Annotated in this window: 123 protein-coding genes and 1 tRNA gene (2 of these 124 cut by a window edge); 62 read left to right on the top strand and 62 right to left on the bottom strand. The window is 40.7% G+C overall.

The window, feature by feature from the left end; genetic code table 11:
- Positions 1-393, bottom strand: partial view of a hypothetical protein gene (locus tag SYN7509_RS0200875; RefSeq protein WP_009633709.1) — the 5' portion only. It extends 45 nt beyond the left edge of the window; 393 of the gene's 438 nt are visible here — the first part of the coding sequence; it begins with the start codon at positions 391-393; the stop codon falls past the left edge of the window.
- Between the two features lie 280 nt (positions 394-673).
- On the opposite strand from SYN7509_RS0200875, the gene SYN7509_RS0200880 reads away from it, so the two are divergent.
- From SYN7509_RS0200880 to SYN7509_RS0200890, 3 genes are all read left to right on the top strand, one after another.
- Positions 674-937: a hypothetical protein gene (locus SYN7509_RS0200880; protein ID WP_009633710.1), complete on the top strand. Its 264-nt coding sequence runs from the start codon at positions 674-676 to the stop codon at positions 935-937.
- Positions 938-1,411: 474 nt separating this feature from the next.
- Entirely contained in the window at positions 1,412-2,365 is a 954-nt protein-coding gene (locus tag SYN7509_RS0200885; protein ID WP_009633711.1) for a UDP-glucuronic acid decarboxylase family protein, read from the top strand.
- 112 nt (positions 2,366-2,477) lie between these two features.
- Complete coding sequence (locus SYN7509_RS0200890) at positions 2,478-3,872, top strand: UDP-glucose dehydrogenase family protein (RefSeq protein ID WP_009633712.1); 1,395 nt, start codon at positions 2,478-2,480, stop codon at positions 3,870-3,872.
- A gap of 64 nt (positions 3,873-3,936) precedes the next feature.
- Here the strand turns inward: SYN7509_RS0200890 and SYN7509_RS0200895 are convergent, their stop codons facing one another.
- Positions 3,937-4,731 carry an LmeA family phospholipid-binding protein gene (locus SYN7509_RS0200895; RefSeq protein ID WP_009633713.1) on the bottom strand — a complete coding sequence of 265 codons (795 nt, stop codon included), beginning with the start codon at positions 4,729-4,731 and terminating at the stop codon, positions 3,937-3,939.
- A gap of 308 nt (positions 4,732-5,039) precedes the next feature.
- Between SYN7509_RS0200895 and SYN7509_RS0200900 the strand changes: the two genes are divergently transcribed.
- Together SYN7509_RS0200900 and SYN7509_RS0200905 are read left to right on the top strand one after the other, a co-directional pair.
- Positions 5,040-6,071: an ABC transporter substrate-binding protein gene (locus SYN7509_RS0200900; protein WP_009633714.1), complete on the top strand. Its 1,032-nt coding sequence runs from the start codon at positions 5,040-5,042 to the stop codon at positions 6,069-6,071.
- Between the two features lie 247 nt (positions 6,072-6,318).
- Positions 6,319-6,957, top strand: coding sequence for a Uma2 family endonuclease (locus SYN7509_RS0200905; protein WP_009633715.1), 639 nt, complete (start codon positions 6,319-6,321; stop codon positions 6,955-6,957).
- A 17-nt stretch (positions 6,958-6,974) separates the two neighbouring features.
- On the opposite strand, the gene SYN7509_RS0200910 is transcribed toward SYN7509_RS0200905, so the two are convergent.
- Positions 6,975-7,583, bottom strand: a complete 609-nt coding sequence (locus SYN7509_RS0200910; RefSeq protein WP_009633716.1) for a cysteine hydrolase family protein — start codon at positions 7,581-7,583, stop codon at positions 6,975-6,977.
- Positions 7,584-7,597: 14 nt separating this feature from the next.
- Positions 7,598-8,434 carry an ABC transporter permease gene (locus SYN7509_RS0200915; protein ID WP_009633717.1) on the bottom strand — a complete coding sequence of 279 codons (837 nt, stop codon included), beginning with the start codon at positions 8,432-8,434 and terminating at the stop codon, positions 7,598-7,600.
- Positions 8,435-8,791: 357 nt separating this feature from the next.
- Between SYN7509_RS0200915 and SYN7509_RS0200920 the strand changes: the two genes are divergently transcribed.
- A complete protein-coding gene (locus SYN7509_RS0200920; protein ID WP_369792296.1) occupies positions 8,792-9,484 on the top strand; it encodes an ABC transporter ATP-binding protein in 693 nt (230 codons plus the stop codon).
- On the opposite strand, the gene SYN7509_RS0200925 is transcribed toward SYN7509_RS0200920, so the two are convergent.
- Complete coding sequence (locus tag SYN7509_RS0200925) at positions 9,459-10,247, bottom strand: MBL fold metallo-hydrolase (protein ID WP_009633719.1); 789 nt, start codon at positions 10,245-10,247, stop codon at positions 9,459-9,461. The genes SYN7509_RS0200920 and SYN7509_RS0200925 overlap by 26 nt on opposite strands.
- 46 nt (positions 10,248-10,293) lie before the next feature.
- Between SYN7509_RS0200925 and SYN7509_RS0200930 the strand changes: the two genes are divergently transcribed.
- Both SYN7509_RS0200930 and SYN7509_RS0200935 read left to right on the top strand, forming a co-directional pair.
- On the top strand, positions 10,294-10,545 hold the full coding sequence (locus SYN7509_RS0200930; protein WP_009633720.1) for a DUF433 domain-containing protein: 252 nt from the start codon (positions 10,294-10,296) through the stop codon (positions 10,543-10,545).
- Complete coding sequence (locus SYN7509_RS0200935; protein WP_009633721.1) at positions 10,526-10,921, top strand: DUF5615 family PIN-like protein; 396 nt, start codon at positions 10,526-10,528, stop codon at positions 10,919-10,921. Before SYN7509_RS0200930 ends, SYN7509_RS0200935 begins: the two co-directional genes overlap by 20 nt.
- 16 nt (positions 10,922-10,937) lie before the next feature.
- On the opposite strand, the gene SYN7509_RS24815 is transcribed toward SYN7509_RS0200935, so the two are convergent.
- Genes SYN7509_RS24815 through SYN7509_RS0200950 form a run of 3 tightly spaced genes read right to left on the bottom strand, consistent with a single transcriptional unit; the run spans position 10,938 to position 13,526 of the window.
- Positions 10,938-11,819 (bottom strand): DMT family transporter, encoded by an 882-nt coding sequence (locus SYN7509_RS24815; RefSeq protein WP_009633722.1) that lies wholly within the window; start codon positions 11,817-11,819, stop codon positions 10,938-10,940.
- 2 nt (positions 11,820-11,821) lie between these two features.
- Positions 11,822-12,835: a fatty acid desaturase family protein gene (locus tag SYN7509_RS0200945; protein WP_009633723.1), complete on the bottom strand. Its 1,014-nt coding sequence runs from the start codon at positions 12,833-12,835 to the stop codon at positions 11,822-11,824.
- A 4-nt stretch (positions 12,836-12,839) separates the two neighbouring features.
- Entirely contained in the window at positions 12,840-13,526 is a 687-nt protein-coding gene (locus SYN7509_RS0200950) for an ABC transporter substrate-binding protein (protein ID WP_009633724.1), read from the bottom strand.
- Between the two features lie 69 nt (positions 13,527-13,595).
- Between SYN7509_RS0200950 and SYN7509_RS0200955 the strand changes: the two genes are divergently transcribed.
- The 5 genes from SYN7509_RS0200955 to SYN7509_RS0200975 all read left to right on the top strand — a co-directional run bounded on the left by SYN7509_RS0200955 (position 13,596) and on the right by SYN7509_RS0200975 (position 17,590).
- A complete protein-coding gene (locus SYN7509_RS0200955; RefSeq protein WP_028954023.1) occupies positions 13,596-13,784 on the top strand; it encodes a hypothetical protein in 189 nt (62 codons plus the stop codon).
- A 400-nt stretch (positions 13,785-14,184) separates the two neighbouring features.
- Positions 14,185-14,934: an N-acetylmuramoyl-L-alanine amidase gene (locus SYN7509_RS0200960; protein WP_009633725.1), complete on the top strand. Its 750-nt coding sequence runs from the start codon at positions 14,185-14,187 to the stop codon at positions 14,932-14,934.
- Between the two features lie 46 nt (positions 14,935-14,980).
- Positions 14,981-15,832, top strand: a complete 852-nt coding sequence (locus SYN7509_RS0200965; RefSeq protein WP_009633726.1) for a hypothetical protein — start codon at positions 14,981-14,983, stop codon at positions 15,830-15,832.
- 50 nt (positions 15,833-15,882) lie between these two features.
- On the top strand, positions 15,883-16,188 hold the full coding sequence (locus tag SYN7509_RS24820) for a polysaccharide deacetylase family protein (protein ID WP_009633727.1): 306 nt from the start codon (positions 15,883-15,885) through the stop codon (positions 16,186-16,188).
- A gap of 115 nt (positions 16,189-16,303) precedes the next feature.
- Positions 16,304-17,590 carry a Glu/Leu/Phe/Val family dehydrogenase gene (locus SYN7509_RS0200975; RefSeq protein ID WP_009633728.1) on the top strand — a complete coding sequence of 429 codons (1,287 nt, stop codon included), beginning with the start codon at positions 16,304-16,306 and terminating at the stop codon, positions 17,588-17,590.
- Between the two features lie 11 nt (positions 17,591-17,601).
- Here the strand turns inward: SYN7509_RS0200975 and SYN7509_RS0200980 are convergent, their stop codons facing one another.
- Positions 17,602-18,438 carry an alpha/beta fold hydrolase gene (locus SYN7509_RS0200980; protein ID WP_009633730.1) on the bottom strand — a complete coding sequence of 279 codons (837 nt, stop codon included), beginning with the start codon at positions 18,436-18,438 and terminating at the stop codon, positions 17,602-17,604.
- Positions 18,439-18,526: 88 nt separating this feature from the next.
- Complete coding sequence (locus tag SYN7509_RS0200985) at positions 18,527-19,279, bottom strand: lysophospholipid acyltransferase family protein (RefSeq protein WP_009633731.1); 753 nt, start codon at positions 19,277-19,279, stop codon at positions 18,527-18,529.
- A gap of 306 nt (positions 19,280-19,585) precedes the next feature.
- Here SYN7509_RS0200985 and metG point away from each other — a divergent pair, with 306 nt between their 5' ends.
- The 5 genes from metG (at position 19,586) to SYN7509_RS24825 (ending at position 23,784) form a co-directional block, all read left to right on the top strand.
- On the top strand, positions 19,586-21,178 hold the full coding sequence (gene metG, locus SYN7509_RS0200990) for a methionine--tRNA ligase (RefSeq protein ID WP_009633732.1): 1,593 nt from the start codon (positions 19,586-19,588) through the stop codon (positions 21,176-21,178).
- 138 nt (positions 21,179-21,316) lie between these two features.
- Complete coding sequence (locus SYN7509_RS0200995; protein WP_009633733.1) at positions 21,317-21,955, top strand: LabA-like NYN domain-containing protein; 639 nt, start codon at positions 21,317-21,319, stop codon at positions 21,953-21,955.
- A gap of 18 nt (positions 21,956-21,973) precedes the next feature.
- Positions 21,974-23,119: an LPS export ABC transporter periplasmic protein LptC gene (lptC, locus tag SYN7509_RS0201000; RefSeq protein ID WP_051482539.1), complete on the top strand. Its 1,146-nt coding sequence runs from the start codon at positions 21,974-21,976 to the stop codon at positions 23,117-23,119.
- A 115-nt stretch (positions 23,120-23,234) separates the two neighbouring features.
- Positions 23,235-23,540: a BrnT family toxin gene (locus SYN7509_RS0201005; protein ID WP_009633735.1), complete on the top strand. Its 306-nt coding sequence runs from the start codon at positions 23,235-23,237 to the stop codon at positions 23,538-23,540.
- Complete coding sequence (locus tag SYN7509_RS24825; RefSeq protein WP_009633736.1) at positions 23,527-23,784, top strand: hypothetical protein; 258 nt, start codon at positions 23,527-23,529, stop codon at positions 23,782-23,784. Before SYN7509_RS0201005 ends, SYN7509_RS24825 begins: the two co-directional genes overlap by 14 nt.
- 26 nt (positions 23,785-23,810) lie before the next feature.
- Here SYN7509_RS24825 and SYN7509_RS0201015 read toward each other — a convergent pair whose 3' ends face one another.
- Positions 23,811-25,118 (bottom strand): D-alanyl-D-alanine carboxypeptidase, encoded by a 1,308-nt coding sequence (locus SYN7509_RS0201015; RefSeq protein ID WP_009633737.1) that lies wholly within the window; start codon positions 25,116-25,118, stop codon positions 23,811-23,813.
- 170 nt (positions 25,119-25,288) lie between these two features.
- On the opposite strand from SYN7509_RS0201015, the gene plsX reads away from it, so the two are divergent.
- The 4 genes from plsX to SYN7509_RS0201035 all read left to right on the top strand — a co-directional run bounded on the left by plsX (position 25,289) and on the right by SYN7509_RS0201035 (position 28,963).
- A complete protein-coding gene (gene plsX, locus SYN7509_RS0201020; protein WP_009633738.1) occupies positions 25,289-26,338 on the top strand; it encodes a phosphate acyltransferase PlsX in 1,050 nt (349 codons plus the stop codon).
- Between the two features lie 50 nt (positions 26,339-26,388).
- Positions 26,389-27,387 (top strand): beta-ketoacyl-ACP synthase III, encoded by a 999-nt coding sequence (locus SYN7509_RS0201025; RefSeq protein WP_369792297.1) that lies wholly within the window; start codon positions 26,389-26,391, stop codon positions 27,385-27,387.
- A 34-nt stretch (positions 27,388-27,421) separates the two neighbouring features.
- On the top strand, positions 27,422-28,312 hold the full coding sequence (gene fabD, locus SYN7509_RS0201030) for an ACP S-malonyltransferase (RefSeq protein WP_009633740.1): 891 nt from the start codon (positions 27,422-27,424) through the stop codon (positions 28,310-28,312).
- Between the two features lie 72 nt (positions 28,313-28,384).
- Positions 28,385-28,963 (top strand): lysophospholipid acyltransferase family protein, encoded by a 579-nt coding sequence (locus SYN7509_RS0201035; protein ID WP_009633741.1) that lies wholly within the window; start codon positions 28,385-28,387, stop codon positions 28,961-28,963.
- A 140-nt stretch (positions 28,964-29,103) separates the two neighbouring features.
- Here SYN7509_RS0201035 and SYN7509_RS0201040 read toward each other — a convergent pair whose 3' ends face one another.
- Positions 29,104-29,622: a hypothetical protein gene (locus SYN7509_RS0201040; RefSeq protein ID WP_009633742.1), complete on the bottom strand. Its 519-nt coding sequence runs from the start codon at positions 29,620-29,622 to the stop codon at positions 29,104-29,106.
- Between the two features lie 20 nt (positions 29,623-29,642).
- Between SYN7509_RS0201040 and SYN7509_RS30030 the strand changes: the two genes are divergently transcribed.
- The 3 genes from SYN7509_RS30030 to SYN7509_RS0201055 all read left to right on the top strand — a co-directional run bounded on the left by SYN7509_RS30030 (position 29,643) and on the right by SYN7509_RS0201055 (position 31,505).
- Positions 29,643-29,783, top strand: a complete 141-nt coding sequence (locus SYN7509_RS30030) for a hypothetical protein (RefSeq protein ID WP_158506130.1) — start codon at positions 29,643-29,645, stop codon at positions 29,781-29,783.
- A 349-nt stretch (positions 29,784-30,132) separates the two neighbouring features.
- A complete protein-coding gene (locus SYN7509_RS0201050) occupies positions 30,133-31,170 on the top strand; it encodes an AI-2E family transporter (protein WP_009633743.1) in 1,038 nt (345 codons plus the stop codon).
- 47 nt (positions 31,171-31,217) lie between these two features.
- Positions 31,218-31,505: a DUF2288 domain-containing protein gene (locus SYN7509_RS0201055; protein WP_009633744.1), complete on the top strand. Its 288-nt coding sequence runs from the start codon at positions 31,218-31,220 to the stop codon at positions 31,503-31,505.
- Positions 31,506-31,508: 3 nt separating this feature from the next.
- On the opposite strand, the gene SYN7509_RS0201060 is transcribed toward SYN7509_RS0201055, so the two are convergent.
- The 3 genes from SYN7509_RS0201060 to SYN7509_RS0201070 all read right to left on the bottom strand — a co-directional run bounded on the left by SYN7509_RS0201060 (position 31,509) and on the right by SYN7509_RS0201070 (position 33,492).
- Complete coding sequence (locus SYN7509_RS0201060; protein WP_038021104.1) at positions 31,509-32,006, bottom strand: YdcF family protein; 498 nt, start codon at positions 32,004-32,006, stop codon at positions 31,509-31,511.
- A gap of 270 nt (positions 32,007-32,276) precedes the next feature.
- Positions 32,277-32,350 (bottom strand) — tRNA-Arg (locus tag SYN7509_RS0201065).
- A 50-nt stretch (positions 32,351-32,400) separates the two neighbouring features.
- The gene (locus tag SYN7509_RS0201070; RefSeq protein WP_009633747.1) at positions 32,401-33,492 is read right to left on the bottom strand and encodes a tocopherol cyclase family protein; all 1,092 of its coding nucleotides are present in this window, start codon (positions 33,490-33,492) and stop codon (positions 32,401-32,403) included.
- A gap of 92 nt (positions 33,493-33,584) precedes the next feature.
- Here SYN7509_RS0201070 and SYN7509_RS0201075 point away from each other — a divergent pair, with 92 nt between their 5' ends.
- Complete coding sequence (locus SYN7509_RS0201075) at positions 33,585-34,526, top strand: WD40 repeat domain-containing protein (protein WP_009633748.1); 942 nt, start codon at positions 33,585-33,587, stop codon at positions 34,524-34,526.
- 87 nt (positions 34,527-34,613) lie between these two features.
- Here SYN7509_RS0201075 and SYN7509_RS0201080 read toward each other — a convergent pair whose 3' ends face one another.
- Positions 34,614-34,874: a tocopherol cyclase family protein gene (locus SYN7509_RS0201080; RefSeq protein ID WP_009633749.1), complete on the bottom strand. Its 261-nt coding sequence runs from the start codon at positions 34,872-34,874 to the stop codon at positions 34,614-34,616.
- Positions 34,875-35,169: 295 nt separating this feature from the next.
- On the opposite strand from SYN7509_RS0201080, the gene SYN7509_RS24830 reads away from it, so the two are divergent.
- Both SYN7509_RS24830 and SYN7509_RS0201090 read left to right on the top strand, forming a co-directional pair.
- On the top strand, positions 35,170-35,685 hold the full coding sequence (locus SYN7509_RS24830) for an AbrB/MazE/SpoVT family DNA-binding domain-containing protein (protein WP_009633750.1): 516 nt from the start codon (positions 35,170-35,172) through the stop codon (positions 35,683-35,685).
- Entirely contained in the window at positions 35,675-36,121 is a 447-nt protein-coding gene (locus SYN7509_RS0201090) for a type II toxin-antitoxin system YhaV family toxin (protein ID WP_227501457.1), read from the top strand. The genes SYN7509_RS24830 and SYN7509_RS0201090 overlap by 11 nt, the downstream gene beginning before the upstream one ends.
- Positions 36,122-36,134: 13 nt before the next feature.
- Here the strand turns inward: SYN7509_RS0201090 and SYN7509_RS0201095 are convergent, their stop codons facing one another.
- Together SYN7509_RS0201095 and SYN7509_RS0201100 are read right to left on the bottom strand one after the other, a co-directional pair.
- Entirely contained in the window at positions 36,135-36,455 is a 321-nt protein-coding gene (locus SYN7509_RS0201095; protein ID WP_009633752.1) for a hypothetical protein, read from the bottom strand.
- 24 nt (positions 36,456-36,479) lie between these two features.
- Positions 36,480-36,734 (bottom strand): hypothetical protein, encoded by a 255-nt coding sequence (locus tag SYN7509_RS0201100; protein WP_009633753.1) that lies wholly within the window; start codon positions 36,732-36,734, stop codon positions 36,480-36,482.
- Between the two features lie 151 nt (positions 36,735-36,885).
- Here SYN7509_RS0201100 and SYN7509_RS0201105 point away from each other — a divergent pair, with 151 nt between their 5' ends.
- Positions 36,886-37,371: a cupin domain-containing protein gene (locus tag SYN7509_RS0201105; protein ID WP_227501458.1), complete on the top strand. Its 486-nt coding sequence runs from the start codon at positions 36,886-36,888 to the stop codon at positions 37,369-37,371.
- A gap of 23 nt (positions 37,372-37,394) precedes the next feature.
- Positions 37,395-37,877, top strand: a complete 483-nt coding sequence (locus SYN7509_RS0201110) for a YcxB family protein (RefSeq protein ID WP_009633755.1) — start codon at positions 37,395-37,397, stop codon at positions 37,875-37,877.
- A 91-nt stretch (positions 37,878-37,968) separates the two neighbouring features.
- Here the strand turns inward: SYN7509_RS0201110 and SYN7509_RS0201115 are convergent, their stop codons facing one another.
- Positions 37,969-38,274, bottom strand: coding sequence for a WGxxGxxG family protein (locus SYN7509_RS0201115; protein WP_009633756.1), 306 nt, complete (start codon positions 38,272-38,274; stop codon positions 37,969-37,971).
- Between the two features lie 344 nt (positions 38,275-38,618).
- Entirely contained in the window at positions 38,619-43,313 is a 4,695-nt protein-coding gene (gene gltB / locus SYN7509_RS0201120; RefSeq protein WP_009633757.1) for a glutamate synthase large subunit, read from the bottom strand.
- Positions 43,314-43,509: 196 nt separating this feature from the next.
- Between gltB and SYN7509_RS0201125 the strand changes: the two genes are divergently transcribed.
- The 10 genes from SYN7509_RS0201125 (at position 43,510) to SYN7509_RS0201170 (ending at position 52,484) form a co-directional block, all read left to right on the top strand.
- Positions 43,510-43,701: a hypothetical protein gene (locus SYN7509_RS0201125; protein ID WP_028954029.1), complete on the top strand. Its 192-nt coding sequence runs from the start codon at positions 43,510-43,512 to the stop codon at positions 43,699-43,701.
- A gap of 96 nt (positions 43,702-43,797) precedes the next feature.
- Positions 43,798-45,609 (top strand): phosphodiester glycosidase family protein, encoded by a 1,812-nt coding sequence (locus tag SYN7509_RS0201130; RefSeq protein WP_009633758.1) that lies wholly within the window; start codon positions 43,798-43,800, stop codon positions 45,607-45,609.
- A 172-nt stretch (positions 45,610-45,781) separates the two neighbouring features.
- A complete protein-coding gene (locus SYN7509_RS0201135; RefSeq protein WP_009633759.1) occupies positions 45,782-46,201 on the top strand; it encodes a cupin domain-containing protein in 420 nt (139 codons plus the stop codon).
- A gap of 105 nt (positions 46,202-46,306) precedes the next feature.
- Positions 46,307-46,633 carry a HesB/IscA family protein gene (locus SYN7509_RS0201140; RefSeq protein WP_028954030.1) on the top strand — a complete coding sequence of 109 codons (327 nt, stop codon included), beginning with the start codon at positions 46,307-46,309 and terminating at the stop codon, positions 46,631-46,633.
- A 100-nt stretch (positions 46,634-46,733) separates the two neighbouring features.
- Entirely contained in the window at positions 46,734-47,117 is a 384-nt protein-coding gene (rpsL, locus tag SYN7509_RS0201145) for a 30S ribosomal protein S12 (protein ID WP_009633761.1), read from the top strand.
- Positions 47,118-47,365: 248 nt separating this feature from the next.
- The gene (gene rpsG, locus SYN7509_RS0201150) at positions 47,366-47,836 is read left to right on the top strand and encodes a 30S ribosomal protein S7 (protein ID WP_009633762.1); all 471 of its coding nucleotides are present in this window, start codon (positions 47,366-47,368) and stop codon (positions 47,834-47,836) included.
- An 83-nt stretch (positions 47,837-47,919) separates the two neighbouring features.
- The gene (fusA, locus tag SYN7509_RS0201155) at positions 47,920-49,995 is read left to right on the top strand and encodes an elongation factor G (protein WP_009633763.1); all 2,076 of its coding nucleotides are present in this window, start codon (positions 47,920-47,922) and stop codon (positions 49,993-49,995) included.
- Between the two features lie 101 nt (positions 49,996-50,096).
- The gene (tuf, locus tag SYN7509_RS0201160; protein ID WP_009633764.1) at positions 50,097-51,326 is read left to right on the top strand and encodes an elongation factor Tu; all 1,230 of its coding nucleotides are present in this window, start codon (positions 50,097-50,099) and stop codon (positions 51,324-51,326) included.
- A gap of 95 nt (positions 51,327-51,421) precedes the next feature.
- Positions 51,422-51,739, top strand: a complete 318-nt coding sequence (gene rpsJ, locus SYN7509_RS0201165) for a 30S ribosomal protein S10 (RefSeq protein WP_009633765.1) — start codon at positions 51,422-51,424, stop codon at positions 51,737-51,739.
- A gap of 103 nt (positions 51,740-51,842) precedes the next feature.
- Positions 51,843-52,484, top strand: a complete 642-nt coding sequence (locus SYN7509_RS0201170; RefSeq protein WP_009633766.1) for an LON peptidase substrate-binding domain-containing protein — start codon at positions 51,843-51,845, stop codon at positions 52,482-52,484.
- A 72-nt stretch (positions 52,485-52,556) separates the two neighbouring features.
- On the opposite strand, the gene pheA is transcribed toward SYN7509_RS0201170, so the two are convergent.
- The 6 genes from pheA to SYN7509_RS0201200 are packed head-to-tail and all read right to left on the bottom strand — an operon-like array spanning position 52,557 to position 56,012.
- The gene (pheA, locus tag SYN7509_RS0201175) at positions 52,557-53,399 is read right to left on the bottom strand and encodes a prephenate dehydratase (protein WP_009633767.1); all 843 of its coding nucleotides are present in this window, start codon (positions 53,397-53,399) and stop codon (positions 52,557-52,559) included.
- A 25-nt stretch (positions 53,400-53,424) separates the two neighbouring features.
- Positions 53,425-54,045, bottom strand: a complete 621-nt coding sequence (locus SYN7509_RS0201180; RefSeq protein ID WP_009633768.1) for a hypothetical protein — start codon at positions 54,043-54,045, stop codon at positions 53,425-53,427.
- A gap of 2 nt (positions 54,046-54,047) precedes the next feature.
- Positions 54,048-55,268: a glycoside hydrolase family 10-like protein gene (locus SYN7509_RS0201185; RefSeq protein WP_071994136.1), complete on the bottom strand. Its 1,221-nt coding sequence runs from the start codon at positions 55,266-55,268 to the stop codon at positions 54,048-54,050.
- A 28-nt stretch (positions 55,269-55,296) separates the two neighbouring features.
- Positions 55,297-55,506 (bottom strand): hypothetical protein, encoded by a 210-nt coding sequence (locus SYN7509_RS0201190; protein WP_009633770.1) that lies wholly within the window; start codon positions 55,504-55,506, stop codon positions 55,297-55,299.
- Complete coding sequence (locus SYN7509_RS0201195; RefSeq protein WP_009633771.1) at positions 55,496-55,786, bottom strand: hypothetical protein; 291 nt, start codon at positions 55,784-55,786, stop codon at positions 55,496-55,498. Before SYN7509_RS0201195 ends, SYN7509_RS0201190 begins: the two co-directional genes overlap by 11 nt.
- Positions 55,779-56,012: a helix-turn-helix domain-containing protein gene (locus SYN7509_RS0201200; RefSeq protein WP_009633772.1), complete on the bottom strand. Its 234-nt coding sequence runs from the start codon at positions 56,010-56,012 to the stop codon at positions 55,779-55,781. Before SYN7509_RS0201200 ends, SYN7509_RS0201195 begins: the two co-directional genes overlap by 8 nt.
- 215 nt (positions 56,013-56,227) lie before the next feature.
- Between SYN7509_RS0201200 and SYN7509_RS24835 the strand changes: the two genes are divergently transcribed.
- Positions 56,228-56,806 carry a DUF1997 domain-containing protein gene (locus tag SYN7509_RS24835; RefSeq protein WP_009633773.1) on the top strand — a complete coding sequence of 193 codons (579 nt, stop codon included), beginning with the start codon at positions 56,228-56,230 and terminating at the stop codon, positions 56,804-56,806.
- On the opposite strand, the gene SYN7509_RS0201210 is transcribed toward SYN7509_RS24835, so the two are convergent.
- The 4 genes from SYN7509_RS0201210 to SYN7509_RS0201225 all read right to left on the bottom strand — a co-directional run bounded on the left by SYN7509_RS0201210 (position 56,764) and on the right by SYN7509_RS0201225 (position 63,096).
- Positions 56,764-57,417: a ribonuclease HII gene (locus tag SYN7509_RS0201210; protein ID WP_009633774.1), complete on the bottom strand. Its 654-nt coding sequence runs from the start codon at positions 57,415-57,417 to the stop codon at positions 56,764-56,766. The two genes, SYN7509_RS24835 and SYN7509_RS0201210, sit on opposite strands and share 43 nt — an antisense overlap.
- A 54-nt stretch (positions 57,418-57,471) precedes the next feature.
- Entirely contained in the window at positions 57,472-59,595 is a 2,124-nt protein-coding gene (locus SYN7509_RS0201215) for a ribonuclease E (RefSeq protein WP_009633775.1), read from the bottom strand.
- Positions 59,596-60,109: 514 nt separating this feature from the next.
- A complete protein-coding gene (locus tag SYN7509_RS0201220) occupies positions 60,110-62,716 on the bottom strand; it encodes a TIGR03960 family B12-binding radical SAM protein (protein ID WP_009633776.1) in 2,607 nt (868 codons plus the stop codon).
- A gap of 44 nt (positions 62,717-62,760) precedes the next feature.
- Positions 62,761-63,096, bottom strand: coding sequence for an STAS domain-containing protein (locus SYN7509_RS0201225; RefSeq protein ID WP_009633777.1), 336 nt, complete (start codon positions 63,094-63,096; stop codon positions 62,761-62,763).
- 911 nt (positions 63,097-64,007) lie between these two features.
- Between SYN7509_RS0201225 and SYN7509_RS0201230 the strand changes: the two genes are divergently transcribed.
- Positions 64,008-65,180: a pyridoxal phosphate-dependent aminotransferase gene (locus SYN7509_RS0201230; RefSeq protein ID WP_009633778.1), complete on the top strand. Its 1,173-nt coding sequence runs from the start codon at positions 64,008-64,010 to the stop codon at positions 65,178-65,180.
- A gap of 88 nt (positions 65,181-65,268) precedes the next feature.
- Here SYN7509_RS0201230 and SYN7509_RS0201235 read toward each other — a convergent pair whose 3' ends face one another.
- Complete coding sequence (locus tag SYN7509_RS0201235; protein ID WP_009633779.1) at positions 65,269-65,640, bottom strand: hypothetical protein; 372 nt, start codon at positions 65,638-65,640, stop codon at positions 65,269-65,271.
- Positions 65,641-65,819: 179 nt separating this feature from the next.
- Here SYN7509_RS0201235 and clpS point away from each other — a divergent pair, with 179 nt between their 5' ends.
- Both clpS and SYN7509_RS0201245 read left to right on the top strand, forming a co-directional pair.
- Complete coding sequence (gene clpS / locus SYN7509_RS0201240; protein ID WP_009633780.1) at positions 65,820-66,101, top strand: ATP-dependent Clp protease adapter ClpS; 282 nt, start codon at positions 65,820-65,822, stop codon at positions 66,099-66,101.
- Between the two features lie 3 nt (positions 66,102-66,104).
- Positions 66,105-66,908, top strand: coding sequence for a CPBP family intramembrane glutamic endopeptidase (locus SYN7509_RS0201245; protein ID WP_009633781.1), 804 nt, complete (start codon positions 66,105-66,107; stop codon positions 66,906-66,908).
- Between the two features lie 33 nt (positions 66,909-66,941).
- Here SYN7509_RS0201245 and SYN7509_RS0201250 read toward each other — a convergent pair whose 3' ends face one another.
- The 5 genes from SYN7509_RS0201250 to SYN7509_RS0201280 all read right to left on the bottom strand — a co-directional run bounded on the left by SYN7509_RS0201250 (position 66,942) and on the right by SYN7509_RS0201280 (position 71,553).
- Positions 66,942-67,379 (bottom strand): type II toxin-antitoxin system YhaV family toxin, encoded by a 438-nt coding sequence (locus SYN7509_RS0201250; protein WP_009633782.1) that lies wholly within the window; start codon positions 67,377-67,379, stop codon positions 66,942-66,944.
- Positions 67,369-67,704, bottom strand: coding sequence for a type II toxin-antitoxin system Phd/YefM family antitoxin (locus SYN7509_RS28090; RefSeq protein WP_009633783.1), 336 nt, complete (start codon positions 67,702-67,704; stop codon positions 67,369-67,371). The genes SYN7509_RS0201250 and SYN7509_RS28090 overlap by 11 nt, the downstream gene beginning before the upstream one ends.
- A gap of 265 nt (positions 67,705-67,969) precedes the next feature.
- Positions 67,970-68,596: a pentapeptide repeat-containing protein gene (locus SYN7509_RS0201270; RefSeq protein ID WP_009633784.1), complete on the bottom strand. Its 627-nt coding sequence runs from the start codon at positions 68,594-68,596 to the stop codon at positions 67,970-67,972.
- Positions 68,586-69,941 (bottom strand): DICT sensory domain-containing protein, encoded by a 1,356-nt coding sequence (locus tag SYN7509_RS0201275; RefSeq protein WP_009633785.1) that lies wholly within the window; start codon positions 69,939-69,941, stop codon positions 68,586-68,588. Before SYN7509_RS0201275 ends, SYN7509_RS0201270 begins: the two co-directional genes overlap by 11 nt.
- 43 nt (positions 69,942-69,984) lie before the next feature.
- Entirely contained in the window at positions 69,985-71,553 is a 1,569-nt protein-coding gene (locus SYN7509_RS0201280) for a photosystem II high light acclimation radical SAM protein (RefSeq protein WP_009633786.1), read from the bottom strand.
- A 479-nt stretch (positions 71,554-72,032) separates the two neighbouring features.
- Here SYN7509_RS0201280 and SYN7509_RS24845 point away from each other — a divergent pair, with 479 nt between their 5' ends.
- Entirely contained in the window at positions 72,033-72,371 is a 339-nt protein-coding gene (locus SYN7509_RS24845) for a DUF1830 domain-containing protein (protein WP_009633787.1), read from the top strand.
- 174 nt (positions 72,372-72,545) lie between these two features.
- Entirely contained in the window at positions 72,546-72,980 is a 435-nt protein-coding gene (locus SYN7509_RS0201290) for a DUF4079 domain-containing protein (RefSeq protein WP_071994137.1), read from the top strand.
- Between the two features lie 13 nt (positions 72,981-72,993).
- On the opposite strand, the gene SYN7509_RS0201295 is transcribed toward SYN7509_RS0201290, so the two are convergent.
- Positions 72,994-73,569 carry a Uma2 family endonuclease gene (locus tag SYN7509_RS0201295; protein ID WP_009633789.1) on the bottom strand — a complete coding sequence of 192 codons (576 nt, stop codon included), beginning with the start codon at positions 73,567-73,569 and terminating at the stop codon, positions 72,994-72,996.
- 170 nt (positions 73,570-73,739) lie between these two features.
- Between SYN7509_RS0201295 and SYN7509_RS0201305 the strand changes: the two genes are divergently transcribed.
- The 3 genes from SYN7509_RS0201305 (at position 73,740) to SYN7509_RS24850 (ending at position 76,133) form a co-directional block, all read left to right on the top strand.
- Positions 73,740-75,077: an AAA family ATPase gene (locus SYN7509_RS0201305; protein WP_009633790.1), complete on the top strand. Its 1,338-nt coding sequence runs from the start codon at positions 73,740-73,742 to the stop codon at positions 75,075-75,077.
- Positions 75,074-75,793 (top strand): Rho termination factor N-terminal domain-containing protein, encoded by a 720-nt coding sequence (locus SYN7509_RS0201310; RefSeq protein WP_009633791.1) that lies wholly within the window; start codon positions 75,074-75,076, stop codon positions 75,791-75,793. Before SYN7509_RS0201305 ends, SYN7509_RS0201310 begins: the two co-directional genes overlap by 4 nt.
- A gap of 79 nt (positions 75,794-75,872) precedes the next feature.
- On the top strand, positions 75,873-76,133 hold the full coding sequence (locus tag SYN7509_RS24850; protein WP_227501459.1) for a hypothetical protein: 261 nt from the start codon (positions 75,873-75,875) through the stop codon (positions 76,131-76,133).
- 56 nt (positions 76,134-76,189) lie between these two features.
- Here the strand turns inward: SYN7509_RS24850 and SYN7509_RS0201320 are convergent, their stop codons facing one another.
- Positions 76,190-77,629, bottom strand: a complete 1,440-nt coding sequence (locus SYN7509_RS0201320) for a class I SAM-dependent methyltransferase (RefSeq protein ID WP_009633792.1) — start codon at positions 77,627-77,629, stop codon at positions 76,190-76,192.
- Positions 77,626-78,288: a type II restriction-modification system restriction endonuclease gene (locus tag SYN7509_RS0201325; protein WP_009633793.1), complete on the bottom strand. Its 663-nt coding sequence runs from the start codon at positions 78,286-78,288 to the stop codon at positions 77,626-77,628. Before SYN7509_RS0201325 ends, SYN7509_RS0201320 begins: the two co-directional genes overlap by 4 nt.
- A 162-nt stretch (positions 78,289-78,450) precedes the next feature.
- On the opposite strand from SYN7509_RS0201325, the gene SYN7509_RS0201330 reads away from it, so the two are divergent.
- The 4 genes from SYN7509_RS0201330 to SYN7509_RS0201345 all read left to right on the top strand — a co-directional run bounded on the left by SYN7509_RS0201330 (position 78,451) and on the right by SYN7509_RS0201345 (position 81,031).
- Complete coding sequence (locus SYN7509_RS0201330; protein ID WP_009633794.1) at positions 78,451-79,014, top strand: Uma2 family endonuclease; 564 nt, start codon at positions 78,451-78,453, stop codon at positions 79,012-79,014.
- Between the two features lie 174 nt (positions 79,015-79,188).
- Positions 79,189-79,686, top strand: coding sequence for a hypothetical protein (locus SYN7509_RS0201335; protein ID WP_009633795.1), 498 nt, complete (start codon positions 79,189-79,191; stop codon positions 79,684-79,686).
- A gap of 31 nt (positions 79,687-79,717) precedes the next feature.
- Positions 79,718-80,263: a hypothetical protein gene (locus SYN7509_RS0201340; protein ID WP_009633796.1), complete on the top strand. Its 546-nt coding sequence runs from the start codon at positions 79,718-79,720 to the stop codon at positions 80,261-80,263.
- Between the two features lie 18 nt (positions 80,264-80,281).
- Positions 80,282-81,031 (top strand): ABC transporter ATP-binding protein, encoded by a 750-nt coding sequence (locus tag SYN7509_RS0201345; protein WP_009633797.1) that lies wholly within the window; start codon positions 80,282-80,284, stop codon positions 81,029-81,031.
- Here the strand turns inward: SYN7509_RS0201345 and SYN7509_RS0201350 are convergent.
- Entirely contained in the window at positions 81,028-81,246 is a 219-nt protein-coding gene (locus SYN7509_RS0201350) for a hypothetical protein (protein ID WP_009633798.1), read from the bottom strand. The genes SYN7509_RS0201345 and SYN7509_RS0201350 overlap by 4 nt on opposite strands.
- Before the next feature lie 71 nt (positions 81,247-81,317).
- Here SYN7509_RS0201350 and SYN7509_RS0201355 point away from each other — a divergent pair, with 71 nt between their 5' ends.
- The gene (locus tag SYN7509_RS0201355; protein ID WP_009633799.1) at positions 81,318-82,667 is read left to right on the top strand and encodes a deoxyguanosinetriphosphate triphosphohydrolase; all 1,350 of its coding nucleotides are present in this window, start codon (positions 81,318-81,320) and stop codon (positions 82,665-82,667) included.
- Positions 82,668-82,682: 15 nt separating this feature from the next.
- Here the strand turns inward: SYN7509_RS0201355 and SYN7509_RS0201360 are convergent, their stop codons facing one another.
- The 3 genes from SYN7509_RS0201360 to SYN7509_RS0201370 all read right to left on the bottom strand — a co-directional run bounded on the left by SYN7509_RS0201360 (position 82,683) and on the right by SYN7509_RS0201370 (position 85,694).
- Positions 82,683-83,573 (bottom strand): tetratricopeptide repeat protein, encoded by an 891-nt coding sequence (locus tag SYN7509_RS0201360; RefSeq protein WP_009633800.1) that lies wholly within the window; start codon positions 83,571-83,573, stop codon positions 82,683-82,685.
- A gap of 368 nt (positions 83,574-83,941) precedes the next feature.
- Positions 83,942-84,322 carry a hypothetical protein gene (locus SYN7509_RS30570; RefSeq protein WP_009633801.1) on the bottom strand — a complete coding sequence of 127 codons (381 nt, stop codon included), beginning with the start codon at positions 84,320-84,322 and terminating at the stop codon, positions 83,942-83,944.
- A gap of 82 nt (positions 84,323-84,404) precedes the next feature.
- On the bottom strand, positions 84,405-85,694 hold the full coding sequence (locus SYN7509_RS0201370; RefSeq protein WP_009633802.1) for a hypothetical protein: 1,290 nt from the start codon (positions 85,692-85,694) through the stop codon (positions 84,405-84,407).
- 135 nt (positions 85,695-85,829) lie between these two features.
- Here SYN7509_RS0201370 and SYN7509_RS0201375 point away from each other — a divergent pair, with 135 nt between their 5' ends.
- Positions 85,830-86,579, top strand: a complete 750-nt coding sequence (locus SYN7509_RS0201375) for a hypothetical protein (RefSeq protein ID WP_009633803.1) — start codon at positions 85,830-85,832, stop codon at positions 86,577-86,579.
- A gap of 333 nt (positions 86,580-86,912) precedes the next feature.
- Entirely contained in the window at positions 86,913-87,479 is a 567-nt protein-coding gene (locus SYN7509_RS0201385; protein WP_009633804.1) for a Uma2 family endonuclease, read from the top strand.
- Here SYN7509_RS0201385 and SYN7509_RS0201390 read toward each other — a convergent pair.
- Positions 87,476-87,682, bottom strand: coding sequence for a hypothetical protein (locus tag SYN7509_RS0201390; RefSeq protein WP_009633805.1), 207 nt, complete (start codon positions 87,680-87,682; stop codon positions 87,476-87,478). The genes SYN7509_RS0201385 and SYN7509_RS0201390 overlap by 4 nt on opposite strands.
- Positions 87,683-87,729: 47 nt before the next feature.
- On the bottom strand, positions 87,730-88,911 hold the full coding sequence (gene dxr, locus SYN7509_RS0201395) for a 1-deoxy-D-xylulose-5-phosphate reductoisomerase (protein WP_009633806.1): 1,182 nt from the start codon (positions 88,909-88,911) through the stop codon (positions 87,730-87,732).
- Between the two features lie 299 nt (positions 88,912-89,210).
- On the opposite strand from dxr, the gene SYN7509_RS0201400 reads away from it, so the two are divergent.
- Complete coding sequence (locus tag SYN7509_RS0201400; protein ID WP_009633807.1) at positions 89,211-89,444, top strand: Nif11-like leader peptide family natural product precursor; 234 nt, start codon at positions 89,211-89,213, stop codon at positions 89,442-89,444.
- A gap of 155 nt (positions 89,445-89,599) precedes the next feature.
- Here the strand turns inward: SYN7509_RS0201400 and secA are convergent, their stop codons facing one another.
- From secA to surE, 6 genes are all read right to left on the bottom strand, one after another.
- On the bottom strand, positions 89,600-92,401 hold the full coding sequence (gene secA / locus SYN7509_RS0201410) for a preprotein translocase subunit SecA (RefSeq protein ID WP_009633808.1): 2,802 nt from the start codon (positions 92,399-92,401) through the stop codon (positions 89,600-89,602).
- Positions 92,402-92,551: 150 nt separating this feature from the next.
- Complete coding sequence (locus SYN7509_RS0201415; protein WP_028954035.1) at positions 92,552-93,091, bottom strand: cytochrome c; 540 nt, start codon at positions 93,089-93,091, stop codon at positions 92,552-92,554.
- A gap of 174 nt (positions 93,092-93,265) precedes the next feature.
- Positions 93,266-93,904 (bottom strand): MerR family transcriptional regulator, encoded by a 639-nt coding sequence (locus SYN7509_RS30410; RefSeq protein WP_009633810.1) that lies wholly within the window; start codon positions 93,902-93,904, stop codon positions 93,266-93,268.
- A gap of 75 nt (positions 93,905-93,979) precedes the next feature.
- Positions 93,980-94,888 (bottom strand): AAA family ATPase, encoded by a 909-nt coding sequence (locus SYN7509_RS0201425; RefSeq protein ID WP_009633811.1) that lies wholly within the window; start codon positions 94,886-94,888, stop codon positions 93,980-93,982.
- Positions 94,885-95,808 (bottom strand): bifunctional riboflavin kinase/FAD synthetase, encoded by a 924-nt coding sequence (locus SYN7509_RS0201430; protein WP_009633812.1) that lies wholly within the window; start codon positions 95,806-95,808, stop codon positions 94,885-94,887. The genes SYN7509_RS0201425 and SYN7509_RS0201430 overlap by 4 nt, the downstream gene beginning before the upstream one ends.
- A 38-nt stretch (positions 95,809-95,846) precedes the next feature.
- The gene (surE, locus tag SYN7509_RS0201435; protein WP_009633813.1) at positions 95,847-96,647 is read right to left on the bottom strand and encodes a 5'/3'-nucleotidase SurE; all 801 of its coding nucleotides are present in this window, start codon (positions 96,645-96,647) and stop codon (positions 95,847-95,849) included.
- Positions 96,648-96,669: 22 nt separating this feature from the next.
- On the opposite strand from surE, the gene pheS reads away from it, so the two are divergent.
- Entirely contained in the window at positions 96,670-97,659 is a 990-nt protein-coding gene (gene pheS / locus SYN7509_RS0201440; RefSeq protein ID WP_009633814.1) for a phenylalanine--tRNA ligase subunit alpha, read from the top strand.
- Between the two features lie 44 nt (positions 97,660-97,703).
- On the opposite strand, the gene SYN7509_RS0201445 is transcribed toward pheS, so the two are convergent.
- Complete coding sequence (locus tag SYN7509_RS0201445) at positions 97,704-98,267, bottom strand: RecQ family zinc-binding domain-containing protein (RefSeq protein WP_009633815.1); 564 nt, start codon at positions 98,265-98,267, stop codon at positions 97,704-97,706.
- Positions 98,268-98,494: 227 nt separating this feature from the next.
- Here SYN7509_RS0201445 and SYN7509_RS0201450 point away from each other — a divergent pair, with 227 nt between their 5' ends.
- Positions 98,495-98,929, top strand: a complete 435-nt coding sequence (locus tag SYN7509_RS0201450; protein WP_009633816.1) for a hypothetical protein — start codon at positions 98,495-98,497, stop codon at positions 98,927-98,929.
- Between the two features lie 27 nt (positions 98,930-98,956).
- Here SYN7509_RS0201450 and SYN7509_RS0201455 read toward each other — a convergent pair whose 3' ends face one another.
- The 6 genes from SYN7509_RS0201455 to SYN7509_RS24860 all read right to left on the bottom strand — a co-directional run bounded on the left by SYN7509_RS0201455 (position 98,957) and on the right by SYN7509_RS24860 (position 105,380).
- Positions 98,957-99,838, bottom strand: a complete 882-nt coding sequence (locus SYN7509_RS0201455) for a DUF6731 family protein (RefSeq protein WP_009633817.1) — start codon at positions 99,836-99,838, stop codon at positions 98,957-98,959.
- A gap of 165 nt (positions 99,839-100,003) precedes the next feature.
- Positions 100,004-100,750 (bottom strand): MarR family transcriptional regulator, encoded by a 747-nt coding sequence (locus tag SYN7509_RS0201460; RefSeq protein ID WP_148297903.1) that lies wholly within the window; start codon positions 100,748-100,750, stop codon positions 100,004-100,006.
- Positions 100,751-101,127: 377 nt separating this feature from the next.
- Entirely contained in the window at positions 101,128-101,634 is a 507-nt protein-coding gene (locus SYN7509_RS0201465) for a DUF6262 family protein (RefSeq protein WP_009633819.1), read from the bottom strand.
- Positions 101,627-103,213: a site-specific integrase gene (locus SYN7509_RS0201470; RefSeq protein ID WP_051482540.1), complete on the bottom strand. Its 1,587-nt coding sequence runs from the start codon at positions 103,211-103,213 to the stop codon at positions 101,627-101,629. Before SYN7509_RS0201470 ends, SYN7509_RS0201465 begins: the two co-directional genes overlap by 8 nt.
- Positions 103,194-104,294: a tyrosine-type recombinase/integrase gene (locus tag SYN7509_RS0201475; RefSeq protein ID WP_009633821.1), complete on the bottom strand. Its 1,101-nt coding sequence runs from the start codon at positions 104,292-104,294 to the stop codon at positions 103,194-103,196. The genes SYN7509_RS0201470 and SYN7509_RS0201475 overlap by 20 nt, the downstream gene beginning before the upstream one ends.
- A gap of 132 nt (positions 104,295-104,426) precedes the next feature.
- Positions 104,427-105,380 carry a RecQ family ATP-dependent DNA helicase gene (locus SYN7509_RS24860; RefSeq protein ID WP_009633823.1) on the bottom strand — a complete coding sequence of 318 codons (954 nt, stop codon included), beginning with the start codon at positions 105,378-105,380 and terminating at the stop codon, positions 104,427-104,429.
- A gap of 78 nt (positions 105,381-105,458) precedes the next feature.
- Here SYN7509_RS24860 and SYN7509_RS0201485 point away from each other — a divergent pair, with 78 nt between their 5' ends.
- Positions 105,459-105,908, top strand: coding sequence for a GNAT family N-acetyltransferase (locus SYN7509_RS0201485; protein WP_009633824.1), 450 nt, complete (start codon positions 105,459-105,461; stop codon positions 105,906-105,908).
- 58 nt (positions 105,909-105,966) lie between these two features.
- Positions 105,967-106,569 carry a Uma2 family endonuclease gene (locus SYN7509_RS0201490; protein ID WP_009633825.1) on the top strand — a complete coding sequence of 201 codons (603 nt, stop codon included), beginning with the start codon at positions 105,967-105,969 and terminating at the stop codon, positions 106,567-106,569.
- Here SYN7509_RS0201490 and SYN7509_RS0201495 read toward each other — a convergent pair whose 3' ends face one another.
- The 4 genes from SYN7509_RS0201495 to SYN7509_RS0201510 form a co-directional block, all read right to left on the bottom strand.
- Complete coding sequence (locus SYN7509_RS0201495) at positions 106,570-107,370, bottom strand: class I SAM-dependent methyltransferase (protein WP_009633826.1); 801 nt, start codon at positions 107,368-107,370, stop codon at positions 106,570-106,572. It abuts the gene before it with no gap.
- Positions 107,371-107,518: 148 nt separating this feature from the next.
- Entirely contained in the window at positions 107,519-109,120 is a 1,602-nt protein-coding gene (locus SYN7509_RS0201500; RefSeq protein ID WP_009633827.1) for a 2-isopropylmalate synthase, read from the bottom strand.
- 38 nt (positions 109,121-109,158) lie between these two features.
- The gene (locus SYN7509_RS0201505; protein ID WP_009633828.1) at positions 109,159-109,680 is read right to left on the bottom strand and encodes a LabA-like NYN domain-containing protein; all 522 of its coding nucleotides are present in this window, start codon (positions 109,678-109,680) and stop codon (positions 109,159-109,161) included.
- A 350-nt stretch (positions 109,681-110,030) separates the two neighbouring features.
- Positions 110,031-110,855 (bottom strand): sulfurtransferase, encoded by an 825-nt coding sequence (locus SYN7509_RS0201510; RefSeq protein ID WP_009633829.1) that lies wholly within the window; start codon positions 110,853-110,855, stop codon positions 110,031-110,033.
- 9 nt (positions 110,856-110,864) lie between these two features.
- Between SYN7509_RS0201510 and SYN7509_RS0201515 the strand changes: the two genes are divergently transcribed.
- Positions 110,865-111,492: the 5' portion of a tRNA (5-methylaminomethyl-2-thiouridine)(34)-methyltransferase MnmD gene (locus tag SYN7509_RS0201515; RefSeq protein ID WP_009633831.1), read on the top strand. The gene runs 245 nt beyond the window's last position; 628 of the gene's 873 nt are visible here — the first part of the coding sequence; it begins with the start codon at positions 110,865-110,867; its stop codon lies off the right edge, out of view.

Here is a 111,492-nt window from a genome sequence, read left to right on the forward strand (position 1 = left end):
AGCACTAGCGCCATCGTGAGAACATACAAGAGTAAGGGTGTAGGGGGCATTGAAATTAGTAAACCAAACACCGCTAATTGTAGCTACGTTAGCAGCACTGGGACCCCCGCCAACGACGGTTGAGTGCTGTTCAAGAAAATTACCGTTTGCTCGAAGACCGCACCGGACAAATTCGCCGGCTGCAAAATTTGTTGTAGTTACTGAGTAATTAATTACCCGAGGACCCGCAGGAACGATAACTGCATGTATTACGCGTGGCACACCGTTGCCAACGGGCAAGTTAAGGGGTACTGTAGTTCTCCTGAAGATTGCCGGGATTGCTTGTGCTGGTGTTGTGACGATCGCAGATCCGACAATAGCTAACAACGAACTATACAATATAAATCGCTTCATAATTATGTATTCTCCTGTGATCTCGCTGAAAATATCGAGGGTTATTTGGACAAGGAAATAATCTTGGCAGATGTGCGGGAAAAGCTTAGGGTAAGCGAGGCTTTTACCATCTGTTTGATTTAGTCCTTGCCAATACAATAAATCAGATACTTGGTTTTAGATGTGCTAAAAAGTGCTAAAAATATTACACATCTTCAAATAAAATTTGTTTACAACTTCAGTAAATGAATCGTCAAGCGCTGAAGTAGTCTAAGTAAACTCAAACAATGGTTTAAAGTTAATGACTATTGAAGAAACACTGGTAGTTTTATATACACACCTTAAGCAAAAGCGTTTAAGTGACCTTCAAGAGCTTGTGTTTTATTCTGCTTGGCAAGGACAAACCTACGAAGAAATTGCTTCAAATACTGGTTATGACGCTGACTACATTAGGCATATTGGCTCTTATGTATGGCAGTTATTGTCAGAGGCATTCCAGGAGAGGGTTACAAAAAAGAACTTCCGGTCTGTGCTGAGACAGCCAAGAAGTAGGGAAAACAAGTAAATAGAGAAATCCAACAGTCTTCGCAACACTACACTCCCGACAGTCCATTCCAGACGCGCCTGAGCGGCTTGATTGCGTTACAGCGATTACAGGTTCTATTGTCATGCTTGGAAAATCCCAACCTGTAACCAATGCCGTTGTTTCAGTGTCAAGTCAGTTTGGTAAACCTATTATCTAAAACTTTCTTTACCACAAATTTAAAAAAAATCCGTGCATTTATTCAAAATGTCTGGTAATTTGCTAGTTAACTTAGACAAAGTTTAATTAAGCAGGAATTTATTATTACTTAATTAATAATGAACAATCTTGTTGTTAACTTTGCTAAAAACGATTGTACCTATGTTAGACAAGAGTTGCGCTATAGCCATGACAACGCAATAGTTTAAACAACCAAAGTGCGAAATATTCCCACATCATCGTGTTGGAATAGGCGATCGCGTCAATCCCATCAACAGCAAATTGAAAGAGCGAACTATGAGAATTTTGGTTACGGGCGGTGCAGGATTTATTGGTTCCCATCTGATCGATCGATTAATGAACCAGGGACACGAAGTTTTATGTTTAGATAACTTCTACACTGGTCACAAGCGTAATATTGTCCAGTGGCTAGACCATCCTTACTTTGAACTAATCCGTCATGATATTACTGAACCCATCCGTTTAGAAGCAGACCAAATTTATCATCTAGCCTGTCCAGCTTCACCAGTCCACTACCAATTCAACCCTGTCAAGACAGTAAAAACAAACGTCGTGGGAACTTTGAATATGTTGGGACTTGCAAAAAGAGTAAAAGCTAGATTTTTACTAGCATCAACTTCCGAAGTTTACGGCGACCCAGAAGTTCATCCCCAAACCGAGGACTATCACGGCAATGTTAACCCGATTGGCATTCGTAGTTGTTATGACGAAGGCAAGCGAGTTGCCGAAACTTTAGCTTTTGACTACCACCGTCAAAATGATGTGGATATCAGAGTTGCTCGGATTTTTAACACTTACGGGCCGCGGATGCTAGAAAATGATGGGCGCGTAGTCAGCAACTTGGTGGGGCAAGCATTGAAGGGTATTCCCTTAACAGTGTATGGCGAAGGCTTACAAACTCGCAGTTTTTGTTATGTCAGCGATTTAGTTGAAGGGTTAATGAAGTTGATGAATGGCGATTATATTGGCCCCGTCAATTTGGGAAATCAGGACGAATACACAATTTTAGAACTAGCAACGGAAGTTCAAAAACTAATCAATCCAAACGCCGAACTTCAATTTGAGCCTTTGCCTCAAGATGATCCTCGTCGCCGTCGTCCAGATATTACAAGGGCAAGAAAGTTACTGAACTGGGAACCAACAATTCCTCTGGTTGAAGGGTTAAAGCTGACGATCGCAGATTTTCAAAGTCGGATTGGCGCGAATATTGCCCATTCATCAGTATCTTAATTTGCAGCAGTGTAGGTAAAAAAGCTTAATAGTTAAGCTTCAAATCTAATCACAACAGTACCTGACGCATTTATAAATGCGTTCTGACAATTTACTAAAGGATCTAAAACTCATGCGTGTTTGTGTAATTGGTACGGGATATGTTGGCTTAGTTACTGGTGTTTGTTTGGCTCATATCGGTCATCATGTGATTTGTGTTGATAACAACGAAGAAAAAGTTAAGTTGATGAAATCTGGACAGTCGCCAATTTTTGAGCCGGGATTGTCAGAGATTATGCAATCTTCTAGCCAATCGGGACAGTTAGAATTTACAACAGACTTGGGTGCAGGAGTCGCCCACGGAGAGATTTTATTTATTGCTGTAGGCACTCCCCCTTTACCAACTGGAGAAAGCGATACGCGTTATGTAGAAGCTGTAGCGCGTGGAATTGGCGAACATCTAGATGGCGGCGGCTATAAAGTTATTGTCAACAAATCTACAGTGCCAATTGGTTCGGGCGACTGGGTAAAAATGATTGTTCAAAGTGGGATTGTCAATCGGCAACAAGCCTTAGTTGGCGCAGGAGGCGGCATTAGTAGCGAAAAGGCGAGCGATCGCGTTGCCGGATTTGATGTAGTTAGCAATCCCGAATTTTTACGCGAAGGTTCGGCGGTGTACGATACTTTCAACCCCGATCGCATTGTTTTAGGTGGCAATAATCCCAAAGCGATCGCGATGATGAAAGAACTATACATCCCAATTATTGAGCGCTCTTTTGCTGCCGATCCAACTCTCCCAGCCGTTCCGGTACTGGTTACAGATTTAAGCTCCGCAGAAATGATTAAGTATGCTGCTAATGCTTTTTTGGCAACCAAAATCAGCTTTATTAATGAAGTTGCCAATATTTGCGATCGCGTGGGTGCGGATGTCACCGAGGTTGCTAAAGGTATTGGTTTAGATTCCCGGATTGGCAACAAGTTTTTGCAAGCGGGGATCGGCTGGGGTGGTTCTTGTTTTCCTAAAGATGTATCGGCTTTAGTTCATACGGCGGACGATTACGGCTATGAAGCCCAATTGCTCAAAGCTGCTATTAGTGTCAATCAACGCCAACGCCTGATTTTAGTGGAAAAACTACAACAAGTCCTAAAAATTTTAAAGGGTAAAACTGTAGGGCTACTAGGGCTGACTTTTAAGCCCGATACCGACGATATGCGCGACGCGCCAGCACTTAACTTGATCGAGCATCTCAACCGCCTCGGAACTACTGTTAAAGCCTACGATCCGATTGTTTCTCAAAGTGGCTTGCGCGATGGCATTGCCGGGGTGCTAGTAGAGACGGATGCCGAGCGTTTAGCCGATGGTTGCGACGCTTTGGTACTGGTAACTGATTGGGCGCAGTTCCGCACCCTAGACTACGCGAAAATGGCAAGCTTGATGAATAATCCGGTGTTGATTGATGGGCGTAATTTTCTAGATAGAGAAGCATTAATTAAGGCTGGATTTAGGTACGTTGGCGTAGGACGCTAAAAACAAAGACAGGGAGAAATAAATCTCCCTGTCTTTGTTTTTTCCCCCAAAAAGCCTATAGATTTTAAGGACTATTAGGTATGCGCTCTATTTGGGCGTAGCCGCTAAAAATTAGCTGTTTTCCGCTTGTTTCTAGTCGATTAATCCGTAGCGTTACACCATCGAGATCGAAGCGGTCAAGATCGACCATATTATCTAAAATTTCTGCAAACGCGATCGCCAATGCCTTAGATATCTCTTTTTGCGCCTCTGAAGCAAGATCGGTTGTAAACTGCGGGTTATTAAATGCTACTCGCCGCCGTCGCTCTACAGCTAGAGTTGCAGTCATGCTAATTGGTACTAATTCTTCGCCCTTTAAATCTGCTTTTGCTAAGATTTTTACTTGGTTATTAGGCAAAAGTTCAACTTGTACCTCGCTAAAAGAAACAGGTTCGCCCCCTGATAGTTCCGTCAAACTGGGTACATCTAGATTGAGTAGGCGTTTTTTTACCAACTCTGCATTAAAAGCATGGTTGATACCCGCTTCAGACAATTTTACTTCCGCCACTGCTTGAGTTGGCTGCTTTAACTTCAGTTTTCCGCCTAGTACCGAGCCAAAGTCTAGGGCTACAGCATCGGTTTCAAAGGACATTTCCTCGACTAAAAAATCTTTGCGAATTGCCAAGCCCCGACCGTTCATTTTAAAGTTGTCTATACTGCCCTGTAACAACTTGCTGGATGGGTAGCAACGCACAGAAACTTCTATTGACTCACTTTGAGTCAACAAATGACGAATTGTTTTGCTGGCGACGCTGTTGAGCATTCGCTCTCCCCAATCAGTGCCAGTAGGAGTAGTTGAGCCAGTTAGTCCAGCGAACATCTTGCCTTCACTTTATAGAAGTTCTCTATACTTTTGTAACAAACTGTGAACCATTCGGCAACCAATCGCCGATAAATGGTGCTGACAAGAGCTATAAGTTTAGCTTGTTTGAGGGTTGAAAATACTGCCGCTAATGGGTTTCAGGAGTTATTTATAAACTTGTAGCAACTTGGTAGAGCGTTGAAATTTAAAAGTTGGTTGCTCTGGCACAGTTTATTGGAGAACAAAAAACCAATAATGTATCTTTACTAACAATATATTACTTGGCAATTAGTTTAATTAAATTAATATCTTTGACGTAGGCAAGTATGACAATTAAAACAACAGCCTGGACGCGCCGCCAAACACTTTTGTTGATGGCTGGGTTATCGGGTAGTTTGGCATTAAATGCTTGCCAAAAGCGATCGCAATCTACCGAAACAGAGACAACTTCAACAAAACTTATTTCCGCAAATTCAGGTAGTACGCTATGGATTGGTTATACACCGCTATATATTGCTTTAGAAAAAGGTTTTTTTCAAGAGGCGGGATTAAATCTCAGTCACAAAGACTTTAGTGCTGCTTCAGATTTACAAGCCGCTTTTGGTGCGGGGAGATTAGATGCTATAGCTTTAGCAACACCAGCAGCAGTAACTTTAAAATCAAAAGGTGTAGATTATCGCGTAGTTTTGGTAGCAGATAATTCTTTGGGTGGAGATGGAATTTTGGCTCGTAATAGCGTGACGGATATTAAAGATTTTAAAGGTAAAAATGTGGCAGTAGAAATAGGAGAAGTTAGCCATTTTTTGTTGCTGCAAGTTTTAAATAATGCGGGATTAAGTGCAAATGATGTCAAAATTACTAATGCTACACCCGATGCTGCGGCTATAGCTTATCAAGCAGGGCGAACAGATATTGCTGTAACTTATTCTCCATTTTTGCAAAAGGCAAATGCTAACCAAAAAGACGGCAGAATTATCATTGATACTTCTGCAATGCCTACCGCAATTATTGATTTATATTTGTTTAGTAACAAGTTTATTGAGGTAAATCCCGCCGGGGTAGAAGGGTTTAATAAAGGGATTTTTAAGGCAATAGATTTTATGAAAACAAATAAATCTGAGGCTTTGGCGATTACTGGAAAACGTCTGCAAATTAGCCCAGAGGAAGCAGAAGCCCAACTCAAAGGAGTGGGATTAATAGATTTACCTACTAATGTAAAAATGTTGAGCGATACTAAAAGCGATATTTATTTACTTAATCATCTAAATGAAGTATCAGAGTTTTTAATAGAACAAAAGCAAGTTTCTCAACCACCAGATATTACAAAAATCTTAGAGCCAAAATTTCTAAAAGCTTAAGAGGATGAGTGAAAAGTATTAAATAGCTTGAAGAAGCCCCATTTGACTAAAATTAGTTCCTAATTTTTGCCAAACATAATGAAGTCAGAACGCATTGCCAAAAGACGGTTGAACTATCACAGCCGAGGATTACTTTATCAAATATGAAGATGCTAAACTCTACGTTAATTTAGTATCAGAAAACCAATTGCCGCCGAACATCAAGTATTATTGTTTGTACAACAGTAAAAAGGTTGGATAAATCTTTATGCTTTTAGAGTTAAGACAATTGAGGATTCAACCAGGACAGCAACTATTACTTGAAGATGTTAGTTGGCAGCAATTTGAAAATATTTTGGCGGAATTGGGAGAACATCGCGCTGCCAGAATTTCCTATAGTTATAATTACTTAGAAATCATAGTTCCCTTGCCCGAACATGAAAAAGCCAAAGAAATTATTGGCGATATAGTCAAAATTTTACTAAATGAACTCAGTATTAATTATGATGCTTTAGGCTCAACTACTCTAAAAAGTGAAAAAATGAGTCAGGGAGTAGAACCAGATAGTTGTTTTTATATTCAAAATCAAGCGGCAGTTATTGGTAAAAATCGCCTAAATTTGAGTGTAGATCCAGCCCCAGACTTAGCCATAGAAATTGATTTAACTTCTCGGACGCAATTAGATAATTACCAAATTTTGGGAGTACCAGAACTTTGGCGATATGGAAAACAAGGCTTACAAATTAATGTCTTGCAAGGTGGAAAATATGTAGAGTCAAAATTTAGTCCTACTTTTCCAGATGTACCAATAATTGAGCTAGTAAATCAATCCGTCCAACAAAGTCAAGTGATTGGTAGCAGCCAAGCAATTCAAGCTTTTAGAAATTGGCTACGGAATAATAAGTAAGTCTGCGGGAATATTTATTATTGGGATCGGGCTTTGACTTCGCTATAAGATAAAGCAGCAATGCAATCTTTGTAAGAAATTCTCGCCCCGGTTTGCAGGTATTCCATCGCTGTTAATGCCGCCCAATGTGCTGCCCAATCTGAACCAGCACAACAATCTTCGATAACATGAAAATGGTAATCTTTTTGATGGGCATCGGCTGCCGTATAATGTACGCAAACGTTAGTCATAGTACCTACAAGCAGTAAAGTATCAACTTTTAATCCCCGCAGCAAAATTTCTAAATCTGTGCCGATAAAGCAGCTATAACGGCGTTTAGCGATCGCAAATTCTCCGTCAATCGGCGCAAATTCCCAGTAATAATCGGTACTAGCCCAATTTTCTAAACAATGTACTGGTTCTGTGCCATCTAATTCTCTGCCAAAATCTACCATTTCTTTGCGATGTACTTCTTTAAAATGGATGATTGGGATCTTTGCATTCCGCGCTGCTGCTAAAACTCTTTTAATGTTGGGGAGTATTTCATCTGTACCTACATGGGTTAAACTACCCTCTTTTGTAAATACTCCGGCTTGCAAATCTATACAAATTAAAGCTGTGGTTTTTAAGTCTAATTTAAGTGTCATAAATAAGTATTTAATTATCCCCGTACTCTTTCTGCCCAAGGAGTGAGAATTTTAGATAAGTATTTCAATCCAAAATCTATCACTAAACCAATAAATCCAATAACGCCAATGCAAAATAAAACTTTATCTGTTTGTAGAAATCGCTGTGCTTGAATAATTTTGAAACCTAAGCCATTTTGAGACGCAATTAATTCGGCAATTACTAAATAATTCCATGCGCCAGATATATTGACTCGCAATGTATCTAAAATACTAGGAAATACACCCGGCACTATGACTCTAAATAAAACATCTCGGCGATTCATTCCTAATGTGTAGGCAACATTAATCATTTCATCAGGAATAAACTTAACAGCATCGGCTACCATCATAGCATTGTAAAGGACAACCCCAAGGAAGATAATTAAAGTTTTTGCTTCTTCTCCTAAGCCAATCCAAATAATAATTAGGGGTACAAAAGCAACAACGGGCATATATCTTACCGTACCAACTATCGGACTAAATAGGCTTTGCATACTATGAAAAGTCCCCATTAAAATCCCTATTGGTACGCCAATAATAGCCGCAACAATAAAACCCGCAGCAACGCGCACACTACTAGCAAAAATATCGACTATTAGGTTTTCTTCCAACAACATTCTAGTTCCGGCTTCAATTACGGCGGTAGGTGTAGGTAAAAAAAGCGGTGTTACTAATCCGGCGTAACTAATAATTGCCCAAGTAATTAAGGGAATTGCGATCGCAGTTGTTGAGAGTAATATACTTAACCATCGGGGAAACTCTTGGCGAATACTCCAAAATACCGAAGGTTGAAGATAGCCTTCTTTGGGTAGAGAAAGTGTTTTTGTCATTTTTGCTCGTAGTTGTAATTATTAAAATTATCAATTGTTAATACCCTACTCTTTGTATTGAAATTAACAGTTTGTATATTCATTGTTAGTTTTAATAAACCTATGGGGTTTTGTCTTGTCAATTAATTGCGAAACTTGTAGGGGCGCAATGCATTGCGCTCTACTAACGGAAGCGGAGAAATTTTTAATTTATATATAGTACAAAATATTTAGAGGAAAATTTTAGTGAATCAAGTTAAATTGTCAGGAGTAGCTAATACTCGTGTTTCCGATGAATATAATCAGCATTTAGACAAACCAAAACTAGAAGTTTGTAACTTATCTAAAAGTTACGGAACAAAAAATAAACAATTAACTATTTTGCAAAATGTTAATTTGCAAATATACAAAGGTGAATTTGTTTGTATTGTAGGTGCGTCAGGTTGTGGTAAATCAACGCTGTTAAATATGATTGCTGGATTAGTCGCCCCCACATCGGGAGAAATTAAAGTTGATGATGAGGTAGTGTTGGGTCCAGGATCGGATCGCGGGATGGTATTTCAAAGCTATACACTCTATCCTTGGCTAACTGTAGCGAACAATATTAGTTTTGGTTCTAAGTTGCGCCGTTTATCTTCAGCACAGCGTCAAGAAAGAGTTGCTTATTTTTTGGGCGTTGTCGGTTTAACTAAGTATGCGAAAGCGTATCCCAATCAACTGTCTGGAGGAATGAAACAACGCTGCGCGATCGCACGGGCTTTAGCAAATGAACCAGAAGTATTGTTAATGGACGAACCTTTTGGGGCTTTAGACTGTCAAACTAAAGAGCAAATGCAGCTATTTTTAAGGGAAATGTGGCAAAAAACCGGGACAACAATTTGCACAATTACCCACGATGTAGAAGAAGCAGTGTTTTTATCTCAGCGCGTTTATGTGATGAGCGCTCATCCTGGCAAAATTAAAACAGAAATTGCGATCGCATTACCATCCGATCGAGACGTAGATATTAAGCTAACTCCCAAGTTCACCGACATTAAGCGTCAAATTATTTACTCTCTGCGAGACTGTTAATTATTTCTGATGGACAACCAGGTTGACGTTTTGCTTCCAAGTAATCAGCCATTAATTCTTGCAGTCTTTCTTTACCAAAACTATGATAGTGACCAGGATATACTGTGTCTACAGGTAGCTTTTGCAAACGTTCGTAAGTATTGATATAAGTAGGAATATCGCTACCAGGTAAAAGATCCAACAAGTCGCCATCGTAGACAATATCGCCGGAAAATAATTCTTGACTCTGGCGATCGTACAGTGCAATGCTTCCTGGGGAATGTCCGGGAAGGTGCAATACTTCAAAAGCGCGACTTCCCAAGTCTAAAATATCTCCTTCTTGCAATAACACCGTTGGTTCTACCGCATTGAAAGTATATTGCGAAACGGTAAAACCAGGATAAGGCAATTGGGCAAAATGTTCGTCTAATACTCCGTTGTATTCTGGCGCACACAAAGCAGCATAAGCATCTCCTTGTCTTAAAGCTTCAGCTTCGGCGGGATGAATAGCAATATTATCAAATTCGTGTATTCCTCCCGCATGATCGTAATGAATGTGAGATGCGATCGCAAGTAATGGTTTATCAATTAAGCCTGCAATATGTTGGCGCAAACTAGCAACACCCAAGCCTGTATCAATTAATAAGTCTTGAGTTTCACCTTTAATTAGCCATAAGTTAGCGCGATTCCATTCCCAGTAATGATGTTCGTTAATGCGATACAAACAGTCGCTAATTTTTTGGGTTACAAACCAGGAATCGCAGACAGGTTTAGGATTTTGCATAAATGTAGAGGTTAAAATTTGAGTAAGAAGGTGGCTAATAATAGTTATGTACGAATCAATTGAAAAACAACTAATTCAGAAGACTTTAGGCGTTTGTGGAGGAAATGCACGGATTAGAGATACTCGTATTCCAGTTTGGACATTGGTTTCTTTTCAGCAACAAGGAGCATCTCAAGAGGAATTACTGAGAAATTATCCACTTTTAAACCAACAAGATTTAGCCGCCGCTTGGTCATATTATGCACAGTATCCAGAAGAAATTGATCGAATAATTGCTGATGGAAACAATCACGACTAAGTTTTATGCTAACGAAAATTTTCCTTTAAATATAGTTATAGAACTACGTCAACTTGGGTATGATGTGCTGACTTCTCAGGAAGCCGAACAAGCCAATCAAGCGATTAGCGACGAGAATGTTTTGAAGTTTGCCAAAGAAACAGGGCTTGTTGTTGTCACACTTAACCGAGAAGATTTTATTACTTTGCACAAACACGATCAAAATTATAGCGGTATTATTATCGGTAAGGAAGACCGCGATTATAAAGGACAAGCTGAGGCAATACATAGATTTATTTCAAACGAGCAAAAATCTTTGCAGGGTAGGTTAATTAGGATTAAAAAGCAAAATCAAAAAGGTGCTTCAACTCAAGCTTTTGTCGTCCAAGAATACTAAAACGAGACTTCCGGTTTTAAGAATGATTCGATTGAGGTGCTTGCAAACATAATCCTACGCCTATTGCCATCAAAACGGCTGAAATTACTAATACTTGGGTGATTTGTTCGCCGAGAAAGACAACAGAAATTGTTGCTCCTACAAAGGGAGAAAGAGCGAAATATGCTCCGGTTTGGGCTGCACCTAGTTGGCGTAAGGCGAGAACAAAGCAGACATAGGTTAACCCAGAGGAAATAAAGCCAACTGCTAAGGCTGCAAGTAAAGTAGATAAAGGTGGTAGAGTTTGTCCGATCGCCAGTGCGATCGCAACATTAATTAAGCCAGCTATCCCGCTTTTAAGTACAGAAATTTGAAATGGATCGCGCGTAGCTATTTTATTAGTTAAATTACTATCCATTGCCCAACTTAAACAAGTTCCCAAAATTGCCAACGCTCCCCAAGATAGCCCTACATTAGTATGTTCTGTGTAAGAAAGAAAAATTCCCCCACAGGTAATTGCTACTATTCCTAAAAAAACCTGTAAATTCCAACGTTCTTTAAAAACAGTCCATGCTAAAAGCGCTGTAAAAACTCCTTCAAAATTGAGCAGTAACGAACCTACCGTTGCAGAAGTTGTAGTAAGTCCAATTGTTAGTAATACCGGGGCTGTTAATCCGCCAGCTAAAATTGAACCACCCAACCAGCGCCAATCTTTTTGACGCAAATTCTCTTTGGAGGGGTGTAGTAAATTGCGAAAATAATAAATTGGCAATAAACCTAATCCTCCACCCAAATACAGAATCCCCGCTAACATCCAAGGCTCTATATCGTCCAACAATAACTTGGAAAGCGGAACAGTAAGACCAAAGCAGAGAGCGGTTGCTAGGGCGAATATCGAGCCAGAACGAGATTTTGTCACTTTTACGGCAATACCAAAAATGAGACTTCTGTACCGCCATAAAACGTCTCTAGCTGGCGGTTTCCTTGCTCGTCTACGGCGCTACCTTGTCCTGAATAAATCCGCGATAAGCGAAAGCGATGGTAGTTGCCAATTAATTCCGGTAAGGTAATGTAGTGGATTTCGTCGCCAGTATAAAGTTCTTTGTCAAGTTCGGGCAAGCTGTACCAAGGACATTTCATTAATTCGTGATGGGCGTTGTGATAGCCAAAATTGAGCAAAAGTACATTTAGCCATTTATAGCGCAACGAAATAACGTTAGAAAAAGTATTTGCTTGCTCGTGAGCGCGATCGCGTTTTGGTAAATCTGAACCCACCGCAAACACTTCGTAAGTATGCTGAAAAGCATCCACAAACCGTAAGATATTAATCATTGCAATGTAAGCCACAAAGTACAAAACCAGTGCTTTTAAAGAAATCCAAGCCAAAACGCCGAATAAAGTAGAGCGAATTAGGAATATTACGCTAACTCTCAATCGTTCGTGCTGGCGATCGCGCAAGTAAAAAGGCGCAAACATGGCGCGGAATCTACTTAAAAAAGCTAAAGAGGGAAAATAGCACCACTCCAAACCCAACAAAAGCGATCGCACAGGGCGAGGTAAAGATGTTACAAACGTCTCTAAGTCAAAGCGACAAAAATCTACGCGGTTGACATGGTGGGCAATATGCAGGCGCATTAAGTCCGCAAAAGTAGCATAACAGCCGCCAGTAATCCACAACATCAAGTTTCCGGCGATCGCATTAGATTGTTTAGATGCGAACATACTACCGTGCATAAATTCGTGAGCCAGATAAGCAGAAATTATCAAGCTATGGGTAAGCAAAATTACACCCAAAGCATTTAGCCAAAAGCTATCTAGGATAATTAAACTAATCCCCCCCAAATAACCCAATAGAGCATAGGAGATAGATGCAATATTCCACAGGGGTTTGCTTTGCTGTAAATAATGGTTGGGGTTGATGGTTGTAGTTGTCATAAGTTTATTGAGTGATAGTTTTTTTCAAAAAGCGATCGTCGATTAGTTCGGTAATTGGCGGTAATGGTTTGGTAATCAATTTCTCTTTCAACATCAAACTTGAAACATCTTCGGCGTTAAATACTAAAGACTGCGCTGTTGTACCTGGTTGAAACATGGCGCTTGCTTCTGTAGGAGTCAGCCATTTAAACCCTGTCAGCAAGCTTTGATAATCTTTGACACTTACCCCCGCTTGTTTCGCCTCAATGGGCAATACTTCATCCATGTTTGTTTGGCGGTAGGCGAGGGTTTTGTACCAAACATCTAACATTTTTTGGATTGATTCTGGTTGCCTATCGAGTGCCGATTGCTGTACAACCATCAAATCAGGAACTAAACCCGGAATATCTTTGCTAGAAAAAATAACTTTACCTTTCCCTGAAGCCACCGCTTGACTAACAAAAGGCTCGTAGGCGTAAGCAACATCGGTTCTGTTTGCAATTAAGGATGCGATCGCAGCATCAGCCGATTGATTGACAACAGCAACTTTATCTTTGGTAATCCCGCCTTTTTCTAAAGCTTTCAAAAATAATAAATGCCCGACAGTTCCCACTTCTACCGATGTTCGCTTCCCGGCAATTTCGCCTATAGACTTAATTGAGGGATTAACAACGATCGCATCTGCTCCCAAAGACATATCTGTATAAGCCATATCCAAGAATCATCAGTTCAGTTTTTCACATTATTACTAAATCACCAAAAGCTCCGAAGAACTAAATAGTTGACATTTAACATCCAATACTATATTGTTGCTTTGGGTTTGGCATTTACTGGCATTGCTTCGTCACAATCTCCACCCCTAATGTTTTGGGAGTTAGGATGTTTTGGATTGCAGCAACATCTTAAAAAATTAGTACCACAATTAAATAAACAAAGACTGACGTTAACGATTGGAGTAGTAACTCAATGACTCAATGACTTATTTACGAAAGGCAGCAATATTAGTTAGAGCAGTAACTACAGTTATCCTAGCAGTCTTACACAAAATTTAAAAAACGTCATTGTTGTTGTTGAAGTATATGTACTACAACAACAATGTCTAGCGGAGTTTTTGTAACACTACCGATTTTTGTCTTGTAATTAGGGAAAACTCATACTTCAAAAGCTGTATTTCTGATAACACAACTGTTAGCTGATGATTTGCAAGTTGATATGTAGTGAATCGCACATCTGCTTGAAGCAAAGCGAAAACGCTAGTTACAGCGAAATTGATAAAGTTTTATAAAGAAGTAGTGGTTTGTTTAGAAAACTTGTATCTTCACCACACTTAAGAAATACCTGGAACAAACGTAAAAATTGAGGAGTTAGAAATGTTTAATGGTTTCTCGCGGCATCAAATTTCAAGGACAACTGGTACTTTCATTGCAGGTACAGCAACTCTCATAGCAACTATGTTTTACATTTACGCTGACAGTGCCAAGGCAGACTTGAACTATGAACAGTACGGTAATTGGAACGGTTACAAAGTATATCTCTCACCAGCCCGCCATAGTAATGCTGGTGGTCGTGGTGAGTGCAAAGGTAAAAACGAAAATACTATGGCATTTAATGTTGCCTTAAGGGCAACAAGTGGGAGCTACTACAATGGTCAGCCCAACAGGACTGCAAGCGGTCGGAACCTGCGTGCTCGGGGCTATAAAGTGCGGATTGGTAACGGAACGCTTCGATCGGCAATTGCTAATTCTAATGCTTGGGGAGCAGATTTACACATCCCCATACACAGTAATGCTGACATAGCTGAACAGTGTAATCGAACTAGCGCGAACAGCTTTGGTACATTAACTATTCATTATAATAATAGTTCAAGAGGGTTAGCTTTCGCTAATAAACTGCGCGAATTGATTGGTTCATCAAGCCCAGGAACCAGGGATACAACCTGTAAAAATCCCGGACATCCTTGTACAGCGATTAATCTCGGCGAACTTCGAGAAACAAATGCTGTGGCAGCATATGTAGAGGCAGAATATCATACATGGAACAGGGGGGTTAGCTGGCTAGAAAACCCCTCATGGCCATGGCGGATTGGATACGCAGTTGACTCATTTCTTAATTATCCCTAATAGACACTCTAATCTTAATATTCAACTTATCTCAGGAGAGCGCATTATGCGTCGTTTAATTCTCATTCTTGCAACCACAGCTTTGAGTTTATTCGGCTTGCAGTTTTTGGTCAAAGGACAGATTCTATTCGAGCCACAGAAACAGATCCAAATCTCCCCACTTACGAAGTATCCAGGATTTGGATACAACCCAGGAACGGAGGAGGCGCGGTTTAATCGGGAAGCAACAGCGCGAGAGCGCCTCATCGCTGAGTGCATGCAGCAAAAAGGTTTTCCATACAATATATCTACAGTCAACACTGAAAACACTGCTACTCCTGAACAGGGTGCCGTAGCAGTGGAAGACCCTAATGTGAGCCATGCTGAGTCACTCAGCCCGGAGCAGCGTAAAGAATACTACATTGCATTATATGGAGTGCCAGATCCCAACGCCTCTAATGTTGATCAACTCTATGACTTCAACAGTCCTGGTGGTGGTGGTTGTCAAGGAAAAGCTTTTTCGACAATCACTGGTGTCTTTGCTGCTTCAAGTGCCTTGAAAGAGCAATACCTCGATCTGCAAAGTTCAGTTCAAGAAGATTCGCGCGTAAAAAGGGCTGAACAGCGGTGGTCTGCGTGCATACGGGGGCGTGGACACCAATACGCGAAACCACGCGATCTACGTGCTGCATTAGATACTGAAGAAGCGCAAAGCAGGTTTACTTCCCGAACTCAGCAAGCAACGGCAGCAGGAAATATCTGTAGTCAAGAAGTCGCATTAGACGATACTATTGTACAGGTTCGTACTGAAAAAGAAGCGGATTTTGTTGTTAAGAACAAGGATTTCCTTGAGCAGCACATAAAACGACTCCGCACTGAAGAAGCGCTCTTGAACCAAATTATCATCAAATCAAGATAAGTCACTACTAAGAGAAAACATCTTGACGCTTCCTTTTAGTAGAAGTTCCCGTGCATTGGACAAACGATGATTGGGAACAGTTCGCCTTTTTGTACGATCCCCCAATGGGAAGCGGTGTAATTGAAACTTGCGAGAAAGCCTTTCAATTGTGGAAAGAAGAATTTGACGGGATGTATCGCTACGGTAGCGCTTTTGTCTTGACAATGCACCCAGAACTCATTGGTCGTCCGGCGCGGGTGATGATGTTAGAGCGCTTGATAGATTATATGCGATCGCACGATGGAGTATGGCTAACTACTTGCGAGGAAATTGCTAATTGCTGCGTTACTAACCAAGCTATTTTAGCAAAAACTTAAAAAATGTTTCTCAAGGATAAAACCACCTCTAAATACTAATTGCGTCTAAAAGTTTATATATCAATGATCCCCTCGTATTCTGCTAAGTTTGAATGGTTATTTAACTACTAAAACCATGTCAGAATCATTATTTTCTGATGCCAAACAACGTTTAGAAACAGCATTAAAATATATTTCAATCTCTGAAGATGCCATTGAACACTTAAAGTTCCCTAAAGCCAGCTTAACAGTGTCAATTCCGGTGCGAATGGATAACGGATCGTTACGCATTTTTCAAGGCTACCGGGTGCGCTACGACGACACGCGCGGGCCTACAAAAGGGGGCATCAGGTTTCATCCCGATGTGACTTTAGAAGAAGTGCAATCTTTGGCATTTTGGATGACTTTTAAATGCGCCGTACTTAATTTACCTTTTGGCGGTGCAAAAGGCGGGATTGCGCTTAATCCCAAAGAATTATCAAAAATGGAGTTAGAACGTTTAAGTAGAGGATATGTAGATGCGATCGCCGATTTTATTGGCCCAGATATTGATATTCCTGCACCAGACCTTTATACAAGCCCGATGATTATGGGCTGGATGATGGATCAATACAGTATTATTCGGCGACAAATTACCCCCGCAGCATTCACCGGAAAACCCGTAACGATAGGCGGTAGTTTGGGACGAGACACCGCCACCGCCACCGGAGCTTATTATGTAATTGAAAGTATCAACCAACTATTTCCCTCTGCTCCTCAAGATACTACCGTTGCCGTGCAAGGTTTTGGTAATGCTGGGGCGCACATTGCCGAACTATTATTTAAAGCAGGTTATAAAGTAGTTGCTGTCAGTGATTCTCAAGGCGGTATCTATACTAAAAATGGTTTAGATATTCCCAGTATTAGACAATACAAAGAAGCTCATCGGGGTATGAAAGCAATTTACTGTCGAGGTACAGTTTGCAACATCATCGATCATGAAGTTGTGAGCAATCAAGAACTTTTGACCTTAGATGTAGATATATTGATCCCCGCCGCCTTAGAAAATCAAATTACCGAGGTAAATGCTAACGATATTAAAGCCAAATTTATTTTTGAAGTTGCCAATGGCCCGATTAATTCAGCCGCAGACAAAATACTAGGCGAGAAGGGAATTTATGTAGTTCCTGATATTTTAGTTAATGCTGGAGGCGTAACCGTTAGCTATTTTGAATGGGTGCAAAATCGCAGTGGGCTTTATTGGACGCTAACGGAAGTTAACCACCGCCTGAAACAAAAAATGGTGGAAGAAACTAAGCATATTTGGGAAATTGCCCAGCAGCACGCGATATCATTACGCACCGCCGCTTATGTGCATGGCTTGCATCGCTTAGGGGAAGCTATAGATAGTAAAGGCACGAGAGATTATTACGTTAATGGCTAATAATTCAATCGTTAGGACTGGGATTTTAATTCGGGTTCAGAAAATGCGATCGCCCTAGAGGTACTAAAATCTAAAAAGTTTTCCTCTTGCATAATTTGGTAGAGATTAACCTGGGCTTCTACTAAGCAAGCATGACCGCTATAAGGTAAAACTACCATTTTGGCATCAGGCAAACTTTTAACCAAGTATCTAGCTTCCGTTACCGATGGTAAAAGACGATCTAAAGCACTAGCCACTAGGAATACTGGTTGAGTAATCCGCTGCAATTGATGGGCATCAACATCAAACTCTTTAATCAGCGATAACCGCCAAAGAACAGTCTCCGACGGAACTAAACGCATAGTTTTAAGCAAATCTTTACGAATATCACGATCTACTAACCCTAAAGACGCTAGAAACGGTAATAATCCTATTGCACCAAAGTCAAAAAAACAGGATGGGACTAAATAAACTAGCTGCGATGCCCAATTTAGCCAAGGGCGACGATGAAAAGCCGAAGCTGGGTTAACTAAAATAATTCTGTTAAATAACTGGGGTACTTTCAGGGCGACTTTTATTGCCAACGCTCCCCCAAAAGACTCGCCGCATAAATAAACTAGCCTGTGCGGATTAATTTTTAATTCTTCTTCAATTAAATCTATAACTTGATCGCTTAAAACGTCCCAGCTACTCAAATCGTTCGGTGGAATCATTAAGCAACGCACGTCAAAAGCAACTTCCAAACCCTCTGTTTGCGTTCTCAAAAGTTGCCCTGTACCGTCCATTCCTGGCAAAAATACAAACAACGGGTATTTTGGCTGTAGCCGTTTGGGAGTGAGAAAACAAGGATGACTTGTAAGTTCTGGCATTGTCTTAACTTAAGTTATATAAAATTCAACAGATTTAATACTTCTAAGTTATCAGGCTTTGAGAGTTGCAAGGGTAGAACCATACTTTTCAATAACAACCTTGACGTAAAAGCTCAACAATTTCTGCTTGACAATGATTAGTCACATCGGCTACTACTGTTTTTGCTTGTTTTCCTTGGTATTGTTGCTGCATCAATGGCGTGATGCGATAAGGACGACCAATTAAAACCGCCACCCGACGATATATTACCAGTGGATGCCAGCCATTTTGATTAAATAAAGGTTCTGTTGGGTCAAATAAGCTTAGTAGCCGTAAGGGAACGGCAGAACTACTCTTTTCTTCAATAGAAGCGATCGCTACTGGTAAAATAACTAAATCTTTAACTGGTTTAATGCGATCGCTACCCGCATCCGCCCGTAATGCCAAATGAGCAAATCCACGCTGAAAGTCAGTAATCCCATTTGGTTCGCTAAATTGCACCATCGGTTCTGTACCTTCAGGAAATACCCCAACTGCTTGATTTGCTTGTAATAGCTGTAAAGCTCGCTGAAAAAATCCCTGTTGACGAGAAGGAGTCGCTTCTAAAGGAAAACACCCCAACCCAGTCACAATCTCTCGCATTACTGGTACTTGTCCCATGTAATGATGACAAGCAAAGCGAATAGGTCTTTCTACGGCGGCGATTAAAACTGGCGCATCCATAAAACTACGGTGATTGCTCACTACTAAAACTGGGCTACTTTGGGGAATGCGATCTTCGTAGTAACGAAATATTTTTGTACCTGTAGCCGTTAAGAAGCCATGAGAAATCTGTTGAGGGCTGTTGTTGGCATTGTTCATGCGTTGCAGATATTGACTATGTATGAAACTACTTATCTAGGGAATCACCTAGTTGAAAGATTTAACGGAGGATAGCTATGCGCTTGAAACCTGCCTGAATAAATAGCATTTTATAATTTATTTTACATTTTTTAACATTTGCACGAAAGTACCTTAAGGTATAAACGGCGCTATTGCCTGTATTGTAAAAGTTATTGTTTGATTTGATTAGACAACTCTACCAAGAATCTTTACAAAAATTAATAAAAATATATACATACATATTCTGTTATATGATATTGAGAAGTTAAAAAAATATTAAATTTCATGAAATTTTCAAGTCAAAGCCAAGAAACCTTTGCTGTGACAACACCGCTTTATTATGTAAACGATCTGCCTCATGTAGGTAGCGCTTACCCGACGATCGCTGCCGATATATTAGCGCGATTTGAGAGAATGCGAGGGAAGTCGGTACTATTCATTACTGGTACTGACGAACACGGGCAAAAAATTCAACGAGCCGCCGAAAGTAACCACAAGTCACCTCAAGTTTACTCTGATGAAATTTCTAGCAGCTTTGTGGCGCTGTGGCAGCAGCTAAATATACAATACGATCGCTTTAGTCGAACTACAGCCACAAATCACGAAGCAATTGTTAAAGAATTTTTCGGGCGAGTATGGGATAAAGGCGATATTTATAAAAGTCAGCAAAAAGGCTGGTACTGTGTTGCTTGTGAAGAATTTAAAGAAGAAAGAGAACTTTTAAGCGACTTTTTTTGCAGCATTCACACCAATAAAAAAGCTGAGTGGCGAGACGAGGAAAATTACTTTTTTCGGTTGTCAAGTTACCAAAGTAAACTTGAAGCATTTTATCAAGAACACCCTAATTTTATTGCGCCTCAAAGCCGCCGTAATGAGGTTCTAAACTTTGTTGCTCAAGGATTGCAAGACTTTTCGATTTCGCGGGTAAATTTAGATTGGGGTTTCCCTGTACCTATTGATTCTAGTCATACATTGTACGTTTGGTTTGATGCACTGCTGGGGTACATAACGGCTTTACTTGAACCTGGCGAAGAACCAACACTTGAAAATGCTTTAGCTAAATGGTGGCCTATAAACTTACATTTAATTGGTAAGGATATATTGCGCTTTCACGCCATTTATTGGCCAGCAATGCTGATGTCCGCAGAACTAGAATTGCCTAAAGTAGTATTTGGACACGGTTTTTTGACTAAAGACAACCAAAAAATGGGTAAAACTCTAGGAAATACTCTAGATCCCGTTGCTTTAGTAAAGCAGTATGGCGCGGATGCTGTTCGCTACTACTTTATTAAAGCCATTGAATTTGGTAAAGATGGCGACTTTAGTAAAACTCGATTTATTGAAACGTTGAATGCTGACTTAGCTAAAAACTTGGGGAACTTAGTAAATCGAATTTTAACAATGGCCCTAAAGTACGGTTATGCTAATGCTCTAAATCTGAGTATTGAAACTATAGCTGAAGACAATCCATTAAAAATTGCTGGGATGACTTTGGGAGAAGAAGTCGCCAAAGCCTACGAAAATCTAGCTTTTAGTCAAGCTTGCGAATTAGTATTAAATTTAGCTCGAACAGGCAATAAGTATATAGACGACCAAAAGCCTTGGACTTTGTACAAAGAAGGTAAAATTCAGGAACTAGAGCAATTGTTGTATTCTGTTTTAGAATCAGTAAGATTAGCTGCTTACCTGCTGTCACCAGTGATTCCTAGCATTGCTAATGACATTTATCAACAATTGGGATTTGTCGCCAATTTTAACGATAAAAATGACGTTTTCAATACTGTACCCTTCTCTATTCATGCCAATTGGGGAGTCTTAAGTTGCAAGCAACAGTTAGGAAATCCCCATCCTGTATTTAAAAGCCTAGAACTAAATTAAGCAGGTTGGTATCGATTGTACTTTCCTGTCTAATTAGAGGTTTTTAATGTTACTTTATAGATATTTAAACCGCTCAATCGGGCAAATAACATAATACAAAACATAAATTATTTTTTGATAAAAACTGAGGCATAAAAAATGTTGAATAATTTTGATAAAAGTCCAATTTTTACACCTGAACAAGTCTTAGAAAATAGAGGACGTGTAGCCATTTTTATTGATGGCTCAAATTTGTTCTACGCAGCCTTACAACTAGGAATTGAAATAGATTATACAAAACTATTGTGTAGGCTTACTGGCGGTTCAAGATTGTTGCGATCGTTTTTTTATACTGGTGTAGATAGGACTAACGAAAAACAGCAAGGATTTTTGTTGTGGATGCGGCGCAATGGTTACAGGGTAATTGCGAAAGATTTGGTACAGCTACCCGATGGTTCAAAAAAAGCTAACTTAGATGTAGAAATTGCTGTAGATATGATGGCGCTGGTAGATTCTTACGATACCGCCGTATTAGTTAGCGGTGATGGAGATTTGGCTTACGCAGTCAACGCTGTAAGCTATCATGGCGTGCGGGTCGAAGTAGTTAGTTTACGAGCCATGACTAGCGATAGTTTAATTAATGTGAGCGATCGCTACATTGACCTTGAGCAAATCAAAGAAGACATCCAAAAAACATCAAGAGTTACAAATTACGCTTATCGTCCCTTGTCTAGCCTAGGATTGATGGAACAACCCGAAGATGGAACTTTAGACATTATCAAGTCCTCCGATGACTAGAACCAAATAAAATCAAGCATGAATAATTGTCATTTCCCATCGGTTAAATGGCGACTCCTAGCTGCGCCCTTAATGAGTGTGGGGTTGATACTGGGGTTATTTGGCTGCGCAGGTCAAAATTCTAATCAACAAGCGTCACCAAGCCCCTCATCAAGCCCTACAACGCAAAACGAATTGACATTTAACGATGTCACTTTAGAACAAGCCGACGAACAAGGACGACCAGTTTGGAAAGTTCAAGGCAAACAAGCAAGTTATAGTCGAGAACAAAAACTTGCTCAAGTACAAAAGCCATCGGGAGAATTATTTGTTGATGGCAAAGTAGTCTACAAAATTAGCGCACAACTTGCCCAAATTCAGCAAAACGGCAAACAGTTGTTTTTGACGGGCAAAATTGTTGCTACAGATACAGTTAATGGCGTAGTCTTGCGCGGTAACGAATTAGAATGGCGACCTAAAGAAGATTTGCTAATTGTCCGCAAGCAAATTAGGGGAACTTATCAGCAAATTCAAGCTACAGCAGAAGAAGCACGAGTAAATAGCCGCTCGGCGCGAGTAGATTTGCAAGGTAAAGTAGTAGCTCAAGCTACCGATCCCGCCTTGCAAATGCGGACAACTCATTTAATTTGGGAAGTAAAGAAGCAAACTTTAATTGGCGATCGCGCCATAGCCATTGATCGTTATAAAGGTAAAGTAATTAGCGATCGCGCCACCGCTAACGGCGCAAATGTCAACTTAAAAACTAAAGTTATCACCCTCCAGCCCAAGGCGCAAATCGTCGCCACAGAACCACCGCTACAAATAGACAGTAATTCCTTAAGTTGGGATTTGAACGCTGAACTTGTTACCGCCAATCAGCCAGTAAAAGTAGTTCATCGCCAGCAGCAAATAACTACAACAGCGAACCGGGGAAGAATGAATTTAGGCAATGAAATTGTACATTTAACAGGCAATGTGACTGCTAGGGGACAGCGCCAACAATCTCTCGATGCTCAAAAATTAACCTGGTATTTGCCAACGCAGTTAGTAGAAGCGGAGGGAAGCGTAGTTTATCGTCAACTAGAGCCGCCAGTTAATTTTACAGGGCAAAAAGCTGTAGGGAAGTTGCAGGAGCAAAATATTACCGTTACTGGCGGTAGAGTTGTGACTACATTTATTCCTTAGAGACTTGGGAAAATAGAGTACCCATCATTTTGCAGAGGTAACATTAGTTCGATCTTGTAGCAGTTGAGTTGAATTATAAAACCCAGTATTTCTGAAAGAAGGCGATAAAATAAACATGAATATCGTCTATAGGCTTGAAGATGTTGAATTTGAGTGGGATAGCAATAAAGCTCAGAGCAACCTTGAAAAACACGGTATTACCTTTGAAGAAGCAGTAGAGGCTTTCTTCGATCCTTTCTACCAAGTTGGGGAAGCCAATCCAAATACAATTGCTAATATCGAGAAACGCGAGTTCCTTCTTGGCTATTCTCTAGAGCAACGCCTTTTATTAATCATTTATGTTGAAAGAGGAGTGCGAAACCGCATAATTTCTGCTCGTCCTGCTACTCAAAATGAAAAGAAACTTTATGAACAAGGCTGAGGAAGAATTTACATTACAATTGCATCCCCGTCCTCAAGAGCAAGTGTCTCTTGAGATGCCAATAGATACATTAGAATCTCTCAAAAAAGTAGCTGCTAGTCGAGATATGTCTTGGGAGGCGTTGCTCAAATTTTATATCGGACAAGGACTACGAAAAGATTTAGCCAAACTATTTTCCGATCGCTTACTAGAAGCAACAGCCCAGCAAGAAGGGTCTTTACCACATCCTAAAGCTCTAGAATGACGGATGCCGTGACTTCTACAAGTACCTTAGCCTTTGTACATAATCTCATTACGCCTTGCTTCACCCAATGGCTGAGAGTTACTGTCTTGAAGGCGAGGAGTTAAAGCCGCCGGGACAACGGGGGCAACTTGTAACTGTTTTAAGAGATTTTGCAGTAATCGATCTTGCTCGTTGCGGAAGCGTTCAATAGCCGAGCCACGATTGATAATTGCAAACCATACCAAACCGCGATCGCGCGTTGGCATTACTCCAGCTAAAGCACTAACATCGTTGAGCGTACCCGTTTTGATTACTGTATTTAAAGGGATTTGGCGAGTTAATAACGTACCTCGGCGATCGCGTCCCGATACTGGAAATAAGTCTGCAACCGTTAGCTGGTAGGGTGATAACCGCTTTTGGATGCTCATTAACATCGCACACGCCGCCCTAGGGGAAATACGATTTTCTACCCCCAATCCCGAACCATTAACTAGCTGAATTTCTGCCAATGGTACGTTAGCCGCCGTTGCTGCTTTTTGTTGGACAACTTGCGCTCCTCCCAGCAAATAAGCCAACATTTCCGACATTTCGTTATTGCTATAAACATTCATTTCTTTAAGAATTTGCGAGAGTAGCAAAGAACGATGGCGTACTAATAATATTTGCTTGGGGTTAACTATCTGCGATTGTTGTACCGTCCCCGAAATCACAATTTGAGGACGAATCGTTCCGGGGGCTAAAGTTAAATACTGATTTTCTACAGTGTTTGACCAATTAGCAGCATTGAAGGCTTGTTTTAACAATTCACCAGATGCTACAGGATTGAAGTTGTAATTCATGGCAAAAGTGCCGGTAATTATCAAGTTTCCTTGTACGCGATTGATACCCATAGATTGCAGAGTATTACCAAGGGCGATCGCTTCTTCCCACACAAACAAAGGATCGCCGTTACCTTGAACGATTAAATCTCCTTGTAATACGCCCTTAGAAATTGTCCCGTTGGTGCTAACAGTGGTGTCAAATTGATAATTTGCGCCCCAGGTACTTAAAGCAGCTATTGAAGTCGCAATTTTGGTTAAAGAAGCCGCAGGTATTGGTACTGTGCCTTGATGGTTGGCTAGTAAGACGGGCCCTGATTGTATCCATACGCCTTGATTGGCTTCTACTCCTAGAGTTTGGAGCGATTTTAAATACTGCTGTACGGTTATTGAGGCAACGGGAGAGCGATCGGGCGCTAAAACTAAACTAGGACTACTTTGCCACAACAAAACTTCCAAGGGATCGACCGTCGCCACCTTTACCCCCGCCTTGTCTAGCCATAAAGAAACTAATCCCGATCCAAATAATTGCAGCATGAAAATATTTGCCTATTTACTATAAAGAGCGCTTTTAACACGGATATCCGCGCCTTTCACCTGATTTATTTGCCAAATACTTTTCTAATGTCTCACTAAATAACCGTAAGATTGCGAGTTTGGGGGAAAGCATCTGGTAAAATTTTGAAGGTTTCTAGAAATTTTAATCAATGGGAGCTACTCGCGCACGGATCGCAATTGATGCCATGGGTGGGGATCATGCCCCCGCCGAAATTATTACAGGGGCGCTGCGAGCAAGGGAAGAATTAGATGTGGAAATTTTGTTGGTGGGCGACCCCCAGCAAATTAAAGCGCACTTACCGCAGCAAACCAATTTTGGGCAGTTAGAAATTGTTCCGGCGGAAGGAACAATCGAAATGCATGAGGAGCCTTTAAGCGGCATTAAACGCAAACCCAAGGCTTCAATCAATGTCGCAATGGATTTAGTTAAGCAGAAACGAGCCGACGCGGTAGTTTCCGCCGGACACTCTGGGGCAGCTATGGCAGCCGGATTGTTGCGCTTAGGACGATTGAAAGGTATTGACCGCCCAGCTATTGGCGCGGTGCTGCCGACAATTGCCAGTAAGCCCGTGATAATTTTAGATGTTGGGGCAAATGTAGACTGTCGCCCAAAATTTTTAGAACAGTTTGCCATTATGGGTTCGGTTTACAGTCAGTATGTACTCGGTGTTAACGATCCCAAAGTCGGACTACTAAATATTGGGGAAGAAGCTTGTAAGGGTAATGATTTGGCACTTCGGACTTACGAATTGCTAGAAAAAAATCCCCAAGTTTCTTTTATTGGCAACGCGGAAGGACGCGACGTACTTTCGGGGCGTTTTGATGTGATTGTCTGCGACGGATTTACCGGAAACGTGCTGCTAAAATTTGCCGAAGCTGTAGGGGAAGTAATGCTGCAAATTTTGCGGGAAGAATTACCCCAAGGCTTGCACGGACAAATTGGCACAGCAATTTTAAAACCTAATTTAAAGCGGATCAAACAGCGTGTAGACCATGCCGAACATGGAGGCGGGCTGTTGCTGGGAGTTGCAGGGATCTGTATTATCAGTCACGGTAGTTCTCAAGCACCGTCGGTTTTTAATGCAATTCGACTGGCAAAAGAAGCGATCGATCATCAAGTTTTAGAACATATCTCGTCTCAAAATGGTAGCAAAAAGCAATCGGCAACTAGCAGTAGTGAAGCCAATAGTGATGAGTAAGGTGTAAAACAAATTTATCCTCTTGTATACAGTTGGCTCACTATTGGAGAATAATTTTGCAAAATTTAGGCGTAGCAATTACGGGAAGTGGCTCGGCGTTGCCAGCAAACTGCTTAGATAATGAAACTTTAAGCAAGTTAGTTGACACCTCTGACGAATGGATAGCCTCGCGCACGGGAATTAGACAAAGGCGACTAGCTAATTCTTCCCAATCGGTTAGCGAAATTGCTTCTATTGCGGCAAAAGACGCGATCGCAATGGCAGGAATTTCCCCCTTAGACATTGATTTAATTATTTTGGCAACTTCCACCGCCGACGATTTATTTGGCAGCGCGTGTCAAATTCAAACTCAAATCGGGGCAACTAACGCCGTCGCTTTTGACCTCACGGCGGCTTGCTCTGGCTTTGTATTTGGGCTAGTTACGGCGGCTCAGTTTATTAGAACAGGAGTTTATCAAAACGTTGTTTTAATTGGCGGCGATATTTTGTCGCGCTGGGTAGATTGGCAAGATCGCAGCACTTGCGTTTTGTTTGGCGATGGGGCGGGGGCGGTGGTGATTCAAGCAACAGAAAGCGATCGCCTGTTAGGATTTGAAATTAGAAGCGATGGTACGCAAAACAACTGTCTAAATTTGTCCTATAGCCCCGAATCTCAGCCCCTTACCCCCGGTATTGAGGTCGGCAAAGGCAACTTTAAGCCGATTACTATGAATGGTAAGGAAGTTTATCGCTTCGCCGTCCAGCGCGTTCCAGAAGTCATTGATAAGGCTTTATTTCGAGCTAATATCACTACAGAGCAAGTAGATTGGTTAATACTGCATCAAGCAAATCAACGGATTCTCGATGCTGTAGCTCAAAGGCTAAATATTCCCAGCCATAAAGTAATTAGCAATCTTGCGAGTTACGGCAACACCTCCGCCGCTTCGATTCCCATAGCTTTAGATGAAGCCGTGCGTAATGGGCAAATTAAAACTGGCGATACTATTGTTGCTTCGGGTTTTGGCGCTGGTTTAACTTGGGGAGCGGCGATTTTTAAATGGGGAATTTGAGCATCTACATATTACAAAATTTACAATTTTTCCAATGACTAAAACGGCGTGGATATTTTCAGGACAAGGTTCGCAAGCAGTTGGTATGGGCAGCGATTTATTAACATCTTCTAGTGCTGCATCCGAAAAATTGGCACAAGCAGAGGAGATTTTGGGTTGGTCTGTACCAGAAATTTGTCAGCATCCAGAAGACAAAGTATCGCGCACGTTGTACACCCAGCCTAGTTTGTATGTAATTGAAAGCATTTTAGCGGATGCTTTAAAAGAGCGCGGTTTTACGCCGGCTTTAGTTGCTGGTCATAGTTTAGGAGAATATACAGCCCTTTATGTTGCGGGGGTTTTTGATTGGGCGACGGGATTGCGTTTAGTCAAAGCTAGAGCCGAACTTATGGACAACGCGGCAGGGGGTAAAATGGTGGCGTTAATTGGTTTTGATCGCCAACAGTTACAGGAGAAAATCGCCCAAACTCCTGATGTAGTTTTAGCTAATGATAATAGTGAGGCTCAAGTAGTAATTTCTGGAACTCCTGAAGGGGTGGAAACGTTACTATCTCAAATTAAAGTCAAACGCGCTGTTCCCCTGAATGTATCAGGAGCATTTCATTCTCCTTTAATGGCTCAAGCGGCTAGTCAATTTCAAGAGATTTTAGCTCCCATACAATTTAATAACGCCACGATTCCGGTAATGTCTAATGTAGACCCCATACCCTCTACAGACGCGGAGATTTTGAAAGAGCGGTTAATTAAACAAATGACGGGTTCTGTACGCTGGCGAGAAATTTCTGAGCAATTGCTAACTGAAGGAATAGAGAAAGTTGTGGAGATTGGACATGGTACGGTTTTAACTGGGTTAATTAAACGTACCTGTCCGACTTTAAAGTTAGAAAATATTAGTAGTGCCGAAATGGTACTCAACGCTGAGTAATAGTGTTACAAAATGGGCAGAAGCCGCGAACCGTCAATTAGTTTGTTCCTTTATCACTTATTTAAGTGGTCAATGGTCAGCCCTACATTGCACCTCTATCTAAGAGGGCGCGTATATGGTGTGGAAAATGTGCCTAAGCAAGGTTCAGTGGTAGTTGTCAGCAATCATGCTAGTTACTTTGACCCGCCGTTGCTTTCTTGCGCTGTAGGTCGCCCTGTGGCTTACATGGCAAAGGAAGAACTATTTAAGATTCCCCTTTTGGGTAAAGCAATAAAATTATACGGTGCTTATCCTGTAAGTCGAGGAACAAGCGATCGCGCTGCGATTCGTGCGGCATTGCAATCCTTAGAAAATGGCTGGGCTACAGGGGTTTTTTTAGAAGGCGCTCGTACCCCTGATGGCAAAATTAACGATCCTAAACTGGGCGCGGCTTTAATTGCTGCCAAAGCCCAAGCGCCAATTTTACCCGTTAGTTTGTGGGGAACTCAAGGGGTTTTAATCAAGGGGTCAGCAATTCCGCGCCCAGTTCCCATTACGATTAGAATTGGTCAACTAATTGCGCCGCCAACTTCCACAAATCGCCAACAATTACAAGCTACTACCCAGGAATGTGCGATCGCAATTCAAACACTTCACGACCTGGGGCGCTGATTATTTAGTAATTCGGTAATAACAATATCATTAACCGTAGAAGTTAATTTACCCAGCTTATTAGAGATCAACTTAACCATCTCGCTAGGGACTGCAACACCTCCGGTTTAATTCCCAAGGGTCGCAGTCCTCGCCTAGCGTCAATTTTCAACAACGTTATATTGCAAGACGCTACTACCTGATGGCAAAGAACATTCGAGTTGATAGGGTCGCCCTGACTGTGTGGAGGAAGCCGCAAGCTGAATAACAAGTGTGCTAGTTCCTGCACCACTCAAACTCTTTGCCTGATAGTCAAAATACCCTCCATCAGAATTTATTGATTCAAGCCAGCAAGTAGTAGTTACATTTTTGGTGTTTTTTACGCGAATATAAGCTTTAGGACCAATGGTGCTGCTATTAAGAACGTCTCGAACAATAGGGCAAACAACGTAATTTATAGTTTGAGAACTACTGGTATTTAAGGCTCTACCTGCATACTTGTCTAAGAGGGCAGCGCCAACACTGCTAGTAGCATCACATATACTACCGGGGTAAGTGTGCTGCTCCGAAGCATAGGCTGAGGCTGAAAATACTATAGTAGACATCAATGTCACGCCAAGAGTAGCGATCGCATTTATCTGTGTTCTAGTAACACTGTTTCTGTTTGAATGAATAGTCATTGTTTTATTTTGAGTTGGTTGTGAGTTTGCGAATTAAGCTTGATGTGGTTATTAAGTTTTTAGTAGGTATTGCGATCGCCGTAACCGCTTTAGACTTACATTTATTAGCGTATGGCGGGGTTTTGTATTTGTCGTTACAGAAAATCTCTGCATTTAGCTAGCACTGAAACTCAGAAAAACTCAGCTTAACTAGCGTGAGTTTCTGCACTAAGCGTTTAGACAGTTTCCTAAGATGCTGTTTTTGAATAAATCCGATATCCGCGAAAAGCGACCTTACTAAAGATAGGAAAGGCGTTTTTTTATGTGCAACGAGAGGTCTTTTAAGGCACAGAATCACAAAAGGGTATAAATGAAAACAAGTTCTTGATTCTCGCAAAGCTGATTTTGCCTTCAACTTTTGTCAGAATCTGAATCAAAAAATATACCGAATGAGAGTAGACTTTGCACTTAACTTATTTGTAGCCTTGATTTTGGCTTCCACAAGCCATACCAGACAGATTAGGTTCAAATATGAATGAAGTATCTACTAAAGATTTTTGGGACAAATTAAATAATTTATTTTTAGTCCGTTTTTTATTATTTTTTCTCTCTGGCTGGGCTTTAGTAACTCTTTTAGCTTACTTTGAAACAGTAATTGTTATTTTTACATCGGCGGCAATTTTAGCTTTTTTACTTAGCTATCCTGTCCGTTGGTTGCGGCGGTTTTTGCCTCACGGTTTAGCCGTTAGTGTAGTTTTTATCTCTAGTATTTTGTTACTTGTTGGTCTGACAGCTACTGTCGGTTTAACTATCTTATATCAAGGGCAACAATTAGTTGATAGCGTCACTGCCTTTTTAAATTCTTTAGCGCCTTTAGTTGGCCAAGCAGAAGAATTTTTGCGCGAGCGCAATTTGCAAGTAAATTTAACCGGAATCGAAGAGCAATTGCGTAATCAAGCTTTAGGATTAATTGGCTCTAGCTTGGCTACTCTACAAGTCTTTTTGGCTAATTTAGTAACTTTACTTTTAATTGCTGTGGTTGCTTTATTTATGCTATTAGATGGAGAAAGATTGTGGGGTTTAGCTTTGAAAGCTGTACCTAGACAACTACGCAATCGTTTTACAACCGTTGTTAAACGCAAGTTTTTAGGCTTTTTTAAAGGGCAAGTGCTGTTAATGCTATTTTTATCCACTTCTAGCTTTCTAGTATTTTTAGTATTAAAAGTACCTTTTCCCTTAGTGTTAGCCTTAATAGTCGCTGTTTTCGATGCTATTCCAGGAATTGGCGCAACTTTGGGAGTTAGTATAATTACTTTAATTGTCTTATCTCAAAATGTATTTTTAGCAGCAAAAGTGTTAATTGCTTGTATTGTCCTCCAACAAATTCAAGATAACTTAATTTCTCCTAGAATCATGCAAGGATCGTTAAATTTGAATCCGGTAGTTGTATTTTTTGCTTTATTAGTAGGCGCAAAAATCGCCGGATTGTTAGGAGTATTTATTTCTATCCCAATTGCCGGAGTTTTGGTAACTTTATTTGAAATCGATGAAATGAAAGCCGAAGCCTAACCACTCAATAATTTAATATAGATAAGTGGAGTAAATTTATTGATTTTATGGCAGAACTGAGAGCAGAATTAGCAAAAGACCTAGACGAAGCAGCGTGGGAATGGCTAATTCCTCACGTCAAGCGCGACAGTGTATTAGTAGTAGCAAAGGAATTAAACTTAGTAGAAGTGGGAATTGCGATCGCAAGTGACAATTTAACATCGGTGCAACACTGGATTAGCGAACAATTAATTCAAAAACCCTCCCAAACTCAGCTAAGTGATTGGAATAGCGACTTGCAAAAGCGGTTTAACACGCTCATCGTCCAGCCTTACGTTCTCATTCAAGAACCCTAGTTGCTATTTTGATTTAGCTAAGGTCGATCCGGTGTGACCCGTAATAACCCATAACACCGCTCTAACCCCGTCACGCAGGGCTTTAGAGCGGGTTTCTGGAACTAATTGGGTTGGTACTACTACTGGCTGCAAATCGATACCCCGGCTACCTAAAACAATTTCGCCCACAAGACGAGCGCGGCGCATATGGTAGTCGGAAGTAACTACATAAATCCTCTTAATCCCCAGCGCTTGAAAATCATCTACAAGCGTTGTGAAATTAGTTACTGTATCTTTGGCTTGATAGTCTAAATGCAGGCGTTGAGAACTAATCCCAGTGTTGGCAAATACTCGCGTCACGTACTTTTTATTAGTGCTACCAGAAGAAACCCAAATCGGCAAATCTGGGTATTGAAGCGCCAATTTAGCCGCTACTCTCTCGCGCTCTAATTTAGTAGATGAACCACCCAAAACCAAGACAGCTTGAGGAGTTTCTAAGCTTCTAATTTGCTTATAGCCCATCCATAGCAAAACTGGTAGAGCAAGGGTAAGTAAAAACTTTACAAACTTGCTCTTAAACCGTCTTTTTTTAACTGATTTGTAATTGTGCCTGCTTTTTAACATAACCTCGCGCTCTAGCACGACGATCTAGAATAGCAGGCAATGGACGGGACTGGCGCGAGTGGAAATAAGCTTTCTTGCTTGCCTTGTCCTAATTACTAGAATATGACTAGAAAGTTTACGGCTCTTTAATAATAAACTTTACTGGACAAGGCTTACAGAAAATATAAACGGGACTGGCGCGTCTCGAACGCGCGACCTAGCGCTTAGGAGGCGCTCGCTCTATCCAACTGAGCTACAGCCCCAATTGTTAAGCATTTACTATTTTAGCATCATAAAGCTGACAAGCTAATTTTTAACTAGATAGCCACAAGCCGTCCCAACCACCGCCACCCGTTTCTAAACCACATAAAGAGCTTTTTGCTTCTAGAATTAAGCTCGATTTTCCGTGATGACGCGAAGATAATTTTAGATTTACTTCGCCGCGCATCGTGTCTTTACAAACGAACTGCAAACCGTCTTCTGTAGGCGCACGTAAAGGAGTACCAGGCAAATCGGTTGTACCAACTAAAGTAATTTCATACTCCGCATTAGTTGCTTGCATTTCCCACTTACCCCAAGGCTGGATATTCCAGGTAACTTTGGAATTCCAAGGGACAAACTCGTAAAATTTGCCTTGGTAATGCACCCCAATCATTGCCACCGATTCCATCCACCACAACACGCCACGCTTACCGCCACCAGCCGTTAAAGCTAAATCTGTTTCGCCATCGAAGCTATTGCAATTTAGCCAAAACCACTTTTGCGGAAAAGCACCACCCCAATTTTTTTCGCTATAAGCTGGCGCATTAGCAAATTCGTAGCGTTTACCATTCCACTCAATCCAGCCTGTCGCCAAGCCATGAGCCATCAAAATTTGCCATCCTGGTTCAAAAATTGGCAAAAACGAGATTAAACCCGCCGTTGATTGTTGTGGCGCGTCAACGTCTCCCCAGCCGTAGATAGGCTCAATTTTATACTGCCAACTACAAGTATTATTGCTGCCAGGGTCTTTAATTGTGCCTTGATTCCAAGTAGCGGAGGCTTGATAGCCTTCTTGAATATGATGGTCAAATTCTTGAGGTAATAACCACAGTGGTTGAGGAGGTAAATCTGTTTTACCCCAATGACCTAATTCTAGGCGATCGCTTTTAGCAAAAAAACGCTCAACATCGGGAAAAGTTCGGCATATATACTCATCATCAATCCCTAAAACCTGCGCCGCACCGCCACTATGAGGTTTACCACCTTTGGGATCTTCTATTGAGTACATGAAAGCAAAAGTTTGCTCAATTTCTGGTAAAGTAACGCGATAATACCAACCTTCAAAAAAGCGGCGGCTGCTATTATCCCATTGATAACCACTATGAGGCGTTTGTTGGAGCAATTTATTGGGAATACTAAACATGGAGACTTAAATTAGCTGCTTTTTTTAGTATGAGCGATCGCTTTACGTCTTATATTCTCCAGAGTTAACCGCAACAACCTTCACTAATTGTTATGAAAGATCCCCAAACGCCAAAAATGCAAGACTTAGTATCTGTACGTACACTTAAGGGGCATTCCTCTAAAGTCACCTCTTTAGCTTTTAGTCCTGATGGACAAATTTTAGCCAGTGGCAGTAAAGACAAAACTATTAAGCTGTGGCATCTTTTAGATAGACAAGAACCTTACACACTAAGCGGACATGGAGCATCAGATTGGTCTGGAGGAGTTACTTGTGTTGCTTTTCACCCTAGTTTACAAATTTTAGCTAGTGGCAGTAAAGACAAAACTATTAAATTGTGGCATTTGTCCACAAAACAAGGATTCAGCACTTTAAAAAGACATGACGAAAAAGTTTTATCCGTTGCTTTTAGTCCTGATGGACAGACTTTAGCTAGTGGAAGTGCGGATAAAACAATTAAGCTTTGGTCTGTATATACAGGAAAAGAAATACATACACTGAAAGTACATTTAGACGATGTTCATACTCTTGCCTTTAGCCCTGATGGACAGATTTTAGCTAGTGGTGGCGGTGGTAATGATAAAACTATCAATCTCTGGCGATTAGCCAATAAAAAATGCTTAACTATTACAGGACACTCTGACTGGTTTGGAGCAATTAATTCTATTGCTTTTAGCCCCGATAGCAAAACTTTCGCTAGTGGTAGCAAAGACAAAACAATTAAACTTTGGCAAACCGAAGATGGTAAAGAAATTTTAACGCTTACAGGTCATTCTGACGATGTTTGTTCTGTTGCAATTAGTCCTGATGGACAAAAATTAGCTAGTGGTAGCAAAGACAAAACTGTTAAGATTTGGCAGCTAGACACGGGAAAAGTTCTTGGTACATTAACAGGATTGGAAGAAAAGATTTATGCTGTTGCTTTTAGCCCAGATGGTAAAACTTTAGCTATTGGTAGTGGAGATAACAATATTACGCTTTTACCATGTAATTAAAACTTATTCAGAAGTGCTTTACTGGGTTAAGACTTCTTTTAGGTCGTACTCGATATTAGTCATTTTTCCCCCAGTGCGAGCGCTTTCCTATAATTTTTTATACATTAACTTGCTTATAACCCGCTCATTTACTAGATTAGCAACGTTTAGCTGCTGAGTGCGATCGCCACTGTGAGGCTTTCCACCTGTAGGATCTTCGATAGAGTACATGAAAGCAAAAGGGAGGTTAATTTCTGGCAAAGTAACGCGATAATACCAACCTTCAAAGAAGCGGCGATCGCTATTGTCCCATTGATAACCACTATGGGGAGTTTGTTGAAGCAATTTTTTGTCAGGAATACTAAACATGAAAACTTAAATTAGCTGCTCTTTTTAGTATGAGCGAAGTTTATGGAGTAGTAAATCAATAACTTTGACTATAATATTTGCTTTGGTAAACTTCATAAAACAAAATAGTTAACCATAACAGAAGAATTTTTTTAAATTTTATGTTAATTTTCCCATAAACTTTTAGATATTATTTCTCGATTGTGTAATAGATTGAGATACAATCGTCATATGTGTAACGTTATGTCAAGAAAGGCTTCTGATGTTACTAAAGGTTACATCAACTACAACGGTTGAAGGATAAAGGGTGGAATCAATGACTTCCTACGCCATTGAAGTTATTCAACAGTTACCGTCATTTAGACTAAATTCTGACTCTAGTAAGTCGAACAACTCGCATTTTGGTAGAATTGCTCATCTGTTAAAAGAGACGACAAAGGATGTTGAAGATCGCTGGAAGGAAATTTCACAAGAGGATCGTCAATATCTAAAGTTGTGGGCATATAGGGTATTGAAACTATCTAATGAGGAAAATATTTCTCAAAAAAACTCTGGGAAATCTATTTTGCTTCAGTTAGAGGGACGCTTCCGCCTTTTTGTAGCTATTATTACTGGACAAGGGGAGGTTATGATTGAAGCCTATGTTAGTGCAGTTAAGTTAGCCTATGCAATTGTGGAGGCTGTGGAGAGAGAAGAAGCATATCTAACAGCTTTATTTCTTGATAAGATTATGGAAGATATTGAAAACAATCCCTCTAAACTTGTTCCATTCACGGCAGAAATGAACGATAAGTTAGAACAACTGCTTGATGGAGTTGAACTTGACGAGTGAGATTCTTGTATGTCATGGGTGGACGATTAGATTCTATCCACTGTTTAATAAGCAATTTTTAGAACTTACCAGGGAAGTTGAAAACCTGTTAGACAAAGTTCCTAGAGATAAATATTTAGTTCATCCGAAGGTCAAGATGCTGAAAGCCTTGTTAGAAGCGATTAAAAATAAAATTTCTTCAGATCCTTTTGCTTCTTACTTTGCTTTACAAAAGCCCTTAGAAAGGTATTCTCGCCTCAAAAAGATGGGACTAAACGATCGCTATCGTCTGTTTTTCAAAGCTTACAAAGAGCAAAAAACTATTATTATTCTCTGGTTGGGATATCCGCACGAAGATGGCGATAAAAACGACTGTTACACAGTTTTCAAAAAAATGGTAAGTAATGGGGTATTTGCTGGAAGCATAGAAGAATTAATTGCTGAGTGTGATAATTAAATCAAGTTTTTATTCAGTTAGTTAACCCAAAAACTTTCGCAAATCCACCCAATACTGCCAAAATCAACCCAATAATCACGCCTCGGTTGATAAATTCTTGGGTATCTATGCGTTTGACAATGTTGTTTACATTTCCTGACAAAACTTCAATTTCGCTTTTAAGCGTGGTTTCTACTCTGACTAAATCTGTCTTTAAGCCACCGATTTCCTCAGTCATTTTCATTTTAAAATCATTAACATCCTCACTGATTTTGTCAACCTTACCCTCTAGCTTGTCAAATCTGCCTTCAATTCTGGTCAAAATTTCCTTAAGGTCATACTCAATATTGGTCATTTTTCCACCCAGTGCGATCGCACTTTAGTTAGTTAAACCAAAAACTTTCGCAAATCCACCCAATACCGCCAAAATCAACCCAATAATTACACCTCGGTTAATAAATTCTTGGGTGTCGAGTCGCTTAGTTATCCCCTCAACCTTCTCAGCCAATACCCCGACTTTTACTTGTAAATCTGTGATATCTTCGCCGATTTTGTCAATTTTGCTCTCTAACTTGTCAAATCTGCCGTCCAGTCTAATTAAAATTTCCTTGATGTCATACTCGATATTAGTCATTTTTCTCCCCAGTGCGATCGCGCTACCTTTAATTTAGCTTGCTACCAATAGCTACTAAAGCTGCAACTAATAGCTATTTATAGCGATCACCAGTTTTGACACAATAATTTATGTATTGTTGGTTATTTTTTGGCAATTAATGAGCCATTAATTGAGTAGTAATTTAATTAATGGTTGTATGGATGCTTCGCGCTGCATGATTTTGGTGGCTAAGTCTCCCCAAGACTACCAAGCTTTTCGGATTAGTCCCGGTGATACTAATAAGTTAGCGATCGTCTTTGATAGTGCTACGGCTAATGTTTCTTTAACAGTTTGTGTAGAAATCTTTGATGTTGGGGGTAAAACGCCGCCAAATCGCCATCAAACTGCGGTAGAAATGTTTTTTATTTTGCAAGGTGAAGGGAAAGCAATTTGTGATGGTAAAACTGTAGCAATTAAAGCTGGAGATAGTCTTTTAGTACCGCCTACGGGAACTCATGTAATAGAAAACACTGGAAATACTCGCTTATATGCTTTGTGTATTATGGTTCCCAATGAAGACTTTACCGAACTTATCCGTAGTGGAACACCTGTAGATTTAGACGAGGAAGATATAGCGGTATTACGTCGTAATTCTCAAGTATTAATTCCAGCTTAAGTTGTAGCAACTATTTTTCATTTATGAATATCAAAACAAAAGAATTTAACACATCAGAAGACGAACTTTGTTACATTACTAGAACTATTTACTATAAATCAAAAAAAGCTTTAATAATTGTATTTGGAATAGTTGCAGTAATAAGTGTAATTTTTGCTGTGTTTGTGACTCCTCAAGCTTCCTTTTTAGCAGCTTATTTTGTAATCTTACTTGGCTGTATTTTATTTATTCCTTTTGTTATTAATACCGCAAAAAGTATACCCAAAATTTATTTTAATAATAGAGCTTGTGAAATTACTGATAATTACTTTATTACATCTTTTGAAGATGGCAGTTTGAGCAAGATGCACTTACATAATTTTACAAAAGTTACTAGAGAATCTGAATATTACTTTCTATATATGGCAAAAATAATGTTTCAATATTTGCCAGTTAGAGCATTTAATTCTGAAAATGATATAAATGAATTTGAGACATTGATGAAGAATAAAAAATTAATGGAGTAAATCAAGTAAGTAAAAATAGAGTATCAAATGTAAAGCAAAGGGCAGAAAAGTGCGATCGCTTCTTCCTACCCTTTATATATAAACTAAATAATTAATATCTAGTAGTTGTAGTCCGATTTACTGTACTTGGATCGCTATAAGCAACGGTTTTTGGCTTGCGGAATAAATTGGCTAAACCAATTAAACCCAATAATCCTAACCAACCCCAGTTATTATTGTCATCTTTAGTTTCTTGAAAAGGGGTAGTATCAAAGGTAGGTGCGTTAGATTCAGGACTGGTTTGAGTCGTAGGAGCAGTAGAATCAGTTTGAGCCGAAACAGGTAGAGACAAAGGCATTACAGCTAAACTTGCAGCTATAACACTAGCACCGACGATTTTAGAAAATTTAGAATTCATGATATTTCCTCTTTATGCTTAATACTTTGGTTGCTTGTAAGTAATTATTTTCTACAAAAACTATCGTCGAATCAGCAAACAACTTTCCACATAAATCTATCTAGGTTTTAAGTAAATAGAATCAATCTTTAGATTAAACTTTATTTACGTTCAAGTCCTCCTATAGAAGTAGCACAAGGATATAGCAAGCATTTCGATGTTTTTAGACGACATAAATAAGCCATAAAAACTAAAATTAGGAGGCACTTTTGCGCCTCCTAATAAATAGAATAAATATTTGCTGTGAATAAATATTGTGGTTAGCGATCGCACTACTTTGTTTTAGGTAGTGCGATCGCAGTAATTTACTGCACAGAAAGCAACTCTTTATCTGCTACAGCATTGGGATTAGCTTCTGGTGTATCTGCTTCCGATGGTGGGACTACTTGCCAAAACTTAGGCAGATATTCTGACCAATTAGCTAGTATTTGCTTGGCTTTTGGCGATCCAGTACGTTCAGCATGAAGTTGGATTAGTTGCTGTAATTGTCCTTCACCTACTGTTGAAGCATTTACTTTTTGCAACTTGACAATTTCCGGGTTGACTAATTGAGGAAAATTGCCACCTTCATCTAAAAAGTATGCCAAACCGCCAGTCATTCCCGCGCCAACATTACGCCCAACTTTTCCGAGTACAACAATTACACCCCCTGTCATATATTCGCAACAGTGATCGCCAGCACCTTCAATTACCGCCGTACCTTTGGAGTTGCGGACAGCAAAACGTTCGCCAGCTAAACCATTAGCAAACAAAAAGCCACCCGTTGCGCCATAAAGACAAGTATTACCCACAATTACGTTGTGTTCTGGTGTGTAGGTTGCATCGGTGGGAGGGGAAATAACAATTTCGCCGCCGTGCATTCCTTTACCGACATAATCGTTAGCTTCGCCTTGTAGCTTTAAAGTCATGTTTGGCAAATTGAAAGCGCCAAAACTTTGACCTACAGAACCCGTGAAGTTAAGCTCTATTTGTCCGCTAAAGCCACTGTTTCCATACTGGGAAGCAATTTTTCCGGCGATTCTTGCGCCAACGGTGCGGTCTGTATTGACTATTTTGTAAGTCTTGCTAACGTTACTAGCATTGCTAATAGCGGATTGAACGTCTCTATCGGCTAAGATTTGGTCATCTAAAACTACACCGTTGCTGTGGACTGTTTCGTGATTTAACCAAGTGCGATCGCTTTTTGTATCGGGTAAAACTGTTAAGCAATCAAGGTTAAAGTCTTCAGTTTTGGTAAGTTTTGCACCGTCTTTAACTTTGAGTAAATCCGCACGTCCAATTACGTCAGTTAAAGAGCGATAACCAAGCCTAGCTAACAAACTACGGACTTCTTCAGCGACAAAGTAGAAGAAATTAACAACGTGTTCTGGCATTCCAGGGAAACGCAAGCGCAAATGTTCTTGTTGACTTGTAACCCCTACCGGACAGTTATTTGTATGGCATATCCGCGCCATAATGCAGCCTTCGGCGATCATCGCAATAGAGCCAAACCCATATTCCTCACCGCCCATCAACGCGCCCATAATCACGTCCCAGCCGCTTTTGAAGCCACCATCGACGCGCAAAATTACGCGATCGCGCAGTTTATTTTCCATCAATACGCGATGTACTTCTGTTAATCCCAATTCCCAAGGACTACCAGCGTGTTTAATTGAACTTAAGGGCGATGCGCCTGTTCCGCCATCGTGACCGGAAACTTGAATAATATCAGCGTTAGCTTTAGCAACTCCCGCCGCTACTGTCCCAATGCCAATTTCTGCCACTAACTTAACCGATACTTGCGCTTGGGGGTTAATTTGATGCAGGTCAAAAATTAACTGCGCCAAATCTTCAATAGAATAAATATCGTGATGGGGTGGGGGTGAAATCAGCGTTACACCAGGCTTAGTACGGCGCAACATGGCAATATAAGGACTAACCTTTTTACCTGGCAATTGTCCGCCTTCCCCTGGCTTTGCACCTTGAGAAATTTTGATTTCAATTTGTTTGGCGTTCATTAAATACTCTGGCGTAACTCCAAAGCGTCCCGCCGCTACTTGCTTAATTGAACTTGAGGCGGTGTCGCCATTTTTCAGTCCTTTTAAGTGCGGTAATAGTTCTGATGTCCCTTCGGCTGTAACATCATCCAAAACCTTGTAACGTACTGGGTCTTCGCCACCTTCACCAGAATTAGATTTACCACCAATTCGGTTCATAGCGATCGCTAGTGTCTCGTGAGCTTCCCGCGATAATGCTCCTAAAGACATTCCCCCCGTACAAAAACGTTTAAAGATTTCTGTTACAGGTTCTACTTCTTCTAAAGCTATGGAAGTGCGATCGCTCTTTAAGTCCAATAAGTCGCGCAATGCCGTAACTGGCTTACCTTCTAGATGTTTTTGGTAAGTTTCGTAATGGTCGTATTGCTGAGTTCTGACAGCTTTATGCAAAGCCTTAGTCAATTCTGGACTATTGGCGTGATATTCGCCGCCTTGACGATACTGAACAAAGCCATAGTTTTCTAGCTTTTTAATGGTTAATTCGGGGAAGGCTTTTTGATGGAAACATAGAACTTCTTGAGCAAGTTCGCAAATACTCAAGCCACCTAACCGAGAAGTTGTGCCATAAAAGCCCAATTTCAGCAAGTCGTGACCAATCCCAATCGCCTCAAAAATCTGCGCTCCTTGGTAGCTTGTCAGTAGGGAAATTCCCATCTTCGACAAGATTTTGAGTATTCCACCTTCTACAGCTTTGCGATAGTTAGCAAGCGCCGTATCTAGACTGATTGCGGGTATTTTCTTCCGCTCCATAAACTGCTGAGTTTTGGGGTCAGACCACCAGCTTCTAACGCTATCTAAAGCTAAATAGGGACAAACTGCACTCGCACCATAACCAATCAAACAAGCAAAGTGGTGGGTACTCCAACACTGCGCCGTATTGACGACTAAGGAGGCTTTCATCCGCAATCCTTCACGGATAAGGTGATGATGTACAGCGCCGACTGCAAGTAGTGGCGGAATGTAAGTGTCTTCAGTATTTAGGGTAGCTTTGTCGCTCAGTACGATAATTTTTGCCCCAGCTTTAACCGCTTCCACCGCCTGCTGACACAGTGATTTAACCGCCGCTTCTAAACCATTTGGCCCGTTAGAAATTGCGAACAGCGTTGATAACTCACTCGTTTTAAATTCCGAATTTTTTATTTGCTCTAATTCGCTTTCTAGCAGTACAGGAGTTTCTAACTTAAGCCTTTTAGCAAACTCTGGCTTGGGTTCTAATAAGTTCCCTCTCGCTCCTAGTTCTATATTTAGCGACATCACCAAACTTTCCCGCAAGGGGTCAATAGCGGGGTTAGTTACTTGAGCAAAACGCTGTTTAAAGTAGTCGTAAAGTAAATGTGGCTTCTCAGATAGCACTGCCAAGGGAATATCGTCACCCATGCAAAAAGTTGGCTCTTTACCATCACTTGCCATTGGTTGAATAACCATTTCCACATCTTCAGTTGTGTAACCGAAAGCGATTTGATGGCGGAGCAAAGTTTGTCTGTCTGCGGTGGGGCTAGGTTCGGGTAAAGCTTCAGTATCTAACGGTTGCAGGCTTTGCGAACCATTTTCGGCTTTTATGGGTTTAATGGCAAGTTCTACCCGATGCTGTTTTAACCATTCACCATAGGGATGTTGTGCTGCAACTCGCTGTTTAATTTCCCAATTTTTTAAAACTTCATGAGTTTCTAAGTCTACTGCGATCGTTTGTCCTGGACCAAGCCTGCCTTTTTCAAGAATATCAGCTTCGGGAAAGTCTACAACCCCAGCCTCGGACGCGACCACAATATAGCCATCTTTGGTTATTGTGTAACGAGCCGGTCGTAAACCGTTGCGATCTAAAGTTGCGCCTACTTTTTTACCATCGCTAAATACCAACAGCGCCGGGCCGTCCCAAGGTTCTTGAATACCGCTATAGTATTCATAAAAATCGGTAATTTCTGGGTATTTATCCAAATCTGGCTGATTTTTATAAGCTTCTGGAACCATAATCATCAAAGCTTCCAGAGGGCTGCGCTCTGACCTTACAAGCAACTCCAATACGTTGTCTAAAGTTGCGGAATCGCTGTTATGAATATGGACGGTAGGCTTTAATTCATCTAAACGGTTTTTCCAAATTGGATGATCTAAATCTGCCTCTTTTGCCATCATCCAGTTGATATTACCCAGCAGCGTATTAATTTCGCCATTGTGTCCCAATAGTCGCATTGGCTGCGCTAGTGGCCACTTGGGCATTGTATTTGTACTAAAACGCCGATGATAGATTGCAAAAGCACTTTGATAAATGGGGTTTTTTAAATCTGGGTAAAAATCCCCTAATACTGCCGATCGCACCATACCTTTGTATACAATAGTACGACTAGAAAAGGAGCAGAAGTAACAAGCCTCTGATTCTTTTAAATTCAGGCTTCCTAAAGCTTTAAAAATCCGGCGGCGACCAATATATAACTGTCGCTCTAGTTCATCGCCAATAAACTTAGATTCTACGATTAATTGCTCAATTTGGGGCTGATTTTCCTTCGCTTGAGTTCCCAAAGTTTGCGGCTGTACGGGGACTACTCGCCAGCCCAGTAATTTTATATCTTCTTCTTCTAAAATCTGTGCGGTAATTTGCTTAACTTTGTTAGCTGCCTCTATATTCTGGGGTAGAAACATCATCGCTACAGCCAAATTCTCTTTTGATGGCATGGGGATGTTTTGCAGGCTAAACCATTGTTGCAACAATTCCCAAGGAATTGCGGTCATAAGTCCTGCACCGTCGCCTGAATCTTTATCAGCGCTACAACCGCCCCGATGTTCTAAGCAAGTTAAGGCATTTAAAGCTTTTTCGATAATTTCGTGATTTGCTTTATTTTCACAGTTAGCAACTAAACCTACACCACAAGCATCCCTTTCTTCTACCAACCATCGGGGTTCCATATATGTCAAAGACTCGGTATTATTTATGTTTTGATTATCTGCAAGTGAATTTTCCCGGCGTTCCATAGGCTAGTCCTAGCTGATTTATTTAATTAAGGGTAGGTGAAAGTTATTGTAGGTGTAGATGTTAAGTTTGCTAAAACATCCTAGCAATTGAATTAGAGCGATCGCAATTCTATTGCTACTATTTGCCTAAAAGTAGGATTTTTTTAAGTAATGTTCGCTAACTCGTACTTATTCTTGAGTCGATACATTTTTGTCAATGCAATCAAAAAAATTCACGAACCCAGCAGTATTTACCACCCCAACACCTTTATTTTACAAGTTCTTCGCCCCAGTAATTAGCTTGGTAGCAGAAGGCTTAATCGAGTTAACTTACCATTCCTTTAAGCCAATCCGATTTAATCTCTTAATTGCTGGGCAAGACTTAAAAATGTTGATGAGTGCCAATTGAGGCATCAAGCTAATCTATATTATGACGTTAAAGCTTTAAACATAAGTCATTGATTTTTAATATTTGTCGTCAATTACCCCTCAACTTGTCTAACTCATGGTAAAAGGTTCATCTAGCTTCTTTCCTACTCCAGCAAAAATCCTCTTACTACTGCTACCAAAGGTTTTAGAGCTACTACTTACGGGGGAAGTGCGAAGTCAAATGCCATTACCCACCCCAACTAACAAAGAAATTTTACTAAATAATCGCCCTTTAGCGATCGCCTGGACTCAATGGCAACAAGCAGGTAAAACTCACATAGGTATTAGCGATACGGGTTTTGCTCAAATTCTCGGTGTCGATTTACTCAATACTAACGACCCCACTAAGCAACCGATTCAATGGTTTAACGAACCAAAAACTAACCCCATTGTCTTACCAACTAAGCTTAACGGCGGTTATCGTTATTTAGATGTTACTAACTTTACTCCCCCTGGGTGGCAGTTTGCGGTTAAAAATAATACTTTAGTAATTACTTCTCCCACTGCTAAAATCCAAGACATTCGGCTAGGAAAACAAACTTTTGGCGATCGCATTGTTATAGATTTAGATCGTCCTACCTCTTGGCAAGTAAATCAGCAAAGCGCACCACCAAAGCCAAAAACAGTAATTAACGAATTAGTTGAGATTGTTAAAACGCAAGTAGCGAAACAAGTTTGGCTAATAACCATTGACGGTAGCGCTAACCCCGCCATAGCCAAGACTTTCACTGATTCCCCATCTCAAAAAATAGAAACTACTCCAACTCTTGCCAAGATTCGCCTCAATCTCCCGGTGGGGATATCTCCGCGCGTTAGTACCTTAACTAATCCCCATCGATTAGTAATTGATATTCGTCCCGATGGGATGGTAGAGAAAAATATCCTTTGGGCGGACGGTTTGCGCTGGAGACAGCAGTATGTAAGCTTGAATGAGGATCGTTTTTCGGTGACGTGGTTAGAACTTAACCCCGCCAAAAACCTAAAAATGCTGCCATTTTGGAGCGAAGCTACAACTCTCGTAGGTACAAACCCTTTAATTAAAACCGCCGAGCGCTACAATGCCGTTGCAGCAATTAATAGTGGCTTTTTTAACCGCAAAAATCAATTGCCTTTAGGTGCAATTCGCCGCGATGGTAACTGGATATCAAGCCCAATTCTCAATCGTGGGGCGATCGCCTGGAATAATGGCAAAATAAAAATTGGTCGTCTTAGTATCCAAGAATCTGTACTTACCAATACTGGGCAAACCTTAGCAATTAAAACTTTTAATAGCGGCTACGTCCAAAAAGGTGTCGCTCGTTATTCTTCTGTTTGGGGTGCTAACTACAGCCCTCTTACCGATAACGAAACTATTGTCATAGTCCAAAATAACGCAGTTACAGCACAACTCCCCGGTGGCGTTGCAGGAAAAGCAAATTTTCCCATCCCTACTAATGGCTATTTGCTAGTAGTACGCGGTGATAATGTGTCAATTCCTATCGGTTCAATTCTCCGCCTGCAAAGTGCGACTATTCCCGCCGATTTTGCAGCTTACCCCCACATTTTAGCGGCGGGGCCGGTTTTAATTCAAAATCGGCAAATTGTTCTAGATGCCAAAGCTGAAGGCTTTAGCGATGCTTTTCTTAGAGAAAAAGCAATTCGGAGCGCAATTTGCACCACCGCATCGGGAAATGTATTAATCGCCGCCGTCCACAATCGCGTTGGTGGTGCGGGGTCAACTTTGGCAGAAGTTGCTAAAGTAATGCAGCAATTAGGGTGTACTGAAGCCCTTAATTTTGACGGTGGGAGTTCAACTAGCCTTTATTTAGGAGGACAATTAATTAATCGTTCTCCTAGTACCGCCGCTCGCGTTCATAATGGATTAGGCATTTTTATGACTCAACCTTAAGTTAACAAAATTAACGTTTAATTATGAAGACTTGATGTAGAATACTTAATTTTTAAGCAACACCCTTTCCCGATCGAGGATATTTTGTTATCTTTGGCTAGGACAAGTGCGATCGCGTTTTTTTGAGTTTTTAACCTTATACTGAAACGTTCAGCAATTCTAAGGAGAAAAAATGGTTCAACAAGTTAAAGAAGTTTCCCAAGAACCAGCATTAAACCTGCCTTCAGGTGTAACTCATAAAGGAGTTGCTGCAACAGAGTTACGTCCTTGGGGATCTTTTACAGTTTTAGAAGAAGGACGCGGCTACAAAATTAAGCGCATTGAAGTTAAACCCGGTCATCGTTTAAGCCTGCAAATGCACCACCACCGCAGCGAACACTGGATTGTAGTCTCTGGGACTGCTAGAGTTACCTGTGGCGACGCGGAAGTAATGCTAAGTAATAATCAATCTACTTACGTTCCTCAATGCACAAACCATCGCTTAGAAAATCCTGGAGTAATTCCCTTAGTCTTAATTGAAGTCCAAAACGGCGAATACTTGGGAGAAGACGATATAATTCGTTTTCAAGATGACTACGCTCGTGGTAAATAAAAGTTGCTCAAGCGCGACTTATTAGTAAAATTTATCTAGAATATTTAACTTATCCCCGTTGCCAACTATCTAGGTGTACGAGGGATTTTGTTTATTTTTATTTCCATGATTACTATTAGCCCCGCCGCCATTCAAGAAATCCGCCGCCTAAAAGCAAAATTTGCTAACCCAGAAGCTTTATTTCGACTGCAAGTAGAACCAGGCGGCTGTTCGGGTTTGATTTATAAGTTAAACTTCGATCCGCCAACTCAAAGCGATCGCCTTTACGAATCTAACGGCATAAATATAGTTATAGACCCTAGCAGCGTTGAGCATCTAAATGGTTTAACCCTCGATTACTCGGAAGATTTAATGGGGGGTGCTTTTCGCTTCCACAACCCCAACGCCCTAACTTTTTGCGGTTGCGGTAATTCTTTCGCTACTACCGCTTAGATAAAAACTTTGCTACTTAATTGACACACACCCAGCAAAATAGATATAATTAGAATTTGTAAAAACTTAGAACAGCAAAACCTCAATCGTGCTGTAACTCATGCCAACTATACAGCAATTAATTCGCACTGAACGCCAAGTAGCCGACAAGAAAACCAAGTCACCAGCTTTAAAGCAATGTCCCCAGCGCCGGGGCGTTTGCACTAGAGTCTATACCACCACACCGAAAAAGCCTAACTCCGCGTTACGGAAAGTGGCTAGAGTACGTCTAACTTCAGGCTTTGAAGTAACAGCTTACATTCCCGGTATCGGTCACAACTTACAAGAACACTCGGTCGTGATGATTCGCGGTGGTCGGGTTAAAGATTTGCCCGGAGTAAGATACCACATTATTCGCGGAACTTTAGACACTGCCGGAGTTAAAGATCGTCGTCAAGGTCGCTCAAAGTACGGCACAAAGCGTCCTAAGCCTGCTGCTTCTTAAACTTTGAAATTAAATACAGTAGTTAAGGCGACTGGTGTAATAAATCTCAGCCTTACTACCGTTTTTAAACTTGCATCTCAAAAACTAAATTGAGGCGCAGTCAGTAAAAAGCTTTATAAGTAACAATACAGCGCTCTAGACAAAGATTGCTCAATATTTGGTGACAAAACCAGCATCATTGTCAAGTAATTAAAGCGAAATCTCAAGCATCTAATCCAGTTCATAGAAAAACCTTTACAGGCTAAGTTATGTCTCGTCGTACAGTTGTCCAAAAACGTATCGTTCCTCCTGACTCTGTGTATAACAGCCGTCTCATCAGTATGATGATGCGGCGAGTAATGCGGAGCGGCAAAAAATCTATCGCTGCCGGGATTATCTACGATGCGATGAAAACCATCGAAGAACGCACCGGAAGCGACCCTTTAGAAACCTTTGAAAAAGCCGTGCGGAATGCCACACCTTTAGTAGAAGTAAAAGCCCGTCGTGTTGGTGGCGCAACTTACCAAGTCCCAATGGAAGTACGCACAGAAAGAGGAATAACTCTAGCTATGCGGTGGCTAATTCAGTTTTCCAGGCAGCGCCCAGGACGCACTATGGCAAGCCGTCTAGCCAACGAACTGATGGATGCGGCAAACGAAACGGGCAACGCGATTCGTAAAAGAGAAGAAACACACCGAATGGCAGATGCTAATAAAGCCTTTGCCCATTACCGCTACTAGACGGTTTTCCGTAAAAGTATAGAATCTTAACAGACAGTAGCATATAGATAAGTGCGGCTAAAAATTAAAGGAGGCAGCTAACTGTGGCACGTACAGTCCCACTGGAAAAAGTACGCAATATCGGGATTGCGGCTCACATTGATGCGGGTAAGACAACAACTACCGAACGCATTTTGTTTTATTCAGGTATCGTTCACAAAATTGGTGAGGTACACGAAGGAACAGCAACAACTGACTGGATGGAGCAAGAGCGGGAAAGAGGCATTACGATTACTGCGGCGGCAATTTCTACTAGTTGGAAAGATTACGCAGTCAATATTATTGATACCCCCGGTCACGTAGACTTCACTATTGAAGTTGAGCGTTCGATGCGCGTGTTGGATGGGGTAATCGCCGTATTTTGTTCGGTGGGAGGCGTACAGCCTCAGTCAGAAACCGTATGGAGACAGGCAGACCGCTACAAAGTACCAAGGATTGCTTTTATCAACAAGATGGATCGGATGGGCGCGAACTTTTATAGAGTTCACGAACAAATCCGCGATCGCTTGCGAGCCAATGCTGTAGCTATTCAATTGCCAATCGGTACAGAAAGTGACCTGCGCGGCATTGTTGACTTGGTGAAGATGAAAGCTTACATCTACAACAACGACCAAGGTACAGACATTGAGGAAACCGAAATTCCTGCCGATATGCAAGACAAAGCCCAAGAGTTTCGCGCCAAGCTAGTTGAAGCTGCTGCCGAAACTGACGAAGTATTAGTAGAAAAATACTTTGAAGGCGTTGATCTTACTGAAGCAGAAATTCGCGTAGCCTTGCGTAAAGGCACAATCGCCGGAACAATTGTTCCCGTCCTTTGTGGTTCAGCCTTCAAAAATAAAGGCGTACAGCTACTCCTAGATGGAGTTGTAGATTATTTACCTTCGCCTTTAGAAGTACCGCCAATTCAAGGATTGCTACCCAACGGTCAAACGGTCGAACGCCACGCGGACGACAACGAACCCTTGGCAGCTTTGGCATTTAAGATTATGTCCGATCGTTACGGTCGCTTGACATTTTTGCGCGTTTACTCTGGCGTATTGAAAAAAGGTAGCTACGTCTACAACGCCACTAAAGACAAAAAAGAAAGAGTATCGCGTTTAGTGCTGATGAAAGCCGACGATCGCATAGACGTAGATGAATTACGCGCTGGCGACTTGGGAGCAACTCTCGGTCTGCAAGACACCTTTACAGGGGACACAATTTGCACTGAAGCTGACCCGGTAATTCTGGAATCGCTGTTTATTCCTGAGCCTGTAATCTCGGTAGCTGTAGAGCCAAAGACCAAGCAGGACATGGACAAACTATCGAAGGCGTTGCAATCGCTCTCGGAAGAAGACCCGACTTTTAGAGTCAGCGTTGACCACGAAACCAACCAAACCGTAATTGCCGGAATGGGGGAATTGCACCTAGAGATTCTAGTAGACCGAATGCTACGAGAATTTAAGGTAGAAGCAAACGTTGGTGCGCCTCAAGTAGCTTATCGAGAAACTATCCGCAAAGCTGTGAAGGCTGAAGGTAAGTTTATTCGTCAAAGTGGCGGTAAAGGGCAATACGGTCACGTCGTAATTGAAGTTACCCCCGGCGAACCTGGTACAGGGTTTGAATTTGTTTCTAAAATCGTTGGTGGTGTTGTACCTAAAGAGTACATTGGCCCAGCAGAACAAGGAATGAAGGAAACTTGCGAATCGGGAATTCTTGCCGGATACCCGGTCGTAGATATTCGCGCCACCTTGGTAGATGGTTCTTACCACGATGTAGACTCCTCGGAAATGGCATTTAAGATCGCTGGATCGATGGCAATTAAAGAAGCCGTCATGAAAGCTTCCCCCATACTGCTAGAGCCGATGATGAAAGTTGAAGTAGAAGCACCAGAAAACTACTTAGGGGATGTCATGGGCGACCTTAACTCCCGTCGCGGTCAAATCGAAGGTATGGGATCGGAACAAAATCTAGCCAAGGTAACGGCAAAAGTGCCTTTGGTAGATATGTTCGGTTATGCTACCGATATTCGCTCCAAAACCCAAGGTCGGGGTATCTTCTCAATGGAATTTAGCCACTACGAAGAAGTACCTCGCAACGTCGCCGAAGCAATTATTGCTAAGAGCAAAGGAAACTCTTAATAGAGATAAGTAATACGTTTTAAATTAAAATTAAAACGTATTATCTAACCCATTCTCAAAACTGTTCTAAACTCAAAGTTCAACACTAAAAACTAAATTCAATGGCACGCGCAAAATTTGAAAGGAATAAACCCCACGTCAATATCGGTACGATCGGTCACGTAGACCACGGCAAAACCACCTTAACCGCCGCAATTACAATGACTTTGGCTGCCTTAGGACAAGCTACAGGTCGCAAATATGCGGATATCGATGCCGCTCCTGAAGAAAAAGCGCGTGGCATCACAATTAACACCGCTCACGTTGAGTACGAAACCGCAGGCAGACACTACGCTCACGTAGATTGTCCCGGACACGCTGACTATGTAAAAAACATGATCACTGGTGCGGCGCAAATGGACGGCGGTATTTTGGTAGTATCGGCGGCTGATGGCCCTATGCCCCAAACTCGCGAACATATCTTGTTAGCTAAACAAGTAGGCGTTCCTAACCTAGTTGTGTTCTTGAATAAAGAAGACATGGTAGACGATGACGAATTAATGGAACTTGTAGAACTTGAAGTTAGAGAACTTCTCAGCGACTACGATTTCCCCGGCGACGATATCCCTATTGTTAAAGGATCGGGCTTATTGGCGTTAGAAAAAATGACCGAAAACCCCAAAATGCCTAGAGGGGAAGATAAGTGGGTCGATAAAATCTACGAACTTATGGAAGCTGTAGATGCTTACATTCCTACTCCAGAAAGAGACATTGATAAGCCTTTCTTGATGGCTGTAGAGGATGTATTCTCAATCAAGGGTCGCGGTACAGTTGCTACAGGTAGAATTGAGCGTGGAAAAGTCAAAGTTGGCGACTCTGTAGAACTTGTTGGCATCAGAAATACTCGGACAACAACTGTTACCGGAATCGAGATGTTTAAAAAGAGTCTTGACGAAGGAATGGCTGGAGACAACGCTGGGGTACTATTACGCGGACTTGAGAAAGAAGATATTGAGCGCGGGATGGTAATTGCTAAACCAGGTTCAATTACTCCTCATACTCAGTTTGAAGGTGAAGTATACGTGCTTAAGGAAAAAGAAGGCGGTCGCAAGACTCCATTTTTCCCTGGCTATCGTCCACAGTTTTATGTGCGGACAACCGATGTAACTGGCACAATTCGCGCTTTTACTTCTGATGATGGTAGCGAAGCTGAGATGGTTATGCCTGGCGATCGCATCAAAATGACAGTAGAACTAATTAACGCGATCGCTATTGAGCAAGGTATGCGTTTTGCAATCCGTGAAGGTGGTAGAACTATCGGCGCTGGTGTAGTATCAAAAATCTTGAAGTAACCCAAGTTACTAATTACCCATAGCAGAAAAGCCCGATTATGCTTTTCTGCTTTTTTACTGACTCTAATAAAATCTGAACCTAGAAAATTAAAAAAATGGCAACCCTTCAGCAACAAAAAATTCGCATTCGTTTAAAAGCTTTTGACCGTCGCTTGCTCGATACTTCCTGTGAAAAGATTGTAGAAACAGCAAATCGCACTAATGCTACCGCCGTTGGGCCAATACCACTACCGACAAGACGGAGAATTTATTGCTTATTGCGATCGCCTCACGTAGACAAGGATTCCCGCGAACACTTTGAAACTCGTACCCATCGCCGGATTATTGACATTTATCAACCATCGGCTAAAACCATTGATGCCTTGATGAAATTAGACTTACCATCGGGTGTTGATATCGAAGTGAAGTTATAAAAATTAAAATTTGCCTTTTAGAACGGCTAAAAGGCAAATTTATGAGGAATGTCTCTAAAGAAATTCGTTACAGTAAAAGTATTACGATTCTTATCGATATCCGATGACATCTCCTTCAAAAATTGCGGTGCGAGAACTTCCTTTATTTCCTTTACCAGAAGTAGTCCTTTTTCCTGGTAGACCTTTACCTTTACATATATTTGAGTTTCGCTACCGGATCATGATGAATACGATCTTGGAAAGCGATCGCCGTTTCGGAGTTTTGCTATACGATCCGGTACGGGGACAGGTTTCTAACATTGGCTGCTGTGCGGAAATCGTGCAGTATGAGCGAATGCCAGACGATCGCATGAAAATGTTTACTTTAGGTCAACAACGGTTTCGCGTCTTAGAATACGTGCGCGAGAAGCCTTACAAAGTTGGTTTGGTGGAATGGATGGAAGACCACCCCCCGGAGCAAGACCTGCGACCTTTGGCGACGGAAGTAGAACAGCTTTTACAAGACGTAGTGAGGCTATCCGCCAAGCTAACCGACCAAAACATCGAATTACCCGAAAATATCCCCGACTTGCCTACAGAGCTATCTTACTGGGTCGCCAGTAATCTTTATGGAGTAGCGACAGAGCAACAAGCATTGTTAGAAACCCAAGATACAGGCGTTCGTTTGCAAAGAGAAGTCGAAATTCTTACCTCGACACGCAACCATTTAGCGGCGCGTACCGTGCTGAAAGACACGTTTAATTAAAAGTTAAAGGGATGTTGCTCAATGGGTAATGGGTAATGGGTAAGAAAATCATCACACTTTCAGCCATGCCCGCTAAAGGAACAATAGATCGTAACTACCAAAAATTTTGAGAGTGTCAGTGTAAATTGCAAGTTCGGAAATTGCTGTTTGTACGGCGGGGGAAGTGGTATCGCCTTCTAAATCCAGGAAAAAAAGATAGTCGCCGAGCGATCGCTTGCTGGGACGAGATTCGACACGACTAAGGTTAATACCCCTTTGAGCAAACATTTGTAAGGGCTTAACTAGCGCTCCGGGAACGTTGGCTTTAGTGCTAAAAGCTAGGCTGGTATGACTTCCGGTCACGGGTTGCATTGAAGAACTTAGCACCCAAAAGCGCGTACAGTTATCGGGATAATCGTTGATATTACTAGCTAATATTGGCACGTTGTAAAGTTCGGCGGCGCGAGGAGAAGAAATTGTCCCGGCGTTTGGTTGTAGGTCAAGTTTTTCTAAAGCTTCCGTCGTAGAATTAATGGCGATCGCGCGGGTATTGGGTAAATGCTGTTCTAGCCATCCTTGACACTGCGCCAAAGCTTGGGGATGAGAGTAGACGATTTCGAGGTTGTTAAGTGATGAAGCTTTTGATAGTAGAGCGTGAGTAATCGGTAAAACTAAAGCAAGAGTAATTTTTAAGTTATCTAGTTGCCACAACATATCTAGAGTAATAGCAACGCTACCCTCAATAGAGTTTTCCACCGGGACAACGGCTAAATCTACTTGACCCGTGGCGATCGCTTTTAAAGTTTTGGCAATACTAGGATAAGGCAGTAAAGTAGCTTCTTGTTGAGTTTGAGTTAAAAACTTACTTACATAAGAACTTGCTGCTTGTTCAGAATAAGTACCCGAAGGGCCCAAATGACCAATAGATATAGACATAAGTGAGATAACAAATAACTCTGAACTAATATCTTGCCTTGTTCGGTAGTGTTTTTGGTGCTAATCCATATAAATTATCTAAGCGCACTAAGGCTACTCCTGCGATCGCAGAACTTACAACCCAAGCTACTGCTAAACCAACTAATTCTCCTAAAAACAGCCGTGTAACTTGGCGCAAAACTCCACCTATACCCCAACCTAGAACTAAACCAATTGCCCAAGAAACTGCAACTATTGGTATCCATAGCAGCGCTTTTTCGCATCGCTGACGCAAAACTAACCATTGTCCAACTCCTAACAATGCGCCGACTTGTAAGCCATTTAATAAGCCAAAAATTACTCTCGCTTCTAAGTGCAAAGTCCGGGGAGCCATCCACCCAATTGCACCCAAGTTACTAGCACCAATTAAGCCCCAACTTACAATACTCATTAATGCCCACCAAGGAGCAATGTTTTTGCTGCGCTGCTCTAAAATCATTCCTTGGGCTAAACCAACGATCGCACCGCCAATAATACCTTCAGTAGCTTTAATATGGGGTCTAACATCAACCTCAATCAAACATAAGCTGATGGCAAAACTAGCCAAAGTAGCTAATATCCATTGCAGCCAAAAGCCACAGTCAGTTTTAAAATATTTAATCAACATAATTATTTCTTGGGTTTGGGAATAGAAAAAAGCGAACTAAACCCATTGCGGCGCTCTTGGGGAGATTCGGGAGTAATATAACCCCACAAACTTTCCCAATAAAAAAAGGATACTCCACTGTAACCGCGATCGCGCACCAATTGAACTTGTTGCTTAATTTGTTTGAGAGCTACGGGATTAGTTACCGATCCTGTTAATATCCCAATACCTACAGGGATTTTTTTTCGAGCCGTTTGTAAAGCAGTTTGTTGCAACTCGGCTAAAAAAGTCTTTTGATCGTTGCGGTAGATTTGACAGATTAATTCCTCTACTAACCCCCGATTTACCCAAGTTTGCCAATCTTGCAGAGTTGCTCTGTAAGCATACTCTTGAGGATTGGGAGACAAAGTAACTAAACACTTGGGTTTTACAGCTTTAACAGCTTTGTAAACTCGCTCCATGAAATTTGTGAGCTTATCTGCTCGCCAACGCAGCCATTGAGCGTCTTGGGGGTTGTTTGGGGGGTTTTTGCCTTGGTGTTCTTGTTGATATAGGTTAACGGTAAAGCGATCGTAGCCAAAGTCGCTAGGTAAACCAAAATGATCGTCAAATTGAATCCCCTCTACATCGTAGTTGGTGACAACTTCGACAATCATATTCAACATAAATTTCTGTACTTCTGGATGGAATGGATTAAGCCATACTCCTTTAGTTAGCATTGGATCAACTACTTTGGAATTGGTCGCTTTTTGTTGGTTGACATCTACAGAGATTTTGCTGGCATTGCGACGTGCGGTTAGCCAGTCAGGATGACGTTTAGCGATTTGAGAATTAGTTGGGGCCATAAAACCGTATTCAAACCAAGGAATAACTCGTAAACCTTGACGGTGTGCTTGTTTGACTATTTGCGCTAAAACATCTTGGTTGAACTTGAGAACTTGTAACGATAAATCGCGATCGCGTCCAGTTACTTTTTTGGTTACCGAACTCGGATAAAAAGTATTGCCCCGATTCCAAACTACAGGATAAATAGTATTAAATTTTAGTTTGGCTAGTTGACTTATGGCGCGATTTACACCCCAAGGAGTATATAAAACGCCGCTTGCAACATTGGTTAGCCATACACCGCGTAATTCTGTAGGTTTAGGGATAGCTTGAATAGGAGGAACTTGAGCGAAGTTAAAGGCGATCGCACTTAACAACCCTATTAAGCAAATAACCCATCTATAAATCCTTTTACTCAAAATATTTCTACGCTACTGCAAGCACCAGCTATGTTGACAAGTCTCCGTCTGGCAGAGTCTTCACGTATTCAAGCAAATCTACAGGCAAATCGGCGGTAGGATCGGGAAAAGTAAACTTTTTGATTTGTTCGTTTTGAGCAGTGTTTAAGAGCCTCAAGTAGTTGCCCTGCTTATCTACCCGAAATTCTAGCTGATATTTGCGGGACAAGTAAATTCGGTTTAACTCGTCAATTTTCATTTTCTGCTTGTAATAATCGGTCTACTTTACTTTCTATGCGGCTTAATCGACCTAAGATCGTTGGGCGATCGCTATCTAATGAAACAGTCAAATTAGCAATTCCCTCGGTTAGTTCTGCTAGTCGTAGCGTTGCAGTGCGAAGTTCTCCTCGTTCCTCTGCGGCCTCCTCTTGTAGATGCGTTAGTTCCCCAATGCGATCGGCTATTGCTTGTACTGACCTAGCATTTGACTCTACTAGCAACTCTAGGCGTTCTAGACGATCCGCTGGGGGATTAGTCATCAAAATTCACCTCTAAGTTCACTGCTAATACTTGCTCAATTCTGCGTAGTGTTTCCTCTGGTAATGCACCACGTATTTTTTCTGATTCAATGTCATACCAATAAACACGCGATATTTGAGCTAATCTACACAGTGTTTCTACAGAACGATTGTCCGCAACTCTTGCTTGTCGTATTCGCGCTCCTAGCCCCGGAGAAGATTTTTCCGTACTCCGCTTTACTTTCATTTCGTTGCTCTTACAATCTCTATGTTATTTGTAAGATGTTAGCTAACACTTGTCAATCATTATTTTTATCTTTCCCCTTGTTGACTTAACTTGAGACAGAGGAACGCTATCAAACAATTTTTTACAATTATTAATATATAAACAATTACTGTCAGTAATTGACATTAATTTCTTAAAAAATCCTAAAATAAATTAACAAGTCTGTAAATATACTTATGCCCACTCGGTTTAGTGCCTCTCAGTGCGTGGAAATTGTAGTTCCACAGCCTGTAGCAATTCATCATTATTTACGTCAGCCTCAACGATTGGTTTCAACACTTGTCGATCCAAGTCGGCTAGAAGTATTGGGACAAGATTGTTATCGGCTAAAAATGCGCCCCCTCAGTTTTATGATGCTGAGTATCCAACCAACGGTAGACCTCAAAGTTTGGGCAACAGCAAATGGAACTATTCACTTACAGTCTGTAGGTTGCGAGATTAGAGGCGTTGAGTATATTAACCAGCGCTTTAAGTTGGACTTGGTGGGCTATTTATCGCCAGAGCAAATTAACGGCGAAACGCGGCTAAAAGGTAAGGCAGATTTGAAAGTAGAAGTAGAATTGCCTATACCTTTGTCAATGATGCCTGGAGCGTTAATAGAAGCAACGGGTAATGGTTTGCTTAAAAGTGTTTTATTAACAATTAAGCAACGATTGTTACATCAACTTTTAGCGGACTATCATAATTGGGTAAACGCCCAAACCGGAACGCCTCAAACGCCACTTTTGCCGCCAAATGCTGCCACTTCTACTTGACACGGACGAAAAGACATTCGATGCAAGGGTGATGCTCCGTATTGTTGGAGCGCTTGCAGATGACGGGCTGTACCGTAACCTTTATTTGCTTCTAGACCGTACAGGGGATACTTTTTAGCCAAACGAATTATTAAGTCGTCCCGCCAGACTTTAGCAACAATACTAGCGCAGGCGATCGCTAAAGACTTTTCGTCTCCTTTAACTAAGGTTTGTTGGGGAATTATTAAGTCTTTAATAGCATGATTACCGTCAACTAAACACAATTGCGGCTTTACTTTGAGCTTAAGGATCGCTCGTTTCATAGCTAGTAACGATGCTTGTAAAATATTAATTTGGTCGATTTCACGACTAGAAGCAAAGCCAATACCCCAACTTGTTGCACCGTTGCAAATTTTTTTGGCTAATTCTTCTCGGCGGTAAGCAGACAACTGTTTGCTATCTCTAATTTGTGCTTCTACAAGTTGCGATAAAGCAGAACCAGGTAAAATTACGGCGGCGGCTACCACTGGGCCAAATAAAGCACCTCTACCTACTTCATCTACTCCAGCAACTTCTAGTACACCTTCGCAAATTGCTGTGTCAAACTCTAAACCTATAAATGCTCGTTTCATAATTTTAATAAAATAGCTGTTAGCCCTTAAGTAACAGCTATTTATACTTTTTAGCTATTCTGTAGCTGAAGAACGGCGGCGGCGGCGACGAGGTGGTTCTTCTACAGGTTCGGGTTCAGCAATTTCGCTAACAACCTCCACTAGGTTATTTTCCACTGGAGTTTCTTCTATCGCGCTAATTGGGGCAATTTCTGGAGCAATAGTTACGGGTTCTAAGCTGGGTGCAATGGGTAAAACTAACTGCTCGCCCCGATCGCTATCGGATTCGATTGCGTCTAATGGTGCTACAAAAGTATCTGTTGCCTCTATAGTTTCCACCGCCGCAGATTTTCCCGCAAGTCCTGGTAACGTAACGTTGACGATCGCACTTTTGGGGTTTTTGACTTGGCGATTTAATAGCACTAAGGGCGACACTCCCATCAACGCATACACATCTTGCTGTTCTGGGGTCATTTCTACCGTCACAATTTCCGGCGGGGTGACGATAGGTTTGATTGGCTCTGGTTTTACAGGCTTGGTGCGCTCTGCTCTTTCAATCCAACTAACTTTATTGGTGCTAGATGTTGCGTCAATGTTGCTCTGGGCTTCTTCTTGCTCATCAACGTCTATTTCTGGTTCTAGTTCATTGACCAAATTTAAACTATTTTCTTGGGCTTCTGCAGCTTCTATCCGGCTATGGCGACGGCGGCGAGTACGGCGATCGCTTTCCTCGTCTTCTTGGTAGCTAGAACGATCACTAATACTCACTACGGGATTACGATCGCTATTGTTAAAGGCTTCAGCGATATCTGAATAAGTTTCTCGCGTTTCTGGTAGTTTAGGGGTGGGCGTGCGAAACTCCCTAGTTGCCGGAATGACAACGGGCGATCGCTCTGGTACTTCAGCTAAAGATATTCTTTCTCTAGTCGGAGTTGCGGCTACTTCTTTTTCCCGATAGTCGCCTTCACCTGGTAAGTGTTCTATATGTCCCAATCCGCCACAAGTTGGGCAGGTGCTACCAAACAATTCATAGATGTTTTGCCCTTGGCGCTTGCGGGTAAGTTCGACTAAACCTAATTCTGATAACTGGGCTATTTGTGGTCTAGCTTTATCAGCTTTAAGAGCTTTATTAAAGTGTTCTAAGACTTGGAGTTGGTCTTTTTGAGAGTCCATGTCAATAAAATCAACAATAATTACTCCCGCTATATTCCGCATCCGCAGTTGTCTAGCTATTTCTGTTGCTGCTTCGCAATTTGTCCATAATACAGTTTCTCTAGCGGTAGCCGATCGCGTAAACGAGCCAGAATTGACATCAACTACTGTCAAAGCTTCGGTAGGTTCAATAATTACATAACCCCCCGAAGGCAAGTCAACTCGTGGTTTTAGCGCTTCTTTAATCGCGGCATTGATGCGGAAGTATTCGAGTATTGATGTGCGATCGCGGTGATGATCGATCAGCAACCCTTGGGGAACACTCCCACCACTCCAATTAACCAAAGCCTGCTTGACTCGTTTTAAGCCTAAATTTGAATCTACTACAATCCGGTTGACATCTGCGCCGTACATATCCCTTAATACGCGCTGAATAAAATCATCGTCGCGTTTGAGTAAAGCGGGCGCTCGTGTCGATTGTGCTTCTTGTTGTATTGACTCCCATTGCTTTAGCAACATTTCTAAGTCTTCAATAATTGCTTCTTCGGGCTTTCCCTCAGCTTCGGTACGCACTAGCATACCCATTCCCGACGGTTTAATGAGGATTGCTAAAGCTCTCAAGCGATTGCGTTCGTTTTCGGTTCTAATTCTCCGTGATAAGTTTACGCCACGATTAAAGGGCATTAATACTACATAACGACCGGGCATAGTAATATTACCCGTAAGCCTAGGTCCTTTATTTCCCGTTGGCTCTTTCATTACTTGGACTAACACTTTTTGCTGGGGAGCTAGTAATTCTGTAATGGCTCCAGATGTGCGCTTGAGTCGCAACGGGCCTAAATCGGTAACGTGAATAAATCCATTGCGCTCCGAATCGCCAATATTGACAAAAGCAGCATCTATCCCAGGTAATACGTTTTCTACTACTCCTAAGTAAACATCACTTATTTGGTGATGCCCAGTAGCTACTACAAGTTCTTGAATTTGATCTTCGCTAAAAACCGCAGCTATGTGGTGCTGTTCGGCGATAATAATTTGTTTTGGCATTCAATTTCCTCGAATTTAGCAGCAATGATTCATGGCTTTGAAGATTGGTTTCTCGCTTTCACAAGCCTGAATATTAATGCTGCTGATAATTGCAATTGGAATCTAACTAGGGTTTGGTTCAATGGCAAAAAGCATAGCAATGCTAATTACCTTGATGGAGGCTTATTGCACAACAGTTGCTTACCATAGTAAACAACGGGCAGCAAGCATTTGTAATTAATCTTTATGCAGTATCCTGACTTTTAAGAGTCAGCAATACAATCTTCAAGACTTTTGAAAAGTCAACCGCACTCAATAGCGATCGCCGAGCTATTCAAAAGCAACAAATAATCGAGAATTTTCAGTTCGCTTTAACTTTTATGCAAAAGAGTTTTTAGAACTGTTCTGCAATTATCTTTGCTTCCGCCCCGATCGCTCCCGATGAGCTACAGCAGACAATTGAGAGCTAAAAATTGCTATTGATACTAATTTTAGCCTAAGCAGGACAAAAATCAATTAACAAAGGATATTTTTCCTAATCTTCGATTAGTAGGCGATCGCGGTGGATATGCAGTAAGTTAAATTCTTGCCTTGCTACTTGCTCTAGCATAAATATTACTTGTTCTGGTTTTAGTTGCGTACCGTCATTTTGACAAACCCCGGTGTAGCGTAAAACTACTTCGTCGAAAGTTGTGGAAACTACAGCTAGATCGATTAAACGACTGCGTAAATTGATTGACTGAGGTTTCCCGGATTTGGTAGTGTGTTCAAGCATAATAGAATCAGTAGCTTTAATTGCTTCTATCCATTGCTGCCATTGACTTTCGTTTGTATTTGTTACTGTTAGCAAATACTCTGCTTGAGTTAGTAGTTTTGCTGAAGATGGCGCTTTTAAATCAACTTCGGCTACTTTGTAGATTGGTAAATTCGCTGGCAACTGTTGGCTAAGTTTTTGTTGAAACTCCTCTAAATCCACCGTTTGAGTAAGTTCAAAATCGATAATTTCGCCATTGCTAGTTACTCCTAATGGTAGAGCCATAGCGATCGCCATGCGGGGGCTAGGATGAAAGCCACCACTAAAAGAGATTGGCAAAGCTGCGCGTCGCAGTACGCGATCGAATAAACGCAGCAAATCTAGGTGACTAATTAAAGCCAAGTCTCCCAACTTGCCAAACCACACCCGCACCCGTTGCAATCTATCGGTATTGGGGACAAAATCCCCGGCAAATTTGGGAATAGGTAGAGCATCTATAACTACATTGTGACCAAAATCTACGCTACAAACGCCGCAATGGGAACATTCATCAAAAGAGCAATCGGGTACAATAGCGGCGGCTAAGGCTTTTTCTAAGTCTGCTTTTAGCCATTCCTTGCTAATTCCAGTATTGATATGATCCCAAGGTAAACGCCGATCGTCATTAGTTTGAGGTGTCGCCGCATCTTCTTCTTTTTGGCGATATTTCCATCCTAAACCTGATTCGGCGATCGCTCTTTCCCAAGCCCCAAAAGCTTGATCGACGCTCTCAAACCAAGCATCCATTCCCGCGCCCAATTCCCAAGCACGACGAATCACCGGCGCAAGGCGGCGATCGCCTCTCCCGACAAAATCCTCCATCGCCGATATGCGCACGTCGGTAAAATTTGCCTTCAAATTTCTAATAGAGCGAAATTCTTGTCTTAGCAACCATTTTTTGCGTTCAAACTCCGCATCTGTAACGCAATGCCATTGAAACGGCGTATGGGGTTTGGGCGTAAAGTTAGAAATTGTCAAATTAATGCTTAAAGCCTTTCTACCGTCCCCAGAGCGGCGCTGCGATGATGATTTATCGTTCCCTGGTACTTCTTTTCTTTCTATATTTCGACATTCGCGTTGCAACCACCGCACCGTCTCCGCAATGCCTAATACATCTTCCTCAGTTTCGCCGGGTAAACCGATCATAAAATACAGCTTAATTTTGTCCCAGCCTTGCTCTACCGCCGTTTTTACTCCCCGGAGCAATTCTTCGTTAGTTAAACCTTTATTGACTACATCCCGCAGCCTTTGAGTACCAGCTTCTGGCGCAAAAGTTAGCCCACCCAGCCTTGTACCGCCTAAAATATTAGCAATATTTTCATCAAACCTATCTACTCTTTGACTAGGTAGAGACAGGGAAATGTTTTCATTTTTGAGGCGATTTTTTATTTCTACCCCAACGGCGGGTAAAGCTAAATAATCCGAGCAACTGAGCGATAGTAAGGAAAATTCGTTGTAGCCCGTCGCTCTCATTCCTTCTTCTATCGATTCTATTACTTCCTCTGGTTCTACATCCCTCGCCGGACGGGTGAGCATTCCAGGTTGACAGAAACGACAACCGCGAGTACAACCGCGTCTAATTTCTACTGTGAGGCGATCGTGTACCGTTTCTACGTATGGTACTAAACCAATCGAATAAGCAGGCATGGGAGTAGCTACACGGCGCAAAATCCTAATTGGGACATCGGGGCGCAGGGGATGTACCGAGCCATCTTCAGCCATTTCATAAAATTGCGGCACGTATACGCCGGGTACTTGTGCTAGTTCAAGGAGTAATTCAACTCTACTTAAACTAGCCAACTTACCTTGTTCTAAAACTAAGCCAATTTCCGGTAGTAATTCTTCCCCATCACCTAAAGCAATAAAATCAAAAAAATCTGCGTAGGGTTCGGGGTTTGAAGTTGCAGTTTGTCCACCTGCAAAGATTAGCGGGTAATCGCTTTGTTGTCTTTCTTGCCACGTCAGGGGTATTCCTGCTAAATCCAACATCTCTAGAATGTTGGTTGCGCCTAGTTCGTAGCTTAGACTAAAGCCTAAAATGTCAAACTCTTTTAAAAAAGCCTTGGACTCTACTGCAAATAAAGGTGTGTGAGTTTCGCGCAGCTTTGCTGATAAATCGGACGCGGGGAGATAGGCGCGATCGCACAGTTGGCGCGGTTGAGCATTTAAAATGCTGTACAGGATAATATGCCCTAAGTTGGACGCTCCAACTTCGTACACTTCTGGGTATGTCAATACCCATCGCACTGTAGCTGTATCCCAGTCTTTATGGACTGACCCCAACTCATTACCTAAATAACGAGCAGGTTTGAGAATTCCATCGGTTAATAATTCTTTAACTGCAACCACTTTGCTAATTTCAGCTATTTAGCTTTACCTTAGCATTAGTTAATTTATGAACACGCTTTTTCAAAGGCAGTAGTATTTTCAAATATTTCAAATACTCTGTCTAACTGTGTCAATTCAAAGATAATCCGAATAGATGGCGAAACACCGCACAAGCTAAAACGCGATCCTAAAGTCTGAGCTAGTCTAAGACTTGAAACTAATGCCATCAACCCAGCGCTATCTAATGATTCTACTTCTTTTAAATTTACTAGAACATTAGATTTTTGATTTTGGGCGATCGCTCTTGCCATTTCTTGCTGAAAATCTACTGAGTTCGAGGCATTTATAGCACCATAAGGGCAGATAACTGTAATTTCTGGATAGGCGATTGTGGTTGACATTGTGGTTTAAATTTATAAGTTACTATTTGCTTCGATTAGTTTTATTTCAACAAAACCAATCGGTTTTTATATCGACCAGTCGGCGGAGTTTTTACTTTCAACTTACTGATACAGTTTACCCATCTTTACAAAAGTTAAAAGTGTAGTATTATACAAAAATCTTTGAATATGTCTGAAGGTGAGTAAAAAACTACTAAACTCTGGGATGATAGACTTCAACGCTTTAAATTACTGAGTTCAAATCTATCTTTAGGGGTAGACTTGCCAGCAAAGTTAAGTTGTATATGATACATTCTATTTCTTTTAAAAAATATATTATTTTTAGCAAAAATTGATTGATTTGTTACTTATATATCTACGGGTAACGAGCAGGTTATATAGTTAAGTAAACTTTTAATATTAGTTATTAGTTAACAAGCTTTTGCAATTATATAAGCATAACTAGCCTCTGAACTCTAAGATAATCTAACTCTTTTATAAAAAAGTTTCGACAACAACATAAAGTGCGAAGGGGAGCAAATTGTTTGCATTTTTGATAGCAGTTGTAGATTTTAAATATATTTAGTAATCAAAGGAGTATTGACTCATAACTTACTGTCCTCAGAGCGCTGCAAACTTGTTGGGTTATTGACAAAAGATACAAGACAGGAGCGGATTTTAAGTCTGTCTATAGATAGATGTTGTAGAGATATTTTTGATTTGACTCAAAATCAATCAAACGTGTGACAAGAACCCAAACCTTGTTTTTATAGGTTATCTAGCAAGGCATAAATTATGTTATGGTGCTTGGACTGGCTAGTAGCCGTCAGCTATGACCCGTCAGCCTTTGAAGAAACGAAGTAAGCTTTAACTGATGCTTATTTATACCTAAAAGCTCGTAGTTTTTTATAGTAATTTGTTGCTAAATCGCCATGCAGTTCGCTAAACGCTTAGAAAAAATACCTCCCTATCTATTTGCTGAAATAGACCGCAAACGCGACGAAATGGTTTCCAAGGGAGTAGATATTATTAATATGGGAGTAGGAGATCCAGATAAGCCTACTCCACAACCAATTGTCCAAGCAATGCACGAGGCGATTGATGACTCGTTCACGCATAACTATCCGCCTTATCAAGGCACAAAAGAGTTTAGAGAAGCGGTAGTACAATGGATGGAACGACGGTTTGGGGTTACAGGACTAGATCCAAATACTGAAGTTGTATCATCTATTGGTTCTAAAGAAGCCATCCACAATACATTTTTAGCTTTTGTAGAATCTGGAGATTATACATTAATACCCGATCCTGGTTATCCGGTGTATCGCACTTCAACAATTTTTGCTGGTGGCGAGTATTATCGGATGCCATTATTACCAGAAGCTAACTTTTTACCAGATTTAGCGGCGATTCCTGAAGAAATAGCCCGTAAAGCTAAGTTGTTGTGGATTAATTACCCAAATAATCCTACCGGGGGATTGGCGACACTAGAATTTTTTGAGGAGTTAGTAGCTTATTGCAAAAAATACGACATTTTACTGTGTCACGATCACGCCTACTCAGAGATGGCTTACGATGGCTACAAGCCGCCTAGCGTCTTGCAAGTACCGGGAGCGAAGGATATAGCAATTGAGTTTCATAGCTTGTCTAAATCCTACAATATGACGGGCTGGCGAGTGGGGTTTGTGGTGGGTTCCAGTCACGGAATTAAGGGATTAGGACAAGTAAAGACAAATGTAGATTCGGGGGTATTTAAAGCCGTACAAAAAGCTGCGATCGCTGCCTATTCTACTACAGAAGCGCAATTGCAGGCGGTAATGTCGGTTTACCAAAAACGGCGCGATATTATTGTTCAAGGTTTGCAGAGTTTAGGCTGGGATATTGAAGCGCCTAAAGCAACTTTGTATGTATGGGCGAAAGTTCCTCAAGGTTATAATTCGACGGAGTTTGTAACGTTGTTATTGGATAAGTGCGGGATTATTGTCCCCCCTGGTAACGGTTACGGCGAATCGGGTGAAGGATTTTTTCGGATTGCGCTTACCGTTGCTGATGAGCGGATGCACGAGGCGATTAAACGGATGAAGGATGCGGGGATTCGTTACTCGTAAGTAGGTGTTTGGTGGGGTAGGGGCGCAATGCATTGCGCCCCTACGTTGTGCATCCCATTAAAAAGGGGGAGAATATATATTTTTTTGTTTAATCGGCAATGGTATTGTTTTGAAGTTCGCTCTTTTGTGCTTGCCAAAGCTGCTGTACAAAATAGTTTAGCTGTTGACGAGCATAATTATTTGACTGTAATGGCGGCGTTGAGGTAAAGATATTAGCTAAAAAGGGTAAAATTTCTGTATCTAGGGCAGGACGAAAAGAAGCTAAAGACCAGAGTAAATCGACCGTTGAGCGCAAGTCTAACACTGATGGCTCGATATCTGTGACCGATACCAATAGCATTGGACGCACCCAACACATTTGACGCGATTCTACAACTTGGATGACTTCGGCGTACAAACAAGTAGCAAGATGTTCTAAACAAACAATTTGTAGGGGTTGAAAATTATTTTTATAGTTCATCTTTAAATCTTCCTGGTAGTGACAGGTTTGGGTCACTTGCTCTATTCTAGATTTTTCTGCCTTTAGTTACGGTGCGATCGCCCTTTCCACATTGATAAGCTATAAAATAGGTTAATGAGTGTTGAGCCACAGCTTGACAACTATTTAGTTGTAATTAAGTAACAAAAGAGTAGAAAACTGTGTCTGTTGAAACCATCCAAAAGCCTTCGACTATCCGTAAAATAGCACCCCGGTATCGCGTTTTATTGCATAACGACGACTTTAATAGCATGGAATTTGTGGTAAAAGTCTTGATGGAAACCGTAAGCAGCATTACCCAGCCTCAAGCCGTCAGTATTATGATGGAAGCTCATAGTAATGGTATTGCTTTAGTAATTACTTGCGCTCAAGAACACGCGGAGTTTTACTGTGAAACTATGAATAATCACGGTTTACAAAGCACTATTGAGCCAGATGAGTAAAAGTTGAAGGAATTTAACTTTATTGCGATCGCACTTTACCCAGCCCCTGCAAGGTTGGGTATATTTGTTCTAGGGTTACTGCTGCTATGGTTGCCTTTTGCTTTACCTATCTATGCTTATGTAGGCGATCGCAATTTAGCTAGTATCTTGACAATAGTGTTATTGTATGCTGAATTTATTTTACTACTGAAACTGTGGGGAAAATACGTTTACCAGCAACCGCAAATATGGCGTTATTACGGGTTAGTCGGTAGTAAGGCGAATGGGAGAGAATTGTTAGTAGGGTTGGGAATTGGCTTAATAACGGTTTTGAGCTTATTTAGTTTAGAAGGATTGTTAGGTTGGTTACAGTGGCAGCAAGGGATACAGGCAAAAATAGTTGTTGAGGGGTTAGTAGTTGCGATCGCAACGGGTTTTGCGGAAGAATTGTTATTTCGCGGTTGGCTATTAGATGAATTACAGCGCGATTACGCAAAAGCGGCAATTTGGATAAATGCTTTACTATTTGCCTCTTTGCACTTTATTAAACCACTATCAGAAATGCTCCGAACAGCGCCGCAATTTCCCGGTTTATTAATACTGGGATTAACGCTAGTTTTGGCAAAACGCCGTTGCAACTCCCGCCTGGGTTTATCGATTGGCATTCATGGCGGTTTAATTTGGGGCTACTATATTATCAATGTTGGTCAATTGATTAAGTATTCTGGGCAAGTTCCCGACTGGGTTACAGGCGTTAATCAAAACCCTTTAGCGGGATTAGTGGGGATAGGATTTTTAAGTATTATGGCTTGGGTAATGAGCAGGTAGCACACTTCACCATCAATGCTACATCTGCTTCAGTTAATCTTCGTCGCTCAACAATAGCAACTCGTCAAGAGAATCTGGATAGTCGCCTTGCTCAACCATTTTGGTAAAGGCTTTATAGCAATCGTTTTTATCTCCGGCTTTGCGGGGGTAGCCTAGCCAAAGAATGAAGATTGCTTTTTGATTTGGCAAAGCACGAAAGAAAAGGCGGTAGCGCTCAGGCAGTCCCATTTTTTTGACTCGCCCGTACTTCTTGAGTGGACCAGATAAAGCAAAATATTCAGCGAAAGGATCTTCAGGAATTCTTTCTTTGATGGCAACCATAATTGCTGTATAAAGTTTTACTACACTGTGACTCAAGTAGTCTTCAGGAGGCAAAGTCTGTTTCAGGCGGCGAACTTCTGCTTGTAAATCACGGCGCTGTTTGCCAAATAGCCGTTTAATGAAGTAAATCTGCCACCCATTACGAATCAAGTACCACTCCTGCAATCAATTCGTCATCTTCAGATGCCATATCTTCTGTGTAACTTTCCAATTCCTCAGAATTTTGTAAAGCCTTATTCATTAGCAAATCTAGAAACAGCGAGAGCATAAGTTCATCTTTTTCTTGCTTAAGCTTACGCAGAGCAGAGGCATTAGCATCTTCAAAAGCTTCTAGGCGATTAATATCCTCAAGACTAACTATTACTGCTACTGGCTTTCCATGTTGCTCAAGCATTATTCGCTCTTGACCATAACCTACACGCTCGACTAAGTCCGACAGATTATCACGAGCTTCATTAAGATTAGTTCTAATCATGCGATCGCTTTTTGTTTTTCCAATAGGGCGCGACGTTTGCGGGGTAAATCTTCCTTTGCAAAGCAATCTTTGCGAATGTACAAATTGTGTAATTTACCTGTTTCTCATGTATATCATGGATCTAAGAATTTCGCCTATATATCCTTCTTCTGTCACTTTCCAAAATAAGACTTGGGGTGAAAGAGTTGGAGCTATTGCTTTCTGAAGGATTCAGAAATGACCAGAGTTTTCTGAGTCTGACGGAAGAGGGCTAGTTATTTTTTATTTAAGCGACAGTACCGACTAAACAAGCGCCTGTAAGATTGACTCCTGCTAAATTAGTTCCTTCCAACTCCGCACATAATAAATTAGCTCCGGTTAAATTTGCCCCGGATAAATTAGCATTGCGTAAATCGGCTTCTTCTAAATTGGCTTCCTGCAACAATGCTCCTTGCAAATCAGCCTGACTAAGGTTTGCTCCTTGTAAATTTGCCCCACTCAGGTTGACTCCGCGCAAATCTGCGCCCCGCAAGTCTACACCTTGCAAATTGACACTCATTAAATTAGCACCACTTAAAAAAGCACCAGCAAAAGAGGTTTGTGTTAATTTCGCCCCCATCAGATTCGCCCCTCTTAAGTTGCTACCGCGCAAATCTGCGCCGCTTAAGTCTGCTTGCATCAAATTTGCCCCTAACAAATTTGCTCTTAAGTCAGAACCTAAAAGCTGACTTCCCAGTAAATTTGCTCCGTCTAAACGCGCTCTTTCTAGTTTTGAACCAGAAAAATTGACCCCAACTAAATTAGCACCAGCTAGATTGATTCCCGTAAGATCCAAATTAGAAAAATCTTCATCTTCTAAATTAGCTCCTGGTAAATGTACAATTTTTCCTTTACGGATGGCTTCAATATCCACTGCTTATCACTCTCTTATCGTTAATATTTGGCACATCCGTACCTTGAGCATCAATTAACCACATTCCGGCGCTAATTTTAGGTAGAGCAACAGGTAAATTCATACCTTGTTGTAGTCCCATTACTAATAGTTCTAAAGTATCTACTAGCTTTGGCTCCCAATGTTCTCCTTGCTTGGCTCTAAACTCTGCTAATACTTGCATTAGTACCGAATCGCCGCTATGGTGGGATGCTTGTAGTTGAGTTACGCGCTTTTGAAAGGCGGTAACTAAACCTAAAATCCTTGATTCTAGGGGTATCTCCTCCCCGGCAAAACCTCCCGGTTGTCCTAAACCATTCCACAATTCGTTTTGATGAGTGATAATACGAGCGATCGCACTCATTCGAGGCATAACCCGTAATATCTGCGCGGCGGGCATTAAAGGACAACTAGGCGCTTCTCCATACTCAACACTCACCGTACAAGGTGCAACCCTGTGTAGCAATCCAGCAAGACGCAAGCGTTTTAACTGCCATGCTGGTAAATCCATCATTTGTCCAACCGTTTCAGCTAAAGCGGCGACTTCGGCGGCGGCCATTTGGTTAGTAGTATCGGCATTATCTATTAGTTGCGCTAAACGCAAAAATGCCTGAAGTTCGTTAGAAACTAAGTTGTTATCTAGGGCTTTGTGATGCTCTTCTGGGTTGCCTTCTAGTTCGCTGGCGTGCAAATAATCGACGACACGGGAAACAATCGAGCCTAAGTCGTCGGGTTCAGTATTTGGAGTAGCAGCAACTATTTCTTTTACTTGGTTAGTTAGTTTCTGGGCGAGTTCTGGGTTGTAGGTTTGGATGTGGGCGATCGCAATTTCCACCGTTTCTTGCACTAATACAGGCTCAAACGTCCAAAATCCGTAAAATTTCCGTTCTAAGTCGGTTTTTGGTTTTCCGGCTGCTCCGTAGTCTGCCTCTGATAGTTCTTGACACAGTACCATTGCTGTATAGCTAGAACCCAAAATCATTAAGTGCCATTCTTGCGCTACGGGGTCTCTTGGTTCTAATCCTAATACATCTACATTCGGCAATTGGCTTGTGGGATGTTCGGTAAATCCCGCGTCAGGAGCCGCCATTATTGCCACTTGCCGAGATTTTTGGGCTAATTCGTTGTATCTATCCGCTTCTTGGAGATACCATTTACCCCGTTGAAAGGCGGTAACTACCAAGGGAGGAGAGCTACAGCTTAAAATACAGTCTTCTAAGGCGTGACAGAGAGCAACTAGGGTATTTTTGTAGTAAACCCCAAAATTCAGGGGTCTTTTTTCAGCGTGGGCTGCTGCTAACAATTGTAAAATCGAACCTTGTAACATATTAGGAATTTATTAAACTAACCGCCGAGAACAAAAAAACTATTTATGATGCTGTAACTAACTGTTTATCATTGGCTATGGGAGCGCTGAGAGCTTCTTCTAGCTCAGATTTTCCTAGTTTTTCCTCTAGTATATTCATAACTTCGCGCCCGAAGTCATTGGGGTTTTGCCGCCATGCTTGCAAGCAAACTTCACCAAAAAAAGATCCTAATGGTTCGGGATTCCACAAGAGTTTTTTGGCTGTCCAAGGCATTAAGCTCATAGGATCGTAACCTGGCTCAAGTACACCTTTTTTAAGGGCATAGTCTTCTAGGTGAGTATGAGGTTGCAATCCAATAAAGAATATAGCTGGCTCTACTTTATCCGCACCAAAGATTTTTTCTAATTCTCGGTGGTAGGCGATGGTTTGGCGGATGGTTTCGGGGCGTTCGTCAATGACGTTGAAGGAATAATTGACGGAGACTAAATCGTTGAAACCTGCGGTTTTAAGGTCGCGGCAATTTTCTAAAACTGTCCGCAAATTGTAACCCATTCGCATTTTACGGACTAACTCTTGAGAACCGCTAGTTATGCCGATTTCAAAGTAATTCATCCCGGTTTTAGCCATCAAGTCGCATAGCTCAGGGGTTAAGTTGTCGGCGCGAATATAAGCCGCCCAATGAATATCTTTCATCCCGGAATCGATAATTTTTTGCAGCAACTCTACCGCATCATCCATATAGCGTTTAGCGGGGATAAATTGCGCGTCGGTAAACCAAAAATTGCGAATGCCGCGATCGTATAATTGCCGCATCTCAGCTACCACTTCATCGGCGGGATTGATGCGTACTTGTTTGCCTTCTACTACGGTATAAACGCAGTAACAGCAGTTGTGAGGACATCCACGTTTAGTTTGTACGCCGATATAAAAGTCTGACGATTGCAAGTAGTATTGAAATTCTGTCCAAATGCTTTCTATATAGTCGTAATTACAGGCGGTTTTTTCAATTGGGGTGGGTTGTTCGTGAATTAGGCGATCGCGTGGTTTTTCTTCTCCCACTACATAACACCGTTCGCTCTTTAAGTCTTCCCCTTTAATTAGCTTTTCTAACAGTGTCTCTCCTTCACCCACCGAGACAATCGTTCCCTTGGGCAACTTATTACCCAACTGTTCGTAAAATACACTAACTGCACCCCCACCAACTACCACACGAGCATCTTTGTGATACTTTCGAGCGCGTTTTAATCCTCTTGAAATTAATCCTTGATTGCGCCACAGTTCTGTATAGTAAGAAGCGGCTAATCTTAATCCCCCAAAAGCTCCCCGTAGCTTAATTAATGGATTGCTGGCATAGTAAAATTCAAAAGCATTTTGTAAAGGATTTCCGCCTCGCCCCCCTACTGGTGCGTAAATTTGAATGTCTCGCCAAGAAAATACTAATAATGTGGGCTGAAACTCGTCTACACACTCATCTAGAGCCGTATTAAAATCTAAGGGCGGTACAACCCCCAAGTCAAAAATACGCTGACGGGCTTCGGGAAATTGCTTGTGTACGCCATCAGCTAAATAGACAACCCCAATGGGAAAAATAGGATTGCACGGAAGGCGAACGTAGAGAATACGGTTTTCCATTATGGTTTTTTAACTTCTATCTAGTCCTAAGTTCCATCTGTAACCAGCAATACACTCTTTTTTAACCAGATTGCTTTTTTGCCCAATTCTCTGCTGGTTTCCAGATTTTATTTATACTTTTATTTTTGTAAGCTAAGGAAAATGCTCCTTAACTTACCAGGTTTTATGAAGTTTATTCATATAACTTTACGATAACACCTACTTTACTTAGCTGAGGGAGGATTTTGGGTGAATTTTTCTAAGAATTTGCCAGAAAACAAATTTTTCTTTCACCGCTTAACACCGAGTCTTTAATTAGTCAATTATCTATTGCTGAATTTGCGAAAGCTTAATGTAGTATTTACATTCTGTCTCTCTATCTTAAGAAGTAGATCGTTAAAAAATAGTTAGATGGTAGTGGAGGTTACAACAGGTGGGGATCGCCAGTGTTAGCGTTAAAAGGTAGTTTTAGGAAGTGGCGTAAAAGCTCATTAGCAGTTATGGCTCAAATAATCGATCCCATACCATCGGATGAATCTAACCGTATTGTCTGCTGCTACGTGAATGCTACTAGCAAAATTCAAATAGCTCGTAGTTCTAACACAGGAAATTGGTATTTTGAGCGGGTAGTTTTTCCCGGACAACGGCTAGTATTTGAAGCGCCATCCCAAGCAGTGTTAGAGATTCATACAGGGATGATGGCAAGTTCGATTTTGTCAGATAATATTCCGTGCGATCGCTTGGCAATGGATGAAGAAAGTAGCAGTGCTTTTATGAAGCAATTAGACGCGCAAGCCGCAGAAGCCGCAAATGAAAGTTTGACCGCAGCCGTTTCTTAAAAACTTCCAAACATGAGAAAATCCCATAAATTGTTTGCGGGTAGCTAAATTTAGTTACCCGTTCGGTGCTTTTTTAAAATCTGCTTTTAAGAAAAGATAATTTACAAAACTGAAAAGTGAGGTAACGTAGCTATTAGAATACACCGCGCTTAGATTTTAATTGGGTTACTAGGGTTGAATTTACCTTCGTTTATTTGGTTGTGGAAAATAGCCGCCTGGTCAATGGGTTTTTCTGTCCTAGCTTATTTACTACTAGCGGTGACAGGGGTTTGGATGTTTGGAACTAGAACCAAATCTAAAACTCAACCAAGTTGGTTAAAGTTTTTGCATTATGTACTGGGTGCTAGTTTAGTTGGTTTAGTATTACTATTGCTGGCGATCGGAATTGTTGGTACTTTAGGACATTTTGGCTCTTTAGGTCATTCATCCCACTATGTAGCGGGTTTAGTAGTGGTTGGGCTAGTTTTACTTTCAGGTGCAAGCGCAACATTAATTCATGTCAAACCTTGGGCGTGGGGAGTTCACATTGGGACAAATATTACTTTATTTGCTGGATTAGTTTGGGTATCGTGGACGGGTTGGAGCGTTGTACAGAAATATTTACCTTAAATTTGGAGTTGGTTTAATCCAAAATTCCAGTCAAATCTAGAACAAATTCCGGTAATACATCTTCCCCTGACAAGCTAGACGGCGACTTTAACACCTCTACATTTTGTCCTAAGCGATAAATTTCTACTTGCTGATTATGCGGATCGATTAGCCAACCTAAACGCACCCCACAATCAAGATATTCTTGCATTTTTTGTTGTAGAAGTCGCAAACTATCGGTTGCAGAGCGCAACTCTACAGCAAAGTCAGGAGACATGGGCATAAATTTCGCTGGATCTGGGTTTAATGCTTCTAAGCGCTCTCGGCTTATCCAGGAGGCATCAGGAGAGCGATTTGCACCATTAGGGAGTTTGTAGCCGGTGGAAGAATCAAAAGCTATTCCTGTTCCATCAATATCTGTCCAATTAAATAATTGCTGGTTTAGTCTCCCGTTACGGTTTCCGCTTCCCCATCCTGTCGGTGGCATAATTATTAATTCTCCCTGTGCTGTGCGCTCAATTCGCAAATCTTGATTGTGCTGACACAGTTGGAAAAACTGCTCGTCGGTTAGCTCAATTGTGGGACTTAAGTTGAGGATTAGGGCGGTCATATTATGGTGAAGTGCGATCGCATTACTCGTAAAGTAGCACCAAAGTTTGCTTTGCTAGGGGCGCATATCCGCAAAATTACAATTGGCGCAAAGATAATTACAAATATAGTAATTAGTTGTTTCTAAATGGGAACACTAAAATCGAACATTGCTGAAAGTTGCATTACATTATGAGTATGACCACTACAAAACTTCAATCCGCTCTGCGAAGTCTGCCCGAAAATGCACCAGAAGCAATTGTTGATAGTCTTTTTGCGACTCACTTACTGAGAGAATTAGGATTTCAGCCTGAAGAAATTCACCCACAATATAATACTGGTCGTAAACCCGTCGATTATGCTGCCAGAAAGACTATTGGAGATGATGTTTTTATACATACTAAATCTAATCCATACTTACTTGTAGAGTTGAAAGGTAGAGACATAAATTTATGTAATGACACTGTACAATATCACAAAACAGTTAATCAATTAAAAGGATATTTACTTGACTCCAATTGCAATAATTCACAGTGGGGCATTATTACTAATTCTTGTCACATTCAACTATTTAGAAAGCACGGAAAGGTAATTTTCCCAGCAACTCAGTGTATTGCACTTAATGAGGCAAATATTGATGAAGTTATTGCCTCAATTCACAAAAAGATCGACAAGCCAGCTAAAGCATTAACAATAGCAGTTTATAACAATAAAGGAGGGGTAGGCAAAACAACTACAACAGTGAATCTAGCTGGAATTTTAGCTTTTTTAGGCAAGAAAGTTTTAACTGTTGATTTTGATCCAAATCAGCAAGATTTGACAAATTCTCTCGGTCTGCCCTTGAGTCCTGATAATTTTTACAAAGCTCTTATTGAGAGAGATATAGAACTTCAAGATGTTATACATCCGTATATTTTCAAAAAAGGAAATTTGGAGCTTAGATTTGATGTAATTCCAGCAGATAAGAGGTTAGCTGAAGAAACTGAGGATAAGTTACGCAATCATTTGAAGCTAAATACTCTTTATCGCAAGTTAGAATCTTTAAGGCAAGAGTATGATTATATTTTGATAGATTCGCCTCCAAACTGGCGAGTATTTAGCCAGTTAGCTTTATATGCGGCTGATGCCATTCTTATTCCTACAAAGCACAACAATCTTTTCTCTCTAGAAAATGCAGCTACAGCAATCAAAAAATTTATTCCTGAAGTACAAGCTGCAAAGCTTGATGGCAGTCCTATCGCACTACCAATCTTTTTCAATGGCGAAAAGATTACACCCCCTCAGTTAGCAGTTGCTCAACAGGAACTTATCAACATCATCAAAACTGCTAAAAGGGAGAAGGAAAAATTTAATTTACTACCTTATTTTTATCCTAAATACACAGATGCGAGGAAAGATTTGCATATTCATCAAGTACCAAGTTATGCCAACATAGCAAGTTCAGCTTTCGCTCGTATTCCTGCGGTATATCGAGATAGGACTGCTCATGAGTATTACAAAAATTTAGCTAAGGAGTATTTTTTACAATGAATAATCTCAGCGATATTGGGAATCTAATGCACATATATTTAGATGATATTAGTCCTGGAGAAAAGACTGATGCTCCTGAGTTTTTGATTAAAGCGTCTGCACGTTTGCTCAAAGAAAAAGGCGATCGCAATTGGATTCCCTTACTTGTCAAAGAAACAGGCAAAGATAAATACGAAGTGATTGCCAACTCTTTTATTTATGCAGTTGCTAAAGAAGCTGGCTTAGATAGGGTTTGGTGTATCATTGCTGATAATAGTGATGATACGGCGGAAGTTACTCAAGTTCTCGCCCAGGAAAAAACCCCAAAAATTAATCTTTCTACCGCCTCTAGAGAGGAAATTGTCGCAGCATTGCAATACTTAATTGAGCAACCTGGAAGCGCCCTTAAGACAGTTAAACTTGCTGTTGCAGCCAACCGAATTGATGAAGCTCCCCGTCAATATTGGCAAAATTTCGATCCAATTATAAAAATGAAGTGCGGAATTACTAAAGGGGCAAAACTTGAAGCTTTAAAGCAGGTGTTTTATGTAAAACCTGAACCAGTACCAGAAAAACCGCCCAAAGTAGATGTTGATAAAAAAATGTCAGATAAAACCAACGATGGAGGCAGTTTTAAAACAATGACAGTAGCTGAACTTAAGAAAATAGCAAAAGCAAGAGGAATGACTATCCCTAGTAAGATAAAAAAAGATGAGCTTATTGCAGCATTGAGTTAAATCATCAAATTTAATGCGATCGCAAATTGACTAGAGAATAAATTATGAGTGAAACATTACCCTCTCATCCCTGTCCAATTTGCTCAAATCCTGTCCCTCACTGGAATACCCGCTTGCAGTTTGTCAAGATTGCGATCGCAAAGTCTGTAATGCTGAAGGTCAAAAGTTAGTTTTCTTCAACCAGTCAATCAGTGGTGGTTTTGGGGCGATTGTAGCAGATACTAAAGCCGATTACCTCAGCCATATTTGTTACATCGAAGGCAAAAAATGCTGGGCGGATGAGGCTCGATTTGGTGGGATTGTCATTCAAATTTCTACAGTGCGATCGCCTTTAAGATGAGAGTAAGAGCAGTTCTGTTACGGTGAAGTGCGATCGCTCTGATTATGACTTTCATGCTAAAGTTTTGCTGCTAACAAGGCTGTCAGGTTTAAGCTATTCAAAATACTTGACTTAATTGGGCGCTTTTCATCCCAAAAAATTAGCGAAGAATAAAAATCTATTACTAATGGAGAGGTCAAAAGGTCAAAAGTTTGGTGAGCAATTTTCTCATCATCAAAACTAAGAAAGTAAACAGTATCATCAAAAATTGCAGGCTTATCATCAAGCAAACCAATTAATCTAAACTCTAATTTTTTATAAAGTCCACAAATTCCAATTTTCCAAGTAGTAAAAGTATAATTACCAACACCAAATATAGAAAACTTAGGATTGTTTTTGTATATCTTGCTTTTTCTGTTGTCTAAGTAATTTGCGTGAGATTCTAAATATTTCCAGGTTTTAGGGGCTAAATCTTTGATACATTCCGTTGATTCACCCACAAATCTTTGCGTAACCAAAACATATTTATCTGGATTATTAGTTCTATTTTGAGCAACGTCAGAGCCTTTAATTAAAGGAAAAAGATAATTTCCTTCAATATCAACAGATTCTCCTAGTCCATTTGTAATAGTATTGTCAAGCTGCTTGCGAAACTCCATCACATTTGAGCAATCGTGTTTGATGCCAGACCTCCATTTTATCCCGTTACTCAGAGTGTGAAACTTTTTGAGGTTTTCAAAAGTAGCTATATCTTTAATCAGAACATTGTTTTTATAACTTATTTTGTAATGTTCTGAACTCGCTAAAGCACTAAATACATTACAAAAATAATTCTTTGAACTTGCATCAAACTTGCAAAATAACAAACAGGCTTCAACGTCGGCATCAAAATATTTTTTGGTTTCTATCTTGTAAGTTGCACATTCAGCAATATTAAGATTATTAGAATATAAATAAGTCAAGATTTTTCTGGAAACTGAAGTTTTACAAAGCATCGCTAAGTAAGCATCGCGTCCTTGCAACCATTGGACAACCTGAATCAGCATCCACTCTGATATATCAAAGTTGCTTTTACCTGTAATTGCATCCAAGCCGCTATGGTTTTGAAAGTTAGTTTTTTTTGGTAAATTTTTTCCGCCAATATTTCCTTGTTGTGAGTTTGTTACCCAAGGAAAATTACCCAGTATCAAAACTCTACCGTTTAATCGATTTATATGCGATAACCAATCAAATTGAAAAAAATCCGCATGATGAAGCTCAATTTTTCTGTACAACAATTGTCTCTTTGTTAGAACTTCTTGTAGATAATATTGATTTATTTCAACTCCAATAATTTTATCTACCAACGGAAACAGACAGGAGGAAGCTTTAATAAAATTACCTACCCCACAAGTTGGCTCAACGATGACATTAGGATTAACCCCAATTTCTATTAACTGCTGACATATCTTCTCTGCAAGTTCTAAGGGTGTTTGAAAATCTCCATATTCTAATTTTGTATGGGTATTATGAATCATGGTTGAGCCTTGTAAATAGCATTTATGCCTTCTTGTTTTCCAGCATATTCAATAACTCTGCTGTACTGAAGTCGCCATTGCAAAGCATTAGAGATAGCTAAAAATCCTTGTACAGGAGTTTTTTGAAGGATTGCATCAGCAATGTTAGATGCTTCAATTTCATCAACAGGCAGATTTCGGTCTAGTATAAAAGCAATCAAATCATCTTTATTCCCGTCATTTTCTAAGATGCTGCGAATTCCACGAGTCATTTGAAAATCAGCAGTTTTTTCTGCACTTACATAAATTGTATGTAAAATCTTCAAATTTGCTGTTCGATTCGTGCTGTCATCCCTCTTATCGTAAACAAAAATAATTAACCCATACCCAAGACCAAAAATCTTTTGTCGCCCAGATTTAAAAGGACATGAGGACTGCGGTTGCTTAATACTTGTTACTTTAATGTCAATAAGTAGTCCTGGAAAGTCAATGCCACTTGCGGAGTTTCCTTCTATAAAATCATACCGATTTTTGAGATATAGCCTAAATTTTTGTTCTAAATACGTTCCCACAGCTTTCCCATCAGTAACACCGTATAATAAGGGTTCTGGGTGTACAGACTCGGTTGCTGAAAATATTGAAGCTTCAGCGCAAAGGGTTTCTATAGTCAAAATTGTCATGGTTGCAGCAAATCTTATTGGCAAGTTTCATATTTTAGAGCAATAACTATGTATTAACTATGGCAATAAGCCTTCATTTACAGACAGAAACAAGCAAAATTGCGATCGCCTAAACTAAAGAATTTGCTAAATTAACAAAAATTTATCCTCAAAAAGGTTGAAATGGTACATTTTCCCAGCAAATCGCCAACGTTGGACGACTTTTTGCAATTACCGGAAACAAAGCCAGCCAGCGAGTATATTGATAATCAAATTATCCAAAAACCCGTGCCTCAAGGAAAAAATAGCGCAATTAGGGGCGAATTAGTATCCTGTATTAATCAAACTGTAAAATCTCAAGGCATTGCTAGAGCTTTTTTAGAGTTGCGTTGTACATTTGGTGGTAGGTCAACTGTTCCCGATGTATCAGTATTTGTGTGGGATAGAATACCGCGCGACGAAAATAACGAAGTTGCTAACGTTTTTCCCCTAGCACCAGATTGGACGATTGAGATTCTCTCCCCAGACCAAAGCCAAACTAAAGTTACTAAAAATATTTTGCACTGTCTCAAATACAACACTCAATTGGGTTGGCTAATAGATCCATTGGAGCAATCTGTGTTTGTATACGCGCCCAATCAGCAACTGGAAGTATTTGAAAACTCAGAAGATAAGCTACCTGTACCATCTTTTGCCAACGAATTAAGTCTAACTGTAGAGCGCTTATTTGCTTGGTTGCGCGAGTAACGCAGAGATAGGTACTTTAATAAACTTTTTCACTAAATTTCTTTTTTATTTTACCTAAAGTTTAAGTCTTTGGAAGATTTATTGAAGGAAAAAACTGTTATCTCCTCTTTTTGTAGGATGTTTGGGCATTCATTCCTAGCTAAGATACTTTTCAAATGTATTTTTTCTAAAAAAATGAGCAAAGATAATAAAAGCAAAGCTGCAAACAAAGATAGCAAAAATGAAGCTACAAGCAAAAGTAATAAAAGCAAAGCTGCAAACAAAGATAGCAAAAGTGAAGTACAAGATAAAGATAAATCTTCCAAAACCTTTGATATAGCAGGTGTTCGCCCTCTCGACCCTAACAACCTAGAGATTGTGGGAATGCTTGATATAGACGGCGATCGCCCAATTACCGCCGGGGAAGTACAAGCAAAATCATCTTTTTACGAAGATGGCGAACGTCCGATTGGTGCTAGTAATCTTGATTATGAGCATACTTTACACGAAGACGGAAACCGCCCCATTGATTCTAGTCACCTTGAAATAGCTTCAACCTATAATGAAGATGGCGATCGCCCCATTGGTAAAAGTGACTTTCAAATCGAAAGCACTTTAGAAGAAGATGGTAGTCGTCCTATCGCTACAAATCGACCACCAGAGCAACAAATTATCACCGACTATATAGACTAAGTAGTTAGTATTAAAATAATTTTTTGTCCTTGTGAATCCAACTATTTTCCGTCTGTCTCCTTTAATTAGGATTACGCTTTTAAGTCTCTATACGGCTTTGACTGCGCCCTTGCCTTTTTTATCGCAAGTTACAAGTTCGCCGATACCGCCTGCATTATTGTGGGTAGGAATCGGCTTAGGTGCGATCGCGCTATATGCTGCCCTTAGTGAAAGAGTAGTTTTAAGCGATCGCACTATTGATGTAACTTATCCTAATTGGGTTCCTCATTTTTTCCGCAAAGGCTGGTCTTTAGATTGGTCAGATATTAAGGAGTTAAAACCGCGCACTACAGGACAAGGTGGATTAGTTTACTATTTTCTCAGTAATGATGGTCAAGGCTATTTGCTCCCCATGCGCGTTGCTGGTTTTGCTAGATTGGTGAAGGAAGTAGAGGAAAAAACAGGCATTGATACCACCGATGTTAAACCTTTGGCGCAACCTTGGATGTATCTAATTTTGCTAACTTTTACGCTGCTGCTATTGTTGGTAGATGCTTGGACAATTACCAATGCGATCGCTCTGGGAAAATTAACCTAAATTATTTGCGAGTCATCCGTGCAAACAGCACAACTACGTTTAGATAAAGTTAGCCTATCAACACCTGTAGGTTCTCAATACTTACTCAAAGATGTTTCCTTTGAAATTGCTAAAACCGAACTTATTTGTTTAATTGGTGCTTCGGGTGCGGGTAAAACTTCTTTGTTAAGGTTGCTAAATCGTCTCAGCGAACCGAGTACGGGGACAATTTACTTAGAAGGTCAAGATTATCGCAGTATTCCAGTTATTCAATTGCGCCAACAAATTGTTCTAGTGCAACAAGAATCTAAATTGCTAGGAATGACTGTAAAAGAAGCTTTAGCATATCCCCTTAGTTTACGGGGATTAGACAAGGCGCAGATTGGGCAAAGAATACTATATTGGAGCGATCGCTTGCACATCCCCAACGATTGGCTAGAGCGGACAGAGGTGCAACTTTCAGTAGGACAGAGACAAACAGTTGCGATCGCTCGTGCTTTGGTAATTCAGCCCAAAATCTTGTTATTAGATGAGCCAACTTCAGCTTTGGATGCGGGTAGAGCTTCTCAATTATTGCAAGTATTGACCAATTTAGCGGCGGCGGGTGAAACTACAATTGTGATGGTAAATCACCAATTAGAACTAGCTCAAGCTTTCTGTCAGCGTCTTTTATACTTGGAAAATGGGCAATTGATTCACGATTTACCCAACACGCCAGACCTTGACTGGATTAAATTAAAACAGAACTTAGTACAAACAGAAATGAAAGCCGCCGAAGACTGGAATTAGCCGCCAGTAACAAGATTCCAGACTATTTGTGGTAGCTGGGTTATTTGTTGCCATAGGTCTTGATAACCGATACCAAATACTAATTGCAATGCTAGGATAATTGCGGTAATTGCGATCGCTGTAGTAGCTGTTGTCTTGACAATCTTAATTAGCGCTGTAAAAACTAGCCAAGATACAACCAAAGCTGCTATTAAAATGATTAGTTCAACAGGCATTGATATTCTCTCTATGCAAAACTCTACTACTATTAAAGATAAGACTTCGCCTTAGCTGTTGAGCATAAATTATGGATTCAACAATGCAATGGCACAAGCTTTTATCTAGTAGCCGCTTGGTAGAAGCTGTACCAAATATTCCCGATGCTGGACGGACGGTTTTTGAAAAAGATTTTGATAAAATTATCTTTTCCTCGTCCTTTAGAAGACTTAAAGATAAAACTCAAGTATTTTCTTTAGTTGAAAATGACTATATTCGCAGCAGGTTAACGCATAGCCTAGAAGCTTCTTGTGTGGGACGTACTTTAGGTACGCTTGTAGGTAGCGAAATTATTAAAAGGCATTACGCAGAGTTACAAAGTTTTCAAGCTAGAGATTTTGGCGATATTGTGGCGGCGGCTTGTTTAGCTCATGATATTGGAAATCCGCCTTTTGGTCATGCGGGAGAAGATGCTATTCAAGAATGGTTTAAAAGCGCAAAAGCCGAGAAGGTTTTATCTTTATTGTCCGCCAATCAGACAGAAGACTTTAAAAAGTTTGAAGGTAACGCTCAAGGTTTTAGAACTTTAGTGAAATTAGAAAATAGACCTTCTCTTAAAGGATTACAGTTTACCTGTGCGATGCTGGCAACCTTTACTAAATACCCTAGAGAAGCAGGAATTAATAGTAGCTTATTTAAAAAATATAATGCAATTGATAATAATAAAAGCACTAAAAAACATGGCTTTTTTCAATCGGAAAAAGATTTGTTTCCTCAAGTAGCTAAAGAAGTAGGATTAATTCCTCGTAATCAAAAAGCGGCTTGGTGGTGCAGACATCCTTTAGCTTTTTTAGTTGAAGCGGCGGACGATATATGTTATCACATTGTTGATTTGGAAGATGGGTTTCAGATGGGATATATTACTTATCAAGATGCAATTGCTTTGTTGCATGACATTTTAAAAGACGAAAGGCTAGATATAGTAACTGATGAGACAGAAAATATTAAGTATTTACGTGCTAAAGCAATTCATAAATTAATTACCGAAGTTAAGCAAGTATTTTTAGATTACGAAGATAAATTATTAGATGGAACTTTTGATAGTCCTTTTACTACGGAAATAGCATCAGGAGAGAAGCTAAAAGAAATAATTGATATTACGCGCAAAAATGTTTATGAGTCTTGCGAAGTTGTAGAGGTAAAAATAGCAGGGTATGAGGTAATTGGCGGCTTGCTAGAAGAATTTATCGCCGCAATTAGTGATGAAAATTTGTCAAAAAGCTATCTAATGAAGAAGCTAATTCCCAACTTTCGTGAGCAAGAAGATATCTATACAAAAATATTACAAGTTACCGATTATATTGCGGGAATGACTGATTCTTTTGCCGTGTCATTATTCAAGAAAATCAAAGGAATTTCTCTACCTCGCGGCGGGAGGTAGAGTTTTACTTAAAAATTACAGTATTTCCTGTTGAAGTTCTTTGATTTGCTCTAAAGCATCTTGGTAATCCTTTGTCCGATTTTGTTGCTTATAAAGACTTGCAGCTTGCTGAAAATCTTTGAGTGCTAGTTGATTGTTTTTTAGCTCAATGTACAGCAAACCTCGATTGTAATAAGTATCCGCAGCTTTCGGGTTGATTTGCAACGCTCGATCGAAATCTTTAAGGGCTGCTTGCGAATCGCCTAAACTAGCAAAAGCATTACCTCGGCTATTATAGGCTGAATAGTAATCTGGTTTTAGTTTTATTGCTTGGTTAAAACTAGAAATCGCCGCTTGATTATCTTTGATTCTACGGTAAGTAATACCTTGGTTGTAATAAACACTAGGATTTTTTGGATCGAGCCGTATAGCCTGTTTGTAGTCAGCAAGCGCAGCTTGAGGATCGCCTTGGTCATCAACAAGATTACCGCGATTTTCGTAAGCTGCGGCGTAACTAGGGTTTAGCTCAATAGCTTTAGTGTAATTTGCGATCGCAGCTTTGAAATCTTCTAGCCTTTCGTGGGTGATAGCTAAGTTGTAGTAAGTAGTGTAATTTTGGGGATTAATTTTTAGTGCTTGCTGGTAATCAGCGATCGCACCCGTCGGATCGCCATTATCATCTCTAGCGTTACCACGATAACCGTAGGCGATATCAGAATTGGGATTAAGTCGAATTGCTTGGGTTAAATCTGCGATCGCGCCTTTATAGTTTCGTGCTTCGTACTTCTGTATTCCTTGCTCAAGGTAGTCTTTATAGCTTAGTTGAGTAATCAGCAATGATAGTGGTTGAGCGCTAATAGCCGCAGGTTGTCCGCTCAAAATACCAATAATTCCAAAAATGGAGATGCTAGTTTGAAGGCGATTCATAGTTTTTTATATTTATAGAGTTAAGTCAGCAAATGCTTACTGGTATATAATCATACAATTTCTGGTTGTGGGATTCCAGATTTTTTAGACAAAGTTATAAATAGAACCAAGTCTGAGCTTTTTGTAATACAAATTTATTTTTTAATACTTAGGGCTTGGTATAGAGATTGAAGTTTAAAGTTATTCCAATTTAAAGCAACGGAGCTATTAATAATTAATTTTCCTTGTTTCAGGTTAGTAGTTAAACAAGAATTAGGCTGAAGATTATGAAAAAAGGCATCTAAAAGTTGTAATTGATTTCTTGGGAGAGTGTAATAAATTTTATCGCCTTCAACTCTACCTTGTTCTGGTAAAGCTTGATTGGGAATTTAACCGCCTAAAAATATCTTCCAACCCGCGATTAAAGAGCGGTATACAAGTGAATCAGTTTCAAACTGAGGCGGAGTCAATAAGTGAAGCTGACCTTCAATACAATCATCCTTTAAAGTTATTTTTTCAGGAGTGAAATGTATTTTTATTTGAATCTTATTATGCTCAACGAGGGCAATCAATCCTTCTTGTGAATCGGGAATCAAACTTGTTAGTTTATCAACTTTCAATTCTGCTTGTTGACAAAGAAGAATAACTGTTTTCTTTTTTAAAATCAATTTTTTTGCTGGCAAGTCAAAAACCGCATATTCTTCAATGAGTTTTTGTAATAGCTTGCCCGATTCTTGAAGCTTCGTTTTAGCTTTATCGAATATATTCATCTTTACTTATACAAATTTTTATTATCTAGAGTGGAAATCTGATATTTTTTAGTTAGTTACCCATCGGTTAGGTATTATTTTATTAAGCTTCTACTAGGTTTAATTCATCCTCGGATTCATCTCTAGCTTTGAAATACCAGTAAAGATTTGCAACAGTTAAGTCAGAGGCTTTTTCTAGGTTTGATGGTACTAAGCTTTTATGATTGGCTATTGCAGCTTGCTGAGTAATATAATTTTCATATTCTTGACGTAATTGTGATGTAAACATCATTGATAGCTGGTCAATTAAAGAAGTAAAATGAGATTTTTGATACAAAGTTTCATGACAGACTTGTTCAAATGGAATTGAATCATTAGTATCTGTGTTCTTTATTAATTCATCAGCACTAAAATCAGCACTTTCAAGTAGTTTGAGGTCAGATGATGGCAAAGTTTGCATCCAATCAATTTGATTTTGCCAGGATGCTAATGCAGCTAAATCGTGATTATGGATTCGGGTTAATTCAGGAAACAGAAAATTTAGCTCGTCTTCAGTTTCACAATTATTTATCACATTAAGGGCATCAATACGAATTTTAGCTTGAAGATGGGATAAGCGATCGCATACTGCGGCAGGTTCGTTTTGCATTTGATAAGTTGCAATAATTGCTTGGTCAATTGCCCAGGCACATTCTAAACGGCGCAGTTGTCCGGCGGAACAAGTAACTTGCAACAATTCCCGATTGTCGTAATCTGCCAAAGCTTGAAATAGCATTCCTCTAGCGCCATCAATTTCAGCATTTCTGCGGCTGGTATCTTGAATTTGCATTGCCGAACGCAAACGGTGAAGCGCTTGAGTAAATAAGCCATAAGCTCTAACTAAAATTGTGCGGTGGTTTTTAAAGTCAATATCCATCGCTACAAGTTCAATCAAATCTCTAATTTCTGCACCTTGGTCTTTTAAAGCTTGTTTGAGGTCAATAAAACCATCTTTGACTTCTATTCTGAGTTGTCCTACTTCCTTTCTCAGTTTTAATGTTTGGTGCAAATTCACGGCGGACAATACACCTACAGCAACCGTTCCTACGCCGATAAAGGCGGTTGTCGCTTGCAACACTCCTAAGCTGGACTGGATAGATTGCAAGCCTGCCTGAACTGCCGTAAATCCTCTATGGGTTTGATACATCTGCGCTGCTCCCATTGCCATCTGAACAGGACTAAATAAAGGTGATAGAGGGGTATTTTGAGCCATCATCCCGACGGCTTGAGCTACAAACGTTCCTGTAGAAGCATCTCTAGCCAAACCTATTGGGACTCCAGCAGATGTAAAAACCTGTAAATATTTGCCAGCTTCGATAGCCGCTTGAACAGTAGGCGTAAATTGGAAAAGCATAGCTCTGTTTGCGTTAGCTACTAATTTTTTTGAGCCTAACTTAAATATCAGATTGAAGATACCCGTATTTCCTCGGTACTTTGTCTCTAAATTTGGGAATACTAAGCTGAAAGCAACGTTATTAGGTTGATTAGTATGAATACTACGCCGATTGGAACTGAAACGATTGATTTGTTATCACGGATTACAGAGAGACAACAGATAATAGAAAAGATTGGCGAAGTAAGTGGGCGAGATATTAAAATTCGTCAATTAGGAGAGCGAATAATTGAGCAATCAATTGAGGAAGCCGAAGAATCTTGGAATAAATGGCAAGAAGGATTAAAAAATCGCTTAATTCAGAAATCTCAAAAATGGAATTCTCCACATAATCCTGTTTTTAGTCAAAAAGACTTAGTTAAAGATTATATCAAATGCTTTAATAGAGATTTAGGAGAGGAGATCGATTGCTGGGAACACCAAGAATTTGCAAGTGTTATTTTAAAACGTAATATTGCGGCTCTAAATACAAATATTAAACTAGAAATAAAAGCAGCAAAAGCTCTTTCTCAAAACAAAGAGCAACAATTACAAACTAATTTATATGAGCAAGTTAAACTGTCATTTATTCGTATAAATGATGATGTTGTAAGTAAAGGTTGGTTTTTAACTGACCCTGAAATATGTGCGTTACCTGATTTCTTTACCTTATTAAAGCTAGATTTGTATGGACTAGGAAAAAATAAAATTGTAGAATTGGGTTTTCAAAACTTTGAAACATCAAAAGAGAAGATTTATAAAAAATTGACTGAGATTGTCAAATCATTAATCAACAATAAAGTTCAAGCAGCTAGTCAAGTTGTTGAGCAAGTAATTTCGAGCTATGAGAACTTATTAGAACAGTAAAAAAAGGTGTATCAGTCAACATTATAACAACGTAAGGCTGAAAAAGATTGGATTGCCCAAAAGTGTCAAGAACTTAAGCAAGTACAAATAAAAATAGATAAAGAATACCCTGAAAGACTAGCAATAGCTTGGCTAGCCAGTTTATGTACAAGTAAACTAATTTTTAATCTGACATCATCCAGTTTCATCCAGTTGGAAATGCGATCGCATTTACCTGATTATCTATCTTAGATAAAGCAAGATGTGCGATCGCATTTTCAACAGCCGTTTAGAGAGTACACAAGTTTCGTTGGCGTTAAAATGAGAATCTCTTAGAGAATACAGGAGTTGTAAATGGTATTAACTAATCCTACTGCAAAGATTTCTCTGGATGAATTTTTGCAACTGCCAGAAACCAAGCCAGCTAGTGAATACATCAACGGTCAAGTTTACCAAAAACCCATGCCTCAAGGAAAACACAGTCTAATTCAAACTTATTTATCCGCAGCTATTAATCAGATTAGCAACCCTCAAAAGCGAGTTTTAGCGTTGACTGAGTTACGCTGCACATTTGATGATAGTGCAATAGTTCCAGATGTTACAGTTTTTGAATGGTCGCGTATTCCTTTACTGCCTGATGGGAGTATTGCTGATAGGTTTAATATTCCCCCAGATTGGGTAATTGAAATTCTCTCTCCAGACCAATCACCTAGCCGCGTTATCAGAAAAATTACTTTCTGTCTCAATCATGGTACAAAATTAGGCTGGTTTATCGATCCTAATGGTAGAGCGGTTACAGTGTTTCAACCAAACCAGACACCAGAATTTAAGGAAGGACAAGATATTTTACCTGTTTTAGATGTAGTCTCTGACTGGCAATTGTCGGTAGCAGATTTGTTTAGTTTCCTTTATCCTGGCTAAGTTTGCGCTTGTAGTTGGGCATATACGTCATCCTCGCTATTATCCCACACAGCATTTAAGGCAGTTTGGCTGCTTTGAACCCAAAAGTCTGTCTCATCGTCAGCTAAAAGTGTAACTTCCACTCTTGTACCTTCTGGGAGTTCTATTTGCTCCTCTAACTCAATTTTGCCGTGTTTGACAGTCGCCCAAATTTTTCTTAGCATTGCTATTGACTAAATTAAAAGATAAGTTTTTTACTAAACTATCAAAATTAAGCGATCGCACCTTTAACTAATTTACTTGCTGCTAATACTTCTTGTCTCGCCCAGTTGTCGGCGGCGATAATGTCATCTAATGAAGGATTTGGGCGATTATCAACGGAAAAGCGATCGCATACTTGCTCAATACAGCGCGGAATATCTAAAAATTCAATCTTTTCCTCTAAAAACAAGGCTACAGCTTGCTCATTGGCTGCATTTAATACCGCAGGCATAGAACCCCCCGCACGTCCGGCGGCGTAAGCTAGTTGCATACAAGGATATTTATCATGATCGGGGGCTTTAAAGGTCAAATTACCAGCTTTGACTAAATCTAGCGGTTCCCAGTCGGTGTAAATGCGATCGGGATAGGATAAGGCGTAAAGCAACGGTAAACGCATATCTGCCCAACCTAATTGAGCTAAAACTGATGTATCTTGCACTTCAATTAGTGAGTGGATAATGCTTTGAGGATGAATAACTATTTCAATGCGATCGTAGTCTAAACCAAAGAGATAATGAGCTTCAATTACTTCTAGCCCTTTATTCATCAAAGTAGCGGAATCGATTGTTATCTTGCGTCCCATTGACCAATTGGGATGTTTCAGCGCATCGGCAACTTTTACGGTAGCTAGTTTTTCTACAGGCAAATCTCGAAAAGCGCCCCCGGAAGCTGTAAGGATAATGCGCCGCAATCCACCTTCAGGAACGGCTTGCAGACATTGAAATATGGCTGAATGCTCCGAATCTGCGGGTAATAGTTTGACGTTGTGTTTTTTTACTAAAGGTAAAACTACAGGCGCACCAGCAATTAAGGTTTCTTTATTGGCTAAAGCGATATCTTTACCCGCTTCAATTGCTGCAATTGTTGGTAACAAACCCGCACAGCCTACTATACCTGTAACTACGGTTTGCGCTTCGCCATAACGAGCAACTTCAATTACTCCTGCTTCTCCGGCTAGTAATATGGGTTTGTAGTCAAGAAGTGCGATCGCCTCTTTTAATTGTGGCAACTTTGTCTCATCGCAAATAGCAACTATTTTCGGGCGAAATTGGCGAATTTGTGCCGCCAACATCTCGACGTTTCGTCCCGCAGCCAAACCCACAATCTCAAATAAATCGGGGTTTTGCGCCACAATATCTAATGTTTGAGTCCCGATAGAGCCAGTAGAACCTAATAGAGTAATCGCTTTCACAATGTTTCCCGCTTGCAGCAACTACTACTATAAAATTCTTCGGACTCTTTAGATCGTCAGGGCGGCATATTAGCACTGTTAGATAGCACAAAAATAATTATTTGCAAGTTGCCCAGCATACAAATAGGTTAATTTGTGTCAAGATTTGATGAAGTTAAAAGCCTAGAAGGTTAAGATTGAATGTAACTAGCTCTTTAGCTGACTTGATATTAAAAGTGTGAGATTTTCCCTAATCCAATTGACTATTTGCTTCAAGCTAGTGAATTAACGATCGCAAATAAATCAGGAGTTGTACTGCAATGACACAAGAAAACGCTGCTCGATTTTTTAAGTCTGTACAACAAGACCAAGGATTAAAGGCAAAACTAAAAGCCACTGACGACCCAGAAACATTTTTGCAGATTGCCAAAGAGCGTGGGTGTCAATTCACGCTGGCGGAGTTAGACGCGGCGATTTCTAAAATGTCTCATGAAGAAATGGCATCAGTGATTAATCCGGGTATATCACCAAGACGGCATTTAACACCAAGGTAGGCAAATAAAACCTAATAGAAAGCGATCGCATTTTAATTATGTGCGATCGCTTTTTTGTAGCTGAATCTTTTTATTTTCCCCCCTTTTTAAGGGGAGGCAAAAAGCGGTGTAGCTTTGCTTCCCGCTTTATTGCTGTGGGTTAGGGGGGATCGCCCTTAAACCAACTCCGAAGACGTTTCTACACTAGGCTGCATCTGTGGCTGGAACTGGAACAACGAGTAAACGACATTGCGATAAATATTCGTCATCATATCTAAAAACAGTTCGTAACCTTCACTCTTATATTCAACCAACGGGTCTTTTTGACCGTAACCGCGCAACCCAACCGACTCGCGCAACGCATCCATTTGTTGCAAGTGTTCGCGCCAGAGAGTATCTATTTGCTGCAAAATAAAGAACCGCTCGGCTTGGCGCATTAGTCCCGGCTGAATGCGGTCAACTTCTCCCTCTTTAATGTCGTAAGCAATCCTAACTTGCTCGTGCATGAAGGTTTTAATTTCAGTTATAGATAAATCCTCTAATTGATTTGGCTCTAAATCTGCCAGCAAATAGACAAACTCTTTAACCTTGCTCACTAAAGTAACTAAGTCCCAATCTTCCGAAGGCAAATCGGGATTGATGTAGTAATCAACAACATCATCCATTGTTTTTTCGGCATACTTAATTACTTGCTCTTTCAAGTCTTGTCCTTCCAAAACCCGGCGACGTTCGGCGTAAATAGCACGACGCTGGTTGTTCATAACTTCATCGTACTCAAACACCTGTTTGCGGATGTCGTAGTAGTAAGTTTCTACCTTTTTCTGTGCGCCTTCCAAACTGCGGGTAAGCATTCCCGACTCAATGGGCATATCTTCTTCAACGCGGAACATATCCATTAGCTTACCAACGCGATCGCCCCCAAAAATCCGCAGCAAGCTATCTTGTAAGCTGAGGAAAAATTTTGTAGAACCGGGGTCGCCTTGTCTTCCCGCTCGTCCGCGCAACTGGTTATCAATTCGCCGCGATTCGTGACGTTCTGTACCAATTACGTGCAAACCACCTAACTGTACTACTTCTTTATGTTCAGTATCGGTAAACTGTTCGTATTCTTGTTTAACTTGGTTGTAAGCTGCTCGTAAGCGTTGAATTACGGGGTCTTCAGTGGGGGCTTTTTCCGCCGCGACTGCCACTAAATCCTCTGCCTCTAATTCGGGCATACTCCGCTCTCCGTAGTGCTGTACGGCAAATTCTACGGCTTGCTTGAGTAGTTGCTCGGTTTCTTGAGATAGCTGAGTGGGGAATATTTGTGGCGATGCTTTCCAAGATTTGATTTTTTTGCCGGGTATAAAGCCTTGACCGCTTGTACTACTAGGAATGGGTAATCCTGAAGCCGTAGCCATGCCAAAAATGTCTTCATCTTCCGGTACAACAATCCGAGGCATAAAGTATTCTCGTAACTTTAACCGCGCCATATATTCAGAGTTTCCACCCAAAATAATGTCTGTACCTCTACCCGCCATGTTGGTAGCAATGGTTAAAGCGCCTCTGCGTCCGGCTTGGGCGATAATTTCTGACTCTCGCTCGACGTTTTCGGGTCTAGCATTGAGCAGGTTGTAAGGTATTTCTAGCTGATTTAGTAACGTGCTGAGGTATTCAGATTTTTCAACGCTAGTAGTACCTACAAGCACCGGACGACCCATTTCGTGCATTTGGGCGCACTCCTGGGCGATCGCATTCCATTTTCCTTCTTCGGCTTTAAAAACTACATCCGACAAATCTTGACGGCTGCGGGGTCTATTTGTGGGGACAATAGTTACTTCTAGCTTATAAATTTTCTCAAATTCTGCTTCTTCCGTCTTCGCCGTCCCAGTCATTCCGGCTAATTTATCGTAGAGCAAAAACAGATTTTGATAGGTAATTGTCGCCAAAGTCTGCGTCTCTGGTTGAATTTCTACCCCTTCTTTCGCTTCAATAGCTTGGTGCAATCCATCACTCCAACGTCTTCCCGGTAATACTCGCCCGGTAAATTCATCAACAATTACTACTTCATCATTGCGGACAATGTAGTTGACATCGGTGATAAATAATTCTTTAGCTTTTAAAGCATTAAAAATATAATGCGCCCAAGGATCTTCAGGATTAAATAAATCCGTAACTCCTAGTAATTTCTCGGCTTCGGCGAAACCTTCATCCGTTAACAACACATTACGAGCTTTTTCATCTACTTCATAATGATCGTCTTCTCCTGTCTTCAAAACTGCGGCTATTTGGGCAGCTTGTAAGTATTTTTCTGTAGGACGTTCTACCTGACCAGAGATAATTAAGGGTGTCCGGGCTTCGTCTACAAGAATTGAGTCTACTTCGTCAATGACGCAATAGTGCAGGGGACGTTGAACTACATCAACAATGGAAGTCGCCATGTTGTCGCGCAAGTAGTCAAAACCTACTTCGCTATTAGTTACATAGGTTATATCGCAGTCATAATTTTTCTTACGTTCCGATGGGCCCATTCCTTGCTGAATTAGCCCCACACTTAGCCCCAAAAAGCGGTGTACTTGTCCCATCCACTCTGCATCTCGGCGGGCTAGATAGTCGTTGACGGTGACAACGTGGACTCCTTTCCCTGTAAGCCCATTGAGGTAAGCGGGAAGGGTAGAAACTAGAGTTTTTCCTTCTCCGGTTTTCATCTCGGCGATTTGTCCTTTGTGCAGGATTGTACCGCCTAATAATTGCACGTCAAAATGTCGCAACCCTAAAACGCGCTTTCCAGCTTCTCTAACTACTGCAAAAGCTTCGGGGAGTAAATCATCTAGACTTTCACCTTTAGCAAGGCGTTGTTTAAATTCAGCAGTTTTACCAGTTAGTTGCTCATCGGAGAGGACTTGAATCTCCTCCTCTAACAGATTAATTTCCTTAACTGCGGGTTGGAATTTTTTGAGCTTACGAGCGTTCGGGTCGCCCAGCAAGGTTTTTAGCATGGCAGGTAAATATTTAGAATATATGTTTATTTGTGTGGAGTTATCAAAACTCGCCAAGAACTAACTTGTTCCAAATTATGAAACTAACTTAATCGTATCATTTCGACCTTAGCTAGGACTGTAGAGGGATGCGAAGTATTTTTGGGGTAATTACTGCCATTCGGGGCTTAAAGTGCGAAAATTGTACTCGTTCACCCCAGTATGACAGCCAGCGCAGCTACTTAATTCTAGGGGACGGGGTATTTTTACTTGAGGATGCAAGGCTTTAAAGTAGCGAGATTCACTAATTCTGTAAGGTATTTCTTCTTCGTCCTTGAGTTGAGAGCGTGAAAAAACTTGCAAGTATTGCCAAACTATTAGCCGTGCGGGGTCAACTAAGGGTTTAATAGTTACGCCGTAGTGTTGGGAATCTTGTAACACTCTTTGCCAAGTTTGCGTAGGTAGAACCGCCGGAGGTATACCAATATGACAACTAGCGCAGTTTTCTAAATATAGTTCTTGTCCTAATTGGTAGCGATCGGGAACTACATCAACTGTACCAATTTCTTCAGTAGGGATAGTTTGGGCGCTGGTAATGGTTGCAAGTCCCCAACCCATAGCTAAACTCCACAGCAAAATTAGCAATATTAAGAAAAAAGGCGATCGCGTTTGGGATTTAGGGCGGCGTTTTAGTTTAATTTTAGTTGGCATACTCAATTGTTATAACCGTTGTTGACTACTATGCAATTAATAGTCAACTACAATCAACCTATTTTCTTCGGCAACTTTTCTAATCTCCGTCCTCAAAGCCTTATGGCTTAAAGGCATTACGTTACTAGGAATACAAGTTAAGGCATTTGTTGCTCTTTTGGACAAAATTACCAGCTACCAAGCCTCCAAAGCGATCGCTTCAGTAACAACTTTTGCCTTTAATCCTTGCTTGAGCGCCTCTACAGGAGTAAGACTATCTAAGTAATTATTTGCTGAAGTTAGCCAATTGAGCTTAGTAAATTCTGAGCCAACAAGTGCTTTTAAAACCTCTGGTAAGCCGTCAATTACTCCATCTGCGCCAGACGGATCGAATTGCCATAATGGAAACTTCCACGCGCCATTGTCTTTAACGGCTAACAGCGATTTATTTTTAAGGCGATCATGGGGAGTTTGACGAGTTGTACCTAGTAATTTTGCAACTTCACTCGCTGTTAAAGAATTTTGTAGTAATTCCTTTCTCCGTTCAAAGTACCTCATCAGAGACGTTATCTCTAAAAGGGCTGCTTCTTGCTTACTATACTTTCGCCCTGTTAACTTGAGTGCTAATGCAGAGTCCACTTTAGAAACATTGAAAGTATCCAAAACTGTATCTATTGCTTTATTTATTGTGTCAATTTCTGAGGCGTGAAGCTTGCCAACAATTGCTTCAATTTTTCCGACAAATTCCTCTGTTGCTTTATCCCATTGCTCGATCTTCCCTTCATCTATAGGGGGTTTTGCTTTAAGTTTATATTCACGCTCTCTAATTGCCATCCTGCTAACTTTCTGTAAGAGATGTAAATATATTAGCAAAAGTGTAAGAGGTGTCAAATATATCGCAAGTATATTTTAAGGAATAGAAACTTGACGTAATAATTTCTCAACTACAGTTTTAGCTTTACGTCCCCCGGATGGGATTAGGCGATGACTTAGTACATGAGGCGCGAGTAATTTAATATCATCGGGGATAGCATAAGTGCGATCGCTCAAAAAAGCCAAAGCCTGAGTTGCTTTTTGTAATGCGATCGTCCCGCGAGGACTAACACCAAGGGCAATTTCTTCATCTTCCCGCGTCGCCCGAACTAAATCAAGAATGTATTGTTGCAAAGAAGTTTCAACTTTAACCTGGCTACATTGTTTGCGTAATTCTTGCACCTCATCCAAACTAATACAAGGTTGTAAATCTTCCACTTTTACACCCGCTTGTAAACGCTGCAACATTTGCAGTTCTTCGTTTTGGCTGGGATAACCCAAAGTTAAAGACAAAATAAACCGATCCATTTGCGCCTCTGGAAGCGGAAATGTACCTTGGTATTCAATGGGGTTTTGAGTTGCGATGACAAAAAATGGTATGGGAACTTTGCGAGAAACACCGTCAACCGTTACTTGCTGTTCTTCCATCACTTCTAGCAAAGCTGATTGAGTGCGGGGTGTAGCGCGGTTGATTTCATCTACTAATAGGATATTTGCAAATACAGGCCCAGGGAGGTACTCAAATTCGCCGTTTTTGGGATTCCAAATATTAGTTCCCGTAATGTCGGTAGGAAGCAAATCCGGGGTACATTGCAAACGTTGAAATTTGCCATCTACAGAACGTGCTAAAGACTTCGCCAGTAAGGTTTTACCCACACCAGGGACATCTTCTAGCAAAACATGACCACCACTAAGTAAAGCTACTAAAACTAGGCGTATGGCTTCTGATTTGCCAACAATAGTACGACCGAGATTTTCTGTTAAGGTGTCGAGAAGTTGTCTCACAGTAAAGGTGAAGTCTCCAAAGTAGCTTTGGCGCGATCGCAATCTATTTTAATCTGGTTTTTTAAAGCGTCCAATGACTCAAATTTTTGTTCTGGGCGCAAAAACTGTTCTAGTTCCACAGTCATTACTTTGCCATACAAATCTCCAGACCAATCTATCAAATATACCTCGACCGATTGATTTGTCCCGTTTACCGTTGGACGATTGCCAATATTCATTACCCCCGCCATCGGCGATTTAATCTCAGCAATGTAAGCTTTGACTGCATAAACGCCGTTACAAGGTAAAAATTTCTCAATTGGTAGGTCAATATTTGCGGTAGGAAAGCCGATAGTTCTACCTAATTGTTTGCCTGTAACTACTGTACCCACTAGACTGTAAGCCCGTCCTAAGAGGAGTTTGGCGCGATTTAAGTTGCCTTGTTCTAAAGCTTGACGAATGGCAGAACTACTAATTCTTTCGCCTTCGCAGTTATGTAAAGGTACAATGGTTGTCGGAATGCCATAGTTAGATGCGATCGCCCTTAAATCAGTGACTGTCCCAGTACGTCCTTTACCAAAGCAAAAATCTTGTCCGACGCTGATAGAGTGAGACTTCAATTGTTGTACTAAAATCTTTTCTACAAACTCTTGCGGACTTAAACACGCAAGTTCAAGGTCAAAAGGCAACAATATTAATTGTTCTACTCCTAATCTCTCTAATTCTTGTACCTTCTCGCTTTGAGGAGTTAACAGACTGCGACGTTTTCCCGTAAAAAATTCTTGAGGATGGGGATTAAAAGTTACAACTGTAGATACTGTTTCCTCTTGTTTTAGGACAGGTTGAATTACCTGCTGATGCCCACAATGTACGCCGTCAAAATTTCCCAGGGCAACAGCAGTAGGTTTTAAAGCTTTAATTAGAGAAGAAGTAACCCACACCTTTACATCTTGCCATAAATAAAGAAATGTAACGACAATTATTTACAAGGAAAATCAAATTTCTTGCTGGCTAACTCTTTTAACCCTAAAGCATAAGTAAGGTTATATTGCAAAGGAGTGATAGTAATATAATTGTTACGAATTGCCTCGACATCGGTAGGGACATCGGCGGGTAAATTTAAACCCGGTTCGGCTTCCACTTCTTCTAAAAGTTCGCCAGCTAACCAGTAGTAAGTTTTACCGCGAGGATCGACACGCTTTTCAAATACATCAATATAGCGGCGAATCCCCTGGCGAGTAATCAAAACTCCAACAATTTCCGATTCAGGGATAGCGGGAACATTGACATTAAGTAGCATTGAACCTAAAGGGGCAGTTTCCAGTTGTTTTAGCAAGCTAACGGCAAAATCCGCCGCAGGTTGAAACTCAGAACAGGAGAAGCTAGTAAGACTAATGGCAATACTGGGGATACCCTCAATTGTGCCTTCCATTGCTGCCGAGACTGTACCAGAATAAAGAACATCTGTACCTAAATTGCTACCTTGATTGATGCCAGAAACTACAAAATCCGGGGGACTATCGAGTAATGCCCATAATGCTAATTTAACGCAGTCGGAAGGAGTGCCAGAACAAGCCCAAGCTTTGATATTGGGGTGAAAAACCCCCGTTACAATGTCCGCGCGGATGGGTTGATGCAAAGTTAAACCGTGTCCGGTTGCCGATCGCTCTCGGTCGGGACAAACTACAGTAACATCATGATTGGCAGCAGCTAAAGTATTGGCTAAACTACGAATCCCTGGGGCAAAAATACCGTCATCGTTACTAATTAACAGTTTCATTTAGAGTAAAAATTATAAGACTATGAGCAATTTAGAAGCACAGTTAGAAACACTACGACAAACAGCCAAAAGTGCGATCGCCACTGCCGATACTTTAGAACGGATAGAGGAACTTAGATTAGTTTACCTTGGGAAGAAAGGGGAACTATCGTTAGTATTGCGGGAAATGGGCAAACTCAGCGCTGAAGAACGTCCCGTAGTAGGTGCGATCGCAAATACTGTTAAAGAAGCTGTGCAGACAGCTTTAGAACAGCGCCGAAACGAGTTACAAGCCGATTTAATAGCCGCGCAACTAGCCGCCGAAACCATAGATGTAACAATGCCAGCCGTTTACAGCCCTCTAGGGCGCGTTCATCCCCTAAACAGTACAATTGACCGCGTGCTAGATATATTCGTCGGCATGGGCTATACAGTAGCCGATGGGCCAGAAATGGAGACAGACTACTACAACTTTGAAGCGTTAAATTTCTTACCCGATCACCCAGCGCGGGATATGCAAGACACGCTATATTTGCCCGATGGTAATTTATTGCGAACTCACACTTCAAACGTACAAGTTCGCTACATGGAAGATAACGATCCGCCGATTAGAATTGCTGTACCAGGAAAATGCTACAGGCGCGATACAGTAGATGCTAGTCACGCGGCGGTATTCCATCAAATAGAAATTTTAGCAGTTGATGAAGGGCTAACTTTTACCGATCTTAAAGGAACAGTTAAAGAGTTTTTGCAACAAATGTTTGGCGATGTCCCAATTAGGTTTCGGGCGAGTTATTTCCCCTTTACCGAACCTTCGGCGGAAGTAGATATGGAGTGGAATGGGCGCTGGCTAGAGGTTATGGGTTGCGGAATGGTCGATCCAAATGTAATGAAAGCTGTAGGTTACGATCCTGAAGTGTATACCGGATTTGCGGCAGGTATGGGTGTCGAACGCTTGACAATGGTATTGCACCAAATTGATGATATTCGCCGCTTTTATGCCAGCGATTTGCGCTTTTTACAGCAATTTTAGGATAAATTTTGGTGTAGAGACGTTGCATTGCAACGTCTCTACATTCAGATATAGCGGCAATTATCGCAATGTCCGCAACGGGTATTTGCTGCTTCAGTTGTAAAACCAAAGGCGTTTAACAGATATTGCCAACGACATTGTTTAGTTGTCAGATATTTAACCATTTGTTGAACGGCGGGAAATTGCGCGGGAGGCTGAATTTTTACGGGTGGGTGAATTTGGTAATGAAATGGATCTAAAAATTCTAATTGATTAGCACTAGCAAGTAGAGAAAGTGCGATCGCATTTTCTAAATTTACTTCTCCTTGAATTGGCAGCTTTTGGGCGAGTTTTTGGGCGCTGGAATAGTGCGATCGCATTTTTTCCTCAAAAAACCTCTGTCTTTGTTTATCCTCCGAGTCTAGCCACCCTGTAGGTTCGCTAACAAGCATTAAAGCGATACTATCTTCGCCATCTCGTCCCGCGCGTCCAACTTCCTGCACGTACTCCGATAATAATAATGGCGCGTGAAAATGCACTACCCAACGCACATTATTTATAGCTGAATTGCTGAAAGCCTTACACAGCAATAATCTTAACTTGTATACGTGTATATAAAGTAAAGGCATCGTTGAAGCCTAGTCTTCTAATTGTAAAGTAATATATAGTGCTAAGATCGCAGCCTACCCTTTAGCAGTACACTTGTACTAGCAAATATAGTGTCTGTTTGGTGCTGCTAAAATTGATTAAAAGCTGTCAGTATATTACATACCTGTGATGCAATGTCTTGTAAGCGTAGTAATCTTACCCGTTTATTTGTTTCGCATTTCGCTCCTTATTTTTAGAGAGAACTAAAGTGGATAAAAAGGTTGAGCGGTGGTTCCCGCTTTTAATAGGGGTTTTAACTGCTGCTTTTTATATATATTTCTTGCGTAATTACTTTCTGCCTAGTTCAGTGAAAGACCTTTTTTCCTCTACTATGCAGATCAGCAGTATTTTAATAGGTTTTTTAATTACTGCTCTATCAATTTTAGTTACTATAGAAGATAAAAAAATTATTCAGCAGCTTAAAAGAATGGGCTTATATAATAAACTACTTAATTATTTTATGGATGCCACTAAATGGTCTTTTTGTTTGGTTATTGCTAGTTCTATTGGCTTACTAATAAATTTTGATGTTCAGCAAAGCTGGCATTCTTCAGCTTTTGCTGCTTGGTTGTTTGTACTTACAACTACTATGTCTTCTTGTTATCGAGTAATTGATATTTTTGCTGATATAATTCGTTCTTAAAACCCAGCGCCAAAATCTTCGCATTTTCTAATCTCCATATAATGTATACAACTCTTTTTCTCGACGTTCCAAGCCCTCTCGAATAGCTTTTATACGGTCAGAGTGAGATAAAGTACGACTTTTCTTGATATTTATACTCTCACGCATACGATCTTTCAACATATCAATATAAATTAAGTCATGGTCTTCAGTAGATCCAGATATTCTAATTTTTTTAATATCTTGTTTATTCTGAGAGCTTATTCGGAGTAAGTCATGTATTGTATTTTTAGCATCTTCTATGGACAAAGAGTGCTGTTTTTTGCGACCGACGGATAAAGTTAAGGTTACGATTGGAGCATCATATTCCTTACTTAAACCTACTATTTTTTTGATACCATGACCTTGATTTTCAAAAATGTCTGGTTTATCCAATCCTGCTATTTGAATGTCTAATTTAGTAACTGTTTGCATTTTTGCGAGCTTTTGCATTGCATTAGCTTGAATTACTGGATCGATAAAAATTTGTTCAGTAAGTGTACTTATAACTTGAAAGTATTGAATAAAACTTGTAACTGAAACACCGCCTTGGTTAGCTTGCAACAGTAACACACGAGTTGGGAAGTGATATAAAAATGCAGTTTGCTCTCCAATACCTTCATCATCTCCGAAAATAAACTCTTCAGTATCGCCTGAGAGATTTGCCTTGATAGGTAAATCATTCATGCGAACACGAATTATCTCACCTTCCCAACAATCCTTTTGCGGATTTTGTAAGCATTGGCGAAGAAAAAGAGGCGAGTGATTAATCTCTTGAAATCTATCTCGGATAGGTAATTGAATTGCCATATCCAGAATACTTTCAAAAGATAATTTACTCAGACTTGGCATAACAATTTTATAAAAATCAATATTAAGGTTTTTACTCATTGGACACGATTGTAGTTAATGGAACGATTTGGTAACTCGCAAGATGTAATACGATATAACAGATGTGTGGACGGCAGGGGAATTGAACCCCTCAGCACCGGGTTTAGGAGACACGACTGGCACCATGCGCCGCCCATAACAGAACGGTAAAGTTATTTTGTAACTTTACCGTTTTAAATTTATGTACGAGGAACTTTTTTCAGCCCCTAACTTAATTAATTGCTCAAAGGCAGCAAGCCATCTTAATTGAAGATCCTCAGACCAAGACGGGTTAAACTCAGGAATCTTGCTTATAAGTAGTTCAGCCAATGTAGAAGAATTAGACTTATTAGCTGCGGTAGGTTGAGCAGTCACATTTTCTACGGAAGAGTGAACTTCTTCAGATGTTCGGGGTAGTTGCGTATCGGAGGTGACTGAAGAAATCTCCGGCTCTACTATTTCGTGCATGACAGTAGACTCAAGCGTAGGTTTGTCAGATTGCAAAGTCTGATGGGAGTCCTCCCGCGAGCTTTGCTGCTGTAACGGAGCTTCAAGAGATGGGCGAAAAGCTTCTGTTTGTTGAAATGGCTGCGTGTAATTAGATGTTGAGGTAATCTCGTCAAGTATTCCTAAACTTTTTGCAACTTCCGTAATTGCCTCCTTAGTCGTGCGTGGGGCTAGAGAATAAAGGTAGGTAGGTTTGCTATTGTCCTCAGTACCTAGTTTAATTCTCTTGGTAATCAGCCCCAAATCAGTCAAATTCTTAGCGTAATTGAGGGCGGTTGACCTATGAATCCCTAAAATTTGTTCAATATCTCTTGATGCAACCGTTGTCTTGGTAATTAGCGCAAAAAGCACTCGCATCTGTTTTTTGCGGTTTAAACCAGATTTGTCTAGGATAGCAATAATTTCGTTGGAGTCTAAGTATGTCACAGGAACACTCTGACCTACACTAAGTTTGTGTTGACCTGTATCCCAGGATTCTGCTAAACTATGCATATGAATATGACCCCCTTTTATGGTGGTTGAAAAATACGCTATTCTTAAACTTAAAACTTTGGGCGCAGAACTTGGTAGGTACTTGCTTGTTGGTTTGAGTTGCAGGGTAGCTTTGTTTAATTAATGGAGAGCATTTTCCTTCAACGGAATGCTCTCTATTATTTTAATTATTAATTTATCTTATATTTTTTAATTTGGCAATCATACTAAAAAAACTTTTAGCTCTTTAGATGCTGCAAGGCTTCCACAGCAGATTTAATTAGAACGTAGCCCCGAACCAGCATATATATTACAGCGTAATATGACAAAGCCTATCTTATTTTTTGCTCTTTGAGCGCTTCAGCCTCCGCTCTAGCTTGCGTTAATAGGTTAAGTAGGTGCTGATTTTGCTTCTCCAAATTTCTGTTTGTTGCTCTTAATTCTTCTAGTCCTAGTGCCTGACCGTAAGCGTCTTCAAGCTCCCTTTTCAGCTTTTGATTTTCAGCCCGTAGCTCTTTGCTCTGCTTTCTCAGTTCAGTTATTAAAGTGGTTTTGGATGCGTCAGATGCTCTCAGTTCCTCTGGTAACTGCTTCTTAGGCGCTTGCTGCTCTCTCAAAGCCTCAATTCTACTCCTCAACTCAGGCTGCCTGTAAAGCCAGGCGCGGGTAACATTAGCAGCAACAGCAACCGCCTCGAAGTTAATGGGCTGCCTTAAGCGCAATAGCTTTTTGATAGCTTCCTCGGTTTTCGCAAATGCTTCCTGCCTTTTCTTCTGTGCTGCTGCCTTAATCCCTTTAGTATTGCGTTCCCAACCAAGCTTTACATCTTCCTTAACCATCAGTTGTACCTTCCAAAGAAGTGATGATATTGCGTAAATTTATAGCAATCTTCTCATTCATCTCAACTTGACGCTGCCAACCGTTAGCTTTTGCTTTGTCAATAATCTTTTCGGTCTGCTCAAGCTGCTGAGAGTGTTCGCGCAAAAACTCAACAGTAGTGCGAAAGTGGTTACAGCTAAGACAAGCATTTGCGTGAGGACAACCTTGAGAGATAGTCGGTAAGGCACATGAACCATTAGGTAATGACTGAGCCTGGATATTCCGCTTAAACCACTCCAAATCGGCAGTTTCTATCTCTACATTTGATTCAACTACCTGACCAGCAACGTTGACCACTTTGCCATGAAACTTGGCTACCTCCTCTTTCATAGTCTGGTCAAATATATGAGCGTAAACTGCTGTCATCTGAGGCGACTCATGCCCTAGGTATCTTTGAACAATATGCTGCGGCACACCGCTATTAATCATTCTTGTCCCTACAGAGTGGCGGAACTGGTGTGCTTGAAAGTGCCATAACGAGCCTGTAACATCACAGATATTGTACCGCTCTGCTAATTTGTTGAGGTATCTTGAAAAAGTGTAAGCAGCCATATTCTTGGGAGATGCTGTAAATCCTCCCTTGCATCCACCCCCCTCATTGGCACAAAACAAATAAACAAATTTTTCTATACTTAGCGCATTTGTGATGTAGCGCTGCTGTTCTTGAATTACTCTTACCAATTCTCTTGAAATCGGAATAGTGATCTCCTTCTTCATTTTGAACTGGTAGTAGCGCAAGAACCAGTCGCCGGACTTATCTTGCAACAAGCAATTGGATTCCAAAAAAAGCAGTTCAGAGATCCGCATCCCACACTCCGTCAAAACCATAACCATTCGCATTACTGGCTCTGGCAAATCTGATAAATGCTCATTTAGTTGCCGCATTACATCTTCAGGGATGAATCGCGGCACAGAAGACAGTCTTTTTGGGAAATCCTCACTCCGAATTAAATACCTTCGGAAGCTAACCCATTCATTCTGAATGCAAGTCTCAAAAAAGCTTCTCATAGAGCCAATAGTATGGCATCTGGTATTAGCGGACAGGTTTTGTCCTGCAATGTACAGCAAAAAATCAGCAATAGTTGAGCGGTCAATATCTGCTGGCTCTATGGTGGGATAATTTATTGCCAAAAATACCGAGAAGCGTTTTAAGGCAAGCACTTTCTCGCTGCCCGATGAAAAGCTAAGAGTAGCTAAGGTATATCGAATGTATTGCTTTGCAGCTTTAAGCAGCCAGGGCTGTTCAATACCTACAAAATTCACCTTGTACTGTTGGCGACCTATCCTAGCCTTCAGTCCTAAATTCCGACAATCCCATATGTCCTTTTCGTATTCCGCTTCTGGATTGAGTATCGGGACAAACTTATCGGTGTTATGCGTAAAGTGTCTTCCACACACTCTACAAAGATAAATTTGATGCCCCTTTGGACTCTTTCTTCTTTTGACGAACCTCCAACCGCCGCACCAACTACAGACTAAGGTAGGTGTAGTGATTGGGGAGTCATCTACAGGAAGTAATTCAAAGTTTGGTTCCATCATTTAAGCGCTCTTCTAAATAGCTCTGATAGGCTTCTTTCAGGTCGTTTAAGGTCAAATGTGTATAGGTATCAATAGTGGTTTGGATACTAGCGTGTCCTAAACGTTTCTGGACGTAGGACATCTCCATGCCGCTACGAATGAGTTCTGTCGCGTGAGTATGTCTAAACATATGGGGCGAGGCTTCAATTCCCACATCCCTAGACAAGCGCCGAAATAGGGCTTGAATAGTTGAGTAGTTAAGTGGGTAGCCTATCTTGCCTTCCCAGATATTGATAAACAGATAGTCTGAGTCAATATCTTCTGGGTACTCAAGGGTGATGTACTCCGAGTAAAGGCTCATTAGCTGCTTAGAGACATGAATTGTATAGGTTTCTCTTGTCTTTGCTCTAGCGCTATTAGCATTGTCGTCTCTAGGTACAATTTGAATTTCGTTGTCCCAAGAACGAATGTCCTCATGTCTCAAACCTAAAGCCTGCCCAATTCGCATTCCGGTTTCATGCAGCAGGCAAACAAGAAACTTATCTCGAATGCGCTTACACGCTTGAGTTAGCTGCTCAGTTTGCTCAAGCGTGTAAGTTTTGGGTAACTTCTTAGGTTGCTTGAGCTTTAAAAGTCTCGTGCGTGTCTCTTTACCTTTATTGATGTGGTGGAGAAATGACTTGTATTTCTTCCCTAGTTGGAACTGATTTTTGTAGGCATCTATCCCCTCTGTATTGCCTATTCGCTCGTGATAGTCGTAGAAACTACAAACAACTGAAAGCATCGTGTTTATTGTACTTTCTAGCCGTCTTGACTCCTGCTCATGAATGAAAATTACTCTCGGATCTGGTCTTCGCAGCCAGGAAATAAAGTCTGCTAGATTCTCTAAGTTAACTTCAGTCCAATCCAGTTCAGAATCTCGCAAGAACTCCCAGTAAAGCTTGAGGTGATTGGCGTAAGAGTGAATGGTGTTTGGCGATCTCTGTAGCGATTCCAAATACTTTAAGTAAGACTTGATTGGCTCAACAAAGCGATTGTTATCATCCAAAACTACCCAAGTTACCTTTTCACTGTTAGGCAGCCTAATTCTTTGTACCTTCACAATTAATATAAATAACAATATATTTAGTATACATTGTTTACGTTAAATAAAAGTAGTGTTTTATGTGTAAATAAAGAAATAAATTTGTTGTTGTTGTATTCTTTAAATACTTAGAATACGGATAGCCTACGGCTATGTTTTACGCACATGAGGCTGATTTATCCCCATTCCAAACGCCGAAGTACAAACAACGAAAGGTATTTTGCTACTTAGCCAATTATTTTCAATCTCTCTACGTTCTTCAGGACTTAAACCAGCATGATAAGCGGCGGTTTTATAACCTAAATTACTCAACCATTCGACTAATTTTTCGCTATCTCGGCGGGTTCGTACATAAATTAAGCCTGTTTCCTCTGGTTTAGCTTTAATAACGTTCAATAGCTGTTGTTTGCGTCCTTTAGGAGTCCAAGCTATTTGTACTTTTAGGTGGAGATTTTGCCTGTAAGGATTTTGTTTAAAAGCTGCGGGTTGTTGGAGTTGTAAGACTTGGGTAATGGTTTTTTGCGCCTCAATATCGGCGGTGGCTGTAAAAGCTGCGATCGCAATTTTTGTTCCTTGAGGCTTACACTTTAATAATGCTGGTCGTACTGTCCCCAAACGCCTGTAAGTTGGTCTAAAAGTATCTCCCCACTGCACTAAACAATGTGCCTCATCAAGAATTATGCCGTTAATTTGTAACTGTGGATTGCATAGTTTCGACCATACTTTCGGACTAAGTAAAGTTTCGGGGGATAAGTAAAGTAATCTTAGCTGTTGCCTATCTAATAGTTGTAATGTTTGCCACTTTTGTTGGCTTGATAGTTCGCTGTGTAATAAAGCTGCGGGTAAATTGCGATCGCGTAATTCTTTAACCTGATTTTCCATTAATGCTACTAAGGGCGAAACTACTAGAGTTAATCCTGTTTGCATTAAAGCAGGAAGTTGAAAACAAATTGATTTGCCTCCGCCTGTAGGCATTATTATCAAAGCATCTTGTTGAGATATTAAACTACTAATAATTTCCTCTTGAGGCGCTCTAAAATCTTCATAACCCCAGATTTCTTTTAGGGCAGATTTGATAGAATTTATTGATGGGCTACTACTCATATTTGTAAGTTTAAAATTACTATTATTTCAACTATGCTTGTTATAATTAAAACGATTTTGCATTAACACTATAAGTAAATGAAGATTTACGAACTACATCACGAGCGCCGGAACGAAATTTTACTTAGCACTGATAAATCTAAATTAGATATAACAACAATTTATAATTTTCTCAAAACTTCTTATTGGGCTAAGGATGTACTAATATCGGTTGTAGAAAAATCCATAAATAATTCTTTATGTTTTGGGGTGTACGAGTTTGATAAGCAAATTGGTTTTGCTAGGGTAATTTCTGACTATGCAACCTTTGCTTATTTTTCCGATGTTTTTATTTTAGAAGCTTATAGAGGACAAGGTTTAGGAACGTGGCTCATAAAATCAATTTTATTATATTCAGAACTTCAAAATTTAAGAACTTGGTTATTATCGACAGCAGATGCTCATGAACTTTATCGTCAATTTGGGTTTGAAAACTTACCAGCACCCGAACGCATGATGGTTATTTCTGGTTCAAGTGCTTATAGATAGAAATCTCGATCAAATGCTGAGTATACAATAGAAAATACTACAGCAAAAGTAAGTGTTTATGTCCCAACTTTTAGAAAAATTAGGCAAATTAGAGGAAGAACAAAGAATTCTTATTCCTGGGATGAGGTGGCGACAGTATGAAGCCGTGCGTGCAATTTTGTATGATGTTCCAGGAGTAAGAACCGCTTATCTTGACGGGAATGTAGAAGTTTTGACACTTTCTAAGAAACACGAAAAAATTAAAAGTAACATTAGCCGTTTACTAGATACTTATTTAGACGAAGTAGGAATTGATTTTTATCGTACTGGCAGTTTTACAATGGGAGGAGAAGACAAAAATGCTTCGACAGAACCGGACGAATCTTACTCCTTGGATGAAGAAAAGGCTGTACCAGACTTAGTTATTGAAGTTATTATTACTAGCGGAAAATTAAAAAGACGAGAAATATTCCGGCGCTTGGGTGTAGCAGAAGCTTGGTACTGGAAGGACGAACAGCTATTAATTTATAATTTGCGATCGCCTAGTGATGAACCTATAACTCAAAGCGCATTATTACCAAAGCTAGATTTAGAATTATTTACTCGCTGCATCAATATGCTAGATCAAAAAGTCGCATTCAAAGAGTTTCGCAGTATTATTCGTGGGACTCAGTTCAAATAACTATTTTGTTGCTACAACAGCTAAATTCCAAGCAAAACGCTTCATTAAAGGAATTTTTTTCAAAATTACGTCTAACTTTTCCAAACGCTGATATTGGGGTTTTAATCTAGCTTGTTCGATAATAATTTTCTTCCAGTAGCGCTCTTTATTGGGATCTACTTTCTCGATTAAGTAAAATTGTAAGAAAATCCACAAGGTTGCTAACCAAAATGTATCGTAAGTAGTTTGAGCAAACCTTGATTCTACAAACTTAACTATATTAATATCTAATGGTGTTTCGTCTTCGGTTCTCACAAAAGTTGCCATGCGACGATATACATTGATAATCGGATTGTGCTTCAAAGGTTCCCAAAAACAAGCTTTTCCACCGGGTTTAAGGACGCGGTGCATTTCTTTAATTACAGCTTCAGGATCGGGCAAATGATGCAGCAAATTGGCAGCATAGACGATATCAAAGGTATTGTCAGGACAATCGAGGGCGATCGCATTCATAGTTCTACCCTCGATAGTGACTCCGTTAGCCGCCGCTAGTTGCATGGCTACTTCTACCATCCCTGGCGAATAGTCGGAAGCAACACACAATGCGCCTTTTTTAGCAAAATAAACGCTATTCTCTCCCGCACCGCAACCCAAATCTAATAATTTCTTCCCGCGAACACATCCCAAATGGCGCAATATAAAGCGATTTTCGGGGGCGGTACAAGCTTCAAAGCAATCTTTGACGTTGATGCCATCTATATCAATTGTGGCTGCCCATTGGTCGTGAAACTGCCTTTCTTTTGCAAATATTTCATCAGCCATAGTATTTTGTGTGTTTGACAACCTGAGCAATATAGAAACACTGATTAAGCGCTCCTACTTTTTAAATATTTTCCCCCCTTTTTAAGGGGAGGCAAAAAGCGGTGTAGCTATGCTTCCCGCTTTATTGCCGTGGGTTAGGGGGGATCTCTTACACTTCTTGCGCCATTTGGCTGCGCTTTTCTTGTTTCAATGAGCCATACAATCTATTCAAGGCATTTACATAAGCCTGGGCTGAAGCGACAATAATGTCAGTATTGGCGGCATGACCGGAAAATACCCGATCTTCATAGCGCAATCGAATTGTAACTTCGCCGATCGCATCTATTCCCGCCGTTACAGATTGTACCGAAAACTCAATTAATTCATTGGGTACATTTATTACCCGATTAATCGCCTTATATACCGCATCTACTGGACCCGTACCGATCGCCGCATCAGTTAATTCTTTGCCTTCAGGAGTCCGCAATGTTACTGTAGCCGTCGGTGTAGAGCGATCGCCACAAGAAACCTGTACTAATTCTACACGGAACATTTCGGGACTTGCTTGGATTTCGTCATTAGCGATCGCTTCTAAATCCCAATCAGAAATATCTTTTTTCTTATCTGCTAAATCTTTAAACTTCAAAAAAGCTTTATTTAGCTCATCTTCAGGCAAATCAAAGCCTAATTCTTTTAGTCTAGTCCCGAAAGCATTGCGCCCAGAATGTTTGCCTAAAACAATTTGATTATTGGTAAGTCCAATTGATTCCGCGTCCATAATCTCATAGGTGAGCTTGTTTTTGAGAATTCCGTCTTGGTGAATTCCCGACTCGTGAGCAAAAGCATTTGCACCCACAATTGCTTTATTTGGCTGTACTAGCATTCCTGTCAAAGTCGAAACTAAGCGAGAAGTCTTATAAATTTGGCGAGTGTCAATATTGGTTAGTGGTGCTTCAGATTCGGCGCTTCTACCCAAAAATGGGTTGAAATACTGCCGCCGCACGTGCAACGCCATCACAACTTCTTCTAAGGCGGTATTTCCAGCCCGCTCACCAATGCCATTAATCGCGCATTCTAGTTGCCTTGCGCCATTTTTCACGGCTTCTAGGAAATTAGCCACCCCCAAACCAATATCATTATGTCCGTGAACGGAAATAATTGCTTTGTCAATATTAGGGACATTTTCTTTAATCCCTTTAATTAACGCGCCAAATTCGCTAGGAGTTGTGTAGCCTACCGTATCTGGAATATTAACCGTTGTTGCTCCTGCTGCGATCGCTCTTTCTAACACTTGATACAAATATTCAGGATCGGTGCGGGTTGCATCCATTGTGGAAAACTCCACATCATCCATAAAGGATTTGGCATAAGCTACCATTTCTCCAGCAATCTCTAAAACCTCAGCTTGAGTTTTTTTCAACTGATACTCTAAATGAATATCAGAGGTAGAAATAAATGTATGTATTCTGCCTTTTGCTGCGGGTTTTAATGATTCTGCGGCGGCTTTAATGTCGTTTTTGATTGCTCTTGCTAAAGAACAAATTACTGGGCCATTTTCTGTCCCTACAGCCTCAGCAACTTTTTTTATTGCTTCAAAGTCTCCCGGACTTGCGTAAGCAAACCCCGCTTCAATTACATCTACACCTAGCCTTGCTAATTGCTTGGCAATTAATAGCTTCTCATCTACGTTTAGCGTTGCTCCGGGACATTGTTCCCCATCGCGTAATGTAGTGTCAAAAATGATTACTCTTTCTTGTTGGTCGTTAGTCATTTGTTTGTTCTCTCCTTAATTTATATTTTAGTTTTTATTTATAAGTCTAGCTTTTCAATATATTCTCGAATATCGTTCAAATCTATATATCTATCCGTAACATTACGCAATTCTCTAGCAATCATTCCTTCAGTTGATACAACTGTAATATGCGTACTTTTCGATCTTAATAGTTCAATTGCTCTCTCAAAATCACCATCTCCGCTAAATAATACTACTCGGTCGTATTGCTCTACGGTATTAAACATATCTATAACTATTTCTATATCTAAGTTTGCTTTTTGCGAGTATCTCCCCGATGTATCGTCGTAATATTCTTTAAGTATTTTTGTTCTTACAGTGTATCCCAAGCTAATTAAAGCGTCTCGAAAACCTCTTTGATCTTGAGCGTCTTTTAATCCTGTATACCAAAAAGCATTAATTAATTCTGTGTTGAGTTTTTCTTTTCTTAAATATTCTAATACTCGCCTCGGATCGAAAAACCACCCATTTTTTTGTTGAGCATAAAACATATTGTTGCCGTCTACAAAAATAGACAGCCGATTCATTAAACATGACATAAAAAATATACCTAATAATTTTTTTAAAACTTAAGTTTAGTAACAGGTTATGGCAACATTAGAGACGGAGAATTTTTATAAAAGTCCCCATCTATTTTTAATTAATTGTTTACTAGAAATATATCTATATTGCCTAATCCTGAAACAATAAAAATGAGTTTAATTGATAAGTTATGTTAAGTAAGAGCATAATATAATTATTACTTTATCTAAAATTTACCAATAAATTGACTAAATTTACAGGTTTTGGCAACTTTTAACGATCCTCCCCGATCTTGGTATAGACGTTAAAGGCAAGGAAATCAAGCATTTTGCCATAAATTAACATCTAGTAAGAATCAATAGGCGTTTTAGCTATCAACTAATAAGTAACTACACCAATCGCTCCAGCTACCAACATAAAGGGCAGAAGTATCAATTTCTGCTAGATGTAAAGACAATAAATTAACGCAAGCAGTCACCCCAGAACCACAATAAACAATAATTTCCCGCCCTTGTAGTTGTTGCCAATGTTGACGTTGCTCTTGAGAAGAATACAAGTATCCATCGCTACTAGAAACCTCTTGCCAAGGATAGTTAACCGCTCCCGGAATATGCCCAGCAATAGGGTCTATAGGTTCACTTTTGCCGAGATAGCGGGGAATTTCTCTTGAATCAATTAGCACTACTCCAGGCAAATCTTTACGGGCTTTAACCTCAGCGATGTCTACTCGAAGCGATGGTTGCAAGTGACAAATAAATTGTGTTGGTGTCTTTGTACTAATAGCGTCTGTAACGGGCAATTTCAGGCTTTGCCAAGCTTTAAACCCTCCATCTAATACAGCAACGCGATCGTGTCCTAAATAGCGCAGCAGCCACCACAAACGAGCAGCAAAAGCAAAGCGCGAATCGTCGTAAGCGACAACGATTGTTTGAGCATCTATACCCATTGTTGATAACTTTTGGGCTAAAACTTCCGGATCGGGTAATGGATGTCTCCCACCATGCTGCTGCACGGGGCTAGAAAGGTCTTTGTTGAGGTGGAAATACTCCGCCCCCGGAATGTGGCTAGTATTGTACTGTTGCGCTCCCAAGGCGGGATCTGCTAGAGAAAAACGACAATCAGCGATCGCAATATGCGTATCTTCTCGATGTTCGTAAAGCCAGGCGGCAGAAACTACTGTTGGTATATCCATAATAGTTGTATGACTTGCGACTTATTTTTACCACAATTGACCGCCGATAACTCCTACACTTTCTATTGCGAAGAATTTGGGGAGACTTTTCACAGCCAACAGGGAGCAAAAACCGAAGCTGAACATAAGTTTGCGGCTCCAACTAAACTAAATATTAAAGCTCATCAACCAGTAATTAGGCTGTTAGATATTTGTTATGGACTGGGATACAACACGGCGGCGGCTTTGGCGCAAATTTGGGCTACAAATCCCCATTGTTTTGTGGAGATCGTTGCCTTAGAATCTAATCTTGATGTGCCAAAGCAGGCGATAACTGACGATTTAATCGCTTGTTGGCAGCCGCAGATTCAACAAATTTTAACTCCTTTGGCTAACAACTTCCAAGTCGAAACCGGGCGATGTCAGGCGAGTTTAATTATTGGTGATGCTAGAGAGACAATTAAGCTGATTCCATCAAACTTTACCGCCGATGCAATTTTTCTTGATCCCTTTTCGCCTCCCAAGTGTCCACAACTATGGACGGTAGAATTTATCCAGTTAGTTGCAAGTTGTTTGCACGCTCAAGGCATCCTAGCAACTTATTCTGCTGCCGCCGCCGTGAGAACCGCTCTAATAGCTGCGGGGCTGCATATTGGAG

The sequence above is a fragment of the Synechocystis sp. PCC 7509 genome (assembly GCF_000332075.2).
GTDB lineage: Bacteria > Cyanobacteriota > Cyanobacteriia > Cyanobacteriales > Chroococcidiopsidaceae > Aliterella.

What these genes read in the sequence shown, in the direction of transcription:
- SYN7509_RS0200980 (WP_009633730.1), bottom strand. Translation starts at nt 18,438, where the DNA reads ATGCCAGAACTTACAAGTCATCCTTGTTTTCTCACTCCCAAACGGCTA.
- SYN7509_RS0201355 (WP_009633799.1), top strand. Translation starts at nt 81,318, where the DNA reads ATGGATTCAACAATGCAATGGCACAAGCTTTTATCTAGTAGCCGCTTG.
- SYN7509_RS0201200 (WP_009633772.1), bottom strand. Translation starts at nt 56,012, where the DNA reads ATGAAAGTAAAGCGGAGTACGGAAAAATCTTCTCCGGGGCTAGGAGCG.
- SYN7509_RS0200960 (WP_009633725.1), top strand. Translation starts at nt 14,185, where the DNA reads ATGTTTAATGGTTTCTCGCGGCATCAAATTTCAAGGACAACTGGTACT.
- SYN7509_RS0201070 (WP_009633747.1), bottom strand. Translation starts at nt 33,492, where the DNA reads ATGTTTAGTATTCCCAATAAATTGCTCCAACAAACGCCTCATAGTGGT.
- SYN7509_RS0201375 (WP_009633803.1), top strand. Translation starts at nt 85,830, where the DNA reads ATGAATACTACGCCGATTGGAACTGAAACGATTGATTTGTTATCACGG.
- SYN7509_RS0201320 (WP_009633792.1), bottom strand. Translation starts at nt 77,629, where the DNA reads ATGATTCATAATACCCATACAAAATTAGAATATGGAGATTTTCAAACA.
- SYN7509_RS0201455 (WP_009633817.1), bottom strand. Translation starts at nt 99,838, where the DNA reads ATGAGTAAAAACCTTAATATTGATTTTTATAAAATTGTTATGCCAAGT.
- SYN7509_RS0201140 (WP_028954030.1), top strand. Translation starts at nt 46,307, where the DNA reads ATGATTACTATTAGCCCCGCCGCCATTCAAGAAATCCGCCGCCTAAAA.
- SYN7509_RS0200950 (WP_009633724.1), bottom strand. Translation starts at nt 13,526, where the DNA reads ATGGCTTATACAGATATGTCTTTGGGAGCAGATGCGATCGTTGTTAAT.
- SYN7509_RS24860 (WP_009633823.1), bottom strand. Translation starts at nt 105,380, where the DNA reads ATGAGTAGTAGCCCATCAATAAATTCTATCAAATCTGCCCTAAAAGAA.
- SYN7509_RS0201235 (WP_009633779.1), bottom strand. Translation starts at nt 65,640, where the DNA reads ATGAACTATAAAAATAATTTTCAACCCCTACAAATTGTTTGTTTAGAA.
- SYN7509_RS0200945 (WP_009633723.1), bottom strand. Translation starts at nt 12,835, where the DNA reads ATGACAACTACAACCATCAACCCCAACCATTATTTACAGCAAAGCAAA.
- SYN7509_RS0201280 (WP_009633786.1), bottom strand. Translation starts at nt 71,553, where the DNA reads ATGGAAAACCGTATTCTCTACGTTCGCCTTCCGTGCAATCCTATTTTT.
- SYN7509_RS0201135 (WP_009633759.1), top strand. Translation starts at nt 45,782, where the DNA reads ATGGTTCAACAAGTTAAAGAAGTTTCCCAAGAACCAGCATTAAACCTG.
- SYN7509_RS0200915 (WP_009633717.1), bottom strand. Translation starts at nt 8,434, where the DNA reads ATGACAAAAACACTTTCTCTACCCAAAGAAGGCTATCTTCAACCTTCG.
- SYN7509_RS0201510 (WP_009633829.1), bottom strand. Translation starts at nt 110,855, where the DNA reads ATGGATATACCAACAGTAGTTTCTGCCGCCTGGCTTTACGAACATCGA.
- SYN7509_RS0201325 (WP_009633793.1), bottom strand. Translation starts at nt 78,288, where the DNA reads ATGACAATTTTGACTATAGAAACCCTTTGCGCTGAAGCTTCAATATTT.
- SYN7509_RS0200880 (WP_009633710.1), top strand. Translation starts at nt 674, where the DNA reads ATGACTATTGAAGAAACACTGGTAGTTTTATATACACACCTTAAGCAA.
- SYN7509_RS0200985 (WP_009633731.1), bottom strand. Translation starts at nt 19,279, where the DNA reads ATGAACAATGCCAACAACAGCCCTCAACAGATTTCTCATGGCTTCTTA.
- SYN7509_RS0201305 (WP_009633790.1), top strand. Translation starts at nt 73,740, where the DNA reads ATGAGTATGACCACTACAAAACTTCAATCCGCTCTGCGAAGTCTGCCC.
- SYN7509_RS24835 (WP_009633773.1), top strand. Translation starts at nt 56,228, where the DNA reads ATGCCCACTCGGTTTAGTGCCTCTCAGTGCGTGGAAATTGTAGTTCCA.
- SYN7509_RS0200885 (WP_009633711.1), top strand. Translation starts at nt 1,412, where the DNA reads ATGAGAATTTTGGTTACGGGCGGTGCAGGATTTATTGGTTCCCATCTG.
- SYN7509_RS24845 (WP_009633787.1), top strand. Translation starts at nt 72,033, where the DNA reads ATGGCTCAAATAATCGATCCCATACCATCGGATGAATCTAACCGTATT.
- SYN7509_RS0200890 (WP_009633712.1), top strand. Translation starts at nt 2,478, where the DNA reads ATGCGTGTTTGTGTAATTGGTACGGGATATGTTGGCTTAGTTACTGGT.
- SYN7509_RS24825 (WP_009633736.1), top strand. Translation starts at nt 23,527, where the DNA reads ATGAACAAGGCTGAGGAAGAATTTACATTACAATTGCATCCCCGTCCT.
- SYN7509_RS0201170 (WP_009633766.1), top strand. Translation starts at nt 51,843, where the DNA reads ATGACATCTCCTTCAAAAATTGCGGTGCGAGAACTTCCTTTATTTCCT.
- SYN7509_RS0200965 (WP_009633726.1), top strand. Translation starts at nt 14,981, where the DNA reads ATGCGTCGTTTAATTCTCATTCTTGCAACCACAGCTTTGAGTTTATTC.
- SYN7509_RS0201485 (WP_009633824.1), top strand. Translation starts at nt 105,459, where the DNA reads ATGAAGATTTACGAACTACATCACGAGCGCCGGAACGAAATTTTACTT.
- SYN7509_RS0201445 (WP_009633815.1), bottom strand. Translation starts at nt 98,267, where the DNA reads ATGCCTTTACTTTATATACACGTATACAAGTTAAGATTATTGCTGTGT.
- SYN7509_RS0201130 (WP_009633758.1), top strand. Translation starts at nt 43,798, where the DNA reads ATGGTAAAAGGTTCATCTAGCTTCTTTCCTACTCCAGCAAAAATCCTC.
- SYN7509_RS0200975 (WP_009633728.1), top strand. Translation starts at nt 16,304, where the DNA reads ATGTCAGAATCATTATTTTCTGATGCCAAACAACGTTTAGAAACAGCA.
- SYN7509_RS0201295 (WP_009633789.1), bottom strand. Translation starts at nt 73,569, where the DNA reads ATGACCGCCCTAATCCTCAACTTAAGTCCCACAATTGAGCTAACCGAC.
- SYN7509_RS0201190 (WP_009633770.1), bottom strand. Translation starts at nt 55,506, where the DNA reads ATGAAAATTGACGAGTTAAACCGAATTTACTTGTCCCGCAAATATCAG.
- gltB (WP_009633757.1), bottom strand. Translation starts at nt 43,313, where the DNA reads ATGGAACGCCGGGAAAATTCACTTGCAGATAATCAAAACATAAATAAT.
- lptC (WP_051482539.1), top strand. Translation starts at nt 21,974, where the DNA reads ATGAATAATTGTCATTTCCCATCGGTTAAATGGCGACTCCTAGCTGCG.
- SYN7509_RS0200930 (WP_009633720.1), top strand. Translation starts at nt 10,294, where the DNA reads ATGTACGAATCAATTGAAAAACAACTAATTCAGAAGACTTTAGGCGTT.
- SYN7509_RS0200905 (WP_009633715.1), top strand. Translation starts at nt 6,319, where the DNA reads ATGCTTTTAGAGTTAAGACAATTGAGGATTCAACCAGGACAGCAACTA.
- secA (WP_009633808.1), bottom strand. Translation starts at nt 92,401, where the DNA reads ATGCTAAAAACCTTGCTGGGCGACCCGAACGCTCGTAAGCTCAAAAAA.
- SYN7509_RS0201400 (WP_009633807.1), top strand. Translation starts at nt 89,211, where the DNA reads ATGACACAAGAAAACGCTGCTCGATTTTTTAAGTCTGTACAACAAGAC.
- rpsJ (WP_009633765.1), top strand. Translation starts at nt 51,422, where the DNA reads ATGGCAACCCTTCAGCAACAAAAAATTCGCATTCGTTTAAAAGCTTTT.
- SYN7509_RS0200935 (WP_009633721.1), top strand. Translation starts at nt 10,526, where the DNA reads ATGGAAACAATCACGACTAAGTTTTATGCTAACGAAAATTTTCCTTTA.
- SYN7509_RS0201505 (WP_009633828.1), bottom strand. Translation starts at nt 109,680, where the DNA reads ATGTCATGTTTAATGAATCGGCTGTCTATTTTTGTAGACGGCAACAAT.
- SYN7509_RS0201035 (WP_009633741.1), top strand. Translation starts at nt 28,385, where the DNA reads ATGGTCAGCCCTACATTGCACCTCTATCTAAGAGGGCGCGTATATGGT.
- SYN7509_RS0201335 (WP_009633795.1), top strand. Translation starts at nt 79,189, where the DNA reads ATGAGCAAAGATAATAAAAGCAAAGCTGCAAACAAAGATAGCAAAAAT.
- SYN7509_RS28090 (WP_009633783.1), bottom strand. Translation starts at nt 67,704, where the DNA reads ATGATTAGAACTAATCTTAATGAAGCTCGTGATAATCTGTCGGACTTA.
- SYN7509_RS0201225 (WP_009633777.1), bottom strand. Translation starts at nt 63,096, where the DNA reads ATGTCAACCACAATCGCCTATCCAGAAATTACAGTTATCTGCCCTTAT.
- SYN7509_RS0201050 (WP_009633743.1), top strand. Translation starts at nt 30,133, where the DNA reads ATGAATGAAGTATCTACTAAAGATTTTTGGGACAAATTAAATAATTTA.
- SYN7509_RS0200925 (WP_009633719.1), bottom strand. Translation starts at nt 10,247, where the DNA reads ATGCAAAATCCTAAACCTGTCTGCGATTCCTGGTTTGTAACCCAAAAA.
- SYN7509_RS0201275 (WP_009633785.1), bottom strand. Translation starts at nt 69,941, where the DNA reads ATGTTACAAGGTTCGATTTTACAATTGTTAGCAGCAGCCCACGCTGAA.
- SYN7509_RS0201390 (WP_009633805.1), bottom strand. Translation starts at nt 87,682, where the DNA reads ATGCTAAGAAAAATTTGGGCGACTGTCAAACACGGCAAAATTGAGTTA.
- pheA (WP_009633767.1), bottom strand. Translation starts at nt 53,399, where the DNA reads ATGTCTATATCTATTGGTCATTTGGGCCCTTCGGGTACTTATTCTGAA.
- SYN7509_RS0201470 (WP_051482540.1), bottom strand. Translation starts at nt 103,213, where the DNA reads ATGATGGAACCAAACTTTGAATTACTTCCTGTAGATGACTCCCCAATC.
- SYN7509_RS0201180 (WP_009633768.1), bottom strand. Translation starts at nt 54,045, where the DNA reads ATGTTGATTAAATATTTTAAAACTGACTGTGGCTTTTGGCTGCAATGG.
- SYN7509_RS0200900 (WP_009633714.1), top strand. Translation starts at nt 5,040, where the DNA reads ATGACAATTAAAACAACAGCCTGGACGCGCCGCCAAACACTTTTGTTG.
- SYN7509_RS0201350 (WP_009633798.1), bottom strand. Translation starts at nt 81,246, where the DNA reads ATGCCTGTTGAACTAATCATTTTAATAGCAGCTTTGGTTGTATCTTGG.
- SYN7509_RS0201370 (WP_009633802.1), bottom strand. Translation starts at nt 85,694, where the DNA reads ATGCTTTTCCAATTTACGCCTACTGTTCAAGCGGCTATCGAAGCTGGC.
- tuf (WP_009633764.1), top strand. Translation starts at nt 50,097, where the DNA reads ATGGCACGCGCAAAATTTGAAAGGAATAAACCCCACGTCAATATCGGT.
- SYN7509_RS0201330 (WP_009633794.1), top strand. Translation starts at nt 78,451, where the DNA reads ATGGTACATTTTCCCAGCAAATCGCCAACGTTGGACGACTTTTTGCAA.
- SYN7509_RS0201110 (WP_009633755.1), top strand. Translation starts at nt 37,395, where the DNA reads ATGAATATCAAAACAAAAGAATTTAACACATCAGAAGACGAACTTTGT.
- SYN7509_RS0201080 (WP_009633749.1), bottom strand. Translation starts at nt 34,874, where the DNA reads ATGTTTAGTATTCCTGACAAAAAATTGCTTCAACAAACTCCCCATAGT.
- SYN7509_RS30410 (WP_009633810.1), bottom strand. Translation starts at nt 93,904, where the DNA reads ATGGCAATTAGAGAGCGTGAATATAAACTTAAAGCAAAACCCCCTATA.
- SYN7509_RS0201210 (WP_009633774.1), bottom strand. Translation starts at nt 57,417, where the DNA reads ATGAAACGAGCATTTATAGGTTTAGAGTTTGACACAGCAATTTGCGAA.
- SYN7509_RS0201095 (WP_009633752.1), bottom strand. Translation starts at nt 36,455, where the DNA reads ATGACCAATATTGAGTATGACCTTAAGGAAATTTTGACCAGAATTGAA.
- SYN7509_RS0201060 (WP_038021104.1), bottom strand. Translation starts at nt 32,006, where the DNA reads ATGGGCTATAAGCAAATTAGAAGCTTAGAAACTCCTCAAGCTGTCTTG.
- rpsL (WP_009633761.1), top strand. Translation starts at nt 46,734, where the DNA reads ATGCCAACTATACAGCAATTAATTCGCACTGAACGCCAAGTAGCCGAC.
- metG (WP_009633732.1), top strand. Translation starts at nt 19,586, where the DNA reads ATGAAATTTTCAAGTCAAAGCCAAGAAACCTTTGCTGTGACAACACCG.
- SYN7509_RS0201075 (WP_009633748.1), top strand. Translation starts at nt 33,585, where the DNA reads ATGAAAGATCCCCAAACGCCAAAAATGCAAGACTTAGTATCTGTACGT.
- SYN7509_RS0201115 (WP_009633756.1), bottom strand. Translation starts at nt 38,274, where the DNA reads ATGAATTCTAAATTTTCTAAAATCGTCGGTGCTAGTGTTATAGCTGCA.
- SYN7509_RS0201465 (WP_009633819.1), bottom strand. Translation starts at nt 101,634, where the DNA reads ATGGTTAAGGAAGATGTAAAGCTTGGTTGGGAACGCAATACTAAAGGG.
- SYN7509_RS0201195 (WP_009633771.1), bottom strand. Translation starts at nt 55,786, where the DNA reads ATGACTAATCCCCCAGCGGATCGTCTAGAACGCCTAGAGTTGCTAGTA.
- rpsG (WP_009633762.1), top strand. Translation starts at nt 47,366, where the DNA reads ATGTCTCGTCGTACAGTTGTCCAAAAACGTATCGTTCCTCCTGACTCT.
- SYN7509_RS0201500 (WP_009633827.1), bottom strand. Translation starts at nt 109,120, where the DNA reads ATGACTAACGACCAACAAGAAAGAGTAATCATTTTTGACACTACATTA.
- fabD (WP_009633740.1), top strand. Translation starts at nt 27,422, where the DNA reads ATGACTAAAACGGCGTGGATATTTTCAGGACAAGGTTCGCAAGCAGTT.
- SYN7509_RS0201015 (WP_009633737.1), bottom strand. Translation starts at nt 25,118, where the DNA reads ATGCTGCAATTATTTGGATCGGGATTAGTTTCTTTATGGCTAGACAAG.
- SYN7509_RS0201230 (WP_009633778.1), top strand. Translation starts at nt 64,008, where the DNA reads ATGCAGTTCGCTAAACGCTTAGAAAAAATACCTCCCTATCTATTTGCT.
- pheS (WP_009633814.1), top strand. Translation starts at nt 96,670, where the DNA reads ATGAGCAATTTAGAAGCACAGTTAGAAACACTACGACAAACAGCCAAA.
- SYN7509_RS0201490 (WP_009633825.1), top strand. Translation starts at nt 105,967, where the DNA reads ATGTCCCAACTTTTAGAAAAATTAGGCAAATTAGAGGAAGAACAAAGA.
- SYN7509_RS0201495 (WP_009633826.1), bottom strand. Translation starts at nt 107,370, where the DNA reads ATGGCTGATGAAATATTTGCAAAAGAAAGGCAGTTTCACGACCAATGG.
- SYN7509_RS0201415 (WP_028954035.1), bottom strand. Translation starts at nt 93,091, where the DNA reads ATGCCAACTAAAATTAAACTAAAACGCCGCCCTAAATCCCAAACGCGA.
- SYN7509_RS0200910 (WP_009633716.1), bottom strand. Translation starts at nt 7,583, where the DNA reads ATGACACTTAAATTAGACTTAAAAACCACAGCTTTAATTTGTATAGAT.
- SYN7509_RS0201360 (WP_009633800.1), bottom strand. Translation starts at nt 83,573, where the DNA reads ATGAATCGCCTTCAAACTAGCATCTCCATTTTTGGAATTATTGGTATT.
- SYN7509_RS0201040 (WP_009633742.1), bottom strand. Translation starts at nt 29,622, where the DNA reads ATGACTATTCATTCAAACAGAAACAGTGTTACTAGAACACAGATAAAT.
- SYN7509_RS0201005 (WP_009633735.1), top strand. Translation starts at nt 23,235, where the DNA reads ATGAATATCGTCTATAGGCTTGAAGATGTTGAATTTGAGTGGGATAGC.
- SYN7509_RS0201055 (WP_009633744.1), top strand. Translation starts at nt 31,218, where the DNA reads ATGGCAGAACTGAGAGCAGAATTAGCAAAAGACCTAGACGAAGCAGCG.
- SYN7509_RS24830 (WP_009633750.1), top strand. Translation starts at nt 35,170, where the DNA reads ATGACTTCCTACGCCATTGAAGTTATTCAACAGTTACCGTCATTTAGA.
- SYN7509_RS0200895 (WP_009633713.1), bottom strand. Translation starts at nt 4,731, where the DNA reads ATGTTCGCTGGACTAACTGGCTCAACTACTCCTACTGGCACTGATTGG.
- plsX (WP_009633738.1), top strand. Translation starts at nt 25,289, where the DNA reads ATGGGAGCTACTCGCGCACGGATCGCAATTGATGCCATGGGTGGGGAT.
- SYN7509_RS0200995 (WP_009633733.1), top strand. Translation starts at nt 21,317, where the DNA reads ATGTTGAATAATTTTGATAAAAGTCCAATTTTTACACCTGAACAAGTC.
- SYN7509_RS0201100 (WP_009633753.1), bottom strand. Translation starts at nt 36,734, where the DNA reads ATGACTAATATCGAGTATGACATCAAGGAAATTTTAATTAGACTGGAC.
- SYN7509_RS0201385 (WP_009633804.1), top strand. Translation starts at nt 86,913, where the DNA reads ATGGTATTAACTAATCCTACTGCAAAGATTTCTCTGGATGAATTTTTG.
- surE (WP_009633813.1), bottom strand. Translation starts at nt 96,647, where the DNA reads ATGAAACTGTTAATTAGTAACGATGACGGTATTTTTGCCCCAGGGATT.
- SYN7509_RS0201310 (WP_009633791.1), top strand. Translation starts at nt 75,074, where the DNA reads ATGAATAATCTCAGCGATATTGGGAATCTAATGCACATATATTTAGAT.
- SYN7509_RS0201215 (WP_009633775.1), bottom strand. Translation starts at nt 59,595, where the DNA reads ATGCCAAAACAAATTATTATCGCCGAACAGCACCACATAGCTGCGGTT.
- SYN7509_RS0201125 (WP_028954029.1), top strand. Translation starts at nt 43,510, where the DNA reads ATGCAATCAAAAAAATTCACGAACCCAGCAGTATTTACCACCCCAACA.
- SYN7509_RS30570 (WP_009633801.1), bottom strand. Translation starts at nt 84,322, where the DNA reads ATGAATATATTCGATAAAGCTAAAACGAAGCTTCAAGAATCGGGCAAG.